Raw genomic sequence first — 112599 nt, 5'->3', positions numbered from 1 at the left:
CCTGCAGGCCGTCGAGGACTGGAAGCACCTGGGCATCGAACCGGACACCGAGGCCATGCTCCTGGCCCGTGCCGAAACTTCCGACGACGCCGACGGCCTGGTCACGGCCTTCACCGACGCGGGCGCGGTCTGGACGGAACGGTCCACCGACTCGACCGAGGCCGAAGCCCTCTTCGCCGCCCGCCGCCTCACCTACCCGGCGCTGGAACGCCTGGGTCCGCTGCTGACCGAGGACGTGTGCGTACCGCGGTCCGCGGTGCCCGCCATGCTCGCGCGGATCGAGCAGATCGGCGCACGTCACGACGTGCGGATCGCCACCATCGCCCACGCCGGCGACGGCAACCTGCACCCGTTGCTGATCACCCCGCCCGGTGACGACAACGCGCGGATCGCCGCCCAGGCGGCGTTCGAGGACATCATCGACCAGGCGCTGGCGCTGGGCGGCACCGTCACCGGCGAACACGGCGTGGGCCTGCTCAAGCGCGACGGCATGATCCGCGAGCTGGGCCCGGCCGCCCACGCCGTCCACCAGGCGGTCAAGCACACGCTCGACCCGCTGGACATCTTCAACCCCGGCAAGGCCTGAGGAGTCGGCATGCTCGTTCCGGTAGCCGGAGGCGACCTGTTCGTCGAGGTCCACGACGGCGACACCGCGCCGGTGCTCGCGATCCACGGCGTCAGCGGCAGCCGCAAGCTGTGGAACTGGGTGGCCGCGCACAACTTCAGGCTCGTCGCCCCGGACCTGCGCGGCCGCGCCTACACCGTCGAGCAGGCCGCCGGGTTCCGCGCCGCCCTGCCCGTGCTGCGCAAACCCGTGCTGATCAACGAGGTCGACCACGGCGGGACCGTGATGACCAGGGCCGGCGCCGCCGAGGTCGCCGAGGTCCTCGCCGAGGCCGCCAAGGCCTGAGCCGCGCGCCACACCTCTTGGACTTCAGCCTGCCCGCGAGTTACTGTGTACACAAATGATTAGTACACCAAGCATCCCGGAGAACCCGCTCGAACTGGAGCGTCAGGTTTGTTTCGCCCTCGCCGTGGCATCCCGCACGGTGATAGCGGTGTACCGGCCGATCCTGGAACCGCTGAACCTCACGCATCCCCAGTACCTGGTGATGCTGGCGCTCTGGGAGCGGTCGCCGCGCACCGTCAAGGACCTGAGCAACGCCCTGCAACTCGACCCCGGCACACTCAGCCCGCTGCTCAAGCGGCTGGAGGCGATCGGGTACGTCGAGCGCCAGCGGGACAAGGCGGACGAACGCGCGCTCGCGCTCACCCTGACCGGGGCGGGTCAGGAGCTGAGGAAGGAAGCGCTGAAGATTCCCTTCAAGGTCGTGGAGCAGCTCGACATGACGTTCGAAGAGCTCGCGCAGCTGAACCAGGTGCTGCACAAGGTGATCGCGAAGGCGACGCGATGAACCCCGCGCTGAAGGCCTGGTACTACGCGGGTGGACGGTTGCCTCAGCGGTACCGGGAGTTCGTCTACGACGACGTGACCGGTCCGAAGTGGCTGCTGCGCTTCACCGTGCGCAGTCTCGTGCAGGTCACGCCGCTCACGACGGCCATCACGCTGGCGCTCGTGTTCGGGCTCGACTCGCCGTGGCCACTGGCGATCGCGTGCGGCGCGCTCGGTTTCGTTGTGGGGCTGTACTTCGCGCTGTCCTACGCACCGGAAAGTGTGGATTACCGCCTCACGAAGTACGGGTATCCGAGAGGGACGGCGACTCAAGGTCGCCGGGACCGAAACGCTGTGAAGGATCGCGAACGACAGGCGAAGTACGACGCGGTCTGGCGGCGACCCGAGGGGTGAAGAGCCATGGCCTTGTCGAGCGATCAGTTCCAGTTCACGAGGCCGCAGGCGCTCGCACTCACAGCGGGCGTGTTGCAGCTCGCCTTCGGATGGCTCGACCTGTTCGCCCTGGACCCCAACTACCGCGTCGTCCAGCTCGGCGTCGGGGTCATGGGCATCCTGATGGCGTGGCGGCTCGGCCTCGCGCGGATGTACGGCCTGGTCCTGTTGCTGGGGTTCGGGTTGCTGGCGCTCTCCCTGCACGACCTCACCACGGAGAGCTTCCTCGGGGTCAGAACCGCGTTGATCGGGCTCGTGATCACGCTGGCCAGGCCGGCAAAGCGCGTTCCGAACTGACGTCGCGTTCGACCGAGCGCAGTGCCGTCAGGGTCGCGAAACCCTCCGCCAGCAACGCCGTGTCCGTGCCCGGCACCAGCGATTCCTCGGCGTAGACGTGCACGAGCTCGACCTCGTTGTCGCCCACGTCGTCCACGCGGCTCTGCACCGTGCCGAACCGCGCCAGCTCCGCCCAGCGAAGCCCTTGCACGTCCACGACGTTCGGCACGTTCAGCGACAGCACCGAGGCGGCGGGCACCTCCGTCAGCATCGGCAGCACGACGCGCACGACCTCGCCTGCCTTGTCCCACAACGGTTCGGGCCCGTCCAATCCGACGTCGAGCGACACCGCCAACGACGTGACGTCGTTGATGTGCGCGGTCAGGGCCGCGCCGACGGTGCCGGAGTGCAGGATCGCGCGGCCCACGTTCGCGCCGAGGTTGATCCCGGACAGGACCACGTCCGGCTTGCCGCCGAAGCCACCCCGGCACGCGATCAGCGAGATCAGGCCGGGATGCGCCGCGACCGCGTAGGCCTCGACGTCGAGGCCGGGCAGCGTGCGGCGTTCGCTCGCCACCCGGCCGTTCTCCCCGGACGCCGCGACCGACGCGCTGGTGCCGCTGGACTGGGTGGCCGGCGCGGCCACCACCACGTCGAAACCCGATGCGGCCGCGGCCGAAGCCAGCGTCCACAGGCCAGGGGAGTCGATTCCGTCGTCGTTCGTGATCAGCGCGCGCATCCGCTCATTCCTCGATCGGCTCCAGTTCCACGCGTTTGCTCAGCTCGCGCACGGCGTCTCCGCCGCCGCTGCCCAGGCCGTGCCGCGTCACGTTGACCGCGCCTGCGGCCGCGCCGAGCTTCACCGCGTCCGTCAACGACATACCCAGTGCGAGGCCGGCTGAAATCCCCGCGGTCATGGAGTCGCCGGCGCCACGCGTGTCGACGGGCTCCAGCCGGGGCATCTTCACGAGGTAGAGCTGGTCTTCCAGCAGCGCCAACGCCGGTTCGTCGGCACGGGACACGACCACGCCGTGCACGCACGAAGCGGCGATCTCACGCGCCTTCTCGATCAGCTTGGGCAGGTCCTCCTCGCCCAGTTCCTCGTGCGAGACCTTGACGACGTGCGGACCGCCGCGCACCGCTTCGGCGAGCCGGTCGCCCGCCAGGTCCACGATCACGCGGCACCCGTTGCTCGTCAGGTCGGAGGTGAGGCGGAAGTACGTGTCGTGGGGCAGCACTCGGTCGTCGGACGGCCCGCTCAGCACGGCCGTGCCCGCGCGGATGCCTTCCACCAGCGCCGACTCGTAGACGTCGTCGAGTTCGTGGCGCGACAACGCGTCCGGGATCATCTCGACCATCTCCGACCGGTCTCCGTCGCGTCGGTCGTGCACGTAGGCGCCGTTGCGTGCGGCTACTTCGCGTGCTTTGAGGTCGACGTGCTCGCCTTCTAACAACGTGCGCAGCACACGGCCTGTCTCACCGCCGAACGTCGCGCACACCACGGCTTCGACGCCGAGCGCGGCGATCATCCTGGACTGCCAGAAACCCTGGCCGCCGGCGTGCAGGTGCACGTCCGGCTCACCATCGAGGTCCTCGACGGTGACGGTCAGTTGGGGGGACGGGGCAAATACGGCAACTCGGGCATCCACGACAGCCTGGTACCCGGTGCGGGCGAAGGATATTCGCCCGCACCGGGTGAATCAGACATCACGCACCAGAACCGCCGGTCGGGTCCTCACCGTCCTGCGGTGCGGGCACGCCGTCCGGCCCCATCTTCTCGTCGGCGCGCCACTCACCTGGTTGCGTCATGTCGCGGTACTCGTCGACCTCCTGGGGCGTCGGGTCGACACCGGCCTCTTCGGCGAACTCTTCTGCTTCCTCGGGATCCGTCATGGTCGACCGAGTACCCAGGAGGGATCAGCAAACGCCTCCGTCACGCCAGACGCCCCACTGGCCGGTGGTGCCGGGTTCCTCGCCCCGCGTCCACCACTGAGCGGTCCACTTCTTGCCGTTGTGCGACACGACGTTGCCGCCGGTGTAGACCTTGTCGCGCTCCCACGCGGGCTGCGTGCAGGGGCCGGGACCGGGGCCGCCGGTGTCCCACGGCACCTGCGTGGACTTGTAGAAGTTGATGCCCATGGTCGTCCAGCGCGGGCCCTGGTTGCCCAGGCGCACCTTGAACTGGTCCCAGTTGTGCGTCGACCACGGCGACCAGGCCAGTTCGGCGATCGCGGCCAGCCTCGGGAACGCCATGAACTCGATGTCCTGTGCCGTCACGAGCGTCTCGCTCCACAGTGGAGCCTCGACGCCGTGGACCGCGGACTCCGGCACACCGCTCAGGTGCGTGCCGGGGTTCCAGTCGTACGCGGTCTGGACCTCGATCAGACCGGCCCACGACAGGCCGAGAGGCGTGCTGGAGTTGTACTTCATGTCCAGGTACGCCTTGTTCGCGGGCGACATGATGACCTTGTGGCCGCGCGCCGCCGCCGCCTGCACCACGGCGTTGGACGTCGAGGTGCCCCAGTACTGCGGCATCGTGGCGGTGTCGGTCGTGGTCTTCACGAACTCGTGCCAGCCGAGCGCGGTCTTGCCGTACTTCTCGACGATCGGCAGCGTGCGGTCCATGAACGTCTGGTAGTCGGCGTCCGGCGTCGAGTGCGCCTCGTCGCCGCCGATGTGGAAGTACGGGCCGGGCGTGAGCGCCGCGATCTCGCGGATCACGTCGTCCACGAACTGGTAGGTCAGCTCCTTGCCGACGCACAGCGAGGAGTAGCCGACCTCGATGTCCGTGCGCAGCGGCGGTGCCTGGCCGTTGCAGTTGAGCTCCGCGTAGGAGGCCAGTGCCGCGTTGGTGTGGCCGGGCAGGTCGACCTCGGGGATCACCGTGATCTTGCGCGACGCCGCGTACTGCACGATCTCGCTGTACTGCGCCTTGGTGTAGTAGCCGCCGGGGCCACCGCCGACCTGCGTGCTGCCGCCGTACGTGGCGAGCCGCGGCCAGCTGTCGATCACGATCCGCCAGCCCTGGTCGTCGGTCAGGTGCAGGTGGAAGTAGTTGATCTTGTAGAGCGCGAGCTGGTCGATGTAGCGCTTGACCGTGGAGACCGGGTGGAAGTGGCGGGCCACGTCGAGCATCGCGCCGCGGTAGGAGAACCGCGGGTGGTCGACGATCAGCGCACCCGGCACGGTCCACGGACCGGCCTGCACGGTCTTGCTCTCCACCTTGGCGGACAACAGCTGGCGCAACGTCTGCACGCCGGTGAACAAGCCTTCGGACGTGGTGGCGCGCAGGACGATCGAGCCCGCCGCGACGTCGAGCTGGTAACCCTGCTGGCCGACGGTGCCCGGTGCGCCCGTGAGCAGCAGCGAGATGCCGTCGGACGGCGTTCCGGTCGTGTCGGAGACCGGGAACGCGTAGCCGGTCGAGGGCCGCAGGACTTCGGCGAGGAAGTTGCCGACGTCCCTCGCGGCAGGGGCGGTGTAGATCTTCGTGGCTGCCGTCAGCGTGTGCGTGACACCGCTTCTGGCCTGCACCGAGACAGGGACCGGCACGAGGCTCTGCAGTGGTTCCGCTGCTTGCGACTGCGCGCTCACGGACAACGCCGCTGTGACAGCGATGACCGCGGCGAGAACACGAGTTCTCACGACTCCTCCTTACGAGTCGGGGGCGGCGACCCTGCCTCCAGCCTGCTCAAACATCCCTTTTGTCGTCAATGGTCTGGGCCAATTCTTTCTTCGGGACCCGCTCGAAGGCGGCCTTGCGGGCTGCTCGGCGCAGCGTCCGGAGCAGCACAGGCCCGGTCACCGCGACGAGAACGGCGGTGGTGACGGCCCGCATGAGGTCCCAGCCGAGCGACGTGGCGAGGGTGAACGCCGCGAGCCGCACCAGGTTCGTGGCGGGTGAGGAGTTCGGGTCGAAGCTGACCGACGTGCCCTCGCCGACCGCGAACGGCCAGAACGACAGGTTGAGCAGGAAGCCGTAGACGAGACTGCTCACGACGCCGTAGACGGCCAGCAACGCGATCTCGGCCTTGCCGCGCCACTGCGGGAGGAGCCCGGCGCCCAGCGCGACCCAGGCGGCGCCGAGCATCTGGTACGGCAGCCACGGTCCGACGCCGCCGGTGAGCAGGGCCGAGGCGAACAGCGTGGTGTTGCCCAGCACGAACCCGAACCCCGGCCCGAACACCCGGCCGCCGAGCACCATCAGGAAGAAGACCGTCTCGATGCCGGCGGTGCCCGGTCCGAGCGGCCGGATCGCGGCACCGAGCGCGGACAGCACGCCGAGCATCGCGATCGCCTTGGAGTCCATGCCCTTGTCGCTCAGTTCGGCGAGCACGACCGCGAGCACCAGCGGCAGCAGCAACGCGAACGTCCAGGGCGCGTCGCCGCCGTGCGCGATGTCGCTGGACGGCGTCACGACGAGCGGCCACGTGAACGCGGCCAGCCCGATCACGCCGGAGATGGTGAGCGCGACCGCCGAGCGCCTGCCGATCGTGATCACAGGGCGGCCTCGACGTCGGCGACCGTCAGCCACGGCCCGAGAATCTTGCTGACCTGCGGGGCGAAGATCGGCGACGACGTCACGACCTCGCGTGCCGGGCCGTCCGCGACGATCTCGCCCTCGGCCATCACGATCACGCGGGTGGCGTACTCGGCGACGAACTCGACGTCGTGCGTGGCCAGGACCGTGGTGGTGGGCAGGTTTTTCAGGACCGCGGCGAGTGCGGCCTTCGCCGGGTAGTCGAGGCCGCGGGTCGGTTCGTCGAGCAGCAGGACCTGCGGGGTGCCGGTCAGCATCACCGCGAGCACCAGTGCGAGCCGCTGGCCTTCGGACAGGTCGCGCGGGTGGGCTTCTGGTGGCACCCGGGCGAGGCTGTCGAGGAGGTCTCGGCACGTGCCGGCGGGCCGGCCGGTCTCGGTGTCGGCCTGGACGCACTCCTGCTCGACGGTTTCGAGGTAGAGCAGGTCGGACGGCTGTTGCGGCACCAGTGCCACGGTCTGGCGGCGTTCGGCGGGCTTCAGCGTCTTGGGGTCGATGTCGTTCACGGTCACCGTGCCGGATGTGCGTTTGCCGCTGCCCTGCACCGCCCAGAGCAGCGACGACTTGCCGGAACCGTTGCGGCCCATGAGCGCGATCCGTTCACCCTCCTTGATGTCGAGCCTCACTCCGCGCACGGCCTGGACATCTCCGTACCGGACAACGACATCGTCCGCTTCGAGGACCGGGCCGGTCTTCGTCGCGGGTTCGGGCCGGGGCTCGGGGAGCCGGGCGCGCAGGGGTGCGGCCCGGCGGCGGGCGTCGCGGACCGAGACCGGGATCGGCTCCCAGCCGGCGAGTTGCGCGAGCCTCACGACGGGTGGTGCGACCGGTGCAGCCTTGAGGATCTCGCCGACGTCGCCGATCCGTCCTTGCGGCAGCAGGAGGGCTCGGTCGGCGTACTGCGCGACGCGTTCGAGGCGGTGTTCGGCGATCACGACGGTCATGCCGAGGTCGTGCACAAGTCGTTGCACGGCAGCGAGAACGTCCTCGGCGGCGCCGGGGTCGAGTGCCGAGGTGGGTTCGTCGAGGACCAGGACCTTCGGGTGTGCGGTGAGGGCGGCACCGATCGCGACCCGCTGCTGCTGGCCGCCGCTCAGTGTCGCGAGTGGACGGTCTCGGAGCGTGGCGAGCCCGAGCAGGTCGAGGGTTTCCTCGACGCGTTTGCGCATGACGTCGTTCGTGAGCCCCAGTGACTCCATCGAGTACGCGAGCTCGTCCTCGACGTTGTCCGCGACGAAGCCCGCCATCGGGTCCTGGCCGACGAACCCGACGACGTCCGCCAGTTCGCGCGGCGGGTGCGTGGCGGTGTCGCGGCCGTCGACCAGCACACGTCCGGCCAGGGTGCCGCCGCTGAAGTGCGGCACGAGCCCGTTGACCGCGCGCAGGAAGGTCGACTTGCCGGAGCCGGTGCGGCCGACGACGAGGCACAGCTCGCCTTCGGGGATCTCCACGGAGACCTCCGCGAGCACGGGCCGCTCGGCGTAGGTGATGGTGACGTCCTCGAACCTGATCATGCTTCCCTCGCGAAGGCCAGAGGTGCCAGTGCCACCAGCACTCCCAGCGCCGGAACCAGCGGGAGTCCGGGTGCCTGCAGGGGAACCGTCGACGGCGACAGCGCCGGATCAGCCGAGAACACCAGCATCACCGCCCCCGCCACCCCGCTCAACGCCACCCCGATCGCCGTCGGCGTCCACCGGTCGGGCCGGTACCGCGTGCGCGGCACCCGGCGTGCCCCGACCCGCAGTCCCGCGATCGCCAGCACACCTCCGAGCACGAGCAACGGCCAGCCGGTGTACGCACCGGCGAGCAACCCGTACGTGCCGATGCAGAGCCCGAACAGCCCGGCCAGCACCAACGTCCCGGTGAGCACCCGGTCCTTGCGCGAGATGCCGGCCGTGCGCCCGTACCCGCGCGAGTCCATCGAGGCGGCCAGCACCAGCGACCGGTCGAGCGCGTCCTCCAGCACCGGCACCAGCATCGTGCGGATCGCCCGCGCTCCCCTGGCCGCATCGCCTCTCAGTTGCCTTGCCTTGCGCACCGATCGGGCGGACGCGACCAGTCGCGGCGCCACGGTCAGCGCCACGACGACCGCCACGCTCACCTCGTACAACGCGGCGGGCAACGACCGCAGCAGCCGCCGGGGGTTGGCAAGGGCGTTGGCGGCGCCGACACAGCTGAGGATCGTCGCGAGCAACAACCCCTGGTACAGCGCGAAGACCAGCCCCTCGGCGCTCACCGGCCCGCCGACGCGGATGCCCTGCGCCCAGTCGGGCAACGGGACCTGCGGCAGCGTGAACAGGACGGTCGGGCCGGTGACCCCGCCCAGGAACGCGTGCACGAGGACCCGCAGGCCGATGATCAGCAGGCCGAACTTGAGGAACACGCCGTAGGTGCCGGCCCACGGCGTGTTCGCCCGGCAGGTCACGACCACCACACCCGCCACGGCGAGAACGAGGCCCAGCAGCAACGGGTTGGTGGTGCGGCTGGCGGCGGTGGCGAGGCCCAGGGCCCACAGCCACCACGCGCCGGAGTGCAGCCTCACGCGTCTTCCGCGGCACGACGGCGTCGTGCCACCAACACCCCTGCCACCACGAGCGCGGCGATCACCAGCACGCCCAGCAGAGTCCACAACCAGCCGGAGCCCGACTTCTCCTCCACCTGCTGCGCCTTCTCCTCCACCGCCGGAGCCGACGTCTCCCCCGCCGTCGACGACACCGTCACCGACGAAGGCGGAACCGACTCCATCGACGAAGTCGCGGCAGCCGAGGACGACACCGGCGGAGCCGTCGTCGTGGTCACCGCAGGCCGTTGCTGTGCCGGAGGCTGCTGAACCGGCGGCGCGGAAGGAGGCGGCGGCGGTGGCTGTGCGGGGGCAGCGGGCGGTGCGATGCCGGGCTGTTCGCCGGCGCCGAACGCCCACCCCTCCACGGTTCCGCGCCCCGGCACGTACGTCGCCGCGCCCTGGTTGCTGTACGCCCACGCACCACCGGCCGGGGCGTGCCAGTACGACCAGTACGCGGTGGCGGGCGAGGCGTTGACGCACTTGTCCGCGTCCGTGCCCGGTTTTCCGTTGATGCGGCAGACAAAACCGGCCTGCCGTGAGGCGTAGGTGTAGCCGAAGCCCGCGGCGGTCAGGGCCGCGATGCCGGAGGCCGGGTTGCCGGGTGCGCAGCCCTGTTGGACGCCTCCGCCGAGGCCGCGGTAGTCGACGACGACGGTCACGCCGTCGCATCCCGCGGCCTGCGCCGGCACCGGTGCGAACGCGGCTACCAGTGCCAGCGCGAGGACGAGCCCTTTCACGGGGCGGTGCTCGGGGCGGTTCCAGGGCCGAACGCCCAGCCCTCGACGGTGCCCGGAGCCGGGTCGTAGCTGCCGGCGCCCGAGGTGCTGTAGGTCCAGGAGCCGCCGGGGGTGGCGTGCCAGTACGACCAGTACGCGCTGGTCGTGGGCATGGTGCACGGGTTCGGCAGCGCGTTGACCCGGCACACGAAACCGGGCTGGCGCGGCACGAACGAGTAGGTGAAGCCTGCGCCGGTGAGCGCGGTGAGGCCGGTGGCCGGGTCGCCCGCGGCGCAGCCGGTCTGGACGCCGCCGCCCAGCGCGGCGAAGTCCACGACGACCTTCACGCCCGCGCACGGGGCGGCGGAGGCGGGGGACGTGACGACGAACGAGCTCGCGACGAGGGCGAGGACAGCAAGCATGCGGCGCATCACGCACCACCCTTCCGAGGACGGGAGACGAGGAGCAGAACGGCACCGGCGAGCACCGCGAACGATCCGAACAGGCTCAGCGGCACGGCCTGGTCCGGTCCGGTGACGGCGAGCGGCGGATCGACCGGGGGCTCAGCAGGGCCACCGGGAGCCGGAACCGGAACCGTGGTGGTGGTGACCGGTGGCGCGGGCGTGCAGTCGATCGCGGGCACGCCGGGAACGGCCGATGACGCCGTCACGTCCGCAAGGCTCACCCGAGCGAGGCCGAGCATCGCCTGCGTGGTGGCGCGGATCGCCGGGTACGGCTCGAAACCCGCGCTGTCGTAGGCGACCGCACCGCGTCGCGCCTCCGGTCCGGCACAACCGACCTGCAACGACTTCAGGTACTCCACGGCCTTGTCCGCGGCCGGGACGAGACCACCGGCAAGAAGCGCGCCGACGGCGAGTCCGGTGCTGTTGGCGTTGGGCCCCGCTGTCGCGGAAGGGAAACCGCCGTCCGGCTTCTGCTGCGACGCGAGCCACGTCAGGGCCTGGGGCGACGCGGTCTTCTCGCCCACCGCCAGCAGTGCCTGCAGCACCATCGCCGTACCGTCCACATCGGACTTGCACGGGGCCTGCTCGAACGCGATCGGGAAACCGCCGTCCGGGCACTGGGTGGAGACCTGGTACGCCACCGCCTTGCCGGACGGCAGGGCGGCGCGCTTCAGCACGATGATCGCCAACGCCTGGGTGAACGCGTTGGTCTGGTCGAAGCCGGGACCGGTCGCGTCGCGGTAGCGCCCCGACTCCTCCTGCAACGGCGCGAGCCGCTCCAGCAGGTCGACGCCCGCGAACGCGTCCGGGTCGGTGCCGAGCGTCTGCGCGACCAGCGCGAGCTTCACCAGGCCGCCGACGTACGACTCGTCCCCTTCACCGATCAGGAAGTTCAGCTGCTCGGGCTGGGCGAGCCAGGCCGCGGCCTTCACCGCCGTCGACCTGCCGACACCCGCCGCCGCGAGCGCGTAGACGCCGTCCGCGGTCAGCCCGGCATCGACGAGGCCGGGGCCCTGGAGCAGGTGGTCACCGCCCTCGAACTGGCTGACCAGCCACGTCCCCGCGGACGGGGCGGCCTGCGCCGCCTGTGCCTGCGGTGTCACCACCAGCGCGGTGGCCACCAAGGCCACCAACGCGGATCTCCTGATCACTACGCCTCCCATGCCCGCGGTCCTCGACGGGTCGGTGGAGCTACCGCACGCCACGGGCAGTCGGACTATCACCGTTGCGGGTCAGTGCCGGAGTTCCACCGGCTTCCCCCGCGGCATGCGGATGCTGTTGTCAGTCATCGATCGTGCGGCAGGGATCAATTTGAGTCAAATGGCTGTGAGCTGGGCCATTCATGGGCAGAATCGGCGAATGGGGGATTTCGCGAAGCTGGTCACCGAAGCCGCGGCGGCGATCGAGGCGCTGATACCGGACGAACCGGCGGCGACGCTGGGCACGCACGCCGCGGGCCGCAGGCACGACCGGTACGCCGGTGGTTCCGCGGCGCAGCAGGCGTTGCGCGAGTTCTCGGCCCTCCGTGCGGAACGGCTGCTCGGCGCGCTGGAACTGGCCGTCGCCCGGCTGGACCTGGTCGCGCCGGCCGAGCTGATCTCCGCACTGGCACCACCGCCGCGCAACGCCGCGTTCGGCTTCATGTCGATGAGCGAGCGGAGCGCGATGGCGCTGCCGATGGCCGCGGTCGACGCCGCGCACCCAGGGGCGAGCGACCTGATCCTCGGGCACGTGCGCGCGTTGCTCCCGGACATCAGCGACACCGAAGGTGACGAGCAGGCCATCGCCGTGAAGCGCGGGGCCTCGCACCTCGCTGTCGCGGTGGTGGTGTCCAGGGCTGTCCTGAACGCGATCGGCACCCCGGCGGCGACCGATCCCGCGGCGGCCATCGGGATCGCGATCGGCACGTGCGCCGAGATCCTGCCCGGCCTGCCCATGCCTCCCGCGTACGAACGGGCGATGCGGGACAAGCGGCGGCGCGAGTTCCAGCCCACGTCCTGGCAGACGGAGGCGATGGTGTTCGGCCACCAGTTCGTCGTCGTGGAAGAGCCGAGCCTGACCGAGGCGGACTTCTCGGCGACCGGTCTCGTGGCGGCGATCGACACCGGGTTCGCGGTCCGCACGGGCGTCGAGGACGGCAAGGTCCCCGTGTCCGTGCAGGTCGTGCTGGACGAACCGCGCCTGCCCGACCTGGCGCAGTGGGACGAGGTCGCCGAGATCAGCTACACCGCGGTGGCCGGCGCCGCGCGGTTCGGGCACGGCAGCACCGCTCCGTGGCCGGGCGAGTTCCGGGTCCGCGTCTGCGCGACCGGACGAGACGAGGGCGAGGAGCGCTACGAGCTGACGCTGTGGCCCGCACCTGCGACGGATCCGTTGGTGCACAGGAAGACCGACCGGGTCGGGCACCTGCTGCGCGGCGAACCGGCACCGCTGCCGATCTCCCGTCCCGAACGGCCGTACCAGTGGCTGGAGGAGGACCTCGGGCCCGCGGCGACGGTCACGATCGTCACGAACGCCGGTGTCGCCGACGTGGTGGACGAGTTCGAGGAGGACTCGATCGCCGTCGCGATCGACGGCGGGGTGCTCGTCGTCGAGCTCAACAACTACCAGGGCAGCCGGGTCGCGGTCCTGCAACGCCTGTCCCGCAACGGGAAGGCGGCCAGCTACCACTGGAACGCCAACCGGGTGACGCGGCTGTCGTTCGCCCGCGACGGGCAGCTGACCGACGACGCCGACACCCGGAAGGCGTTGGAAGGACTCAACTTCTCGGATCTGCGGCACCTCGACGCCAAGGGGATCACGGCGGTGGTGAGGTTCACCGGCACCGTGATCCCCGAGACGGTCCGGGAACTGGTCAGTAGTTCGGCAGGCTGAGGCTGTTCACCACCTCGGCGAACTCCTCGGTGGGCGCACCACCGTTGGCCTGGTTCTTCAGCGCCATCTCCTGGTTCGCGACGACGTACGGCCGCAGGACCTCCTCGTAGCGCTGGAAAGCGGCCGACGGGTCCTTCGCGAGCTCACCGGCGAGCACGTACGCGCCGACCAACGCCATGCTGGTGCCCTGCCCGGACAACGGCGAACCGCAGTACCCGGCGTCACCCAGCAGCACGACGTTGCCGCGCGACCAGGAACCCATCCTGATCTGGCTCATCGAGTCGAAGTGGAAGTCCGGCGCCTCCCACATGTGCTTCAGCGCGGTCGGCCACACCCAGCCCGCGTCCGCGAACTTCTCGGCGAGCAACCGGCGCTGGGCGTCGACGTCGCGGTGGTCGAAGTCGACCTCGCCGTAGAAACCCATGTAGACACGGCATTCCGCGTTCGAGCGAGCGCTCATGATTCCGCCACCGACGACCTCGCCCTGCTGGAACGTCTGCCAGTGGTCGAGGCCGAGGAAGTTCGGCGCGGTGAAGACGGCGAGGTTCGTGCCGAGGTGGGTGATGAACTCCGACTCGGGCCCGAAGACGAGCTTGCGGACGTTGGAGTGCAGGCCGTCCGCGCCGACGATCACGTCGAAGTCGCGTGACGCCGCCTTCTCGAACGTGACGCGGGTGCCGTCGATCGAGGTGATCGTGTCGTCGAACAGGTGCTCGACGCCGTCCACCGCGTCGAACAGCATCCGGGCGAGGTCGTCGCGCAGCAGTTCGACGTCGGGGCTCGCCAGGTCGCCGCCGCTCAGGGTGTGAGTGGTCGAGCGGAACAGCTCGTTGCCGTCGGCGTCGACCACGTTCATGCCGCGCATGTCGGTGCTGAACGACCTCAACTCGTCGCCGAGGCCCATGCGCTCGACGACCTCCAGCGCCGGGCCGCGCACGTCGATGGCCTGCCCGCCGGGCCGCATGCCGCGGCACCGCTCCACCACCGTGACGCTGAAACCGTGGTGGCGCAACCAGTACGCGAGCGCGGGGCCGCCGATGCTGGCGCCGGAGATCAGAACGTTCATCGTGTTGCCCCCTGTGAGTCGGTGTCGCTCACAAGGTGCGGGTCACCGCTGACCGTCCACTGACCGCCGGCGGTCAGGCTTTGACAGCGACCCCCGCGAACGGGACCTCGTTGATCTCCGGGTTGGCCGCGAAGTCGCCCTCGCCGTCGGGCCGCCACGACGGGCAGCCGACCAGTCCGGGCTCCACCAGGTCGAACCCGCCGAAGAACGCCCGCACCTCGTCGTGCGTGCGCGGGAAGGCCTGGTTCGCCGAGCTCTTGACGTTGTAGGCCTGCACGGCCTCGTCCATCCCGGCGGGCTTGGCCTCGGCCGACGCGTGCGTCACCGCGAGGAAGCTGCCGGGCGCGAGCGCGTCGCGGTAGTGCCCGACGATCGCCGCCGGGTCCCACTCGTCCGGGACGAAGTGCAGCACCAGCAACATGAACAGGCCGACGGGCTGGTCGAAGTCGATGAGCTTGCGGACGGGCTCGGAGTTGAAGATCCCGTCCAGGTCGCGCAGGTCGGCCTCCACGACGCCGGTGTTGCCGTCGCCCGCGAGGATCAGCTCGCTGTGCGCGACCGCCACCGGGTCCCGGTCGACGTAGACGACCTTGCAGTCCGGCGCCTCCGCCCGCACGATCTCGTGCAGGTTGCCGACAGTCGGGATGCCGGAGCCGATGTCGAGGAACTGCCGCACGCCCTGCTCGACCATGTGCAGCGCGGCCCTGCGCAGGAACGACCTGTTCAGCCGTGCCGCGTCGCGAACGCCGGGCATGATCTGCAGGATCTTCTCGGCCAGCGCGCGGTCCGGGGCGAAGTTGTGGCCACCACCGAGCCAGTAGTCGTACACCCGAGCCGGCGACGGGACCGTCGTGTCCACACCAGGGGGAACCCAACCGAGGTCGCTGCTCACCGGCTGAGCGTATCCGTGTGCGGCGGACCGGTCGAACAGTTGAGCATCCGATCGTGTGCATCTGCTCGCCACCACTGGACGGATGGCCCTAGTTTGTTCGGGGTCGCACGAGAGGGTGATGTGATGCCGAGCGTCACGACGGTGCCGGGCCGCTGGCCCCTCATCGGGCATTCCATCACCCTGCTCAGGTCCCCGGTCGAGTTCCTGGCCTCGTTGCCCGCCAGCGGTGACGTCGTCAGGGTCTTCCTCGGTCCCCTGCCGGTGTACCTGGTCACGACCCCGGAGCTGGCGCAGCAGCTGCTCACGTCGGACAAGTTCGACAAGGGCATCGTGTTCGACAAGATGCGGCCGTTGTTCGGCAACGGGCTCGCGACGTCGAACGGCGCGTTCAACCAGCGGCAGCGCCGGATGGTGCTGCCCGCGTTCAGCCGCGCGAGGGTCGCGACCTACGCGGAGAACGTGATCACGACGCTTGCGACCGAACTGCGCGACTCGTGGCACGACGGTCAGCGCCTCGAGTTCGACGCGTTGATGCAGGACTTCGTGATGACGGTCGCCGGGCGCACGTTGTTCTCCGCCGAGCTCGGGCAGGAGGTGCTGGCCGAGATCAGGCGGTCCATCCCGATCATGCTCAAGCACGTGCTGGTGCGCGCCTTCTCCCCGTCGTTCGTGGAAAAGCTGCCGCTCAGGGCGAACCGCGAGTTCGACGCGGCCGCGGCCCGGTTGCGCGAGGCGATCCCCGCGGTCGTCGTGGGGGCGCGCAAGCAGGGCGCGGACCACGGTGACCTGCTGTCGGCACTGCTCGCCGCGCGCGACGGCGACACCGGTGAGGCCATGACCGACGAGCAGGTCCACGACGAGGTCGTCACGATCCTCACCACCGGCGCGGAGACGACTGCGGTGGCGCTGGCCTGGTTCTTCCACGAGGTCGGCACGCGACCCGCGGTGCGGCGGCGGTTCCACGCGGAGGTCGACGCCGTGCTGGGCGGGCGTCCGGCGACGTTCGCGGACGTGGCGAAGCTCGAGCACACGGGACGGATCATCAACGAGGTGCTCCGCCGCACCCCGCCGATCATCCTGATGCGTCGCGCCCGTGAGGACGTCGAGATCGGCGGAGTGCTGGTGCGCAAGGGTTCCGAGATCGCCGTCTCGCAGCACACCCTGCACCGCGATCCCCGGTGGTTCCCGGACCCCGACGGGTTCGACCCGGACCGGTGGGAGCCTTCGAGAGCCGCCTCGCTGCCCAAGGGCGCGTTCATCCCGTTCGGTGGTGGCGCCCGGTTCTGCCCAGGACACTTCCTCGCCCACACGGAGATCGCGATCGCCGCCGCGACGATCGCGACCAGGTGGGACCTCGTCCCCGTTGCGGGACAACGCGTCTACGCCCAGGTGAAGGCGACCATGCAGCCGAACCGGCTGCCCATGACCGCCGTGAGTAGAAAGCCTTCAGCGTGAAACTGCTCCCCGTTCTCGCCGCTGTGCTGGCATTGACGTCACTGACGCCCGCCGCGCAGGCCTCCGGTGCCGACTGTTCGCTCACCACGCTCCCGGTGTCCGGGCCCGGCGGCACGGCGACGATCTCCGGTCAGCTCTGCACACCGGCGGGCGCGAACCCGGACTCGATCCAGCTGCTGGTGCACGGTGGCACGTACAACCGCGCGTACTGGGACCTGCCGGGCGTGCCGGAGTCCTATTCGTACCAGCGGAACATGGCCCGCGAGGGCCGCTCGACGTTCGCCGTCGACCGGCTCGGCACGGGCGCCTCGTCGCACCCGCTCAGCCTGCCGTTGCTGATCTCCCTTGAAGCGCGGTCGATGCACGAGGTCGTGCAGCACCTGCGCGCCGGACGTGTCGGCGGCACGGCGTACCGCAAGGTCGTCATCGTCGGGCACTCCGTGGGCTCGGGCATCGTGGCGATGGAGGCGGCGACCTACCACGACGTCGACGGCGTGGTCCTGTCCGGCATGACGCACATGCCCGCGGTGCCGGCGCTCGCACTCGGTGCGGCGCTGAGACTCCAGCCGGTGTTCCTCGACAACGCGCTCGCCAGGCTCAGCAGCGACCCGCTGTACTTCACGACGCGGCCGGGTGCGCGGTCCGGGCTCTTCTACGCGATGAACAACGCCGAGCAGCTCGTCGTGAACGCGGACGAGGCCACGAAGGACCAGGTCTCCGTGCCGGGCATGGGAACCGTGGCCGTGTTCGGCATCGTGCTGCCCACGACGTACGGCATCGACGTGCCGGTGTTCCAGGCGGTCGGCAGCGACGACGTGCTGTTCTGCGGCCTGCTGGCGTTGCGCGACTGCTCGAACGCCGCGAGCCTGCGCGCCCAGGAGGCCCCGTACTACCGGCCGGAGGCGCGGCTGCAGACGTACGTGCTGCCGGGCGCGGGCCACTCCCTCGGTCTGCACCGCAACGCGGAGGACTACCGGGACGCGACCCGCGCCTGGCTGAGCTCTAGGTTCGGGATGTGAGCCGGGCCGCCGACGTGCCCAGCCCGGACGGCCCCCGGTGGAACGCTCCCTCGACCAGGTGGGCGTTGACCGGGGTGGTGATCTCGCCGACGCCGTAGCGACTGGTTTCCTTGTGCCAGTTGACGATTCCGACGATCCAGTCCTTCAGCTCGTCGGCGTACCGGGTCAGTGACGCCCGCGCGGCGTCGTCGAGCGACAGGTCCTCGCAGAGCTTCGGCATGTCGGTGTCGACGGACCTGGTGAACTGCGCGAGCCGGGCGTCCATGAGCTTGTAGGTGATCTCGAACGCGCGGGACTGGGACACCCCGAGGAAGTTCTCGACCACCCGGACCATGTTGTGCACCTCGCCCTCGTACTGGATTTCTTTCAGGTACGAGGTGACGTCGTTGAGCATGCAGCAGTAATCCATGGCCGATCGCTCCATGGCCTGGATGACCCGCGTCCCCCAGATCTCCGGCGGGACCGTCGTCGAATGGGAAAAGCGGCTCAGCGAGGTCGTCAGCTCGGAACCGAACGTGGAGCGCCGCATTTCCAGGTAGTCGACCGGATCCGGAATGCGGTTCTGCTGGATGTTGACCACCTCCCACACCCACGCGTCGAGCATCGCGTCGAGGGTCTCGCGGAAAGTGGCCCGGAACTGCGCCGACATCGGTGCCGCGGTCTTGAGCCACAGGTCCGCCAGCGCGCGCTCGGTGGCGTTCACCGGGACGACCTGCGGGACGAGGTCGAGCGGCATGCACTGCTTGAGCCGGATGGTCTGCGCCTTCAGCCCGGCGAGGTCACGCAGCCGCCCGAAGACCCACGGGTAGACGTCGTCGGCATAGGTTCCCCAGGTCAGCCACGCCGCCGAGAGGAACAGCTCGGCCGGCGTCGCGTCCGGGTCGAGCCCCGAGGAGCACAGCGGCAGGTCGAACCCGCGGTGTTTGGCCTCGTCCCAGATGCCCTCGCCGTGGATGCCCATCTCCCGGCCCCAGGCGATCACCTCCTCGCGGGCCTGGTCGAGGTGCGGCGACAGCGTCAGCGGGAACGGGAAGTGGAACGGCACCTCGTACGGCTCGACGACCTTCGGCACGTTGCTGAACTGCCGGAGCCGCTGCGGCAACGTCTTGGCGTACGAACCGAGGACGCCGAGCTGCGGCTTCGGGTCCTTGTTCATGTACCGCGACGACCGCAGGTGCCACTCGTGGCCGCCCGCCTGCCAGTCCTGCAGGCCCTTCACGTAGCCCAGGACGGCCGCGCGCCCGATCGGGTCGATGGCGTGCTCGTCCAGCAGGATCGGCACCTCGGTGAGCGCCGTGTGCTCGAACTGGTGCAGCCGCGAGGTCAGCAGGTCGTTGACGGCCTCTGCGGCCTGCTGGGTCGGGAGGTCGAGGAACTTCTCGAACACCAGCACGCCGTTGGAGAGCTCGCCCTCGTCGAGCACCTCGCGTTCGTAGGAGAACAGGTCGTTGCGCAGGTGCACGGCGTCGCTGAACGTGTCCCGCAGGACCCCGATGGGCCTGCTGAGGGCGATGCTCGCCGGCACTTCGAGGCCGACCGCGTGCTCGACCAGGTTCGCGCTCCACGGCGCGCCACCGACCTTGCGGCGCATCTCGACGTACTCGATCGGGTTGGACAGCCGGTTCGAGCTGATGTTGTGCAGCTCCCACATCGACTCGTCCAGCAGGTGCTTCGTGTTCGCGGCGAACCGCTCGCGCCAGTCTCGTGAGTGGGTGGGGACGGTGCGGCGCCAGAGGTCGGCGAGGCCCTTCTCCACCGGGTTGGCCGGCGTGGCGGTGATGACGCCGTTGACCGGCATGAACAGCGGCAGCCGGTCGAGGTACGCCTGCGCGCCCTTGACGTCCGGGTTGCGCTTGTAGAGCTCGACGAAGTGGTCGTCGAAGTAGAAGACCCACACGTACCAGTCGGTGATGAGGTCGAGGGCCTCACCGTCGCAGTCGGGGTGGGTGTACGCGCAGAGCAACGCGTAGTCGTGCGCCTCCAGGTCGTCGGCGGTCCAGATCACGGTGCCGTGCTGCGGCACGTCGACCATGTCCATCTCGTGCGCCCAGGCACGCGTGTGGACGCGGGCGCGTTCGAGGTTCGGGTTCAGCCGGGCCGGGTGGGGCGTGTAGAACTCCGGCAGCTGGAACGGCTGCATGGGCGTTGGACCTCCGCGCGTTGGACGTGTCGCGATGAACGCAACCAGCCCGGCGCGCGGGAACGCCAGATGGTGAAACCTTGATCCACACGTGCGTGGAATGGTGTCGCCCGTTCAGCCCAACCCGGCGTTGATGGCAGATACTCAGCGCACCAGCGACTGGGCGCTCAGTTTCACCGCGAACGGGAACTGCAGCTCGATGATCTCCTCGCCGTCGGAACGCGCCTGTTCGACGTAGACGCCGTTCTCGAGGTGCAGGCACCGCAGCCACGGACTGTCGTAGTCGATCATCCAGTAGTTCTCGCAGCCGACTTCCTGGAACTTCGCGCGCTTGAGCTCGAGGTCCACGTGCCGCGTCCGGGGCGACAGGACCTCGACCGCCAGCACCGGCGGCCCGATGAGCGCCTGCTTCGAGAACTGCTCGCGCCGGCCGACCACCAGGTCCGGGATGAAGACCGTGTCGTCGGCGAGCACCACGTCGACCGGGGCCGGGAGGACCTCCAGCTCCGGTGGGCAGACAGCCGTGAGCGCCACCAGCAGCCGGGCGACGACGCGCTGGTGCACGGGGCGGGGTGAGGGGCTCATGACCAGCACCCCGTCGACGAGTTCGAAACGGTGCCCGTCATCAGGCATCGCCTCCAGGTCCGCCCACGTCAGCGGTCTGCCGTGGGGAAACGTCGGGACACCACCCATGGTGCGTTCCACCCCCGTGTCGAGGCCACTGTCCGCCGGACGGGTCCCGGCGATGCCATTAGACAAGACTGGTCCGATTCTCACGACACGCAAGCCCCTTTTGGCCGACCCGCACCACTGCACGCACACGTCTTCGTCACTCACCATCCCGCAGGGTGAGCGATCACTGGTCCTGCCGTGGAGGGCACCACCCGGACGGAGCAGCGAGATGGTTTCAATCGAACAAGTGGCTAATTTATGATCAATTTTCGGGCGATTTTTGATAACGCGCCGCGCCCCGCCAATTGCTCGCGAATGCGACCCTAACGGAATCTTACGAGCGCGCCAAGCACTCTGTTGGAGCAATACCTCACGAGTACCTCACACTCCGATGATCAAAACACTTCCCGCTCGATTCCGGGTAATCCGTGTGATCGCGGTGGGGACGGTGTGGGGACGGGCTTCTCCACCCTCGGTGGCATCACCACCGAGGGGAGCTAGGGATGCGCAGGACCGGGGACAGGGTGCGGCAGTGGGTGGCCTTCGCCGTGCTGGCGGCGGCCGTGATCACGGTGGCGGTGCTGGCGCTTTCGCTCTAGCGAGGATCTCGCGGGCGAAGGCGACGGCTCGCGGCAGGGGCGTGCGCTCGGCGGCGGCCACCGCCTTCTCCGCGAGCAGGACGGCGGCTCCGCGGTCGCCCAGCGCGAGGTGCACGGCCGAGAGCTGCCCGAGCACGCGGTCCTCGCTCCACCAGCTGCGCCGCTCCACGATCGGCAGGCACCGCCGCAGGTGGCCGAGCGCTTCGGCCGACCTGCCCGCCAGCTGGGCGTCGAGCGACAGGGCCACGAGCAACGCCATCTGTCCGATGTGGTCCCTGACGTCCTCCATGGACGCCAGCACCGCCTGGTCGTCCGGCAGGTTCGTGTACGCCCGGCACAACCGGGCGGCTTCCTGCGCCAGCTCGCGCGCGGCGCTGTGGTGGCCCATCTCGTAACGCCAGTAGGCGTAGTCGGCCAGGGCGAGCGCTTCGCCGCGCCGGTCAGCCGACTCGCGGTAGGCGACCAGCGACCGGTCCGCGTGCGCCAGGCACTCCTCGTCAGCGAACGCGTCGAAGTGCACGTGGGCGATGTTGTGCAGCGTCAGCGCGGCGGACCGGACATCGCCGTGCTCGTCCATCAACGCGACGGCCTCGCCCATGTACGCCAAGGCTTCCTCGGTCTGACCGAGCTGGGCGTGGTTGATGCCGATGTTGTGCAGCGCGGCCGCGACCCCGGTGGGCGCGTTCGCCTGGCGCATCAGCACGACGCCACGTTCGAAGTACTCCAACGACCTGTCGAAGTCGTGCCGTCCGCGCGCGATCATGCCGAGCAGGCCCATCACGGACGCCTCACCACGAAGGTCGCCGATCTGCCGCATGAGTTCGAGCGCCTCGCGCAGGTCCTTCTCCGCCTTCGGGTCGTCGTCCTCCATGTACGCCGAACCCAGGCCCCGCAACGCTTCCGCACGAGCCTTCAGATCCCCGAGGTGACGGGCGGCCCCGAGAGCGACGTTGAGCACCTCGACCCGTTCCTTGCCGGATCCGCGCAGCAGCAGGTAGTGGGCGAACTGGTGCGGCAGCTGCCACGCGTGGTGGTAGAACCCCTCGTACGCGGCCAGGTAGACGGCGGCCCTGAGGTTCAGCCGCTCGGCCTCCTGCCACGCCAGCGCGTCGAACGGGGTGGAGAACACCGGCGGGTCGACCAGCTCGTGGATGACGGCGGAGTGGAGCTCCGGACGACCGGGGGCGATCCTCCGTGCGGAGTCCTCCGCACCGCGCAGGTAGTGGTCGAGAACGCGGGCGATCGCCTCGCGCCTCTCGTCCGGCTCGACCAGCGCCTTCGCGTGGTCCGCCAGCAGGTCGTGGAAGCGGTAGCGGCTGTTCTCCTTCTGCTGCACCAGATGTGCGTCCAGGAGTTCGTCCAGCAGTCGTTCGGCCTCCGCACGGGTGGTGCCGATCACCGCCGCCGCCAGGTAAGCGTCCCAGTCCTCCCCCGTGTGCAGGCCCAGCCTCCGGAACAACCGTTGCTGGTCGGGCGTGAGTTGCTGGTACGACAAGGCGAACGCGCCCGCGACACTGCGTTCGCCGGCGGTCAGCTCCGTCAGGCGCTGGTCGGTGAGACGGCGGACCAGGTCCTTCGCGGACCACGCCGGACGGGTGCGCCAGCGGGCACCGACGATCCGCACGGCCAGCGGGAGGTACCCGCAGAGCCGCACGACCTCCCGGCAGTCCTCGTCGTTCCTGCGGGCGATGCTCGTGAGCAGGTTCAGCGAGTCCTCTTCGGACAGCACGTCCAGCGAGATCGTGTGCGCCGCGTCCAGGTCCACGAGCCGGCGCCTGCTGGTGACGAGCACGAGACCGGTGCCGGGCAGCAGCGGGCGGACCTGGGCGGCGCTGCCCGCGTTGTCGAGCACCACGAGTGCCTGGCGGTGCGCCATCTCCGCGCGCCAGCGGGCCGCACGAGCGTCCAGGCCGTCCGGGATGTCCTGTGCCGGCACGCCCAACGCGGTCAGCAGCGCCAGCAGGGCGTCGGACGGCGTGCGCGGCTCGACACCCGCGGTGTAGGAGTGCAGGTCCACGAACAGTTGTGCGTCGGGAAATCTGGAGGCCAGGCGGTGGGCGGCGCGGACGGCGATCGTGGTCTTGCCGATGCCCGCCATGCCGTCGATGGCGGTGATCGCGACGCACCCGGACGGCACGGCGGCGAGGATCTCGTCCAGGTCGGAGGCTCGGCCCGCGAAGTCGGCGATGTCGCCGGGCAGGTCGTTGCGGGCGCGCGGGCTGTTGTCGGCCGTGAGCACCTGCTGGTGCGCCTTCTGCAGGTCCTTGCCCGGGTCGAGGCCCAGCTCGCCCGCGAGTCTGCCGCGGATGTCGTCGTAGGTTTGCAACGCCTCGGTCTGCCGGTCGCAGCGGTGCAGCGCCACGATCAGCTGCGCCCACAACCGTTCCCTGGTCGGGTGCTGACGGGTGAGCGAGCGCAGTTCGGGCACCAGCCGCTCGTGCGAGCCGGCCCGCAGGTCGGCCTCGATCCTCGCTTCCAGCGTCGCGAGGTACTTCTCGGTCAACGCGGGCACGTGGTCGCGTTCGAGCGCGTCGCTGCCGATGTCCGCGAACGGGCGGCCGCGCCAGAGCGCCAGCGCCTCCCGCGGCTCCAGCCGGCCGAACCGGTGGACGTCGACCTCGTCGGGCGCCACGTCCAGCAGGTACCCGCCCGGCTTGGTCAGCACGAGCCCCGGCAGCACCTCGCGCAGGCGGCCCACCGTGGTCTGCAGGGCGTTGCGCGAACCGCCGGTCAGCTCGACCAGTTCGTCGACCCCGACCACCTGGCCGGGACGCAACAGCAACGCGGCGAGCACCACCCGCCGCTTGCCGGGTGGGACGTGGACGTGGCGCCCGTCGAGCACCACGTCCAACGGCCCGAGCAGGCCGAACGACCTCACTGCCACTGACCCCAGTGCACGACCTCGTCGAACGCCTTGCGCTTGCGGCGCTGCGGCGAGGCACCCTCGGAGACGCCCTCCTCCGCCGAGTGCCCGATCGCGATCATGCCGATCGGCACGTACGTGTCCGGCACGCCGAACGCCGCGCGCAACTCTGGCCACGTCTCCTTGTCCGTGCCGAAGAACACCGCGCCGAGACCCTCGTCCACGGCCGTCTGCAGGATCAGCAGCGCCGCCATGCCGGTGTCGATGTCCCAGTACGGCACGGGCCAGCGTTCCTCGGTCAGGCCGGCCCAGGCCTTGTCAGGCTCCGCGTACCGGTCGAGGTAGACCTTCTTGGACGAGAACGGGATGACGACGACCGGCGCCGTCTTGGGTTCTTCCCCGGACCACCACTCGAACATCTGCCTGAGCCGTTCGAGCTGCTCGCCCTGCAGCACGAGAAAGCCCTGGCCCTGGGAGAACCCGGCCGACGGACCGCGCACGGCGTTGCGCATGATCCGCTGGAGGCTCTCGTCGCTGACCGGCTCGTCGGTGAACTTGCGCACCATCCGCCTGCGGCGGACCACGTCCTGGAACTCCACCCCGTACCTCCCCAGATAGGTCGTTCGACCGTAGCAGCGTCCGGGGAGATCGACTTCAGAGGCGGCGAAGGCCCGCGAGCACCCGTTCGAGCAACATCCCGTCCGGCCTGTCCTCGCCATAGGACGACGCCGTGCGGTGCACGTCGATCAGCCCGTGCCCGGCCATGTCGCCGAGCAGCACCTTCGTGACGCCCAGCGGCAGCCCGCGCAGGGCGGCGATCTCCGCCACCGAGCGGGGCTGCGTGCACAGGGCCAGCACGTCCTGGTGCTCCGGCCGCACGGCGGTCGACGAGAACTCGTTGACCGAGACCAGGGTCTCGATCTCCAGGTGCACGTCGGACGTGGTGCGGCCGCCGGTCCACGCGTAGGCGCGCACGATCGACGACGACTCGACGCCGGTCTCGACCGACGGCAGCGGCGGGAACGGGTCGAACGGCAGCGTGGCGTACGGGTCCGGCGTCGGCGGGGGTTCCGGCGCGCGCTTCTGCTTGGACTTCCCCCGCTTGCGGATCCGCTCGCTGTCGAAGCTGAAACCGCTGATCAGATCGCCGAAGTTGACCTGTTCGTCGGGCTCTTTCATGCGAGCTCTGCCCGCAGCTCGGGCGTGAGCAGCTGGCCCACCTGCCGCACGACCACAGTCATCTCGTACGCGATCTGCGCGACGTCGGCCGAGGCCGACGCCAGCACCGCGAGGACGGAGCCGTCGCTGATCGCGGACAACAGCATCACGCCCCGGTCCATCTGGACGACGGTGCGCACGACCGACTCGCCGGCGAAGCACTTCGACGCCGAGTCGGCGAGCGAGACGACACCCGCCACGATCGCCGCGAACTGCGGTGCGACGTGGCCGGGCAGCTTCGAGGACGAGATCAACACCAGGCCGTCCGCGGAGATCACCACGGCGTGCTCGATGCCGGGCGTGCGTTCGGCGAAGTTGGTGACCAGCCAGCCGAACTGGTCAACCTGCGTGCTCATCGACTCTCCTGGTGGTCGGGAAGGCCGCGCTGCACACCGCGCTGGAAGGCGTCGAGGAATCCTCGGGCCGACTCCGGCGTCTGACGTGCGGGTGCGGGGGGAGGTGGCGGTGCGGCGGCCGGTTTCGTCTGCTGGAACCACGAAGCTTGCTGCCGTTCGATCGCCTCCCCTCGGAAAGACTCCCAGGACTCTTCCCGTTGTGGTGCCAGTTCGGCCGGAACCAACACGATCGCGCGAGTCCCCTGCCCCTGTTTCGCGTCCAGACGTACCACGATCTGGTGGCGCGCCGCGAGCCTGCCGACGACGAAAAGTCCCATTTCCCGGAAGACCTGGACGTCCACGCCCTCCCCCGCGGCCTCCAGCCGGCGGTTCACACCGGCGAGCGCCTCGGGGTCGATGCCGATGCCGTGGTCGACGACGTCGATCTGCACGATGCCGCCCGCCTCGATCGACGCGCTGATCGCGACCTGCGTGTGCGGCGGCGAGAAAGCCGTGGCGTTGTCGAGGAGTTCGGCCAGCAACCGGACCAGGTCGCTTGCCACGTAACCGACAACCTCGGCGTTGGGCGCTGTGTGCACCATGACGCGCTGGTACTGCTCGATCTCCGCGGCCGCCGCGCGCAGCACGTCGGTGAGCGGGATCGGCTTGTGGAACCGGCGGGCCACGTCGCCGCCGGAGAGCACCATCAGGTTCTCGTTGTTGCGGCGCATGCGGGTGGCGAGGTGGTCGAGCTTGAAGAGGTTCGCGAGCTGGTCCGGGTCCTCCTCGAACTTCTCGAGCTCCTCCATCAGCTTGAGCTGGCGTTCCACGAGGCTCTGGCTGCGCCGGGAGAGGTTCACGAAGATGTTGCGCATGTTGGCGCGCATGCCCGCCTGCTCGATGACCGACTTCACGGCCTGCTGGTGCACCGCGTCGAACGCGCGCGCCACCTGGCCGAACTCCTCGGTCGTGTGCACCGGCACCGGTTCGATCTCGGTGCTGCCGCGTCCGGTCGCGACCATCTCGGGGAGTTTCTCCCAGGCCACGTCGAGCGCGGAGCGGCGCAGCGCGTTCAGCGAACGCAGCAGGTAGCGGCCGACGACGAACCCGACGGTGGCGGCCAGGATGATGCCGGCGAACAGGATCGCGGACGCGGCACCGGCGGCGTCGCTCGTCTCGTCGCGCAGGCGGTCGGCGGTGGAGCGCAGGTCGTCCTGAAGGCCCGTCACCACGCTGCCCATCGACGTGACGACGGCGTCGGTCGCCCTGGTCCAGTCCGCCGCCGCGATCGGCAGCGGCGGCTTCGGCCTGTTCGCGGCGGTGCCGGTGGCCGGTGCGTCGGAGGTCGGGTGCAGCACCGCGGCGGCCAGCATCGTGCGCTGGGCCTCGGTGTCCGGGCCGCTGAAGTTCTTGCCGTAGACCTTCATCTGGTCGGGCGTCGCGAGGGCCGCGAACTCGTCCGCGATGTAACCGAGCTTGACGTTCGACTCGACCAGCGCGCGGACCTCGGCGTTGGTGAGCTGGCCGCGGGTGAGCCCGGACAGCACGACGGCCTGCTGGTAGAGCACCTGGTCGCGGACGTGCACCACGTGGTGCAGGCCCATCGCGGTGCGCAGCAGGGCGGCGTCGCCGAACTCGCTGGCCATCACCTCGTCGACGTCGAGCAGCGAGTCGGTGAGCTCGGTGTAGATCTTGATCACCGCGGGGATGTCGTTGCTGCTGCGGTCGCGCAACACCGTCAGGTCGCCGATGCGGTTCTGGACGTCGCTGAGGCGGGCGGTCACGACCTCGCTGAGCGAGGTCTTGCCGATCTGGTCGCGCAGCACCGCGCGGGCGTCGTCGGTGCGCTTGCTCTGCTCGGAGAGGATCTCCGGGCCTGCGCCCCCGGCGACGATGCGCCGTTCCGCCTGCACGCCCTCGATCACGGGGATCAGGGCGGCGCGGACCTTCACCAGCCGCTGGAGCGCCGCGTAGGTCTCGGCGCGGTCGATCTGCGAGTTGATCTGCAACACGCCGGAGCCCACCGCGATGGTGACCGGAACGATCAACACCGCGGCGAGCTTGACCGGCAGGCGCCAGTTGCGCCAGTTCACGAGCGCGTTGAACATCAGACGAAGAGCTTGGCCGCGTTCAGGAAGAGCCGGTACAGGCCGTAGGCGAGCGGCAGGCCCACCCACAGCCAGGCACCGACCAGCAGCAACGTGCTCGATCGGTTCTCTCGGGGTGAGCTCACTTCTTCACCACGCCTTCCGCGTCTTCCTTCTCAGCCGTCTCTGCGACGTCCGCAGCCTCGGCCTCGTTCCACCTGGCGACCGTGGCCTCGTCGTCGCCCTTCGGCGAGGGGCTGTCCGTCTCGTCCGCGACCTTGGGTTCGTGGAACTTCGGGTCGACCGGGCGGATCAGCTCGTTCGCGACGAAGCCGACGACGAGCAGCGCGATCATGATGTAGAACGACGTGGCGTACAAGTCGGGTCCGACGTGGCCCGCCTTCTTGCCCGCGTCCGCGATGGCGTTGACGATCAGCGGCCCGAGCACACCCGCCACCGACCACGCGGTCAGCAGCCGGCCGTGGATCGCGCCGACCTGGTAGGTGCCGAACAGGTCACGCAGGTAAGCCGGGACGGTCGCGAAGCCCGCGCCGTAGAACGACAGGATCACCATCGCCGCGATCACGAACAGCGGCGTGCTGGTCGAGCCGACGGTCAGCAGCACCAGGTAGAGCAGCGCGCCGACGCCGAGGTAGAGGCGGTAGATGTTCTTGCGGCCCACGATGTCCGAAGTGGACGACCAGACGAACCGGCCGGCCATGTTCGCGGCGGAGAGCAGCGCGACGAAGCCGGTGGCGGCGGTCGCGGCGACGGGCGTCGAGGACTCCTTGAAGAAGTCGACCAGCATCGGCGCGGCCTTCTCCAGGATGCCGATGCCCGCGGTGACGTTGAAGCACAGCACGACCCACAGCAGCCAGAACTGCGGCGTCTTGATCGCGTTGTTCGCCGAGACGTTGTGGGAGACGGTGCCCTTCGGCTTGTCCTTGAGCAGCGCCGCTTTCTCCGCCGTGAACTCCGGGGAGGGCAGGCGGATCAGCAGCACGCCGAGGCTCATGAAGACGGCGTAGACGATGCCGTGCACGAGGAAGGCCTGACCGATGCCCGACGTGGTGGCGCCGAACGAGGACAGCATCGACGTCGACCACGGTGACGCGATCAGCGCACCGCCGCCGAAGCCCATGATCGCGATGCCGGTCGCCATGCCCGGCCGGTCGGGGAACCACTTGATCAGCGTCGAGACCGGCGAGATGTAGCCGATGCCGAGACCGATGCCGCCGACCAGGCCGTAGCCCACGACGACGACCCAGTACTGGCCTGCCCACACGCCGGCCGCCGAGATCAGCAGACCGGAGCAGAAGGCGAGCAGCGACATGAGCATCGCCCAGCGCGGACCCCTGCGTTCGACGGTCGTGCCGAGCACCGCCGCCGACAACCCGAGCATGACGATGCCGAGCTGGAAGGGCAGTGCGGACTGCGTTCCCGTGATGCCCAGGGATTTCTCCAGCGGCGTCTTGAAGACGCTCCAGGCGTAGGCCTGACCAATGGAGAGATGAATCGCCAGAGCTGCGGGCGGAACGAGCCAGCGGTTCCATCCGGGAGGCGCGACCTGACGTTCGCGCGCTAAGAACCCCACTTTATCCCCAACCGTCACCACTTAATGCGGACCGATCGATCCTAGGCCAGGTGCACACGTGCGACAACGGTCTTGACGAAGGCTTCAGGTGTTGCACACGACGCAACTCGCGACCGTCCACTTGATACAACGCCTGGGTCGAACCATTTGAGACGAATGGGGCGCCGGATTCAGTCCGGTTTCTGTCCGCCCGACGCCTCTCATTGGTCCGGTTTCGCCCGTTTCCGGGAGATCCGTCACGTTGACTGCACACGTGAGAGCGCTACAGTGGGCGCCGCACACGAGGGGCAGGGGTACATGACCAAGGCGATGAGGGCGCCTGGCGAAGCGCAGCACGAGTACCGGGAAATGCGGGGTTTCGCGTCGTTCGACGACCCCGACACTTTGTCGTACGTCGATTCCGACGGCACCCCGAACTACGAGCTGATTCGGCAGACCGACGAATTCCGCACTCTCCGTCGCCGTCTCACGACGTTCATCTTCCCGATGACCGCGCTTTTCCTGTCGTCGTACCTGACCTTCGTACTGCTGTCCGCGTACGCGAAAGACTTCGTCAGCACCAAGGTGATCGGTGTGATCAACCTCGGGATCCTGCTGGGCCTCGGACAGTTCGTGACTTCGATCATCATCACGCTCGGTTATGCCCGTTACGCAAAGCGACGGCTGGACCCGCAGCGGAAATTGCTCGCCGAGAAGACAGGCGTCGAGGAGTAGGTCATGCCCACCACCGGCAACCCGGTGCTGAACCTCAGCGTCTTCGCGGTGTTCGTCCTGATCACCCTTTACATCGTCTACCGCTTCAGCAGCCGGAATGTGACGGCGTCGGACTACTACGCCGCCGGCAGCTCGTTCACCGGCGCCCAGAACGGCGTGGCGCTGTCCGGTGACTTCCTGTCCGCCGCGTCGTTCCTCGGCATCTCCGGCGGCATCGCGGCCCACGGCTACGACGGGTTCCTCTACTCCGTCGGCTGGGTCGTCGCGTGGCTCGTCGGTCTGCTGCTGATCGCGGAGGGCCTGCGCAACACCGGCCGCTTCACCGTCGGCGACGTGCTGGCGTTCCGGATGAAGCAGCGCCCGGTCCGCGCGGCCGCGGCGAACGCGACGCTGGTGATCTCGTTCTTCTACATGATCGCGCAGATGGCGGGCGCCGGCGGCCTGATCGCGTTGCTGCTCAACGTGACCTCGAAGTGGGGCCAGGCGGTCCTGATCGCGCTGGTGGGCATGGTCATGGTGCTCTACGTGCTGCTCGGCGGCATGAAGGGCACGACCTGGGTGCAGATCATCAAGGCCGTCCTGTTGCTGCTCTGCGTGACGCTGATGAGCGTCTTCCTTCTGGGCAAGTTCGGGTTCAGCCTGTCGGCGATCATGCAGCAGGCCACCGAGAACAACGATCTCGGCGAGGCCGTGCTGGACCCCGGCGCGAAGTACGGCTTCAGCGCGATGTCCAAACTGGACTTCGTCTCGCTGGCGCTGTCGCTGGTGCTGGGCATCGCGTCCCTGCCGCACGTGCTGATGCGCTTCTACACCGTGCCGAACGCCACCGAGGCGCGCCGTTCGGTCGTGTGGGCGACCTGGACGATGGTCATCTTCTACCTGTGCACGCTGGTGATCGGCTTCGGCGCGATGGCACTGGTCGGCACGGACAAGATCGCCGCGGCACCGGGTGGCGAGAACTCCGCCGCGCCGCTGCTCGCGTTCGAGATCGGTGGCGCGGTGCTGCTCGGCGTCGTGTCCGCGGTCGCGTTCGCCACGATCCTCGCGGTCGTCGCCGGTCTGACGCTGGCGGCCTCCGCCTCGTTCGCCCACGACGTCTACGCGAACGTCATCAAGCGCGGCAACGCCGAACCACGCCGCGAGATCCGCGTCGCGCGGCTGACCGCCGTCGTCGTCGGCATCCTGTCGATCATCGGCGGCATCGCGGCGAACGGGCAGAACGTCGCGTTCCTCGTGTCGCTGGCACTGGCGCTGGCCGCCTCGGCGAACCTGTCGACGATCCTCTACACGATCTTCTGGCGGCGCTTCAACACCACCGGCACGCTGTGGAGCATCTACGGCGGTCTGGGCTCGTGCCTGGTGCTGATCATCTTCTCGCCAGTGATGTCGGGCGCGAAGACGTCGATCTTCCCGGACGTCGACTTCGCCTGGTTCCCGCTCGGCAACCCCGGCCTGGTGTCGATCCCGTTCTCGTTCCTGTGCGGGTTCCTCGCGACGATCTTCTCCAAGCGCGAGCCGGAGATGGCGGCCAAGGCGGCGGAGATGGAAGTCCGCGCGATCTCGGGTATCGGCGCCCGCACCTAGTTTTCCGGGATGATCCCGGACTCGTGGGCGATGATGGCGGCCTGCACGCGGTTGCGCACGCCCAGCTGCCGGAAGATCGTGCTGACGTAGACCTTGATCGTGCCCTCCACGACGTGGAGGCGGGCCGCGATCTCCGCGTTCGCCAGGCCGGCGCCGACCAGGCCGAGCACCTCGCGTTCGCGTGCGGTCAGCACCTCGATCCGTTGTGTCGCAAGGGGTCTCGGGTGGGTGCGGGACATCTGGTCCACGACCCTCTTCGCCACCATCGGGGACAGGAACGCGCCACCGTTCGCCACCGCGCGGACGCCCGAGATGATCTCCTGCGGGTCGCCGGTCTTCAGCACGAACCCGGCCGCGCCCTCCCCCAGCGCCCGGCTGATGTACGCGTCGTCCGCGAACGTCGTCAGCACGAGCGTTTTCGTGCCCGGATGGCACTCGCGGATCACCTTGGCCGCGTCCAGGCCGTCGAACACGGGCATGCGGATGTCGAGCACGGCGACGTCGGGGCGGTGCCGTGCGACGAGGTCGATCGCCGCGCTGCCGTTCTCCGCCTCGGCGACCACCTCGATGTCCCCGGCCGTCGCCAGGACGGCCTTCACGCCGAACCTGACCACCGGTTCGTCGTCCGCGAGCACGACCCTGATCAACCGGTCCCCCTGGCGAGCCACTGCTTGTGCACGAGCCGATCATCCCGGAAGCACAGCTGGTGCAGGTCGTGGCGGTTGCCGTCGAACGGGTTGGGGTGCGTGCTGTAGTAGCGGCACTCGGTGCGCGGCGGCGCGGTGACGCCGAGGGGGTTGTCGACGCGTGTGCGCCACGGCAGGTCGAGATCGTCCTCGTTCTGCCCGAACTGTGCCCGTTCGAACTGCTGCGGCGTGAGAACGGACGTCACGGCGTCGAACACCATGTAACCCGGCACGCCGATCGCGATCCCCGCGCACACGACCGAGGTGATCAGCACGGTTCGGCGAGCACTCTTGCGGAGTTCTTTTTCCGTGCGTTCGCGGCGCACGTGCGTGGGTGTCGTGCGGGCACGCGGGCGTTCCGGGAGCTTCGCCCTCACCTCGAACCCGCCGTCGTCCGAAGGCGCCGCCTCGAACCAGCCGCCGACGAGCGCGACGCGTTCGGCGAGGCCCACCAGGCCCTTGCCGCTGCCGACGGCCTGAGTCCTCGGCGCCGGGCCGTTGGTGATGCGGAGCTCGAGGTTCGCGGTGAGGCTCACGGTGACCTTCGCTCCGGGTGCGTGCTTGATCACGTTCGTCAGCGCCTCGGCGGTCACCCGGTGCACCGTGCGCGCGATGATGCCGTCGATCGCGGTCCTGCGGCCGTTGACGAGGTCGACGTCGAGTCCGCTCCTGGCCACGACCTCCTCGATCGTCGCGACGGGTTCGTCCTCGTCGGCGCGGAGCACCTGCATGACGTCGGCGAGCCGTTCCGCTGCGGCGGTGACGCTGGCGCGGGCCGTTTTGGCTGCCTCGCGTTGTTCCGGGGTGAGCGTCGGCTCCAGTTCCAGCGCACCGGTCAGCAGTGCGGCCCGGGCCAGCTCGTGACCGACGAGGTCGTGCATCTCGCCCGCGAGCCGCGCACGTTCGGCGTCGCGGGCGTTCTCGACGCTGCGCTCCAGCAGTGCCGCGTGGTCCCAGCCGACTTCGCGCAGCTCCGCGAACCGCCGCCGGAACCGCCCGAAGGCCCAGGGCACGACCCCGAGCACGCCGACGCCGGAGGTGACGGCGAGCGCGGTGTCCGAGCCGCCGCGTTCAGTCAGCGCCACGACGACGCCGGCGATCTCCGCGACGGTCAGGGCGATGGCGGTGGGCCGCGGGTCCTCGGCGTTGCGTCCGGCGAGGAAGCTGACCAGTGCCAGTGCGGGAGCGAGCGCCACCACCCTCACGTCGAACTCGACGGTGACGAGGTAGCAGACGAGCCAGGCCCCCAGCGCGGTGCCCAGAGCGACCGCGGGCCGCTTGCGCACGACGGCGAAAGCCGCGCCGAACAGGACCAGGTAGAGCAGAACCTCCCACACGGCAACCATCATCGCAGTCGCTGCATCACCACGGTCGGCGCGTCCATCTCCGCGCGCTCCGGCTTCTTCTTCCGCAGCAACAACGCGATCCCCCACGACACCAACGCTCCGAGCGCCAGCCCGGCCATGACGTCGTGTACATAGTGGACACCCACGACCACCCGCGACGACGCCGCCGCGATGGCGCACACCGCCGCGATCCAGCCATAAGTGCGGTGCAGTGCCCAGATCGCCATCGCGGACGCCCCCGCGATCACCGAGTGGTTGCTGGGGAACGACCAGTCACCGTGCGGCGGGCACTCCGCGATCGACGGTGCCGTGCGGCAGGGCCGTTCCTCCCGCACGACCAGCTTGACGACCTCGCTGATCGCATAAGCCACCACCACACCGGCTCCGGCGAGGAACGCCCGCAGCCTGTGCTTGAACCACAACAGAAGGAACATCAGCGCGAACACACCGAGCACCGCGTCGGTGCCCACAGTCAGCCAGGTCACCCAGCCGAACCTACGAAGCTCCCGGCGCGGGCGCCCCTGCCGTTCGGAACCGATCACCCCTGTCTTTCGACAGGGAAGGCTCAGCGGGTCGCGCTCGCCATGCTCAGGACCAGGTCGTAGTAACCCTCGGGGTTGTCCGCGCCGGACCGGCCGTCGATCAGCTCGCGCACGACGTCGCAGTGGCCGGCGTGCTGCGCGGTCTCCGCCGTGACGCGGACGAGCAGGTGCCCGAACGTGGTGTGCCGCTTGTGCTCCGGCCACCACTCGACCTCGGCGGGCGCGTCGAGGGGCAGCGCGGCGATCGACTCGTCGGAGTGCTGCCAGGCCGCGCGGTACAGGTCGACGAGGTACTCGCGGCTCTCGGTGGGCTTGGCCCACATGTCGCCGTTCTCCCAGATGGACTTGTCCTCGACCCACGGCAGTGTGAACGACGCCGGACGGCCCGCGCTCGCGCCGAGGTAACCGAGCTCGATGCCGACCAGGTGCTTCACCAGGCCGAGCAGGTTGGTGCCGCTGGGCAGGAGCGGGCGCCTGACGTCGAACTCGCTCAGTCCGTCCAAAGAGGACAGAACTGAGTCGCGCGACTCCTGCAGATAGCGCTGGAGGTCTTCCGCAATCATGCTTCGCACACTAACGCCGTCGGGCGACGACGTCCTTCGGTTTCGCCACCTTCTCCTGAGGCGGCCGCAGCACGTCCGGCGCGGTGCCCCACTGGCTGTAGACGACCGTGCGGCGCTCCAGCTGCTTCCCGAACGACGGCGCGGTCTGCTCGATCCGCACCGGCCGGTTCTCGTCGTCCACCTCGACGACCAGCCGCACGTCGCCCTTGGTGTAGCCACCGGAGTACGGCACACCTCCCGCGCTGAACACGTACCGGTCGTCCTCGTGTTCGACCAGACGGATCGTGTCGCGGTCGAGATCACCGAAGAGGTTGCCGGGGTGGTAGTCCTGGGTCGCCATCGACAGGTCTCTCGCGTACGGCCCCACCCAGGGGGCGTCGTTCAGACCCATGCTGGTGAACTCCTTGCCGGGCGGCAGGGTGAGGCCGCTGTGGCTCAGGTAGTCGTCGTCACCCACCACCAGCCGGCGGTAGTCGGCGGTGCCTTCCCCGGCCTCGCGGTGCGCGGTCACGTCCTCCTGCGTCGTCGCGCCGCCGCTGCCGACGTGGAGCACGCCCGCGTACGTCTGGCTGCGGGGGTCCTTGCCCTCGATCTGGATCCGCACGTCGAAGCGCACCGACTCGAACCGCTGGGAGGTCCACCCCTTGACCAGCGCCACGGGGTCAGCGGGTGCCGCCGAGCACGCGGACAGCACCAGCAGCAAGGTCAGGGCGAGACGCATCCCACGAGTCTGGCAAAGCACGCCGGTCGTGAGGGTCGGAATGAGAGGGTCGGGGGCGTGCAGAGACTGATCATCGCCGCCCTGCTCGGCGCCTCCCTGGTGACCACCTCCGTGCCCGCCTCGGCCGGCACCACCCATCGCGTCGATGCCGCCGCGGGCTGGCTCGCGAGACAGATGGCCGACGGCGAGCGACTGGAGACCGAGTTCGGTGGCGTCAAGTACCCGGACCAGGGCCTGACCATCGACGCGATCTTCGCCTTCGCGGCCGCGAAGAACGCCGACGACTACGCGGACCGCGCCATCGCGTGGCTCGCCGAGCCCGAGGTCTCCAGCGCCTACCTCGGCACGGACGGCGAGTCGTACGCGGGGGCGCACGCCAAGCTGGCCGTGGCCGCACGGGTGAAGGGCAAGAACCCGCGCGCGTTCGCCGGCACCGACCTGATCGCCGGCCTCGAGGCGTTGCAGGCACCGTCCGGCCGGTTCTCCGACCGTTCCGCGTTCGGCGACTTCTCCAACGCCTTCACCCAGTCCTACGCCCTGTTCGCCCTGGGCCGCGACTCGAAGGGCGCGGGGTACCTGGCCGCGACGCAGTGCGCGGACGGCGGCTTCCCCGTGACGTTCGAGGCCTCGCCGTGCGTCAGCGACGTGGACGTCACCGCGATCGTCGTCCAGGCGCTGCGTGCGCAGGGCAGGCCCGTCGGCCGCGCGGTCACGTGGCTCGAGTCGAAGCAGCAGGCCGACGGCGGGTTCCCGAGCGCGCAGGGCGGGTCGAACGCCAACAGCACGGGCCTCGTCGCGCAGGTCGTGAAGGGCTCCTCCGCCGTCAAGGCGCGCAAGTACCTGAAGTCGCTGCAGGTCGGTTGCTCCGGCGTGGAGAAGGGCGCGATCGCGTTCGACGCGTCCGGCTTCGACAAGGGCACCGCTCCCCGTGCGACGGCGCAGGCCGTGCTCGGGCTGACGGGCGCGAACCTCGTGACGCTGCGCAGCGGCGGTCCGGACGGAGCCCCTCAACCGCACTGCTGACGTTTGCGCGTCCGGTTCGCCGGAAACCACGAGGGCATGACAGATCACCAGTTCACCACGCCCGGAGGTGGCGGCGAGCTCGTCGACGACGAGCCGGACGCGGTCGCGTTGCAGTTCGAGGGCGAGCACGTCACCGCCGCCGAGGAGACCGCGATGCACATCGAGGAGACCGAGGAGGGCGGCGGCCGCGTGGACCGTCCCGGCGACGGTTATCTCGACGACGAGTGACACTTTCGTGTGTTCACGCTCGGTGAGCACAGGTCAGACGCGAATCGCTCGAATGTCGCTCAAGTTTCGCTAGAGCGGCCGTTCGTCTAGGACACAAGCTGACCTCAAGTGGTCCTAGAGTCCTTCATGTCGGGACAAACGAGCGAAGGACAGAAGCGATGACCACCACCGAGATCCTCACCGGCGAGCGCGCGGACCTCCTCGAGACGTTGAAGCAGCACCGCTGGTTCCTGACGTTCACCGCGCAGGGCCTGACCGACGAGCAGGCAGCGTCGAGCCCGACGGCCAGCGCGCTGTGCATCGGCGGCCTCATCAAGCACGTCGGCACGGTGGAGCGGAGCTGGGTGCGGTTCATCGAGCACGGCACCTCGGCCATGGACACCGACCCGGAGTCCGAGGACTACGAGAACCACGCGAGCACGTTCCGGATGGAGCCGGGCGAGACGCTGGCGAGCATCATCGCCGAGTACAACGAGATCGCGGCCTACACCGACAAGCTGGTCGAGACGGTCGACATGGACCTCTCGCACCCGCTGCCGGCCGCCCCGTGGTTCCCCGAGGGCAAGACGTGGTCGGCGCGGCGGGTGTTCGTGCACATCGTCGCGGAGACCTCGCAGCACGCGGGCCACGCGGACATCATCCGCGAGACGATCGACGGTCAGAAGACGATGGGCTGAGGCCCCTCGATCAGACCTTCGGCGGGCTGAAGGCCGAGAGGAACTGGTCCCGGAAGTCGCTCATCCGCGACACCGGGGCCGCGCCTCCCGGCTTGATCCCGTCGTCCCACTTCCAGTCCGCGACCTCGGCCATCACGGCCGGGTCCTTGGCGACGACGGTGATCGGCACGTCCCGGGAGGCTCCCTCGCCGGTCACCATCTGCGCCGGCTGGTGGTCGCCGAGGAACACCATCACCAGGTTCTCGTCGCCGTACTTCTCCAAGTACGACACCACGGACTCCAGCGAGTACGAGATCGAGTGCGCGTAGTCGGCGCGCACGGCCGCCGGGTCGCGGCCGAAGATCGACTCCGGCGGGTCGTTCGAGGCGGGCATGGTCGAGTAGATCGAGCCGTCGCCCAACTCCTCCCACTCCACGGAGTCCGGGGTCGGTGACCACGGCGCGTGCGAGGACACCATCGGGATCGCCGCCATCACCGGGCCATGGGCCTTCGAGCGCTCGTTGCGTTGGAACGACTCCAACGTGAACTGGTCGGGCGTTGTCGCGTAACCGAAGCGCGGACCCTTGTAGCCGAGGTCCTGGGCGGCGTAGATCTTGTCGTAGTGGAAGAAGTCGCCTTCCGGCCACGCCTGCGTGATGCCGGGGACGACGCCGACCGAGCGCCACGACGACTCGCGGAACGCGCGCGGCAGCGTCAGCCGGTCGGAGGCCACGAGGTTGCGGTAGCGCTGCTGGTTGTCGATCCACAGACCCGACAGCAGCGTCGCCTGCGCCATCCAGCTGCCGCCGCCGGCGGTCGGCGAGGTCAGGTAGGCGGACTTCGCGCTGTACCCGGCCGCCTTCAGCCGGTCGTCGCCCTGCGCCAGCTTCGCCGCCACGTCCGGCATGTCGAGGGCCGACTTGCCGTAGCTCTCCACGAACGTGAAGACGACGTCCTTGCCCTGCAACGAGGACAGCAGTCCGGGGTGGCCGCGGAACGCGTCGACCGAGGCCTCCGCCGCGAACACCTCCTTGTCGTTCAGACCGGCCTGCACGCGCCGCGCGTGGTCGACGAGTGACGTGGCGGCGGCGTCGGAGTAGACCGGAACGCCAGGAACGGCAAGGGAAACGCACACCACGACCGCGGCGGCCACCGCGCGGATCGCGACGGGACGCCGTCCGGCGGCGACAGAACCGAGGCGCTGCACGGAGATCGCCGCCAGGAACACGATCCCGGCGACCAGCACGACGGTCAGGGCCACGGCGAGCACCGAGGCGAACCGGCCGAACGTCACGTCCACGAAGTCGATGGCGGGCACCAGCAGCGGCCAGTCCAGCACGAGGTCGAACGGCCGGTACAGCACCATGTCGAAGCCGATGTCCATGATCTTCACGACCGTGAACAGCCCCAGCGCGACACCGCCGGCGATGGCGGCGGGCCTGCGGACCCGGTCCGGCAGGAGCACCAGCACGAGAACGCCGACGAGGCCTTCGAGCGGCACCCGCAGGAACGCCTCGAAGGAGAACTTCTCCAGGTCGTTCGGTGCGATGAGCACGAACAACACGAACAGCCCCGCCAGGGCCGTGACCGTCCGCCGCAACAACATCCTCACCGAGTTTCCCCTTTCCTGATCCCATGAGGTAAACGCGGCGCGGCACGCGACCGGTTCAACTGCTCTACGATCGGATCCCGTGACCCGCCCGCACGTTCTGCTCAGCGTCGCCGTCAGCCTCGACGGCCACATCGACGATCGCGGCACCGAGAGGTTTCCGCTTTCGAACGCCGAGGACTTCGACCACGTCGACCGGTTGCGCGCGGAGTCGGACGCGATTCTGGCGGGAGCCGAGACGTTGCGACGCGACAACGCGCGACTGCTCGTCTACAGCGACGAGCGACGCGCGCAGAGAACAGCCGAGGGAAAACCGGAGTTCCCGTTGCGCGCCACCGTCACCAAGAGCGGCGATCTCGACCCTGAACTGCGGTTCTGGCACTGCGGCGGCGCACGGGTCGTCTACACGAAGAGCGCGACGACCACGGTCGACCACCTCGCCGAAACGAAGACCTTCAGCGAATTCTCGGAGATTCTGGACGATCTCGGAGCGCGCGGAGTGAGAAAGCTCATGGTCGAAGGCGGCACGAGCATTCACACGGCGTTCCTGCGAGCCGGACTGGCCGACGAGATCCGGGTGGCGGTGGCACCGATGCTGATCGGACAGGCGACCGCCCCGCGTTTCGTGAATCCCGCCGAATTCCCCGGTGGACCGGCACGCCGATTCCACCTGGAGGACGTCACGAAAGTCGGGGACGTCGCGGTGCTCCGCTACTTCCCGAAAGTCACTTCCGCCGCACGAGACTGAGCGCGCCGAAGATCTGCTCGCGGCGGTAGACCGCGATCACCAGCGCCCACACCATGAAGATCAGCGGCATCATCGCGTCGTCGAGGCCGCCGTTGGTGACCAGCGTGAGCTCGGTCAGCGCCGCGCCCGCCATGATGCCCGCGAGCCCCAGCGCGGCGAGGCCGCAGATGCGCGGGATGAGCAGGCCGATGGCGGTGGCGATCTCCAGCACACCCGTGAAGTAGCGGAACCACTGGCCGAAGCCGATGTCGTCGAACTTGGCGACGAAAGAGTCGGTGAACAGCGCGTAGCCGTTCATCACGAACTGCACGGCGAGCACGATCTGCAGGATCCAGACGACGATGTTGCCGACCTTCGCCGCGGTAGAGGTCTGCTCAGACATGCCGGGATTCTCCCACCGGGACGCCCGCGTTGTTCCACAGCCACAGCACATCGCGACCGAACGACCACACGAGCGATGCCAGCGCGAGACCAACGAGCACGGCCGCGAACGGCAGCAGGCCGGACGCCGCCACGACGAGGAAGATCCCCTGGACCGCGGCCACGACCTTGCGGGCGTAGCTGGCGGGCAGCGGTGCGTTCATCCAGCGCAGGCGCCACGACGCGGCGACGAACACGTACCGCATGAGCCCGATCGCGAGCACCCACGGCCCCATGTGCACGGCCACGTACGCGCTGAGCACCAGGATCAGGAACGCGTCGACCTCCATGTCGAACCGGGCGCCCAGCGCGGACGAGGTGCCCGTGCGGCGAGCGACCTGCCCGTCCACCCAGTCGAGTGAGAGCGCGACGGCCGCCAGCGTCACGACCAGCGCGACCGGCACGTCCTGACCCGCGCGGTCGGCGACCAGGGCGGTCACCGCGCCCACCATCAGGCCGCGGGCGAGCGTGACGCGGTCGGCGGGCCCCAACGACGGGGTGCGGTGGCGTTGCATGCCGTAGCCGAGGAACGCCCAGGTGGCGAACCCGTAGGCGAGACCGGCGGCCCAGCCGAGCGGGCCGAGTCCGGCTGTGGCGCCGACCACGGCCAGCGCGAGGACCTGGAAGCCCGCCCAGATGGCAGGCTCGCGCAGGACGGGCGCGGTCCTGGTGTGCTGAAGTGTGATCATCAGGTGCCCCTAACGAACTTCGTGCGGCGGAGGTGTTGTGAGTGACACGTACGGCGAGTGCCTTTTGGCTCAATGAATCCGGAAAAGGGGAGGTTCGGCAGGTCACACTGGCCGAGCCCGGTCCGGGTGAGGTCGAGGTGCGCACGCTGCACTCGGGGGTGAGCCGCGGTACGGAGACCCTCGTGTTCCGCGGTGGCGTGTCGGAGAACCAGCACGCGGTGATGCGCGCGCCGTTCCAGGAGGGCGACTTCCCGTGGCCGGTGAAGTACGGCTACCTCAACGTGGGTGTCGTGGAGAGCGGAGACCTGCGCGGGCGCACGGTGTTCTGCCTCTATCCACATCAGACTCGTTACGTCGTCCCGGAAACGGCGGTCACGCTCGTGCCGGAGGCGGTTCCGGCTTCGAGGGCCGTGCTGGCGGGCACGGTCGAGACCGCGGTCAACGCCGTGTGGGACGCGCGCCCGTTGATCGGCGACCGGATCGCGGTGGTCGGCGGTGGCATGGTCGGGTCGAGCATCGCGGCGGTGCTGGCGACGTTTCCGGGCGCCCGTGTCGAGCTCGTGGACGCCGACCCGGCTCGTGAGGCGATCGCCCGCGAACTGGGTGTCGGCTTCGCCTTGCCGGGCGGCGCTCTCGACGGCTGCGACCTGGTCTTCCACGCGAGTGCGACCGAACAGGGCCTCACCACGGCGTTGAACCTGCTCGCGCCGGAAGGCCGGGTGATCGAGCTGAGCTGGTACGGCGACCGGAAGATCTCCGTGCCGCTGGGCGAGTTCTTCCACTCGAAGCGCCTGACGATCCGCAGCAGCCAGGTCGGCACGGTCGGCCGTCCGGACCGCACGTACGCCGAGCGCATGGCCGTCGCGCTCGACCTGCTGGCCGACGACAGGTTCGACGCGCTGATCACGGGCCACAGCGCGTTCGAGGAACTGCCCGACGTGATGCCGAAGCTGGCCGACGGTGAGATCCCGGCGCTGTGCCACCGGATTGACTACGGTCAGGCCCATGTTTCCCAGTGACACCACGGTCGACGTCCGGGGTAAGAGCGTGGCCGTGCTCCCGGTCGGCAGCACCGAGCAGCACGGCCCGCACCTGCCGCTGGCCACGGACTCGGTGATCGCGTGGACCATCGCCTCGCAGATCGCGGCGAGGTACCCGGTGCGGTTGCTGCCGCCGATCCAGTTCTCGTGCTCGCAGGAGCACGCCGACTGGCCGGGGACCGTCAGCATCTCCGCGAGCACGTTGGTCTCAGTGGTCAACGACATCGCGGAGTCCTTGCGGCGCAACGGTGTCACGCACGTGGTGCTGGTCAACGGCCACGGCGGCAACTACGTGCTGTCGAACATCGTGCAGGAGGGCGAAGGGCTGGCGTTGTTCCCCGGACGGGACGACTGGGCGTTCGCGCGGGAGAAGGCCGGCATCGAGACCTCGGCGTACAGCGACATGCACGCGGGTGAGCTGGAGACCTCGATCCTGCTGCACGCCCACCCCGATCTGATCCGTCCCGGCTACGAGACCGCTGACCACCTCGCGGAGGACCGGCGGCACATGCTCACCCTGGGTCTGGCGCCGTACACGGAGTCCGGCGTCATCGGGCGCCCCTCGCTCGCGTCAGCGGGCAAGGGCCAGCTCCTGCTCGCGGGGCTGACCGAGTCCTTCGGTCACTACCTGGAGCTTTTCGGTCTTCCGGCGTGAGAGGAACAGCACGACCGCGCCGGGCAGGGCCGCGATGAGCGCCAGCACGCCGTAGACGATGCCGGTGGTGAAGCCCTGCGCGGCGCCCAGACCTGCGGCACCGAACGCCACCGCGAGGAACGCCTCGCGCGGGCCGAACCCGCCGATGTTGACCGGGATCGCCATGATCAGCAGCGCCAGCACGACGACCGGCGCGAGCTGGGTGACCGTGGCGTCCGACCCGGCGGCACGGGCGGCCACCAGGAACATCGCGACGTAGCCCGCGACCGTCGCGGCCGACAGCCCGACGACCGCCGGCCACGTCTTGAACGACAGCAGCCTGATGCCGTCGGCGAGGGTGTTGACCAGCGCCCTGCGCACCGGCCGGATGTGCCAGCCGACGGCGACCAGCACGGCCAGACCGGCGAGGACCAACGCGACGGTGGTGCCGTCCGGCGCGAGGTCGAGGCCGGGCGCGGGGTGCGTGAGCAGCACCGCGAGCCCGATCCCGATCAGCACGATCTGACCCGCCGTGCGCTCGAAGAACACGGCGCGCACGCCCCGTCCGACGTCGCCCGACTCCCGGCCGTGGTTGACCGCGCGGTGCACGTCGCCGAGCACGCCCGCGGGCAGCACGGCGTTGACGAGCTGGGCGCGGTAGTAGTCGCTGACCGCGGTCCTCAGGGTCAGCGGCAGGCCGAGGCGGCGCGCGACGATCACCCAGCGGCCCGCGCTGAGCACCGTCGTCACGAGCCCGATCGCCAGTGCGGCGGCGACGGAGAACGCGTCGATCGCGCGCAACCCGTCGACGAACGCCCCCGTGCCCAGGCGCACGCCCAGAGCCACGAGAATGCCCAACGCCAGCACCAGGCGAAGCCACGGCCACAACTTCTTCATCACACAGCTCCCGGTAGTGCCAGCAGGTCGACGTGGTGGACCACGACGGAGGCCGTCGACCTGCGGCGCAGGTACTCGGAGACCTCCGACATGAGTGCGGGTTCCTGCTCCACCGCGGCATCGACCCAGCCCTTCAGCCATTCCCGCTGCAGGGCGTCGCCATTCATGCGCCAGGGGCTCTGTGCCGTCCGGACCGAGGCGCCGGCCGCTGCGAATGCCTCTTCAGCAGCGGCCGGGGCGTCCGGTCCGAGGAGACGGCGCCCGTCCACGACGCGGCGCTGGTGAGCGTTGAACGCGTCCTGGAAGGCGGCGTCGAGCGGCTCGGCCGGGTCGATGTCGATCCGGCCTGCCACCGAGAGCGTGAACAGTGCGGGCACATGAGCTTCTACGCAGGCCATGGCCAGTTCGTTCATCTCTTCGGCGGTGAGCAGGTCGAGCAACGCGGAGCACGTGACGAGGTCGGCGCCCGCGATGTCGGCGGCTTTCAGGGACGTGAGGTCGCCCTCACGCGTCTCGGCGGTGACGTCCGGCAGCGCGCTCATACTGGCCTCCGCCAGCCCGAGCAGCCGGGGGTCGCGGTCGTGCAGCACCCAGTGCTGCACGCCGCCGAGCCTGCCGGCGAGCCATCGTCCCATCGATCCCGTTCCACAACCGAGGTCACGGATCGTCAGGGGGTTTCGGTTCACCAGAGTTTCGCGGACCACGTCGGCGAGCTCGGTCGAGCGTGCCTGTGCGTCGGCGTTTTCCCGCAGTGCCAGCCATTCCGGGGCGAAGGTCATGGCCGGAGCGTAGCCAGCACCCTCCGCAGGTCCTCTGTGGATTCGTCCCAAGTGGACAAACTGGCTCGCCGGGCGATGGCCTTGGAACGCAGTTCCGAGCGGAAATCTTGATCTTCGAACCAACGCGTCAGTGCAGCTACGAACGCATTTTCGTCCCCGGCCGGAATGAGCAGACCACCGTCGCCGAGAGCGTCCGGGACCGCGCTCGCGATGACCGGCAGACCGTGCGCGAGGGCCTCGGTGACGACCATGCCGTAGGTCTCGGCGCGGGAGGCCAGCACGAACAGGTCAGCACTGGCATACGCGCTGGTCAGCGCCTCGCCGGCGAGCGGGCCGGGGAAGCTCACCCGGTCGTCCCGCGGGAGTTCGCGCAGGAACGGCCGGTGCGGGCCCACGCACGTCAGCCGCCAGTCGCGTTCGATCCTCCGCAACGCCCTGACCAGCAGGTCGTGGCCTTTGCGAGGTGTGATGGACGCGACGCAGAGCAGGTGGTGGACGCCGTCCGTGCCGCGGGCGAGGGGCGCCGGATCGGTGCCGGGGACCACGACGTGGACGTGGCCGAGCCCGTGCCTGGCCCTGATGTCGCGGGCGGCGGTGGGGCTGGTCGCGACGACCGCGCTGGCGGCCCGCAGGACCTGGCCTTCCTTCTCGTTCAGGAACGCGGCCACGGCCGGGTCGAGGCCGGTCTCGTCGGCCAGCGGCAGGTGTACGAGCACCGCGATCTTCAACCGGCGCGCGTGCGGCACGACGACCTCCGGCAGCCCGCAGCCCACCAGGCCGTCGAGGAGCACGACCTCACCGTCCGGGACAGACGCAAGCGTTTGCTCCAACGCGCTGGTGTCACTCGGGCGCGGCCAGTCACCAGCGACGGTCAGGAGGTCGAGGCCCGCGCTCACGCGCAGGTCGTAGACGTTGCCGCCGCTGGGACTGCCCGGGTCCGCGACGTCAGCCGGAAGAACGAAGCGCACGTTCGTAGCCGGCCCACGCCACGTGCGACTCGTGGAGTGTGACGGCAATCGCATCGATCCCGTGAGCGCCCTCACCCAGCGCACCCTCGGAGATCTTGTCCGCGAGCTGGTCGGCGATGTGCTTCGCGAGCCACTCCGTGGACGTGTTGATACCCGCGAACTGGGGTTCTTCGTCCAGGTTGCGGTAGTTGAACGCGGCCAGGACCTTGTTCAGCTCCTGGGTCGCGAGTCCGATGTCGACGACGATGTTGTCCGAATCGAGTTCAGCTCGTTTGAACGTTGCGTCCACCAGGAACGTTGCTCCATGCAGACGTTGTGCTGGACCGAAGACCTCGCCGCGGAAACTGTGGGCGATCATCACGTGATCGCGGACGGTGATGCTGAACAGGGTGACCTCCGCTGTGCGGTCGGGTTACGGTGCGACTCCATCCGAGCGTAGCTGCACGTTCGGAAGGCGCCTGGCGACAAGGGGACCGAGATGTTCGAGCAGACCTTCAACGAGGAAGACGTTGCAGAGTCCGACCTGGTGACACGTCGTGGCACCTTCCGCGCTGTCGCGTTCCGCGCGGACGGTCACGAACACATGGCCTTGGTCTACGGCAAGACGAAGCTGCGTGAGAACGTGCTGGTGCGCATCCACTCCGAGTGCATGACCGGCGACATCTTCGCCGCCATGCGCTGCGAGTGCGGCGAGCAGCTCGACGCCGCGTTGAACACCATCGTCCGCGAGGGCAGCGGCATCCTCGTGTACCTGCGTGGGCACGAAGGACGTGGAATCGGTTTGGTGTCGAAGATTCGCACGCACGTGCTGCAGGACGAGGGACTGGACACGTTGGACTCGGCCACGTCGCTCGGCCTGCCCGTCGACGTGCGCGACTACTCCCCCGCGGCGCGCGTGCTCAAGCACCTGCGCGTGCAGTCGGTGCGGCTGATGTCCAACAACCCGGACAAGATCGCGGCGCTGGAGTCCCACGGGATCTCGGTGACGGCGCGCGTGCCGTCGCTCATGACGCCCAACGCGCACAACATCGCGTACCTGACGGCGAAGCGCGACCGGCTCGGTCACGACCTGCCCCAGGTCGAGGAGTTCAGCACGCTGCCGCACGCACGCTGACCATTGCTTTCCCAGCATGTGGGGCTCAGACTGGCTCGATGCTGGCGCTGCGGGCAGGGCGTGCGTTCGACGGTGAGCGGTCCATCGCGGGTCCCGTCACGGTCGTCACCGAGCACGGGAAGATCAAGGCCGTCGAGCAGGGGCACCCCGACGTCGCCGGTGCCGAGGTCGTCGACCTCGGCTCGGCCACCGTCCTACCCGGACTGATCGACACCCACGTCCACCTGTGCGCGGACAGCGAGAACGGCGCGCTCGACCGGCTGCCGTCGTTCACCGCCGCGGAGCTGGACGCGGTGATCGAGGACAGCCTCGACCGCCACCTCAGGGCGGGCGTGACCACCGTGCGCGACCTCGGCGACCGGGCGTGGGCCGTGGCGGACCAGCGTGACCGGTTCCGGCAGCGCGTCCTCGCCTCCGGCCCGCCCATCACGAGCCCGCGCGGCCACTGCTGGTCGATGGGCGGTGAGGCGGCCGGGGACGAGGAGCTGCGCCGGGCCGTGCGCGAACGGGCCGAGCGCGGGGCCGACATCGTCAAGATCATGGCCAGCGGCGGGTTCGCCACCCCCGGCACGATCGTCGACGACTGCCAGTTCACCGAGCAAGAACTGCGCGTGGTGGTCGAGGAGGCCCATTCGGCCGGTCTCCCGGTGACCGCCCACGCCCACAGCCTCCAGGCCGTCCAGCACGCCGTCGCCGCCGGGGTCGACGGCATCGAGCACTGCACCTGCCTGTCCGGCGGGGCCGTGGTCGTGCCCGCCGCACTGATGGACGCGCTGGCGGAGGCCGACATCGCCGTCTGCCACACGCTCGGCGCCACGATGGAGCCGCCTCCTCACATCAAGGAGGCGTTCGAGCGCATGGGGATGAGCCTCGCCGCCAAGCTCGACGCGGCCGGTCGCATGTACGACCACGGCGTGCGCACGGTGTCCGGCACGGACGGTGGTATCGGCGCGGGCAAACCACACGGGATCACGGCCCACGCCCTGCAGAACCTGATCGAGGCGGGCATCCCGAACCGTGCCGTGCTGGCGAGCGCGACCAGCCAGGCCGCCAAGGCGTGCGGCGTGAGCAAGGGCGTGCTGAAGCCCGGCTGGGATGCGGACGTCATTGCCGTGCAAGGAGATCCGATGCGGGACATCACGGCGTTGCACCACGTGAGCACCGTGGTGATCGCCGGTCAGATCGCGACGACGGTCTTGCCCACGGAGCGTCGCGTGTAGACGTGGTCCACCGCGTCCAGCGCCTCGGCCAGCGGGAACACCCTGTCCACGGCGGGTTTGACGGCGCCCGACTCGACCAGCACGCGCAGCTCGTCGAAGACGTCAGCGCGTTCCTCGGACATCAGCGGCACGAACTTCTTCGACGAGAAAGGGTTCAGCAGGATCGAGCCGATCGACTTGTGGAACCCGCCGGTGATCGATCCCCCGGTCTCCGCGCCGACCAGTACGATCCTGCCGCGCTCGTTCGTGGCCCTGCGCAGCGCCGACAACGGCCTGGCGCCGCCGCAGTCGAGGATCAGGTCGTAGGTGCCGGTGAAGTCCGCGACCGTGTAGTCGAAGACCTCGTCGGCGCCCAGTGACCGCACCAGCTCGACCTTGCGCGTGCTGCACACAGCGGTCACGTGTGCTTCGAGGGACTTCGCGATCTGGACCCCGTACGACCCGACGCCTCCGCCAGCCCCGAGCACGAGAACTTTCTGCCCTGGTTGGATCCCACGCAACCCCTGCAACGCCGTTCCGCCCGAGATCGGCAGCGCGGCCGCGTCGGTGAACGAGGCGCCCTCCGGCTTGCGCGCCAGCTGTGAGACCGGCGCGACGGCGTACTCGGCGAACGACCCCTCGCACGTGCCGAACACCTCGTCTCCCGGCGCGAACCCGGTCACGCCGGGTCCGATCTTCTTCACCACACCGGCGACGTCCCGTCCCGGCACGACCGACTTCGGCGCGCGGAACCCGAACCCGATGACCCGCAACAGGTACGGCTTGCCGGTGAGGATGTGCCAGACGCCCATGTCGACGCCCGCCGCCCGCACCTCCAGCAGAACCTCGCCCTGCCCAGGCACAGGCACATCGAGGTCACCGAGCACCGCCGATCCGTATCTTCGTTGCAAGACAGCCTTCACAGCTCTTCCTCCTCCGGGTACTGGAACACCTCTTCGAGCGACACCCCGAACACACGCGCGATCTTGAAGGCCACCTCCAGCGAGGGCGAGTACTTGCCCTGCTCGATGGCGATCAACGTCTGCCGCGTCACGCCGATGGCCGAGGCGAGGTCGGCCTGCTTCATCTCGCCGTGCGCGAACCTCAACGCACGGATGGAGTTCGTGACTTTCGTCGGTTTCACAGCATTCCCCGCCGGTACATCGCGATCTTCGCGAGGGAACCGAGCACCGCCGACAGCACGAAGCACAGGTAGAGCACGTTGGCGATCCAGAAGTACGGCGCCTCGACCATCGCCAGCGCCATCGAAGACATGCCGCCGATGACGACGAACGACTGGCCGATGTGATCACCGAACCGGCCGATCACCTGGTCCCGTTCGTCGGCCTGCAGCCCGTCGTTGCGCGACTGGATGCCGAACCAGATCCCCGACGCTATGCCGGCGACGATCCCGAACAGGATCGTCCACAACAAAGCGCCCACATAGGGCGCCTCGACCAGCGGACGGCCGTCGGCGCCGCTCAGGACAAGCCCGACGTACACGGCGTAGCCGATGACGGCTATGACCGCCAACGCCCATGCCCGCTTCTCCTCGAACGCCATGGTCCCGCTCCTGATGTCAAAGAAACCTGACATCACCAAGGTAAAGCGAACCCGACACCGTGTCAAACATCTTTGACTTAACCTTTTCGTGATCACCGCGTCCGTATGGCGGTCGACTACCTCCGATCGGAGCCATTAGCGTGCGGCGCATGCTCCGTCCGATCCTTGTCGCGTGTGCGCTTGCCCTCACGGCATGCGGGCACGCGGTGACGGCGGAACCTCCCGCCGCCGCGCGCACGCAGGTGCCGTCCCACACGCCTGCGGCAGCACCCCTCGTCGCGACGCCCGAGGTCTGCCCGCTGCCCGACAGCGGGTTCGAGTGCGACTTCCAGAAGCGGATCAAGGCCGCCGAGGACTACGCCGAGACCAGGCCGGGGACCACGGGTTTCGTGCTGCGGGACCGCAAGTCCGGGGCTGTCTGGCGCAACGACCACGCGGGCGACATGACGTGGACAGCATCGACGATCAAGCTCGCGATGGTCGTGAACCTCCTGGAGCGCCACCGCGCCGGCAAGATCAAGCTGAGCACCCAGGACCGCAGCCTCATGAACGCGATGCTGCACACGTCCGACGACGACGCGGCGGACTCGCTGTGGAAGAAGTACACCGGCGCGACGTTCAACGCGGCGTTCGGCAAGTACGGAATGACCGATTTGGTGCCACAAAAGGGTTATACGTCGGCGTTCCCCTACTGGGGCTTCGAGAAGTGCACCGCCGACGACCTCGACCGCCTGATGAACTACGTCCTCGACTCCGTGCCCGCCGACGACCGCGCGTACATCCTCGGCCAGATGCGCCAGGTCGGACCCGTGCAGCAGTGGGGCGTCTGGGGTCCCGACTCCGGCGCGAAGAACGGCTGGTCCGAGGAAGAAGGTGGCTGGGTGATGAACTCGGTCGGGTTCGTCGGCCAGGACGAGCGGTACACGCTCGCGATCATGAACAACCTCAAGGGCGAGGGCGCCTACGACGAGGGCCGCGCCACCGACACGGAGATCACGCGCCTGCTGTTCCGCTAGTTCCCGTGCATCGGTTCGAAGTGGAACGAGCGGATGAAGCAGTCGCGTGGCTGGTTCACGGCGAACAACACGCAGTCGGCCACGGACTGCGCGGTGAGCATCCCGTCGCGCGGCGCGTCGTCGTTGTTGTCGAAGTCCGGCGGGTACAACGAGATCATGCGAATGCCCTCGGGCCGCAGCCGTTGCGACATGATCTCCGTGTAGCGGCCCTGACCTGCCTTCGCCGCATGGAACGCCGCGTGCGCGATGTGCGCGGGATCGCTGCGCGACTCGGCTTCCAGCGACACGAGCGTGACGACGTCCGGGCGTTCGGAACGCCGCAGCAACGGCAGGAAGCTCTCGGTCATCAGCACCGTCCCGGCCGTGCCGGACAGGATGTGCGCACGATCGCGGCATCATCCGCCTCGGACTCCGCGAGGAACGCCGCCCCGTTGTTGACCAGCACGTCGACGTGGCCGAGCAGCTCGCCGGCCTCCTCTGCACAGCGCCGGACCGACGCCGGGTCCGTGAGGTCGCACTGGAGCGCGTGCGCTCCGGGCAGCAGGTCGCGCGTGCGTTGGGCGGCACCGAGATCGCGGGCCGTCACGACGACCGTCGCGCCCTGCCCGGCGAACCGTCGCGCGATCGTGCGGCCGAAGCCCCTGCCACCACCGGTGATCACCACGTTCATGACCGGGATGGTGCACCCTCGATCGCGGTGGAGGTCAAGCCGTGATCGACTCCCACAGGCAAAGCACAGTGCCCTCGCTGTCCTTGACGTACTGCGAGTACCCGAAGTCGCCCACGCGCTCCTTCGCGTTGAGCAGCGCGCCGCCCGCCTCCACGACCTTGCCCGCCACGGCGTCGATCGACGGGACCTCGATGATCAGCACGGGCCCCTGCACGAACTCGGTCCTGGGCGAGATCCCGCCGTCCGAGTCCGCGACGTCGACCGGCTCGCCGTCGGTGTCGACCAGCACGTAGTCGAACGGCAGCTGGAGCGCCGACCACCCGAAGACGTCGCGGTAGAACGCCGACGCACGAGCGAGGTCGTCCGCGGGCAGCTCGAACTTGACCCTGGTCATCGCGCGAGGTCCGGGACCTGGGCGACGAGTTCCTCCGGCGCCGACAACCGCCAGGCCTCGAACACGAGCTCTTTCATCTCGTCCGCGTCGATGCCCTCCAGGTACACCACGACCCAGCCGAAGCCGCCGGCCGTGAACTGCACCTCGAACACCTCGGGACGCTCGGCCACCAGCGCCAGCTGTTCGGACAGCGTCTGCTTGAGCCCGACCGTCTGCGTGCGCGGCCAGTAGTAGCCGAACACCTTGCCGCGCACGCGGAGCGTGTCGTACTGCTGACCGGAGGACCGCCGCGCCTCGGCGAGCCCGTCCACGATCTTGAAGAGCTGCTTGTTCGTCGTCGCCACTGCCGACCCCCAAAGCCGAAGAGCGGAAAGTATAAATCCGGCTTTCAGGACGCGGGTGCGGTGAGCCTCCCCAGATGATCGACGATGAGCGCGGCGTGGGACAGCGGCGTGCTCAGGTCCTCCACGTCGCCGTTCGTCGTGTAGTCGAGCAGCACGACGTCGGCGGACCCGGCCAGCTCGTGCAGCAGCGTGACCTCGGCGCGCAGCCGGTGTTCGAGAACCCAGCGGTAGGCCGGTAAGTAGATCTCCCGCCGAGCCGTGAGGTAGTCGAGCAGGTGCTCGCCGGCCAGCCCCGCGCGGTGGCCCCGCACCGGCCCGAGGCGGCGGACCGTGCGCTTCAGGCCCTTCATCGACGTCACGGCGAGCTTCGACGGGTCGACGTCGGCGCTCTCGAAGACCTTGAGGGCCTGCCACAGGCCCTCGACCGACTGGCTCGTCACGCCTTCCGACAACGGCACCGGGATCTGGCCGTGCGGGTAGAACGGGCTGAAGCGCACCCACGGCTCGGGGCCGCGGGAGGTCACGTCGATGACCACCGCGTCCGGGCGCTTCACCTTGCGACGCTTGCTCGCGACTTCGATCGGCATGCTCGGAGCATGGCAGGAGGGTCTGACAATTTTCGGAGGTCAGCGCACCGGTTGCGCCGTCGCGGTCGTCGTTGAGGTGACACGGCTTCGTTGGGTCAGCACAACGCACACGAGCACGACGCCCGCGGTCGCGAGAGCCGGCCAGCCGACCGGCTCGCTCAGCACGAGCGCCGACCACATCAGCGTCAGCACCGGCTGGGCCAGCTGGATCTGGCCGATCTTGGCCACCCCGCCCGCAGCCAGGCCCGCGTACCAGGCGAAGAAGCCGAGGAACATCGAAATCAGTGCCACGTAGGCGAAACTGAGCCACACGACCGTGTCGGCGCGTGAGAAGTCCGCTGTGTACAAGGAAACCGGGATCGTCACCGGGAGCGAGACGACCAGCGCCCAGCAGACCGTCCTGGCCCCGCCGAGCTCGCGGGAGAGCGCGCCTCCCTCGGCGTAGCCCAGGCCGCACAGCACGACGGCGACCAGCAGGTAGCCGTCGGCCAGGCTCAGCGAGCCGGAGAAACCGCCGCCGGTGGCCACGAACGCCAGCACCGCGACCAGGCCTGCACCGCTGGCGAGCCAGAACTTGAGAGGAGGGCGTTCGGAGGCGCGCACGACCGCCCAGATCGCCGTGGACATGGGCAGCACGGCGATCACGACGGCGCCGTGGGCCGACGTCTGGGTGGTGAGGGCCAGAGAGGTGAAGAGGGGGAAGCCGATCACGATGCCGAGAGCGACGACGACCAAGCGACGGACCTGCGTTACCGTTGGGCGAGGCGCGCGCGATAACGCCAGGTAGGCGATCGCGAGAGCGCCGGCGACGGCCGCGCGTCCGAACGCGACGAACCACGCGTCCAGTCCTGCCACCGCCAGCCGGGTCGCGGGCAGGGAGAAGCTGAAACCCAGCACGCCGAGCGCGCCCAGTGTTACCCCCGGTGGCACGATAACGTTACTCTTGGCTCTCATGAACGAGGATAACGCAGCCGCCCGCGTTATCGAGCACCTGAGAGCAGCGGCACGCTCCGGTCACGCCGGCGACCGCATGCCCTCGGTGCGCGAGTTGATGGCGCGGCACCGGGCCTCCCCCGCGACGGTCCAGCAGGCGATCCAGCGCGTGGCCGCCGAAGGGCTCGTCGAGGTGCGTCCCGGCCGGGGCAGTTACGTGGCCCCGCGGACGGCCGCGACGAGCCACGACCTGTCGTGGCAGGCCGTCGCGCTCGGCGAGGGCAGACCCGGTGAGGACCTGGTGGCGAACCTCGTCGCCGTGCCGAAACCCGAGGCGATCCCGTTGACCAGCGGGTACCTCGACCCCGAACTGCAGCCGACCGACGCGCTCGGCGCCGCGCTCAGCCGTGCCGCCCGCCGGCCCGCGTCGTGGGGACGCGTTCCGGTCGAGGGCAAGGAGGAGCTGCGCGCCTGGTTCGCGAAGGAGGCCGGCGGCGAGCTCAGGGCCGGCGACATCACGGTGTGCGCGGGCGCCCAGGAGGCGCTCGCGACGGTGTTCCGCGGGCTCGGTGAGCGCGGGGACGCCGTCCTGGTCGAGTCACCCACCTATCTCGGCGCGATCGCGGCGGCGCGCGACGCCGGGCTCAAGGTCGTGCCGGTGCCGGCCGACCAGGACGGCGTGCGGCCGGATCTGCTGCAGGCCGCCTTCGAACGCACCGGCGCGAAGGTCTTCTACTGCCAGCCGCTGCACGCGAACCCGCACGGCGCCGTGCTGTCCGGCGAGCGACGTGCCGAGGTCATGCGGATCGTGCGCGGCGTGGGCGCGTTCCTGGTCGAGGACGACTGGGCGCGCGGCTTCACCGTCGACGGCACCGCGCCGCCGACGCTGGTCTCGCAGGACACCGACGGCCACGTCGTCTACGTCCGCTCGCTCACCAAGGTCGCCGCACCCGGCCTGCGCGTCGCCGCGATCGGAGCCCGCGGACCGGCGGGCACCAGGCTGAAGAACACCCGGTCCCGGCAGGACCTCTACGTCGCGGGGCCGTTGCAGGAGGCGGCGATCGACTTCGTGACGTCCCCGGTCTGGCGCCGGCACCTGCGCACGCTCCAGCAGGCCTTGAGGTCCAGGCGTGACGCTCTGACCCGCGCGCTCGGCGAGCACCTGCCCGAGCTCGAGATCGCGAAGTCGTCGGGTGGCCTGCACCTGTGGGTGACGTTGCCGGACGGCGTGGACGACCTGGACCTGACGACGGCGGCCGCCGCGCGTGACGTCGTGGTGTTCCCCGGCCGGCCGTGGTTCGCCGCTGAACCACCGGGCAGCTTTCTCCGTTTGACCTACGGCGGCGCACCCGAGCACGTGCTCGCCGAGGGCGTGCGGCGGCTGGCCGAAGCCGTGTTCGCCGTCCGGCGGTGACCGCGGCGGGTGAATTGCACGGTTCGTTAACTTGACTGATTCCAGAAAAGACGGCAGGGTGGTTCTCGTGCCCACGGCTTCCGAGTTCGAGCGCCTGCTGCGTGGAGCGTCGCTTCGGGTGACGGCTCCGCGGATAGCAGTGCTGTCCGCAGTGCACGCCCACCCGCACGCCGACACGGACTCGATCATCGGTGTCGTGCGCCAGAACCTCGGCGCGGTCTCCCACCAGGCCGTGTACGACGTGCTCCGGGCGCTGACCGGAGCCGGCCTGCTGAGGCGGATCGAGCCCCAGGGCTCGGTCGCCCGGTACGAGGCCCGCGTCGGGGACAACCACCACCACGTCGTGTGCAGATCCTGCGGCGCCATCGCCGACGTCGACTGCGCAGTCGGCCACGCGCCATGCCTGGACGCATCCGACGACCACGGGTTCGTCATCGACGAGGCCGAGGTCATCTACTGGGGTTCCTGCCCCGAGTGCACGACCGCCGCGAAAAGTTCCTGAACACCCGGAAGGATGCCTGTGTCCGACAGCACTGACGCCCAGCTGAGCGACCTGAACGAGGAGGAGGCCGGCGGCTGCCCGGTCGCGCACGGCCGGCGCAACCACCCCAGCGAGGGCGGCGGCAACCGGGACTGGTGGCCCAAGCAGCTCAACCTCCGGATCCTCCGCAAGCACCCCGTCCAGGCGGACCCCTTCGGTGGTCAGCTCGACTACGGCCAGGAGTTCCTGACCGTCGACCTCGACGAGCTGGCGCGCGACGTCGACGCCGTGCTGACCGAGTCGAAGGACTGGTGGCCGGCGGACTTCGGGCACTACGGCCCGTTCATGATCCGCATGGCGTGGCACAGCGCGGGCACGTACCGCACCCACGACGGCCGCGGTGGCGCCGGCGCGGGCATGCAGCGCTTCGCGCCGCTCAACAGCTGGCCGGACAACGGCAACCTGGACAAGGCCCGCCGCCTGCTGTGGCCGGTGAAGAAGAAGTGGGGCAAGAAGGCCTCCTGGGCCGACCTCATGATCTTCACGGGCAACCGCGCGCTGGAGACCATGGGCTTCGAGACCTTCGGCTTCGCCGGTGGCCGCAACGACGTGTGGGAGCCGGACGAGGACGTCTACTGGGGCCCGGAGACCGAGTGGCTCGGTGGCGACACCCGCTACAGCGGTGAGCGCGACCTGGAGTCCCCGCTCGCCGCGGTCCAGATGGGTCTGATCTACGTCAACCCCGAGGGCCCGAACGGCAACCCGGACCCGCTGGCCTCCGCCCGCGACATCCGCGAGACGTTCGGCCGCATGGGCATGAACGACGAGGAGACCGTCGCGCTCATCGCCGGCGGCCACACCTTCGGCAAGGCGCACGGCGCGGGTGACCCGTCGCTCGTCGGCGCGGAGCCCGAGGGCTCGCTGATGGACGCGCAGGGCTTCGGCTGGATCAGCACGCACGGCACCGGCAAGGGCCGTGACGCCATCACCTCGGGCCTCGAGGTGACCTGGACGCAGCAGCCCACCAAGTGGACGAACCTGTTCTTCAGGAACCTGTTCGCGTTCGAGTGGGAGCTCACCAAGTCCCCGGCGGGCGCGCACCAGTGGAAGCCGAAGGACGGCGCGGGCGCCAACACGGTGCCCGACCCCGAGGACGGCACGCTCAACCGCACGCCGATGATGCTGACGACCGACCTGGCGCTGCGCTTCGACCCGATCTACGAGCCGATCTCGCGCAAGTTCGCGGAGAGCCACGAGGCGTTCGCGGAGGCCTTCTCCCGCGCCTGGTTCAAGCTGACCCACCGCGACATGGGCCCGATCCAGCGCTACCTCGGCCCGCAGGTGCCGCAGGAGGAGCTGATCTGGCAGGACCGCCTGCCCGTGCGCGACTTCGAGGTGATCGACGCCGCCGACGTGGCAGCGCTGAAGGCCAAGGTCCTCGAGACCGGCCTCTCGATCTCGCAGCTGGTCAAGACCGCGTGGGCCTCGGCCTCGTCGTTCCGCCAGAGCGACAAGCGCGGTGGCGCCAACGGTGCCCGCATCCGCCTCGAGCCGCAGCGCGGCTGGGAGGTCAACGAGCCCGACCAGCTCGCCCAGGTCCTGCGCACTCTGGAAGGCGTGCAGGAGGCGTTCAACAGCTCGGCGACCGGCGGCAAGAAGGTCTCGCTGGCCGACGTGATCGTCCTCGGCGGCGCCGCGGCGATCGAGCAGGCCGCCAAGGCCGCGGGCTACGACGTCGAGGTGCCGTTCCTCGCGGGCCGCACCGACGCCACCCAGGAGCAGACGGACGCCGAGTCGTTCGCCGTCCTGGAGCCGAAGGTCGACGGTTTCCGCAACTACGGCGGCAAGGCCACCCCGCTGCCGTCGGAGTACCTCCTCATCGACAAGGCCAACCTGCTCGGCGTCTCGGCGCCGGAGCTGACCGCCCTGATCGGCGGCCTGCGCGTGCTGGGCGCCAACCACGGCGGCTCGCAGGCGGGCGTGCTCACGGCCAAGCCGGAAACGCTGACCAACGACTTCTTCGTCAACCTGCTCGACATGGAGACGGAGTGGAAGTCGGTCACCGAGGACGAGGAGAACTTCGAGGGCCGCGACCGCGCCACCGGAGCCGTCCGCTGGACCGCCACCCGCAACGACCTGGTGTTCGGCTCGAACTCCGAGCTGCGCGCCATCGCCGAGGTCTACGCGAGTGACGACTCCGCCGAGAAGTTCGTCCAGGACTTCGTCGTGGCGTGGAACAAGGTCATGAACGCGGACCGCTACGACGTCTGATCCAGCCCTGCCCCGGTACCCCAGGCCACTCCCCCGGCCTGGGGTACCGTCGTTTCCGCTGGGGCTGCAGAGTTTCTGCTCTGCGCGGGCACTGTCCACTCCGGCTTCTCTGCACTGGCACGCCAGTGCAGAGAAGCGGGGAAAGACCGGACCCGCGGCTGTGGGGGTGGTTCTGGGAAGGCGCAAACCATCGTTCGGGCGGCCCAGGAGCCGACGCTGGCACCGACGACAAGCCAGGCAGCAGGGTGTTGGTGCAGCCGCGCTCAGGCAGCCGAGGCCAGACATGTTGCACGACAACAGCTTGCACGGCCGAGAGCAGGCGAACGACGGTCCCTACTGCCAGGCCGCCCCGCTACACCTCTGCCGCCTCATCGGACACAGCTGAGACCAGGCGTCGCACGGCAACAGCTTGCACGGCCGAGGACAGGTGACCGACGACCCCACCGCCCAAGCCGCCTCGCCACACCTCTGCCACCACAGCGGACACAAACGAGCCAGTTCAGGCACCACCGGACAAGCCGTGCGCCAAGGTAGCAACGCAGCCGCGCTCACACAGCCGACACCAGACGCGTCGCACGGCAACACCTTGCGCAACCGAGAGCAGCGTCTCCCAACTCGTTCCACGTGTCTTCGAGAGCACCCCGAACCCGAGTTGCTGAGGCGAACGGCGACCCCGCCACCCACGACCGCCGCCCCGCCACACTTCCGCCCCACACCAGACACGGCCAAGCCGGCGCAGGCACCAACGAAGAGCCCAGATCCCGGCAGAAGTCCCCGTCGGGCTGACGCCGCTCAGCCGAGGCGAACGGCGGCCCCTACCGCCTAAGGCGCCCTGCGGCGGCGCCGCCAAGCCGGACACAGCGAGCCGGCACGGGCAGGTCGTGTTGTGCGGCAACGTCATCGCTTGACCCGCGGTAACACCGCGGTCGCCTCCGGGTCGCCCTTCGAACGCTGCCGCAGGCGCGTGACCACGAAGAGCACCACGGCTGCGGCGACAGCGACCAGCACCAGCTTCTGGAAGATGCCCGCGTAGGCCTCCACGCGGTGCCAGTTCTCGCCCAGCAGGTAACCGGCGCTGACGAACAGCGTGTTCCAGATCAGGCTTCCCAGGGTGGTGAGCACGAGGAATTTCGGGAGGTTCATGCGTTCCACGCCGGCCGGCAACGAGATGAAACTGCGGAACAGCGGAACCATTCGGCCGAAGAACACGGCTTTGGTGCCGTGGCGGGTGAACCAGGCCTCGGTCCTGTCGAAATCAGCGACGCGGACCAGCGGGATCCGGGCCACCAGGGCTCGGGTCCTGGTGCGGCCCAGCAGCATGCCCGCGAAGTAGACGACGACGGCGCCCGCCACCGAGCCCAGGGTGGTCCAGAACAGGGCCGCGGGCAGGCTGAACACGCCCTTGCTCGCGGAGAAGCCGGCCAGGGGCAGCACCAGTTCGCTCGGGATCGGCGGGAACAGGTTGTCGAGGCCCACGACCACGGCCGCGCCCACGCCTCCCATTGACTCCATCAGCGACACGGCCCATTCAGCCAGCATTGGACTTTCCCCTCAGGTGAACGTGTGGAATCGGTCGGGGTTCACGTTAGGAATGGGGATCGGGCGGGACCATGAGGTTGTCCGTCGAGAATCGTGGGGGAAACCGCAGGGCGATAGTGTGGTAAACCGCAATGCCGGGGGCGGGGCGGGTCAGTACGGTGGCGAATGTGCATCAGGTGGAGCAGCTCAGCGCGGGTTCGCTGGTGCGTGACTGGTTTCGCATGCTCGTGGGTCTCACGCTCGGGTCGGTGACGGGGCTGGCGGGGCTGGCCGCCTCGGCGGTCGACGTGTTTGTGGTCGAGTTGACCGAGTACGAGTTGTCCAGGATCGCGCGGTTCGACCGGGCCGTGCTCACGAACCCGTTGACACGCAAGGGATGTCGTCGTTACCTCGCGGTGCGGTGGCTGGTCGGCGCGCTTGGTGCCGGCGTGCTCTGGATGCTGGCGTTCTGGTACGCCATCGCGCTGTCGATGGTGACGGCGTGGCTGCTCGACGGCGACTGGGGGTTCATCGAGGAGGAAGGCGTCGTCACCCTCGGGTTGATCGGGATCGTGGCGATTCCGGGCCTGCTGGTCATCTTCGTGACGACGGCCGGCGTGGTGGGCGTGTCGGTGCTGGACCGGTGGCTCGCGACCACGTTGCTCGGCACCAGCCAGCAGACGTTGCTGCGGGAGCGGGTCGCGGAACTGACCAGCACGCGGGCCGAGGTGATCGAGGCGATCGACGACGAACGGCGGCGCATCGAGCGCGATCTGCACGACGGCGTCCAGCAGCGGCTCGTGGCGCTCGGCATGCTGATCGGCCGGGCCAAGCGCGCCAGGGGCGAGGAGCAGTTGCAGGAGTTGTTGCAGCAGGCGCACGACACGGCGGGCGAGGCCATCGACGAGCTGCGCGAGGTCGCGACGCGCGTCTACCCCGCCGTGCTGGACGACGCGGGGCTGGACGCGGCGCTCGAGGTGCTGGCGGAGCGTTCGAGCGTGCGCGTCGCCATCAGGAACAAGCTCACGGAGTCGCCGGGCACCGCGCTGGAGACGGTGATCTACTTCGTGACGTCCGAGGCGGTCACCAACGCGACCAAGCACGCGGACCCGTCGATGGTCGAGATCTACCTGGGGCCGGACGGCGAGGACGGCATCACGATCGTGGTGCGCGACGACGGCGTCGGCGGCGCGGACCCGACCGGTACCGGGCTGTCCGGGCTGGCGAGGAGGGTCAAGGCGGTGGACGGCGACTTCGACGTGACCAGTCCGCCCGGCGGTCCCACCACGGTCTACGCGAGGGTGCCGTGCGGGTGATCCTGGCCGAGGACTCGACGCTGCTGCGCGAGGGCCTCATCCGGTTGCTCGCCGAGGAGGGCCACGACGTCGTGGCCGCCGTCGGCACCGCGCCGGAGCTGCTGAAGGCCACCGAGGAACACCGGCCGGACATAGTGGTCACCGACGTCCGGATGCCACCGGACCACAAGGACGACGGCATGCGCGCCGCACTGGAGATCCGTGAGCGGTGGCCCGAGGTCAGCGTGCTCGTGCTCTCGCAGTACATCGAGAACCGCTACGCCACCGAGCTCATCACCAGCACCGGCGGCAAGGTCGGCTACCTGCTCAAAGACCGGGTGGCGCAGGTGGACGAGTTCCTGGAGGCGCTGGACAGGGTCGCGGCGGGCGGCGCGGCGTTCGACCCGGAGGTCGTGCGCAGGCTGCTGACCAGGACGACCCACGTCAACCCGATCGAGACGCTGACCGCGAGGGAGAAGGAGGTCCTCGAACTGATGGCCCAAGGCCTCACCAACGCGCGCATCTCCGCGCAGCTGCACATCTCGCAGAGCGCCGCGGAGAAGCACATCAACGCGATCTTCGACAAGCTCGGCCTGTCCGGCACGTCCGGCCTGAGCCGCCGCGTGATGGCCGTCGTCCGCTACCTGGGCAGCTGATGGTGACCGGCCAGACCCGCCGCTCGGCCAGGCCCACGCGACCCCGGCGTCGAACTGGCGACCGGCGAACCGGCGAACTGGCGAACTGGCCACGGCGAAGACCACGAACGACGCCGGTGTGCTCACCATCACAGGAATCAGGCCACGCTCACGAACTCCGAGACGTTCGCCAGGTGTGCCACGGGGCCGGGGACAAGCCGGACGACCTCACGCTGACGCTGGGTTCGCCCTGCTCGGCACCGCCTCCACCGCCTGGTCCCGCCGGTCACCCAGGCCCCGCAGGGACCTGGTGCCGCCGCTCGCGTTCGGACGTCAGCGGCCGGTGAACACGGGTGCGTCCCCGCTGGTGCCTTCGGCGGCGGGATTCGTGCTCCTGGTCAGCGGTTTCGCGCCGGTACGGGCGGCCAGGCCCTGGACTTCACCCGGACGGAGGAGTTGATCACTATGATGGGTGAGTGCCCCTGAGTAGTCGACCTCTCGCGTTACTCGCTGCGCTCGCACTGCTCAGTGCGGTCACGGCGTGCACCAACGCAGCGGTGGGCGACCCGGTCGGAGCACAGCTCGACCAGCAGAACCCCACGTCGACGAAGAAGCCACCGCAGGCGGCGCCGCTCAGGAACAAGATCCGGCTCGGCGTCGAGAACGGCCGCCAGAGCGCCGGCACGGTCATCGCCGGGGCCGGCGACGCGCCGTACAACTACGCGCCCGCCGTGATGGTCGACAACGGCAAGGTGCGCGCGTGGTGGTGCAGCCAGCTCAGCGCCGCGCCGCCCGGTGGCGACGACATCCTCTACAGCGACGGTCCTGCCGTCGGCGGACCGTTCTCGACGGCGGTCCCGGTGTTCTCCGGCAGCGGCGGCAGCTTCGACGCGATGCACACGTGCGACCCGTCGCTGATCAAGATCGGCACCACCTACTACATGTATTACACGGGCGCGTCGCGGGACAACCACGCGAACGGCAGCGCGGTCGGGGTCGCGTCCAGCAAGGACGGCTTCACGTGGCAGCGGGAGGCCGGCGGTCAGTCGATCGTCGCCCCGGCCGGGGACAACTTCCGCGAGAACACCTACGGCGCGGGCCAGCAGACGGCGATCTACCTCGACGGCTGGGTGTACCTGATGTTCACGGACACCACCGGCCTCGCCTCGCACCAGAACGGCGCCGGTCAGTACGTGCTGCGGTCGAAGGACCCGACGTTCTCCAAGGGCGTCGAGGCGCTCGGCCCGCAGGGCTTCAAGCCGGCGGCGTCGAACAACCAGCCGCGCACCCGTTCGGTCGTCGAGGCGTTCAGCGCGGACTGGATGTGGATCGACGCGGTGGCCTCGTTCGCCATCGCCCACGAGACTGACGACGGCACCACCATCACGTTCTGGAACAGGGACTTCACCCGCCACCCGTTCGAACCCGTGGTGATCCCCGGTCCCTGGAAGGAAGGTCCCGGTCTGCTGCGCACGCCGGAGGGCCACGCGCCGGTCCACGCCAAGGACCCGTGCGGACGGGTGGCGCTCGACGTGCTGCGCGGCACCTTCGAGGGTCCGGCCGGTCCGACGAACATCTCCCACTTCGGCATCGACGCCGTCGGCCTCAAGGGCTGCACCACCGCGAACGAGGCGAAGTCGCTCAACGGTTTCGCGGTGCCCTCCCCGGAACGCACGCTCGACGTCGTCCTGGGCGGCAACGTGATGCGCTTCGAGCGCCGTTCGGTGGCCGAGCGGTTCGCCAAGGGCGTGCTCGGCACCCGGCCGCAGGGCGTCGAGGGGTTCAAGCTCGCGTTCAGCGTCCCGGCAGGGGCGCCCGCGGTGGCCAACCCCGAGGGGCAGGTCGGGCTGCTGCTCGACGGCAAGCTGTGGGTGGTCGGGTCCCCCGAGATCGCGACGCTGAACTCGTCCCCCATCTCCCAGGTCACCGCGGAGAAGTGGGCCGCGTACGAGCGCCTGCCGGAGCTGGCCCGGCGCTGACCGGATACGTTCTCCCCGAGGTCGATCGGACATGGGGGACCGACTGGTGGTCATGACAGCACAACGGACCGGGGCGCTCGCGGACAGCGTCGTGCCGCTGCCGGACGAGCCGCGGCACGAGCTCACGTGGCTCGGCATGACGGCCGCCTTCGTGGGTGCGCTGGCGTTCCTGCTGCTCATCCCGCCCGGCTGGTCCCGGCTCGACCACCTGTGGGCCGAGGACGGCGCCCGGTTCATGGTCGACGCGGTGCGCTCGCCGGTGCTGGAGAACCTGGTCGACCCCTACGGCGGCTACCTGCACGCGTTGCCGCGCCTGGTCGCGCAGCTGGTCGCGTTGCTGCCGATCGAGTGGACGGCCGCCGGGTTCGCGATCTGCGCGGCGGTGTTGCGGGCGTCGATCGCGCTGATCACGTTCGCGGCCTCGAAGCCATACCTGAGGTCGGCGCCGCTGCGGTTCGCGCTGGCGGCCCTGGTCGTCGTGCTGCCGGCGGGCAACTCCGAGACCTTGAACAACATGGCGAACCTGCACTGGTTCCTGCTCTACGGCGCCTTCTGGGCGTTGTTGTGGCGCAACGCCCCGCGCGTGCCGATCGCGTTGTTCGTGGTCCTCGCCGCCCTGTCGAGCCCGCTGGTGTTCGTCCTGGCGCCGATCGCGCTCGTACGGCTCTTCCAGCCGCGCAGGGTCGTGCCGATCGCGTTCCTCGGCGCGCTGGTCGTGCAGGGCCTGACGATGGTGTTCGCGTCGCGGACGCCGTACTCGCACGACGCGGTCGACCCCGTGCAGGTGTTCCTGGCGAGCCTGCTGCGGGTGCCCGTGGTGGCGTTCACGGGCTCGGAGCGGGTCAGCCAGTTCTACCCGGCACAGGGCAACCTGCTGATCCTCGCGGCTCTGCTGGCCGCGGCCGTGCCGATCGCGGCGGGCCTGCGGTTCGGTGACCGGGCCGGGCGGACGCTGCTGCTGGTCGCCGGCGCGTACAGCGTGATCGTCGTCGTCGCGTGCCTGGTGCTGAACTGGTCCGCCGCCCTGCAGGTGCAGGCCCCCGAGGCCGTGATGGCCGGGCAGCGCTACAGCATCGCGCCGTGCCTGTTCCTGTTCACCGCGATCTTCGTGGGCCTCGACGCGACGCCGGCGAGGACGTGGGAACGCGTGGTGGTGATGGGCAGCCGGTACCTGATCGGATTGCTGGTGGTGGTCAGCATCTTCGCCCACCTGCGGGTGCCGAAGACGGTGCTGACGGGCATCCCGTGGGACGAGAGCCTGGCGAGGGCTCGTGCGAACTGTGCCGCCGGGGCACCGGAGGCACGGCTGGAGCACGAGCCCCAGGACTGGTTCTTCGTCGTGCCCTGCGAATCGGTGCGCTGAGCACCGTCCACTTCGGACCCGCTACGAGTTCTGCCTGACGAAGTCCCGGAACGAACCCGCGGGCCTGCCCGTCACGTCCGGCACGGTCGTGGTGACCCGGTCCTCGGCACCGCCGCGGATGTCCTCGTCGAGCCGGGCCAGGAGCGCGGCGAAGTCACGGGGCAGCGTGGCGGCGAAGCGCTCGGTCATCTCGGCGGTGCTCACCGAACGGTGCCGCACGGGCTTGCCGGTGACCTCGGTGATGATCGCGGCGGCTTCGGCGTAGCTCAACGCCTCCGGGCCGGTGATCAGGTGGTCGGTGTTGTGCGGCAACGGATCCGTCAGGGCGCGTGCGGCCACCGTGGCGATGTCGGCGGCGTCGACGAACCCGACCCGGCCGGCACCGGTGGCCGTGACGATCTCGCCCGCGCGCACACCGGCCGCGAGCTGGTGTTCGCCGGTGAAGTTCTGCATGAACCACGACGGGCGCAGCACCGCCCACTCCGGCAGGGCGCGCACGAGTGCGGGGAGAGCGCCCATCCCCGTGGCGCTCTCCGGCACCGCGGACGAGCTCAGCAGTACCACTCGCCGCACGAGCCGCGCTCGAGCGAGCAGCGCCTCGACCACCGGAACGGGGTCGACGACCCCGATCGGGGGGATCAGGTAGACGTTTCTTATCCCGTCCAGCGCGTGCTCAAACGTCGCGGGTACGTCCCAGTCGAACCGGACGTGGTTGTCCCGCACAGGTTTCCTGGTGCCCACGCGGGCGTCGGGCAGCAACGAGGCGAGGCGGCTGCCGGTCGTGCCGGTGCCGCCGATGATCAACGTGGTCACGCGATCTCCTGCGCCAGCAACGGGTTCCAGTAGTCGCGGTAGTGCGCGATCTCGCCGTCGCGGGTCGTGATCACCGCGATGTACGAGGCCCGGTACGGCTTGCCGGTCGCGACCACCACGCCCTCGGCGTCGAACTCGGCGATCAGCACGTCCGGGTCGGTCGTCCGGTGCACGACCTGCTTCGGGAAGCCCTGGATGTCGAGCATCTCCGGGTAGCCGCGCAGGTAGTCCTCGATGGCGGCCCGGCCGTCCACCCTGGCGGGCCAGCCGGGAGGCGCGAACGGGAACTCCATCACGCCGTCCTCGGCCCACAGGCCGGTGAAGCCGATCATGTCCTTGTCGAGCAGCAGTTGCAGCGCCTTCGGGATGAGGTCCACGGAAGCCCTCCGAGAGAAATGGACGAGACGGTTCCGTCCCGTCCTCCACGTTAGGCGGGACGGGACCGTCTCGTCCAGTCCTATGATGTGCGCCATGACCAAGCGCACCCCGACCGGCGCCGCCGTCCTGCAGCCCCAGGTGACACAGGCGATCACCGACGCCGTGTTCGACGAGCTCGCCCTGCACGGCTACGGCCGGTTGTCGATGGAGGCCGTGGCCAAGCGCGCGGAGGTCGGCAAAAGCGCGCTGTACCGGCGGTGGCCGTCCAAACAGGACATGGTGGTGGCGGCGCTGTCGGAGTTCTCCGTGCCATTGGCCGAGGTGCCGGACACCGGGTCGTTGCGCGGCGACCTGCTGGCCACGGTCACGGCGGTGCACGACTGGCTGACGCACCCCCGGTTCGCCACGATCCTGCCCGACCTCACCGCCGAGGCCGTGCGCAATCCGGCGCTGTCCGAGGCGATCGCGGCGACGATCGGTGAACCCCGGCGCGCGCTCGGCGCGGTGACGTTGCAACGGGCGGTCGGCCGGGGCGAGCTACCCGCGGACCTCGACTTCGAGATCGCGCTGGACCTCGTCGCGGCGCCGGTCTACTGGCGCCTGTCGGTCCGCCGTGCCGGCATCGAGCCCGACTACCTCGAACGACTCGTCGACCACCTGCTGCGCGCGCTTCAGTGCTGATAGCTCGGGTAGTCGACGTACCCGTTCGGCGTCTGGAACCAGGTGTCGCGGTCGGCGCCGGCGAGCGGCAGGCCCAGCCGGAAGCGTTCGACGAGGTCGGGGTTGCCGATGTAGGCGCGGCCGTAGCTGATGAGGTCGGCGCCGTTGGCGAGCCAGCGCTCGCCCTGCTCGCGCGTGCCCTCGACCGGGCCGATCTGGCCACCGGGGTTGAGGATGAACGCGGTCGGCCAGGCCTTGCGCAGTTCCATCAACGCCTCGTCGTCCACAGTGGCCAGCACGTGGACGTACGCGATGTCCGGCAACGCTTTGAGCAGCTCGCCGTAGAGCACGGGCACGTCCTCCTCGACGATGCCCTGGATCTCACCGCCGGGTGAGAGCCGGATGCCGACGCGGTCCGCTCCGATGGCGTCCGCCACGGCCTCGACCGCCTCGACGGCGAACCGGATGCGGCCGGTGGTCGAGCCGCCGTAGCGGTCCGTGCGCTCGTTCGCACTGGAGGACAGGAACTGCTGGATCAGGTACCCGTTGGCGCCGTGCAGCTCCACGCCGTCGAACCCGGCGTCGACGGCCCGCCGTGCCGCGCCGGCGAACGCCTGGACCTGCTCCGCCACCTCCGCCGTCTCCAGGGCGCGCGGGACGGGTGCGGACGTCATGCCGGACGGGGTGAAGACCTCGGTGCCGGCCGCGATCGCCGACGGACCGACGGGGTGGTGCCCGGCGACGTCGGGGTGCCCGATCCGGCCACCGTGCATGAGCTGGGCGAAGATGCGGCCGCCGTTGGCGTGCACGGCGTCGGTGACCAGTCGCCAGGCCTTGACCTGGTCGTCGGTGTGGATACCGGGCATGAACGGACCGGCCTGGCCGACCGCGTTCGGATGCACGCCTTCGGTGACGATCAGCCCGGCCGTGGCGCGCTGGGCGTAGTAGGTGGCCGTGGCCTCGGTCGGTTTGCCGTCAACGGCCCGTGCGCGGGTCATCGGCGCCATCACGAGGCGGTTGGGCAGGGTCAGGTTTCCGAGTCGGTAGCTGCTGAGAAGCATGAGAGCTACGCTAGAAACCTGACGTTGACGTCAGAGGTAGCTTTTGTGGCGGAGGTCTCATGCGCATCGGTGAGCTGGCGGAACGCACGGGCGTGAGCGTGCGCGCGTTGCGCTACTACGAAGAGCAGGGGCTTCTCGCCTCCGAACGCAGCGGGAGCGGGCAGCGGCGGTACGAGGACAACGCCGTCGCCAGGGTGCGGCTCATCCAGCAGCTCTACGGCGCCGGGATCTCCAGCGCGTCGATCCTGGAGATGCTGCCGTGCGTGGTGACGGGGGTGGCTGCGCCGGAGGTGCTGTCCAAGCTGCACGGCCACCGCTCGTCGGTGGTGCGGCAGATCGAAGAGCTGCAGGAGACCCTCCTGCAGCTCGACAGGGTGATCGCGGGCGCCACGACGGCGTACGCGACCGGGAAGCCGTGCCCGCCCCAGTGAGCGGGCACGGCAGCGGGTCTCAGATCGTGGCGGTGTCGATCACGAACCGGTACCGCACGTCGCTCGACTTCACGCGCTCGTAGGCGGTGTTGACCTGGTCGGCGTCGATCAGCTCGATCTCCGCGCCCAGGCCGTGCTCGGCACAGAAGTCCAGCATCTCCTGGGTCTCGGCGATGCCGCCGATCATCGAGCCGGCGAGCGTCTTGCGTCCGCCGAGCAGCCCGAACAGGTTGATCGAGACCGGCTCCTCGGGCGCGCCGACGTTCACCAGGGCACCGTCGGTCTTGAGCAGGCCGAGGTAGGCGGTGAAGTCCAGCGGCGCGGACACCGTGGAGACGATGACGTCGAACTTGCCCGCCAGCTCGGTGAACGTGGCCGGGTCGCTGGTGGCGCGGTAGTCCTGGGCGCCGAGCCCGAGCCCGTCGTCCTTCTTGCGCAACGACTGCGACAGCACGGTGACCTCGGCGCCGAGCGCGGCCGCGATCTTCACGCCCATGTGGCCCAGCCCGCCGAGGCCGACGACGGCGACCTTCTTGCCCGGCGCGACGCCCCAGTGCTTGAGCGGCGAGTAGAGCGTGATGCCGGCGCACAGCAGCGGCGCGGCCACGTCGAGCGGCAGCGCGTCCGGGATGCGCACGACGTAGTTCTCGTCGACCACGATCTGCTGCGAGTAGCCGCCGTACGTGACGTCGCCGCGGCGGTCGATGCCGTTGTAGGTCATCGTGTTGCCGTTGGCGCAGTACTGCTCCAGCCCGCGCAGGCAGAACTCGCACTCGCGGCACGAGTCGACCATGCAGCCGACCCCGACCCGGTCACCGACGGCGTGGCGGGTGACCTCGGAACCGACCTCGACGACCACGCCGGCGATCTCGTGACCGGGGACCATCGGGAAGATCCCCTGGCCCCAGCCCTCGTCGACCTGGTGGATGTCGGAGTGGCAGATGCCCGCGAACTTGATGTCGATCAGGACGTCGTGCGCGCCGACCGCACGGCGCTCGATGGTGGTGCGCTCCAGCGGTGCCTTGGGTGCGGGAGCGGCGTAGGCAGCGACGGTGCTCATCAGGGTCTCTCCTCGGTTCGTCGTGTCGATGACGACACTGCTCGCGTTCGTGAGGGTTGCCCAGACACCTGGTTTTCGTATGTCTGCCGTGCCTACCACCAGCAGTAGCAGGCACGACGTGGACGGCGCGGGGATACTCGGGTGCATGACCGTCGACCCGCGCACCGAGCTGAGCGACTTCCTGCGCAGCCGCCGCGCCCGGCTGTCCCCTGACGACGTCGGGCTCCCCCAGTACGGCCGCGCCCGCCGCGTGCCAGGCCTGCGCCGCGAGGAACTGGCGCAGCTCGCGGGCGTCTCCGTGGCGTACTACACGCGCCTGGAGCAGGGCAACGGCCGCAACGTCTCGACCGAGGTCCTGGACTCGATCGCCCGCGCGTTGCGCCTGACCGACGCCGAACGCGACTACCTGGGCAACCTGACCCGCAGCAAGCCGCAGAAGAAGAAGGCCGAGCCGCGTGCGACGGTCCGCCCGGCGCTGCGGCACCTGCTCGAAGGCATCGCCGTACCCGCGTACATCGGCGGCCGGCGCACCGACATCCTCGCGTGGAACCCGATGGCCGCGGCCCTGTTCGGCGACTGGGGCCGGCTCGCGCCACGAGACCGCAACTGGGCGCGCCTGATCTTCCTGCGGCCCGAGTACCAGGGCCTCTTCGTCAACTGGGAGAACAAGGCCGCCGACATCGTCGCGTTCCTGCGCTCCGACGCCGCCTGCTGCTCGAACGACCCGGAACTGGCCGCGCTGATCGGCGAGCTGTCGCTGAAGAGCGAGCTCTTCCGCCAGCTCTGGGCCGCGCACGAGGTCAAGGAGAAGAGCTTCGGCACGAAGGTGCTCAAGCATCCTCTGGTGGGCGAGCTGACGCTCTCGTACGAGACGCTGCGCATGCCGAACGAGCCCGGCATGTTCCTGAGCACCTACCACGCCGAACCGGGCACCCCGTCCGCCGAGGGCCTGCAGCTGCTGGCCAACTGGGGTGCGGGCGCGACGCCGTCTGTTACTACTAAGGCGTGAGAACACCGCGTCTGGAGATCGAGTACTGCACGCAGTGCCGCTGGCTGCTGCGTGCGGGCTGGACCGCGCAGGAGCTGCTGACGACGTTCACCGCCGAACTGGGCGAGGTCGCGCTGATCCCCGGTACCGGAGGCGTGTTCGACGTGCGGCTCGACGGCGAGACCCTGTGGTCGCGCAAGGTTCAGGAGGGCTTCCCGGACCTCGCCGTGCTCAAGCAGCTCGTGCGCGACCGGGTGGCGCCAGAGCGTTCGCTGGGCCACACCGATCGCAAGAACTCCTGACCACAGCGGTGATCAGGCCGTCCGTCGTGCCGCCGGAAAACCGCCCTGGCGGCTGGTGAACTCGGTCTCCACGCGGAACACCGCCTCGTCCGGGTGCTGGGCTCAGGCCGGCGTCAACTCCACACCATTGTGGACGGTGCGGTAACCATTCGCCACCGAACCACCGTCCCAGCGGGTGGAATTCCGGTGTGGTTCAAGGCTGTTCCGGTAGACCTCTGCGGCTGTCCACCAGGCGTACCGCTCCAGTGGGTTTCGAGCCGTCGCTCATACGTTCTTCAACTAACCAAGAACGCGCTCGCACCCACTCATGCCCGCCGACCGCTTGGGGGATTTCAGAGATGTCGCACGAAGCTGAAGTGGACGGCGGCTGCCTCCCCGACCTGCTGCGCAAGCAGGTCGAGGAACACCCTGATCGCACGGCCGTCGTCTTCGGTGAGGACAGCATCACCTACGGCGAACTGTTCGAGCAGAGTTCCGCGCTGGCCACGCATCTGAGACGACTCGGCATCAGCGAGGACGACTGCGTCGGCATGTTCGTGGAGCCGTCGCTGGACCTCGTGGTCGGAGCGTGGGGAATCCTGTGCGCCGGCGGCGCCTACCTGCCGCTGAGCCCGGAGTACCCGGAAGAGCGGCTCCGGTACATGATCGAGGACTCGCGCACGAAGGTCGTCGTGACGCAGCCCGCCCTGAAGCAGCGCCTGGCCGAACTCGCGCCCGCCACCACGAGGATCGTCACCCTCGACGACTGCGACGAGGCGTTCGACGACGGCTTCTCCCCCGCGCACACGAGTCTCGCGTACATCATCTACACCTCGGGCAGCACCGGCCGGCCCAAGGGCGTGATGATCGAACACCGCAGCATCGTCAACCAGATGCTGTGGCTGCACGACGTGCACGCCATCGACGGCACGAAGCGCGTGGTGCAGAAGACGCCGATGAGCTTCGACGCCGCGCAGTGGGAGATCCTCGCCCCCGCGGTCGGCAGCACCGTCGTGATGGGCCGTCCCGGCATCTACCGCGACCCCGAGATGCTGATCGAGACCATGCGCGAGCAGGGTGTCACGACGCTGCAGTGCGTGCCGACGCTGCTCCAGGCGTTGATCGACACCGAGGAGTTCCACACCGTCACGTCGCTGAAGCAGGTCTTCAGCGGTGGCGAGGCGTTGTCCCGCACGCTGGCCCAGGCGTTCGTCGCGGACATGCCGAACGTCAGGCTCATCAACCTCTACGGCCCCACCGAGACGACGATCAACTCGTCATCGCACGTGGTCGACCCCGCCGAGCTCGCCGAGGCACCGAAGTCCATCTCGATCGGCCTGCCGGTGGCGCAGACGACGTACCTGGTGCTCGACGAGAACCGCGACCTGGTCACGCCGGGCGAGATCGGTGAGCTCTACATCGGCGGCATCCAGGTCGCCCGCGGCTACCTGCACCAGCCGGAGCTGACCGAGGAACGGTTCGTGGACGGCATGTTCCGCACCGGCGACCTCGTGACGCAGAACCTCGACGGCACGGTGCAGTTCGCCGGACGCGCCGACAGCCAGGTCAAGCTGCGCGGGTACCGGGTCGAGCTGGACGAGATCCGGCTCGCGATCGAGACGCACGACTGGGTGCGCAACGCGGCGGTGATCGTCAAGGAGGACGAGCGCACCGGGTTCCAGAACCTGATCGCGTGCGTCGAGCTGAACCCCAAGGAAGCCGCCCTGATGGACCAGGGCAACGCCGGGTCGCACCACCAGTCGAAGTCGAGCCGCCTGCAGGTCCGCGCGCAGCTGTCGAACCCCGGCGTGCGCGACGACCTCGGTGGCCGGCAGAGCTTCGAGCTGCCCGGTGAGGAAGCGAGCTGCCTGCAGCGCAAGGTCGTCTTCAGCCGCAAGTCCTACAGGTTCTACGAGGGCGGCCAGGTCACCGACGCCGACCTCCAGAGGTTGCTGGAACGCAAGCCGATCGGGGCCGGATCCAAGGACCCGAAGACCATCCACGTCTCCGAGCTGGGCGAGATCCTGCGCTACTTCGGCGCGCACTTCAGCGACCAGCGGCTGCTGCCCAAGTACGGCTACGCGTCACCGGGTTCGCTCTACGCGACCCAGCTCCACCTGGAGCTGCACCACATCGCGGGGCTGCCGGCCGGGCTGTACTACTACCACCCGCTGCGCCACCAGCTCGTGCTGATCTCGTCGCTGCCGGAGAGCTTCGAGGCCAAGGCGAAACTGCACTTCATCGGGCGCAAGGCCGCGATCGAGTCGGTGTACCTCAACAACATCCAGGAGGTCCTGGAGATCGAGACCGGCCACATGGTCGGCCTCTTCGAGGAGGTCCTGCCGGGTTACGGCCTCGACATCACGGCCGCCGCGTACACGCCGGAGACCAAGGAACAGCTCGACGTCGCCGACGAGGACTACTACCTCGGCACGTTCGAACTGTGCGCCTACACCGGCGTCCGCGAGGACGACGTCGACGTCTACGTCCAGACGCACCCCGGCCGCGTCGCGAACCTGCCCGGCGGCCAGTACCGGTACGCGGACGGCGAGTTCGAGCGGGTGTCGGACGAACTGGTGCTGCGCAAGCACGTCATCGCGATCAACCAGGCGGTCTACGAGCGGGCGAGCTTCGGTGTCACGGCCGTCAGCCGGTCCACTGAGGACTGGCGCCGGTACGTCGACCTCGGCCGGACCATGCACCGGTTGTCCGCCAACGACGTCGACCTCGGCTTCATGTCGTCGGGGTACAGCTCGAAGTCGGAGAACGACCTGCCGTCGGCCAAGCGCATCAACAGCCTCCTGAACGACATCGGTGAGGACGGCGGCCCGTCGTACTTCTTCCTGGGCGGCAAGGTCTCCTACGACCAGCGCCGCAGCCCCGGGATGAAGGAGGACGTCGTCCACATGAAGGGCCCGGCCGAGCTCATCCGGGACGACCTGGTGAACTTCCTGCCGGACTACATGATCCCCAACAAGGTCGTGGTCCTCGACAGGCTGCCGCTCTCCGCCAACGGCAAGATCGACGTCAAGGCCCTGGAGGCGTCGGACAAGACCAACGTCGACGACCAGGACCGCCCGTTCGTCGCACCGCGCACCATCACCGAGCGCCGCATCAGCGAGATGTGGAAGAAGCTGATGAAGCGCGAGACCGTCTCGACGCACGACGACTTCTTCGAGACCGGCGGCAACTCGCTGATCGCGGTCGGCCTGGTCAACCGCATCAACAAGGACTTCGGCACGAGCCTGCCGCTGCAGGTGCTGTTCGAGTCGCCGACGATCGAGCAGCTCTCCCGCCGGGTCGACGGCCTGCACGAGGGACCGATCTCGCGACTGGTCCCGTTGCAGCCCAACGGGGACGCGGTGCCGGTGTTCTGCTGGCCAGGCCTCGGCGGCTACCCGATGAACCTGCGCACGCTCGCAAGCCGTTCCGAGCGCCCGTTCTACGGCGTGCAGGCCCACGGCATCAACGAGGGCGAGACGCCGTACGGCACGATCCGCGAGATGGCCGCCGCTGACATCGAGGCCATCAAGAAGGTCCAGCCGCAGGGCCCGTACACGTTGTGGGGCTACTCCTTCGGCGCGCGCGTCGCGTTCGAGACGGCCTACCAGCTGGAGCAGGCCGGTGAGCAGGTCGAGAACCTCTACCTGATCGCGCCGGGATCGCCGAAGGTGCGCTCGGAGCGGGACAGCGACGAGGCCTCGTACGACAACAGCGCGTTCGTGACGATCCTGTTCTCGGTGTTCGCGGGCAGCATCACCGACGCGCGGCTCTCGAAGTGCCTGGAGGTCGCGAAGGACGAGGACAGCTTCGCGGCGTTCGTCAGCGCGGAGTTCCGCGACCTCGACAGCGAGCTCGTGCGGCGGATCATCAAGATCGTCACGGAGACGTTCTCCTTCAAGTACACCTTCAGCGAACTGGCCGAGCGCACCATCACCGCGCCGCTCACGATCTTCAAGGCGCAGGGCGACGACTACTCGTTCATCGAGGGCAGCGAGGGCTTCTCGGTCACCGACCCGACCGTCGTCGAACTGCGGGCCGACCACTACAGCCTGCTGCGCGAGCCCGACATCGACGAGCTGCTGGCGTCCATGGAGCAGAACGCGGTCGTGCAGCAGGAGATCGCCCAGGTGCCGGTGCTGCTGTCCGACGCGCAGATGGCCGAGCTCATCGCGGCCGTCACCAAGGCCGTCACCCTCGCCATCGCGGGAGGCCGGTCGTGAGGAGGACGCGATGCCGCACGTGAACATCAAGCACTTCCCTGCACCGCTCAACGACGAGCAGGCGTCCGAGCTGGTCACGGCCATCACCGAGGCGGTGACCAAGGCGTTCGGCTGCGACGAGGGCGTCGTGTCCATCGCCCTGGAACCGGTCGGGCCGCAGGCGTGGCAGGACCAGGTCTACGCGCCGGAGATCGTGGAACGCCACCACCTCCTGCGCAAGACCCCGAGCTACTGAGGTGCCGATGAACATTCCCCTTGTCTACAGCGAGGAAGTGGCCGAGGCGATCACGGCGGGGCAGCCCGTCGTGGCGCTGGAGTCCAACGTGATCACGCACGGCCTCGACTACCCGGACAACGCCGAGACCGCCCGCCGGGTCGAGGACGCGGTCCGGGCGAGCGGCTCGGTGCCGGCCACGATCGGCATCGACAACGGCCGCATCCTCATCGGCCTCACCGAGACCGACATCGAGAGGTTCGCGTCCACACCGGGGATCCCGAAGGTCAGCAGCCGCGACCTGCCGATCGTGCTGGCCCGCGGCGGGATGGGCGCGACCACCGTCGCGTCGTCGGTGATCGCGGCCGAGCTGGCGGGGCTGAAGTTCTTCTCCTCGGCCGGGATCGGCGGCGTGCACCGCGGCGCCGAACGGACGATGGACGTCTCGTCGGACCTCGTGCAGTTCACCCGGTCCAAGGTCGCGGTGGTCTGCGCGGGTGCCAAGAACATCCTCGACCTGGGGCTCACGATGGAGTTCCTGGAGACGCACTGCGTTCCGGTCGTGGCCTACCGCTCGGACGACTTCCCCGCGTTCTACTGCGTGTCCAGCGGTCTGCGCGCACCGCACCGCATCGACGACCCGTCGCTGCTGGCGAAGGCGATCGAGAACCACTGGGCGCTCGGCAACCCCGGCTCGTTCCTCGTCACCACACCGACGAAGCACGCGGACGCGATCGACGGTGCCGAGGTCGAGGCGGTGATCACCAAGGCCGTCGCACGAGCCGAACGTGATGGTGTGTCGGGGCAGGCGATCACGAAGTACCTCATGCGGGCCGTGGACCGTGCGACGGAGGGCCGTTCCGCGAAGGCCAACATGGCGGTGCTGATCAGCACCGCCGAGGTCGCCGGTGAGCTGGCCGCCGCCCATGCGAAGGAGTTCTCGTCATGAGCAACCGTTGCGCGATCTTCGACCTGGACGGCACGCTGGTCGACACCCCGCGCGGGATCGTCACGACGTTCGCGGCGGTGTTCACCCAGCTGGATCTGCCCACAGTGGACTCCGCGACGATCCGCGGCACGATCGGACTGCCGTTGCCGGCCGCGTTCGCGAAGGTGCTCGGGCTCCCCGAGGACGAACCGGTCGTCGCGTCCTGCGTCGAGCTCTACCAGTCGACGTTCCGCAGGATCGTGCTGCCGATGGCCACGCAGCTGGTGTTCCCCGGCGTGTATGACGGGCTGCAGTCGTTGCGGGAGGACGGTTTCCTGCTCGCCGTCGCGACGAGCAAGTTCATCGTGAACGCCGAGGCGCTGCTCACCGCGGCGGGACTGCGCGAGGAGTTCTCCGTCGTCGTCGGCGCGGACCAGGTCTCGAAGCCCAAGCCCGACCCGGAATCCGGGTTCCTGGTGCTGCGCAGGCTCGGCGTGGCACCGGGGAACGCCGTCATGGTCGGGGACACCACGCACGACGTCCTGATGGCGCACGGAGCCGGGATGGCGTCGATCGGCGTCTCCTACGGCGTGCACAGCGTCGACCAACTGCTCAGCGCCAACCCCACCTGGCTCGTCGACTCGTTCGCAGGCGTCGTGGCCGCCGTCAAGGAGTGCTCGTGATCTCCATCGAGGCCTACCTCGAGAAGAACGTGCATCTGTTGCCGCAGAACGACCAGCTGCGCGCGCTGCACACGATCGTCCGCGACCGGGACGTGTCCCGCGAGGACTTCGTCTTCTACACCGAGCGGATCAACCGGCTGCTGGTCGAGGCCGGCCTCGGCCTGCTGCCGTTCACCCCGCACGACGTCACCACGCCGGTCGGCGCGACCTACCACGGGCTGAGGTTCGCGGAGAAGCTCGTCGGCGTCCCGATCATCCGCGCGGGCGAGAGCATGGAGGCAGGGTTGCGCGCGGTCGTGCGGGGTGCACGGATCGGCAAGATCCTCATCCAGCGCGACAAGAAGACCAAGCTCCCGCAGCTCTACTACTCGAACCTGCCGGACGACATCGCGTCCCGGCACGTGCTGCTGCTCGACCCGATGCTCGCCACCGGTGGCACCGCCAACGCGGCGATTCAAGTGCTGCTCGACCGGGGCGTGTCAGAAGAGAACATCGTCTTCGTCACCTTCATCACGGTGCCGGAGGGCATCGAGGCGGTGTGCTCGCGCTTCCCGCGGGTGCGGATCGTGACGTCGGCGATCGAGGAACGACTCGACGAGAACGCCTACATGCTGCCCGGCATCGGTGATTTCGGCGACCGGTTCTTCGGCACCGACAAGTGACGGGGGCGCGACCATGAAGGGCAACCGGCTGCTGGCCGACTCGGCGGTCACGGCGCTCGCGCCGATGATCTGGGGCAGCACCTACATCGTCACCACCCAACTCCTGCCGCCCGACCGGCCGTTGCTGGCCTCGGTCGTCCGCGCGCTGCCGGCGGGCCTGATCCTGTTGCTGTTCGGGCGGGTCCTGCCGCAGGGCGTCTGGTGGTGGCGTGCGCTCGTCCTCGGCACGCTCAACATCGGCGCGTTCTTCTTCCTGCTCTTCGTCGCCGCCTACAAGCTGCCCGGCGGGGTCGCGGCCCTGGTCGGCTCGGTCCAGCCGGTGATCATGCTGGGGCTGGCCGCGCTCGTGCTCGGTGACAAGATCCGGCTCCCGCACGTGCTCGCCTGCTTCGCCGCCACCGCCGGTGTCGCGTTGCTGGTGCTGAAAGCCTCGGCACAGCTCGACTTCGTCGGCGTGCTGGCGGCGTTGGGCGGCGCGGTCAGCATGGCGTCCGGCATCGTGCTGACCAAGCGCTGGAAGCGGCCTGCCGAGGTCAACGTCCTGCTGTTCACCGGCTGGCAGCTCACGGCCGGCGGCCTCGTGCTGCTGCCCGCGCTCTTCCTGCTGGAGGGCCTCCCGAGCACGATCACCGGCACCAACGTGCTCGGCTTCGGCTACCTGATCGTGCTCGGGTCCCTGTTCGGCTACTCGGTCTGGTTCCGCGGCACCGACCGGGTGCCGGCGATCGGGTTGTCGTTCCTCGGCTTCTGCAGCCCGCTCATCGCCACCGTGCTCGGACTGGTGTTCCTCGGCCAGACGCTGTCGCTGTTCCAGCTCGTCGGCGCGCTCATCCTGATCGGGTCGATCGTGCTCGTGCAGCTCACGCCGACGAAGAAACCGTTGCTGGAACCGGAACGCGAACTTCAGCGCACGACGTCGTAGACGAGCTTCTGGATGCCGTTGCCGTAGGACTCGCTCTCCACGACCTTCAGCAGCTGCTTGTCCTTGTCGGTCTCGCTGAACAGCCGCTTGCCCGCGCCGAGCAGCACCGGGAACACCAGCAGGTGGTAGCGGTCGATCAGGCCTGCGTCGGAGAGGTTGCGGTTGAGCGTCGCGCTGCCGTGGAGGGAGATCGGGCCGCCCTCGGTCTCCTTCAGCGCCGCGACGTCGTCCAGCGACCGCAGGATCGTGATGTCGCCCCAGTTGTCGACGAGCTGGTCCTCCTTCAGCGTGCTGGAGACGACGTACTTCGGCATCGCGTTGTACCGCGGGAAGTAGTCGAGCGTCGGCCACACCGGGGAGAACGCCTCGTAGCTGACCCGGCCCATCATCATCGCCGCGGCCTCTTCCTGCTCGCGGCCCTTGATCTCGTAGGCGGCCTCGTCGAACTCGATGTCCTTGAAGGTCCAGCCGGAGCTGCGGTGACCGGGTTCGCCACCGGGCGCCTCGACGACGCCGTCGAGGGAGACGAAAGCGGTGGCGATCAGGGTGCGCATCTGGTTCTCCTTGATGTTCGCGCTTGCTGTCATCAGTGCGTCGAACGGGAGATGGCGGGAATCGACATCTCGCGCCAGGAGATTTTGCGACATGCGTGACGGCGGCGCCGCACACCCCTCCGAGTACAGCGCCGCCGGTCTGCCTGAGGAGTCTTCCCGCTGGTCGAGCCGCTCACATGGGGGCGGACCCCCCAATTAGTGGCCGGGCGTGGGTGATGAGGTCGGCCCGGCTCTGGCGGCCGGTGCGGGCCTTGAGGCTCGCGACGTGGCGTTCGACCGTTCGCGGGGACAGGAACAGGCGTTCGGCGATCTCGGCGTTGCCGAACCGTTCCACGACCAGCCTCAGGACCTCGTACTCGCGGACCGTGACGCCGGCCTTGCGCAGCGCGGCGGGCACGGTGTCGTGGCCGCGGCGACGGCGTTGCCGTGGTGCGAGTACTCCTCGGCCTCGCTCAGCCACCGCAGCGGCTCGCCCCAGCCGTCCGCGAGCGCTTTCTGCCCGGCGAGCCGCAGGCCGAGGTAGCGGGGCAGGCCGAGGCCGGTGCTCAGGTCCAGCGCCTCGGCCGCCGCTTGGCCGGCCTCCGCGAGCCGGCCCTCGCGGCCCAGCAGGATCGCGTGGCTCCACGCGAAGTACGCGCGGTGCAACCGGACCTGCGAGAGGTGCGACTCGGCCAGCCGTTCGTACTCCGGCCGGCCCGCGAGGCCGTGCGCCACCCGCACCAGCAGCCGCGGGCCCTGGTAGAAGGTGCCGCGGAGGATGCGCGGTTCCGTGACGGCCTTCTCCACCTCGTCGAACTCGGCCAGCGCCCGGTCGTACCGCTCCTCCATCACCGCGCAGACGGCGGAGCTGTACGACCAGATCTCCTCCGAACCGCCGTGCTCGCGCAGCCGCGCCAGCGCTTTGTCGGTCTCCCTGCGGTCGCCGTGCATGGACGCGATGCCGGCCTCGATCGCGACGGCGAGTGCTCCGAGCGCGTGCAGGCCCAGCTTCCGCGCGGCCTCCCCGGCACTGGCCCCGTACCGCGCGGCCTCCTCGTACTCGCCGCGCACGAGGTAGATGCCGCCCAGGTGCAGGTCGGCGGCGATGAGGATCACGATCGCGCCGGTGTCGAGCGCGGCCTGACGCGCGGCCAGCAACGTGTCGACGCCGATCGTGAGGTACTTGTCGGTGATCCCCAGCTCCAGCAACGCCCGCAGCCGCCACGCCGCGAGCCCGTGCTGTTCGGCCGTGTGCAGCCAGCGCTGGATGTGCTGGCGCGCCTCGGCGAGGTCCTGCCCCCTCGTGCAGCGGGTGAGCACCTCCAGTGCCTCGCACACGATCTCCGGGGTGCCCGTGGCGGCGGCGCGTTCGGCCAGCGCACGGGCCTTGGGCAGGAGGTCGAGCTGGTTCAGCCCGAGCAGGAGCGTCGCTTTGACGACGTCGGCGGACGGACTGGACTCCTTCGCCGCCGCCAGCAGGTCGAGGCCGCGCTCCCACCGACCGGCGACGGCGGCGACCCTGGCCTGCGCGAGCCGGACCGCCGCACGTCGTTCCGGCGCGGCGTGCGCCGCGGTGAGGGCCTGCTGAAGCCGTTCGCCCAGTGCGAAGGCCCGTGCGCCGTCGTCCGCCGGGACGACGACCGCGGCCAGCGGCAGGACAGCGGCCAGCGCGTCGAGCAGGTCGGCGGTGAGATCAGGGTCGCTGGTCAGGCCCTGGCCGCGTTCGAGCAGCTCCACGGCCGTGCCGAACCGGCCGAGCGCGGCGGCGTGCCGTCCGGCCTTCGCGAGGCACGCCACGGCCTTCGCGGTCTCGCCACCCGCCTCCCACAGCTCGGCGGCGAGCTCCAGTTCACCGGGCCGCAACGCTTCCGCGGCCCTCGCCGCCCGGCGGGCCAGCGTCGCCCGCGCGGTCGGCGTCATCCGGCCCGTGATCGCGTCGGCGGTCAGGGCGTGCCGGAACTGGTGGCCCTCGACGAGCTGCGCGCGTTCGGCGTCCTGCAACAGCTCTTCAGACCTGCCCGCGACGGCCGTGACGACGTCGAGCGGGAACGTCCGTCCGAAGATCGCGGCGGCTTCGAGCACCGCGACGCACTCCGGCCCGAGCGCGTCGACCCGCTGCAACGTGGCGGCCGCGACCGTGGGAGGCACGGCCGCCAGGTCGCCGTTGATCAGTTCCTCCACGACGAACGGGACGCCGTCGGAGACCTCGACCAGCTTGGCGACCACGTCGTCCGGCACGGGTTCGCCGAGGCAACGGCGGGCGAGTTCGGCCACCTCGTCGTCAGTCAGTCCGGTGAGCCTCAAAGTCGTGGCCACCCGGCGGGCGGTGGCCTCGTCCGCGAGCCGTTGCGCGCCATCGGGATGCGGCCGCAGCGTCGCCACCAGCAGCACGGGCTCGTCCGCGAGGTTGTCGAGCAGGTAGTCCACCACGGCCAGCGTCTCGCCGTCCGCCTCGTGCAGGTCTTCGAGCACCAGCACGGTCTTCTCGGCCGTGACCAGCCGCAGGACCGCCTCGGCCCGGACCACGGCCGGATCCGGCACACCGGCGGGCGCGTCCGGGGTCATCCGCAGCAGCACGGGCAGGTACGCGCCGAGCTGCTCCTCGTCCGGCACCACCTTGCGGAAAGCCGACAGCACCGCTTCGCACAACGCCCTCAACGGCACCGCACGGCTCGCTCGTCCTCTGAGCACGCGGAACCCGCGTTGCGAGGCGTGCCCGGCGATCTCGGCGGCCAGCCGCGACTTGCCGATGCCCGGTTCCCCCACCAGGAACACCGCGCCACCGCGACCGTGCTCGGCCCGGGTGACCGCGGCCCGCAGTGCCGAGGTCTCTTGGCCACGACCGACCAGCACCGGGGACCGCATGGCGCCCGAGAGTACTAGGGCCTGTGTCGAAGTCCGGTCCGCGATAGCCGGGCCGGACTTCGACACAGACCCCAGCCGGTCAGGAATCGAGAAGCACGACCGATCCGCCGGTCCTACCGTTGTCCTCACCACCAACCGGGAGGACGAAGAAAATGGCCGGCAGCAAGGGAATCCGTCAGTTCCACCGCGTCGTGAGCATGGTCTTCATGGCCACCGTCGTGTTCACGGCGGTCGCGCTCACCGTGGACGCCGGGGCGATCTGGGTGTCGTACGTGCCGCTGCTGCCGCTGTTCGTCCTGATGGGAACGGGCGTCTACATGTGGTTCCTGCCGCAGCTCGCCCGACGCCGCGCCCGCAGGGCCTAACCGTCGAGCCGGTCCTCCAGGTGCCTGAGGGTGGCGTCGAGCGCCACCCCGTACACCGCGATCCGGCACGCGAGCCGCCACAGCGTCGCGTCCGTCGGCACCACGGCCAGGCCGATCACGAGCTCCCGCACGAGCCGCCGGGTCTGCGCGACCAGCACCCCGACGCTCTCGGTGATCTTCCCGAACGCCGCCGACACCGAGCTCAGCCCCCGGATCGCGTCGATGTTGTGCCCCATCAACCGCAGGTGCTCCTCGGCGCCGGTCCACTCCGGCGCGTCGAGTTCCAGCAGGTCCTCGAGCTCGTCGGCCATGTCCTGCTGCTCGCCCGCGATGTTGTACCAGGTCATCGCGTGCGCGGCGATGACGTCCGGCAGCCCGGTGAGGTCGTCGAGGACGTCCCGCAACGGCCCGATCTGCTCCATCGCCGCCCGCGCCGAGTCCTCGACCGGCTCCACCAGCGACGGCACGGCGGCCTCGCGCACGAGGTCCGGTCCGGGCGCCCGCACGCCGTAGAGGTCGTACAGCCCGGCCACGATCAGGCGCAGGTTCTCCTCGACGTAGGCGACCAGCTCGTCCTGCCGCGCGTGCTTCTCCAGCACGGGGTGGATCACCCACCGGCACAGCCGCCCGTACACGGTCTCGTCCCCGACGACGACCGCGCTGGCCTTGTGCACGGCCGCGAACCGCACGCGCACGGCCTCGATCCGGCCGGCGTGGCGGACGATCTGGCCGGTCACGCGTCCCCCTCGACTCAACGGAACACTCGTCCGGCAACGTTAGTGGGGGCAAGGGGGTGGCAGGTGGACGATTCACACCGTGGCGTGGTCGGCGCATCGGTCGTCGTGGGGTTCCTGCTGGTGCTGTTCTGCGCGCAGAGCGCGTGGCTGGGTGCGAGGTTCGCCCTCGACCTCGGCACGTCCGGCACCTACGTGATCGGCGAGGGCTTCTACTGCAGCAAACGCGCCGGCGTCGGCTGCCATAGCCCACACGGCACCTTCACGAGCCACGACGGCAAGGTGAGGCGGGAGGACGTCCGGCTGAACACCGACCTTCAGCCACACCTGGGTCAGGGAGACGTCGTTCCCGCGTACGACGTCGACGAACCCAAGACCGTCTACCGCGCCGGGGAGCCCAACTACGAGGGCATCGCGTTCCTCACGCTGTGGGGTGCCGGAGCGGTCGTCTTCGTGATGGGCACCGGCTACCTCTGGCTGACCCGCAAGCGGACTTGACCCTGCACCACGGTGCAGGGTCCATCGTGACCGGCATGACCAGAGATCACGTCGCCCGCTGGGGCAAAGCCGGTGCGCTGTACGACTTCGTGGCGAGCGTCGCGTTCGTGACGCCCTGGACGGGCGCACTCGCGATGGACCTGCTCGGCACACCCCACACCACCCCGACGCGGATGTTCGCCACGCTGTTCGGCACGGTCGTGGTGATGTGGTCGATCGTGCGGTGGCTCCGTCCCGAACGGTTGCTGATCACCGCGGACACCATCGGGCGTGCGTTGTTCAGCTCCTGGTTCGCCTGGGCGCTGTGGCAGGGCGAGACGCCCGCGCTGGCGGTGTTCCTGGCGCTGGAACTGTTCTGGGCCGCGGCGCAGTGGCGCGCGCTGCTGCGGAGGTAGTTTCCGGTGGTGCGCATATCCGAACTGGCCCGGGCCGCCGGGGTGGGCATCAGCACGGTGCGGTTCTACGAGCGCCGCGGCCTCGTCGTGCCGACCGCCCGGTCCCACGGCGGCTACCGCCACTACGACCAGAAAGCGTTGAAGCGGTTGAGGTTCATCCGCCGCGCGGCCCGGCTCGGCTTCACGCTCACCGAGGTCGAGCAGCTCCTCTCCGCCTCCACCACGCCCGACGTGGGGGACGTGATCACCGGCAAGGTCGCGGAGATCGAGCAGCGGATGAACGACCTGGACCGGGTGCGGCTCGCGTTGCTGGACGTCGCCGAGAACGGCGTGCGCGATCAGTGCCCCGTGGTCGCGGCGCTGAGCGACTGAGTTCGGCGAGCAACGAGCCTTCCTGCTCGTAAGCTGTCGAGCGTCGACGGTGAGCGGGAGGTCTAGCGGTGGCGAACGACACGGTGGCGGAGCTTCGGGCCGAACTGGCCGCGCTCGACGACCCGAAAGCCCGTGCGGTCAACGAGAAGCACGGCGACGACCACGGCGTGAACCTCGGCAAGCTCCGCGCGATCGCGAAGCGCCTCAAGACCCAGCAGGACCTGGCGCTGGAGCTGTGGGCGACGGGGGACACCGCGGCGAGGTTGCTGGCGCTGCTGATCTGCCGCCCCAAGGCGTTCTCCCACGACCAGCTGGACGTCATGCTGCGCGAGGCCAAGCGCCCCAAGGTGCACGACTGGCTCGTGAACTACGTCGTGAAGAAGAGCCCGCACGCCGAGGAGCTGCGCGTGCTGTGGTTCGCCGACCCGGACCCGGTGGTCGCGAGCGCGGGCTGGGCCCTCACGATCGACCGCGTCGCGAAGCAGCCGGAGGGCCTGGACCTCGACGGTCTCCTCGACATCGTCGAGAAGGACATGAAGGACGCCCCGGAACGCCTGCAGTGGGCGATGAACCACTGCCTGGCGCAGATCGGGATCGAGCACCCCGCGCTGCGGGCCAGGGCGATCGAGATCGGCGAACGCCTGAAGGTTCTCGAGGACTACCCGACGCCGCCGAACTGCACGTCACCGTTCGCACCGATCTGGATCAACGAGATGGTGCGGCGGAAGGGCTAGAGCCAGCCTCGTTCGCGTGCGGTGTTCGCCGCCTCGGAACGGTTGCGGGCGCCCAGTTTCGCCATCGCCGTCGACAGGTAGTTGCGGACCGTCCCCTCGGCGAGGTTGAGCCGCGCCGCGATGTCGGCGTTGCTCGCGCCCGTCGTGACCTCCTGCAGCAGCTCGCGTTCGCGCGGCGTCAACGGGTCCGCGCTGTCCCACGCGGCCATCGCGAGCTCGGGCGCGACGACGCGTTCGCCGGCGTGGACGCGGCGCAGTGCCGAGACGAGGTCCGCGATCGGCGCGTCCTTCAGCACGTACCCCGAGACCCCGGCGTCCATCGCGCGCCGCAGGTACCCGCTGCGGGCGAACGTCGTGAAGATCAGCACGCGGGTGGTGTCGCCGCGCTCGCTCAGCGCCCGGGCGACGTCCAGGCCCGTCCGGCCGGGCATCTCGATGTCGGTCAGCAGCACGTCGGGCCGGTGTTCCGCCACGGCCGCGAGGGCTTCGTCGCCGTCGCCCGCCGTCGCGACGACGGTGACGTCGGGCTGCAGGTCCAGCAGCTGGGCGAACGCACCGCGCACCATCGCCTGGTCCTCGGCCAGCACGACCGTGATCACGTCGCCACCTCCAGCGGGACGGCGATCGTGACGGTGGTGCCCGCCGAGACCGTCCGCGCGACCAGGCCTCCCAGCGCGGCGATCCGTTCCCTCATACCTGTCAGCCCGTTGCCCTCCGGTGCGTGGCCGCCGACGCCGTCGTCCGCGATCACCAGACGCAGTTCGCCGTCACGGGCCTCCACGCCGATGTGGCACGTCTGGGCGCGCGCGTGCCGGGCCACGTTGGTCACGGCCTCCCGCAGCGCGAGCGCCAGTTCGTGCTCGGTCGAGCCGACGATCACCAGCTCGGGGTCCCTGCGCACGGTCACCTCGACACCGAGGCTCGACAACGCGGCACGCGCCGCCTCCAGTTCGGTCTCGAGCGACGCGCTGCGCCACCCGGTGACGGCGTCGCGGATCTCGCCCAGCGCCGCACGGGCCGCCCGTTCGATCTCCGCCGCCTCCTCCTGCGCCCGCGAGGGGTTCGCGCTGACCAGCTGGGCCCGCAGGATGATCGCGGTCAGCGTGTGGCCGAGCAGGTCGTGCAGGTCGCGGGCGATGCGCTCCCGTTCGGCGAGGGTCGCGAGGTGCTCGACCCGTGCGGTGCGGATGCGCAGCTCGGAGCCCTCGCGTTCCCGTTCGGCCCACTCGACCTCCACGAGGCCGACCACCCACAGGAAGACCAGCGACGGCAGCAGGGCCCACACCCGGTACGGCATCTCGACCACCGACACCACGCCGAACACGCAGATCAACACGGACAGGCCGACGAACCACCGCATCGCGAGCCGCCGCGACTCCGACAGGCCCGCGAACACCGCCGCGTAGACGAAGAGCACGGCGGCACCGGCGTTGAACGGGGTCGCCAGCGCGCCGAGCACGACCGTCGGCACGAGGCACCAGTGGCGGACCAGCTCAGGCCGGCGCCACGACAGCACGTACATCGGGACGAAGGCCACGAAGACGACGGCGACGAGCGCCCAGTCCACCCAGTCCGCGGCCGGGTCGAACACCGGTGCCCACAACAGGTTCCCGAGGTAGATCAGGTGGAACCAGCGGGAGACCCCCACGTTTTTTCTCATGACCGCGCATGACGATACGACACGGCCGCGAGCACCGCAGCCACGATCGCGAAGCCCAGCAACACGAGCACATGCGTGAGCACGGGCCCACCGGCGAGCTGCGCACGAGCCAGTTCGGACAGGTGGTAGTTCGGCAGGAACCGCGCCACGTCCCGGAAGAACGCGGGCATGATGTCGAGCGGCATCCACAGTCCGGACACGACGGACGTCGGGATGAGCAGTGCGTTGAGCAGGGCGGCACCCGCGCCCGCGCCGACCTGGAACCCGATCGCGAGGCTCAGCAACGCGAACGGCAGCGCGCCGACCACCAGCACGACGAGCAGCCGCAGCAACGCGGGCAGCGGCGCGTTCAGCGAACCGGTCAGCGCCGCCGTCACCGTCATCGCGATCAGCACCCCGGCCGCGTAGGGCAGCGCCGCCACCACCTTCGCCGCGAGCGTCACCCCGATCGGCACCGCGGACACCTGCTTGGACTTCAGCCAGCCGCGTTCCCTGTCGGCCGCGACGCCGATGCCGGGGTTCATCAGCACCACCGAGATCACGCCGAACGCACCGAACGTGGCGAGCATCGTGGTGCCCGCGGACACCCCGCCGGCGCTGAACTTCCCGAACAGCGACACGAAGAGCGCGAAGAACGCGACCGGCATGACGATCGAGAAGAACAGGGCGGCCGGTTCGCGGACGATACCCCTCAGCTCGTCCGCAAGCTCCACGCCGAAGACCTTAGTGTTCACGCAGCACCCCTTTCGATCAGACCGGCCACTGCCTCTTCCAGCCCGGCGCCCTCGACCCGCAGGCCGGTCAGGCCGGGGTCCTCCGCGAGCAGCACCCGCAGCAACGCCTCCGGTGCCCGCGTGCCGAGGTGGACGTGCTCGCCCTCGTTGCGCAGCGACACGACACCCGGCAGCGATTGGAGGCGCTCCAAGCCCAGACCCGTCCGGGCGATCACCGTGCGGTCGGGCAGCCGCGCGACCAGCTCGTCCGGCGTGCCCTCGGCGAGCACCCGGCCGTGGGCGAGCACGACGACGCGGTCGGCGACGGCCGAGGACTCCTCGATGAGGTGCGTGGTGAGCAGCACGCCCGTCCCGCGCTCACGCCGTTCGGCGAGGATCTGCCAGAACCGCTTGCGGGCGGGTACGTCGAGGCCCGCGGTCGGTTCGTCGAGCACCAGCAGCGCAGGGTCGCCGACCAGGGCCATCGCGAGCTGCAGCCGTTGCTTCTGGCCGCCGGAGAGCTTCGACGCGCGCCGCCCGGCCAGTTCGGTCAGGTCGAGCTCGGCCATCACCGGCCCGGCCGCCGCACGGGGCTTCCCCGCGCGCACCGCGGCCCCCGTGACCAGCTCGGACACCTTCAGCGTGTTCGGGAACCCGAGCGACTGCTGCACCACGCCGAGCTGCCGGCGGGTCGACGCGACGCGCGGATCGCCACCGCGGACGCGCACCGAGCCGGCCTTGGCGGGCAGCAGCCCGATCACCTGGTTCACCAGCGTCGTCTTGCCCGCGCCGTTGGGCCCGAGCAGCGCCACGCACTCCCCCGCGCCGACGGCGAGATCAACGCCGTCCAGCGCCTGCGTGGCACCGTAGTTGTACCGCGCTCCTCGCACTTCGAGCACCGTTTCCATGGCGTTGAGCCTGGTCGGCGCGGGCTCGCGTCAGTAGTGAAGCGGCGTCACCACATCCGGATGACAAAAGTCATTCGGGCCGGACGGCCTGCGCCCTCGGGTACTTGCGGCCGGGCATCGGCGCCGGTGACCCGGTGAACGACACGGGCGTGCCCGCCAGCAGCAGCGTCAGCCCGGCCGGCAACTCGTCGCGCGAGACGAACCACGACCCGCCGCGCGTGTCCGTGATGAAGCCGTGCGCCTGCCCGGTCTTCCACGTCGCCACGGTGCCCCTGCGGCGGCCGCGCGGCGCTCCGACCGGCGACGCCACCGCCTGCGACGACCGCACGAACGCGCGCCGCAGCGGGTAGTCGGCCTGGTCACCGGGGGCGAACAGCTCGTCGAAACCGGGCGTGAACGGCGTCGCGGCCCGCAGCGGGGCGGCCGTGCGCGGGGTCCAGGCAGGAGGCGCCTGCACCGTCCTGATGTCCACCACCGGCACGATCACGTGCACACCGCGTTCGGTCAGCCTGGACGCGAGCGGGGCGAAGTCCGAGTCGCCGGTCAGCAGGACGACCCAGTCGAGCGGCACCGTCGTCGCCCGGTCCCACGCCTCCAGCGCGAGCAGGACGTCGACGCCCTTCTCCTTGCCGTTGTGCAGCGGCAGGTCGTGCCGCGTGATGCCGGCCGCGGCCAGCACACGGTCGAACGACTCAGCGGGGGTGTCGATGCGACCGCGAACGTAGTGCGCCTCCGCGACCACGCACTCGTCCAGCGGACGACCCGTCTCCGTGTGGACGTACCAGCGGACCGCGTCGTGCAGGCCGTCGAGGGAGACGCGCGCTCCCCTCGGGTGCGCTGTCGCGTAGAAGTCGCTCAGGTAGGCGAACCACGTGCCGTCGTAGAACACTCCGATCCGGACGGTCTCACCCACCAGCAGAGATTACTACTTCCCCTCGAACGTGGAGTGACCCGGCGCCGCCGGTAACTCCAGCAACTGCCCCGCGACGTCCAGGAACTCGCCCCCGCACTGCCACATCGTCAGGTCGGGATCGACGACGAACGGGTCCGTCGGGTCCGCGTCCGCCTCGGCCACGCGGTAGGCCAGGGCCTCCGACTCCGAGTACGCGAGCACCGTCTCGTTGGTGCCCCGCCACACCCGCCTGAACATCACAGCGTTGACGCACGTGAAGCGATCACGCACCACGGTCCGTTGGAACCCGCTGCGCAGCAACAACTTCATGCATTCCTCGACGCTGCTCACAACACCCGATTGTGGCTGTGCGCGGTGGCCGACCTCACCCGTCATCACTCGATAGGGTCAAAACCTTCGGGCACGTGCACAACGCGGGAGTCCCTCTTTCGTGCAGGCAACCAGCCGAGAAGGACTCGATCGGGCTATCGCCTGCGGCCGACGGATGCGCAAGCCTCTGGCGGTGGTCGACATCCCCGCCCCGAACCCCGCCGCTCCGCTCTACGACCGTGCCGCGACGCAGATCCCGCGCATCGCCGAGAAGGTGCTGGAGGCGTTCTTCGCCAGATCGGCGACGTACCGGCAGTTGCCGCACCAGCTCGTCGACCGCGAGATCACCGAGGCGGTGACCCGTCACCTGCAGGTTTTCCTGCGCGCGCTGCGGGAACAACGCCCGCCCGCGCCCGAGGAGATGGACATGCAGATCGCCACGGCGGTCCGGCGCGCCCAGCAGGGCGTCCCGCTCGACATCGTGCTCAGCACCTACCACGTCGCCGCGACCGTCGGCTGGGAGGCGATGGCCGCCGTCGCCGAGCCGGACGAGATCCCCGACCTGCTCGCGACCGTGCCGGCGCTGCTGCGGTACCTCAGCGTCGCCGTGCCCGCGGTCGCCGGGTCGTACCTCGCCGAGCAGCAGGCCCTGCACGCCGAACGCCGCGAAGCAGGCCGTGCGCTGGTCGCGGCCCTGCTGACCGGCAGGGAGGCCGAGCCGCTCGCCGAACGGATCGGGCTGGAACTGTCCGGTCACCACGTCGTGGTCGCCGTGCGCGTCGAGGCACCGTCAGTGGCAGACGGCTCTGACGCACGACTGGCCGTTCATGGGCTCGTGCGACGGCTACGAGCCGAACTGCCGAAGCACGCCCTCTCCGCGCTGGACCACGACGGCGGAACGGTGCTGCTGCCGACGTCAGCCGAGGAGATCGACAACGACGTGGAGGCCGCCGCCGAACTCGTCCGCAACCTCCTCACCGCCGCCGGCACCGGCCTGACCGGCGGAATCGCGGCGGCAGAAAGCCGGGAGGACATCCCCGCGGCCGCCCGGCAGGCCGCCGACATCGCCGAGCTCGCCCAACGCCTGGGCCGCCCGCCCGGCGCGTACGTCCTCGACGACGTGCTGCTCGAGTACCAGCTCTGCCGCCCCGGCCCCGGCCGCAAGCGCCTGGCCCGCGTGATGGACCGCCTGGCCGAACACCCAGACCTGCTGCACACGCTGCGGACGTTCATCAACAGCGACCACAACCGCCACCGCACGGCCGACGAACTGCACCTGCACCGCAACACGCTCAACTACCGGCTGCGCCGCGTCGCCGAGCTCACCGGCTACAACCCGGCGGACCCGACCGACATCCGGCTGCTCTCGGCGTCGTTGATCGTGCACGACCTCAGGTCGTAGAAAGGCGCGGGAGGCGCGTCAGGTGCTGGAGCGCGGGTTCTGGTGGTGGCTCAGAACGTTGCCGGTGTATTCGTGGTCAGACGGGTCTGAGCGCGGATATGCCGACAATGTCCTGAGCCACACCACTGATTACTTCTCGCAGGCCACGCCGTCACCGTCGCGGTCGAGGTGCGAGCCGTAACCGGGCTGTCCCCGGTAGAGCGGCGCCGCACCGGCGGCCTTCGCGGCCGTGCAGTTCTTGTAGTACGCGGCAGGCGGCGGAGCGGGAGCAGGCTGCGGCTTCGGTTGCGGCTGCGGCACAACGGGTTGAGGTGCGGGCTTCGGCGCCACCGGTGGTGCCACGACGGGTGCAGGCTTCACGTCGAGCCCTCCGCACGACGGTCCCCAGAACCCCAGCGAGGCCTGCTTGGCGGCGCTTTCCGCGGCCTGGATCGCCGACTCCGCACCGGCGACCGCGCGCGCGACCCCCTGGCTGACCGCGAGTTCCGCGTAGTCCTTGCCGTCAGCCAGCTTCAAGCTCGACGCGACGGCCTGAACGGGTTTGCCAACCAGGGTCTTCGTCGCGAAGTCGACGGCCGACGCGGCCCAGCACTCACCGGGTTGCGCCAGCGCGGACAGCACGACCTTGGCACCGTTGGACAACAGCACCGTTCGTCCGTCCACAACGGACTCCACTGTCACCGGCGGCGGCGTGGTCGTCGTCGTGGTGCTGGTCGTCGTGGTGGCCGTGGTCGTGGAGACGTCGGCAGCGAGCTTCGTGGGCGCGGGAGTGCCACAGGCGGACACCGCCACCAGGAAACCGGCCACGATCGCGGCTTCCCTGGCCAGCTTCTGGAAAACGGTCATGGCCGCCACATCGCGGCATTCACCACACTCCGTTACACAAGTCCATTCGACTGCGCATAAAGCGCGGTGGGCAACCGCAGTCGTCGAATCGCCACTCGTCCACCCGACTCCGCCCCGCTTGCTGCACGATGCGGAACGTGCGGACACATGTCTCGTTGCTGACAGCGGTCGCCGTTGCGGCATCCCTCATCACCCTGACCTCGGCCACTCCACGACCCGCCGAAGCGAGCCCGAACTCGGAGAACATGGTCACCGATCCGGTGCCGCTGCTGGAGCTGTCGACGCCCGGCGACCAGGGCATGTTCTGGACGCTCTCCCAGGCCGAGATGCAGGCGGCGGTCAGCCAGCACGGCATGCGCCTGCGTGCCGACGCGCGGGTGGGCTACCTCCGCCGGCAGGCGTTCGCCGGTTCTCAGCCGATCTTCCGGCTGCGCAAACAGGGCGCGTACCTGCTCACCGCGTCCGAACGGGAACGGGACGAGCTCACCTCGGGCCCCACCCCGCAGTTCCGCTACGAGGGTGTCATCGGGCACGCCTTCTCGGCGCCGCAGCCCGGCACGGAGATCCTCTACCGCGTGCGCAAGGAGGGCTTGGCCAACTCCTGGCGACCGGCGCTGGCTTCACAACTGGAGGCGATGCGCGCCCTCGGCTACAGCAAGGTCGACGGCCCGTTGGGGCACGTCTACCCGAGGTGGATCCGCGCCGGAGCGATCTACTTCGGCACGTTCGACGCCAACGGCAACCGTTCGATGATGGACCGCATCGAGCAGTACTACGGCCCGGACGCCAAGGACGACTGGTGGGGCGGCGTCCGCCACGCCCACGACCGCGACCCCAAGGCGGTCAAGCACTGGCCGGACGAGGACTTCTCCCACCTCAAGCCGTCGATCGGCTACTACGACGACTCCAAGCCGGAGACCCTGGAACGGCAGATAACGCAGGCGGCAGGCGCAGGCCTCGACCACTTCGCCTTCTACTGGTACTGGAACCCCGGCGCCGCCACCGAGCAGTACGCCGCCGGACTCCGCGCGTTCCTGGCCGCACGCAACCGCGCCGACCTGAAGTTCACCGTCCTCCCCTGCATCCACCCCTGGCGCGGCGGCGCGGGCGGCACCCTGCGCATGCCGGCCGAGCAGATCGACAGGGCCGCCGAGATCCTCGTCGACGACTACCTGAGCCAGCCGAACATCCTGCGCGCCAACGACGGCCGCCCGGTCCTCCAGCTCTGCGACGTCCGCGGCATCGGCAAACCCAACGACGACAGCGAGAACAACACGATCGACAACGCGGCGGTCCGCCGGTTCTCCGACGCCGTCAAAACCCGTGCCAGGACACGACTCGGCGAAGAAGTCATGATCATGATGACCACCGACAACGGCGCCCCCAAGCCGGAACAGGGCCTGGACGGCAGCTACTGCCCGGGCCGCTGGGACCACGTCACCGGCTCGTACGAGAACTACGTGACCAAAGAACGCCGCTGGTTCGCCACGATCCCGAACTCCCTGATCCGCTGCGCCACCTCGGACTTCGACGAACGCCCCCGGATCGGCATCAGCAAGCCCGACCCCGTCCTCCCGACCGACACCCCCGAGCAGGCGAGGACCAAGCTGCACGCCAGCTTCCGCTGGTACGAGGACCAGTCGCCGGCCGCGTTCAGCAGGCTCCTCGCCGACATCAGGGCGGACGTGGACGCCTCCACCCGTCCATCCACAGTGGACAACATCGTGCTGCTGTACGCGTGGAACGAATGGCACGAAGGCGGCGCCATCGAACCGAACGAGCGCGACGGCTGCACGTACCTCGACATCGTCCGGACCGAACTGCACCTCAGGAAAGGCGCCAGCTGCACCCCTTGACCTTCCAGCGGCTGCAAGGTCCAGGATTCAGCGCATGGACGAACGCACCGACCTCCTCACCATCGGCCGGCTGGCACGCCGTACGGGCATCTCGGCCCGCACGTTGCGCTTCTGGTCGAACGAGGGTGTCATCACCCCGGCGGGCCGCTCGGCAGGCGGCTACCGGCTCTACGACGCCGCGTGCGTGGCCCGCGTCGAGCTCATCCACACCCTGCGCGAGCTGGGCCTGGGTCTCGACGACGTGCGCCGCGTGCTCGAACACGGCGCAACGTTCGCCGAGGTGGCCGACGCCCACGTCACCGCGATCGACGCGCAGATCCGCGCCCTGAAGGTGAGCCGGGCAGTTCTGTCCACTGTGTCGCAACGCCGATCCACCCTCGAGGAGACCGCACTGATGAACCGCTTGGCACGCCTATCGACCACCGAACGCGCACAGATCATCGACGACTTCAAGGCGGGGGTGTTCGGCCGCCTGAACATCGACCCCGCATTGCGCGACAAGGTGCGCGACCTCCGCATCGACCTGCCGGAAGATCCCACGCCCGACCAGGTGAACGCCTGGATCGAACTGGCAGAACTCGTGCAGGACCCGGACTTCCGCACCCGCCTCGCGACCTTCCTGGCACTCAACACCCCGGCCCCAGGCCAGCAGGCACCGCCCGGCGCGACCATCTGGTGGGCCCGGCAGGTCGTGAACAACGTCGCAGAGGCCAGGGAGAAGGGCATCGATCCCGGCGACCCCGGCGCAGCCGAGCTGATCTCCACCATGTTCCGCGACGCCGATCTGAGCGCGGTGCTGGCATCCCTGGAAGCGGGAATCGACGCGGGCGCGGAACGGTATCGCCGCCTCGTCAGCCGCGTCAGGGGAGGACACACCGTGCCGGACGCCACCGAAGACCTGCGATGGCTCGCCACAGCTCTGCGGGCTGTCACGGACGCGCCCGCCGTCTAGTGCTCGTCAGAAGTCCCGAACGCAAAACGGCGAGTGCTCGTCGTGAGCACTCGCCGTCAATTCAAGTGGAGCTGAGGGGACTCGAACCCCTGACCCTCACACTGCCAGCTTGGTCCGCAAAGGACTCCTACCAGCACAAACACTAGAACCCCAACAACTCCAGCGCAACTAGCCGCCGTTCAACGCCGTTGAGCGCCGTTCGACGACGTTCAACTACCTGCCCTGCTCCAGTTCCGCTCCAGCACGATCAGTGTGAAACGGACTCGCCCACAGATGATCGTTCAGCGGGGGCCACAACGCGATCACGGTGCCCGGACCAACCCAACGCATGATCGACACGAGCGTGCCCGTCGAGATCGCCACACAGCCAGCCGTCGAGGCGCCGTTCGTGACATGCACGAAGTGCGCTCCCCCTCCAGGCACACGGTTGGCATTCACACCGCTGATGAGTGTTGTAGTCAGGACTGCCGACGTCACTGGCCCACCAGTTCGAACTGTCGATCCCGAACCCCGGCCTGCCGGACTCACGATCGCAACGCCTCCCGACGCACCCCGAGCCGATTCGCAACCCGAGCGATCACGGCACTCAACCTGGGCATGCCGTGACGCTCCAATAGCGATTGAGCGACAAAGATGACTGTGACCGACGATCTACGAAGCGGGTCCACAGCACGCGACATCAGCATGACCCCCAAGCCCCAACGCCGAATGATCACCCCCCGGTGATCACAGAGCTACCCGGCGTACCCGCCGGAACGCTAGCCAACGCCGATCAAACACCACAGAGTCCGAATAGAGTACTTCTTGCCATTTGTCCGTTTAGGACCGTGTGCCCGTCCCAGTTCCCAAACTGGCCCGGATGGCATGAGCCGCTACAGGTCCGTCCTTGCCGCCGATTCCATCGCAGCCCGAGTTACTCAGGGCGAGAGGTAACCTCAACAGGATTCCACTTCCAGGACTTCCCATCCCGCCGGAGGCGCTGGGCGAACATCCCACAGCTCCCAGCACCCTTTGCGATTCCTGAGGTAGTCGGCGAAGTTCTGATAGGAGCAGCAGTTCGTCCGAATACTGGCGTCCGACACGTTGCGCAACGCGTACCAGTCATGCGGAGGAGCAACCGCATCACTCGAACCTGACGACGCCGCCACGGCACCGGTTCCTGATATGGCAACCAGAGCAGCAACGAGCAGCGAGCACACAAGCAGGGCTTTCACAAGCTCCCCCTCAAGCAACCAAGACTCGGATTAGCACGACCACCGGCACCGTGCCGACAAGGCACCTCAGTCATGCTGTTGGAGTCCGCTACTTGCCAGATACTCGGCGGCTACTGTCTCAAAGCGACATGACAAGTCGGTCCCACACTGGCTTGGCATAACGGAAACAGTCGCCGACGGGTCGCCGAGGCCCCCGCAGGTGCTCCTCCGCGAACCGCGCTTCACCCATGTCCATGGGGTAGATGGCAAGTGCCTGCCGTCAGTGGCGTTCCGCCCCCGCCACATCGCCACGTGCGAACGCGATGTGGGCCATCGATTCGAACGTGCGGGCCTGGTATCGGAGGAAGCCGTACTCCTCGGCACGATCGAGCTTCTGCACGCAGACCTTCTCGGCGTTTGCCAGGTCCTTCTGGGCGATCAGGGTCTCGCGGATGGTGTTCAGGTCTCGCACTCGACCTTCCGCAGTTCGAACCTCCTTCCCAACGCCAGCGCTTCTCGGCCGCGGAGCAACGCCAGGTCGAAGTCGCGGTACGCCGAGCTCAGTCCCAGCAATGCGAGGTCTTCGCCGTGGGGGAAATGCTCGGCGGCACTCACCTCGCGGATGTGCTCGAACTCCCGCAGCGCTTCGGCGTGGCGGCCCTGCAAGTGCAGAACTGTGGCGATGCACCAGGAGGTGAGCAGCCGCGGCCGTGGAGCGGGATGTTGCGCTGCCAGTTCCAGCGCGCGCCGGAGCTGCCCGAGCGCCTCGTCCAACCTGCCGATGTCACGCAGGATCGTGCCGAAATTTGCTTGCGATCGACGCACGGACGGCGACTGGTGACGTGGACGTCGTCAGCGCGTCCGCAGCGACGAAGACCGACCGCGCTTCCTCCAGCCGTTCTGCGGTGACGTGGATCGCCGCGATGTTGATCAGCTGGACGATTTCGGTCGGCCTGTTGCCCAGCTGCCGGCTGAGCTTCAACGCCCGTCCGATGTGGTTCATCGCCTCGGCATTGGATCCACGCTCCGCGAGCACCACGCCGAGCCGGTGCAGACACGCGGACTCCGCGTCGAGATCTTGGCGGGCCCGAGCCGTTCTCGAGCGCCTCGACCGCGCGTCCTCGATAGTCGTTCAGCCGCATCGACGGCTGCAGGATGCATGCGAATTGCGACGTGTACCTGTCCAGCCCCAGCCTGTCGGCCATCAGCGCGGCGGCCATCAAGTTTCCCGCTGCTCGTTGAGGAACTCCACGGCGTGCTGCCGGGATTCAGCAGTTCTGAACTGATTGGGGCGAAGCCGGACAGCTGGTTCGAAATCGTACACGCCGACCCCGACGCCGAGCTCGTGGCTCCACGTGTGAGCCACGGGCGGGCTTCTGTGGCCTGCACCCCCAGCACGGGCCACCTGAAGCAGGCTGCCGACACGCACAACTCGCACGATATCCATCGGCTACCCGGTCGTTCCTCCGTCGGTACCACGCAGGGCGCGATCGACTCCACATATCCTTGCCGGCAGATGCTTCCGGACAGGGGTGATGATTTGACAGGCCACAAGCGGGCCGCAGCGTTGACCGACGTCCTCGCGGAGGCACACCCGGAGATCCGCGGCCTGTCACCACGTTTCGTCCAGGGCACCTTCCACGACGTGGTGGTGCTGGACGAAACGTGGGCCGCTCGTTTCCCGCGGACCGGTGCGGCGCTGGCTCAGGCTCCGCGCCGAGCCGCGGCCATGCGGCTGATCAGCGGGTTCGACCTGCCGTTCGAGACACCGAGAGTCCTCGAAGATCACCTCGACCGGCCGCTGGGTGAGGCGCACGTGACCGTCTCCTACATCTCCGGTGAGGCCACGCCGGAGAAGCTGCCATCGGACGCCGTGCTCCGCGCGATCCGCGACGTCGTCGGATCGCTGGAGTCCGTTGCGCTCACCCCAGAACTCCTCGCGGTGCTGGACGAACCCCTGCAGTTCGCTGGTGGGCCCCAGGTGGGCAAAGCGATCACCGAGCACGTGTTTCCCCTGCTGTCCGACGACGAACGACACCAGGCCTCTGGTGTGCTCGCCCGCTTCGCGGCGTTGCCTCCGGTTCCTGCCCGCTTCGTGCACGGCGATCTCGCCCCGGTCAATCTCCGCTGGCACGACGGCAGGGTGACGGGCGTCCTCGACTGGGACTTCGCCCACGCCGGCGATCCCGCGTTCGACGCGGCCGCGTTCGGCGGCTTCGGCTGGCCGTTGGTACAGCGCGCCATCGGCTCCACCGCGTACGAACGCGCCCTCACCCACGCGGCAATGTTCCCATTGACCGGAGCGGCCGGCGCGCTGATGCAGAAGGAGTCCCCGAAGAGGTACCTCGCCTGGTTCCGCCGTCGCTGTGCAGTGCACCAACACCCTCCGGTCGTGTGAACCCCGGGGTCAGGAACCTGTCCTGGTCAAGTCGGTCGTCAGCCGAGTCATCGTGAACGGAACGAGCGCCCCGAGCACGAGAACCACCGCGGCGACGTGAGCGGCGGGGATTCGCAGCGCGAACGCCGCGGCGGCGGCACCGAGCACCGCCACGCTGACGAGGAACGTGACCTGCGTTGCCCACGCCCACAACGGAATCGGGTCGACACCGTCAGCCTCGGCCGCGCGGTCCAATGAGGACCGAAGCCGGCCGTTGATCAAGCCGTACGTCAGACCCGCGACGGCGAACCCGGCGTACGCACCGGCAGTGCCGCCGCACACCCAGGCGATGAGCGCTCCCCCATAAGCGACCGAGAGCGCGACAACGGGCACGTGGAACTGCGGCGCCAGCAACGAAATGCCGAACGCGAGCAGGCCGCCCGCGCCATAGCAGGCGAGTGCGAACCCGAACTGGTCTGCCTGGAACGCGTGGATGTCGTCGAAAACCGGCATCTCCACAGCGTTGACGCCGGCACCGACCACCGCGAACGACGTCCACGCGAGGGCGGGACGAGCGAGGTGCGCGCCGAATCCTTCTGGCTTGCCCACCCAGGTGCGCCAAGGCGAAACCCGTTCGCCATGGGACCATCCGTCGGCAGCCGTGATGGCCCCACCGGACCGAGCCAGCACCAGTGCTGCGAGCAGGAACGACGTCGCGTCCGCGATGAACAGCCACCAGTAGCCGACGGTCGAAGCCATCACACCGCCGACGGCGGGCGAAACGGTGAGGGTGATCGACCCCGCGGTGCCGATCGCCGTGTAGGTGGACGCCTTCTGCTCAGCGGGCACCCACTCGCCCACGAAGGTCATGAAGAGCGTGTTCGACACGGCCTTCAGCACCGTCGTCACCGCGAAGTACGCGTAGATGAACCAGAGCGAGGACGCCAGTCCCACCAGTGTCACCGTGCACACCGCCAAACCGATCTGGGCGACGAGCCACGCACGGTGCGCGTGTTCGGGGGCGATCCGCTGAGCCAGCCCCCGGACCGCGACGACCGCGGGCAACGACTGGGCAAACAGCATGCCTGCGGTCGACAGGGACCCGAACTGCGACTGGACGTACTGGAGCAGGCCGGTGAACGTCAGCCAGTTGCCCGCCTGGGAGATGAACGCCGCCCAGATCAGGCGATGGCGTGAGGTCACCGCTCAGCGCTTCTCGTCGAAGAAGAAGATCTGGGTGAGCCTGCACTCGTTCGGCTCGACGCCACATCCGCCCATCGGTGCGTGGAACAGCTCACGGCCGCGGAACGCGACGAACCTGTTGTACACGGGACCTACCTGGCCAACCAGGTCCCACTTGGCCTTGTCGGCCATGTCCGGCCTGCAAACCTCGCTGTCGAACTCCTCGGCATCGGCGGACCCGAAGGCATGAGCCTGCTCGTCGGTCGGCGGTCCGAAGAAGCCGGACGGACGATGCCGGTAGAACCCTGTGCCGCAGGACGGCGGCGCGTCCGGTGTCAGGTAGACCAGCGCTGCCCAGTCCGACGCGGAGTCCGCGTGCACCTTGGTCTTGCTCCCGGTCTCCTCGCTGATGAGCCGGAAAGCCCCGAAAGCACCCGAGACTTCGCGCTCGAGCGGCGCACCGATCAACAACTCCAGCCGATCCCACAACGCCTCGGACGACAGCGCCTTGTCCGCCTGCCAGCCGGGGTAGTTGTACTTGCCCATGCTGATGAAGGAGCTGTCCAGCGCGGATTCCCTGACCGCGTCCGCATTGTCGTAGAAGTCGTCGACCACGATCATTCTCGTCCGCATCACGCCACCCGTTCGTTGAAGAAGAACCGCTGGGTCAGCCTGCCGTTCTCCGGAGCCGTGCCGAATCCGCTGGCGGCCCGGTGGAACTTCCTGCTCCCCCGCAACAGCACCATCCTGTTGAACCGCATCGACACCTCGTCAACCTTCTCCCACGCGGTGGGGTCCAGCTTGTCCGGGAAATACCGGAGCTTGAGGAAGTCGCCGGCGTCCTCGTAGCCGAGGTCACGCGCTTCCTCATCGGTCGGAGGGCCGAGCAGTCCCGTCTCGCGATGGCGGTAGAAGGACAAACCGCCCTGACAGAGCTCGTCCGGCGTCAAATAGCAGATCGCGGACCACTCGGTCTCGTCATAATGTGTGGTGAGGTCGACGCGAGCCGCCTCCCCGTACATGGAGAAGACGCCGAACCCCATCAACGCGGGATGGAAGTCGATGTCGCAACCGATCAGCGACCCGAAGCAGGAAACAATCTCGTCCGTGTAGAACGAGTTGCTGGTCTCGACCCCGTACTTGATGCCGTCGACTTCCTTGTCCGGCATCCACTGGCTCTTTCTGAGCGCCATCTCCCGCACGGCGACGGGTTGGTCGTAAAAGTCGTCAACGATGATCAGGCTTTTCAACAACAGACACCTCGACATCACAAATCGCAGATCACAGTGAAAGAGCCAGTTCCAGCACTTCGTCACTCCATGCAGGCTTTGCGACGAGAGGACACGCGACGATGCACAACGCCTGCCAAAGCGCGACCGAGATCGCCCACTCCGGGTTCGTGCTGACCAGCCGGTCCCAGTTGCCCACGAGCCAGTCGCCGTACCAGCGCGACATGAAGTCCTTGCCCTCGAAGTGGGTCGACGCCGCGATCCCCGGCAGGTAGACGGCCTCTTGGCGGTTCTCCGCGAGCAGCGCGGTCACCAACTCGTCCGTCGCGGACATGTCGGTCAGAATCCGCGGCATGCCCTCAGTCGCGAGCTGTGAGAACTCCGCCATCGTCATCATGAAGGCGGGCCAGCGCCGCACCATCTCGTCGTTCAGGAAGGCCGCGTCGAACCGCACCGGTTGCTCCGGCAACGGCTCCAGGTCGTCCGGCAGCGCCCCCGTCAGCCCCCACCTCAACGGCAACACGTGCTGGATCGCCCGGTCGGACTTGCGCAGTTCGCCATGCGCCCCACCCAGCTCCAACGACGTCGGCAACGGCTTGTTGCCGACCACGATGGTGGCGTTCCGCCGACTCCACAGCACCTTCGAGAAGGCGAACTCCTGCCTGAGCAACCATCCGATCCAGTGCTGCGGCGACCGCCCGCTCCAGGCGTCGAGGTTGAGCGGCAGCCCCCAGCAGTTGACGACGACGAAGCCATCGGTGCCGACCAGCCCGCTCAGGTTTCGCCAGAACCACCGGTCGAGCACAGAACCGGGGTAGACGTCCTCCTCGTAGAGGTCCACGCAATACACGTCGAATCGACCGTGGGCGTTCTCGACGAACTTCTGCGCATCGGCGAGCACGGTGTCGAACGCGATTTTCGGAAAGTGCCTTCCGAAGTGCTCGACACAATGAGACAGCGTCGACTCGTCGTACTCGACCGCGGTGACTCGCACAGCCTCGTTCATTGCCACCATGGGCCGGAGCGAACCCCCACTGCCAAGCCCGAGCTGACAAACCCTGGGCTGCGAGTGCAATGCGGACGCGAGCGCGAAATCGTCCGGCTGGTTGCCGGCGAACACCCGGTCACCGCTCAACAAGCTGTTCGTGTTGTCGACCAGCCGCGCGTTGTCGTCGTACATGTCGTCCCCCTAAAGGAGCCCGGTGCCCCGCGTTCTCCGCGGGGCACCGGGCATCGCACTAGCCGATCTTCAGCACGCTGTCCGCTTCGCGCTGCTCCTGCTCGGACAGCGGGAAGTACGTGACCATGTTGAGCATGTTGTTGTCCGAGTGGCGCGTGTAGGCCTCGAACTCGAACTCCTCGACCTTGGCCTCGACTGCCTTCATCAAGAACTCCCCTCCGCGAGAACCAGGCCCTCGCGCATTCGTTGTTCGGTCACGACGCCCGCAGTGGGCATCGACATCAGGATGCAGACGCTCACTACTCACCCACTACTCGCCGGCAATCGAAATCCTCATCCACCCGGCATGAATCGCCGAGACAATAGTCGTTAAACGGACACTTCAGGACAAGCTGAACACACACGTGGTCCCAATTGGATTCCTGGACCGCGCCGGGCCCTGAACCGTTTCCGAGAGCACCGCCGCACGACAGCGAGCGCGCGCCGACGTTCACCACGCCATCGCCTCGGGCCCTGCGGCGGCCCTCGCCGACACCACCGCGGTGATGGCCGCCGGCGCCGACACGGTGTGCAGTGAGTTCAAGTCGGCTTCGACGGCGACCTGGAGACCGTGCGGCTGGCCTCGGTCCTGGTGGAACACGCCCACCTGTCGCGTTCGGCGACCAGGTGGGGAGCGCGTAGACAGTGATCAAGACCGGCAGGCCGACGAGGTCATCGCCGAATGCCTAGCCCTGGACCACCGCACCCATCGTTCTCACGGACGGCAGACCACTGCACTCATGCCCCGTCACCGCGCAGCGAACACCACGTCGAAGGCGGCTGAACAGTCCGATCGGACTACGCAATAGATCAATGTGGTGGCGTCAGCTGTGGTTCCCGTTAGGTACACGCAACCTTCGCGCTGCACCACACCGTCACGTCACCAACCTGCGCCATCGAGCCCGCAGTCAACGATGGCTTGCGTTCAAGGACGTCCAGGCGCACAACTGCTCTGTCACATCACACGAGTCTGAGCACGCCATGGCCTGGGCAGAGCAGATCGGCAAGCAATCCCGGCGCGTCCGCTACCGCTCCGGCGACGGGCACACCGCCTCGATCTCCGGCTTCACCACACAACGCGCCGCCGACAACTACGCCGCCGACATCGAGACCGACCAACGCCGCAACGCCTGACTCGACCCACTCCCCTGCCGCACCACCGTCACCGAATGGGTCACCACCTGGTTCACCGCGCTCGACCTCGACCCACGCACGATCGACAACTACCGCAGCGTCCTGCGCTGCCACATCCTGCTCCGCTGGGGCGCCACCTCTCAATGCGATCACCGCGCTCGGCGTGAACAAGTGGATCAGCGACCCGCGCCAGCTCGGCTACGCCAACACCACCGTCGCCACCATCATCAAAGTCCGTTGGAGCCGTCGGTGTAGCCGGAGATCGTTGCCCAGTGGGCATACCAGGTGGAATATCCGGTGGCGGCATCCAGGACGTGAGCTTCCGTTCTGCCCGACCCGGTCGGTCCGGTGCCCACGATGACGAGATCGGCGCGGCCGTCGCCGTTGACGTCCCCGAGCAGATGCCTGTCATTAGGGCCGTCGCTGTACCCCGCGGCGGTTGCCCAATGGGAGTACCAGGTCGAGTAGCCGGTGGCGGCGTCGAGGACATGTGCCTCGGTGCGGCCGGAACCGGTCGGACCGGTGCTGACCCGCCCGGCCGTCGCCGGTGACGTCCCGCTGGCCCCTGTCCTTGAAGTGAATGAACCCCGTCGGGTAATAGCCACCCGGCATCATCTTCTTCCAGTGGAACTCGCCGCCCCAGTTGTCCTCAGACACCACGATGTAGCCGGGACCGACCTCCTCGACGTACGCGACGTGTCCTGACGACCCCGAACCGCCGGAGTTCGCTCCCCACCACGCGATCGCACCCACGGCCGGAGTGGAGTTCACTGGCACGCCGTACTGCGAGGCCCGGGGTCCCCACTCGTACGCCATGCCGTGGCCCTGCAGGTAGCCGGCGTTGGCACCGTTGCGCTGAAGGCGGTACGCCGCGTAGTTCGTGCAGTTGTGGCCGGGATCCATGCCCCAGTGCCTGGTACCACTGTTGGCACCGTAGCCGCCGTCACCACGGCCAGTGCTCGCGCATCCCGCGTATCTGGTGCAGAGCGTGGTGGACGCGGCGGAAGCGACGGGTGCCACCAGCGCGGTGAGCAGCACCAAGACGCCGAGTGGCGCGAAACGTCTTCGCAGAAAACCCGAAATCGACACGATGGACTCCTTTGTGGCGGAATGACCTGTGCTCTGTCGCGGGTTCGTGTCCGGTGGTTAGCCGATCGGCGTTCAACCGCACGGAATGCTTAGCGGAAAGTCCTATGTGCAGACGCACGGTGGTTGGTCCGGTATCATGGCTCACCCAAACGCCCTCTATCGGACGCGGAAGGCATTCGTACTCACGGAACCGAGTGTCCACAAAGGAAATTTTTATTCCTCAAGGCACAAAACTGCTCTGCCGCAATCGCTACATCGACGCAAATTTCAACCCATAAGGAATGCACTCTCATGCCGCGAGGCGCGTCCGCGCATGCCCATGAGCGGACGTTGGTCACGCTCGTGGGATTCGCGTGCAGGCTGAGGTAGCGAGAGAAAACGAAGTCGGCCACAGAAGCCAAGTCCGAGCGGACAACCTCCGTTGATGAACGGGCGTAGCCACGGACCCGCTCGCAGCCGGCGAGGGTGGCTTCGTACAACGGGATCGCCGCCCCAAATCACCCGCCGCCCGGTAGGCGTAGGCGAGGTTGTTCCGGGACGTCAGTATGTCGGGGTGGTTGGCATCGAGGTCAGCATGTACTTGGCCGCAGGCGGCAAACGCCCGCAGATCCTCCAGCTTCGCATGCCTGGCAAGGCCTTCCCGGCGTCCAACGCCTGGCCACTACCTCACGTCTGCTGGGGCGGTAGGGCGTTTGGCGTTCCCGGCATGTCTCGCTGGGTGAGGGTGAGCAGCCACAAGGCGCACTCCTCATCGCCCGCGGCCGTTCGTTCCCGTAGCTCATCGATACGTCCGTGCTCGGCCAGTAGCCGCGCCAACTCCCCGTTCGCCCAGCTCTCGGCCCCGTCTACATAGCCGCGCAGCAGCTCAAGCGCGTCGTCGATCTCGCCGCGGCGCACCAACAGATCGACGAGCTCCTGCCTGACAGGCTGCACGTCCGCCTCGGCCAACTCACACAGCTTCGCGACGTTGCCCGCTTTTGCGAGTTGCTTCGCCAGCCATGGCCCGGTCCAATGCCCGGTCGACCTGCTCGCCAGTGCGAGCGCGTGATTCCAGTTGCCGTCCTCAACGTACTGATCCGCCAAGAGCGCGTATACGTGATCCCTGCGCGCCTCGGTGCCACTGAGGCCGATGAGGAAGGTGATCGCGTTGGATCGATACCCACGCGCCACCAGAACGCCCACGAAACCATCGATCAACTCCTCGGACAGCGTCAGGCGCCTGATGATGCATTCCTGCGCATACTCGATCTGGCCGTGATCGACAAGCAGCTCGAGTAGCCGCAGGGTCGGTGGGTGATTCATGGACCGGAACTCGACTACCCCGGCGAGCGCACCGGCCAGATCTCCCTTGGCGAGTTGGTCCTCCAAGAGGTAACAGGTGGCCTGGGGACACCCTGTCGCCGCGAGCCTGCGCAGACCATCGTAGTTTCCGGTTCTGGCAAGCTGATCAGCCATCCACCGGCTGGTCCACTGCCGATCGGACCGGCGCACCAGTTCCAATGCCGCGTCCCAGTCGCCTTTCTTGACGAGGAGGTCTGCCAACTGTTCCTGGACCTCCGGCCGTCCCTGCTCGAGCGCGAGGGCGTCCTCGTGCAGCGACTGACCCAGTGATGCGGCCAGCGGATGCTGGTCTGGATCTGGGTGGCCGGGACGGAGCGATCGGTGGGTGGCGGGAGCGTGGCGGGCCAGCCACGTGTCGATACCGTCGAGTGCCGAGTCGATGGACATGCGGGACGCCGCTCCAGATCAGTCAGACTGAAAGGCCATGCCATGCAGGTCACATGGGCAGGCCCATGAGGCGATCATGAGCCTGCCCATGTGCGATGTCTAGCTACCCTTGAGCTCCAATTCGTCTGTCATTGTCCACGCTGTGCCGCCCGATACGCGCGCATCTTCACGTAGCGTGCGCGAGTGTCCAGGTTGATCGTGTCGGTGATGATCAATCCGTCGCTGCGGAATTCGATGAGCCACAACTCGAGCAGCCACAAGTGATTGGCCTGGAGGTCGTGGCGTCCATCAGCGATCGTCTCAATCCAAGTCAGTGCAGTCGTTGCATGACGCCGTGGTGGTGCACTTCGAGCGAACTTGATGACAGCGTCGATTGCCTTGGGCCGGCGGGCTGCAAGTCGCAGCGAGCAGTCAGCCAGGTCGCCGAACAAGTTCTCGACAACGTGCTCCTCGGAGCTCCGCGAGCCAGAACTGTTGGTAAGAAGCCGTTCAGGTGTCGATCGGCTTCGCCGCCGCGGCTGTACTTGCCGAGACTGTCGCCTTGGTAGTTCGATGACGTCGATGCTGATCGATTGGGGGCCGCCACGTGGAGCGGAGCATTGAACTGACGAGCCGGGCGCGAGCGGTCGGGGAGTTGATGCAAGAGGCGCTGCCCGTTCTGCTGGACCGGCACGGAGTGGTCGGGGCTCAAATTGCCGTGCTTGTGGACGGGAACGTGGTGGACGCCTCAGCCGGGGTCCTGAACCTTGTCACCGGCGTACCGGTGACATCGGACGCGGCGTTCCAGATCGGATCGGTCACCAAGACCTGGACCGCGACACTGGTGATGCAGCTTGCCAACGAAGGACTATTGGACCTCGACCGGCCGGTGGTCGAGTACCTGGACGAGTTCGTGCTGAGCGACGAGACGGCGAACAAGACGGTGACGTCCCGGCAACTCCTGTGCCACACGGGAGGTTTCGACGGTGATCGGTGGCCGGACACCGGTCGTAACGACGACGCCGTCCAGAAGTACGTCGAGACGCTCTCCGGCGCTGCCCAGTTCTTCGCGCCCGGTGAACGGTTTTCATACTGCAACAGCGGTTTCGTCGTGCTCGGGCGGCTGGTCGAGGTGCTTCGCGGAAAACCCTACAACCAGGTGCTCCGCGAGCAGCTGATCGATCCGCTCGGCCTGACCGGTGTCGCGACGTGCGTCGAGGAGGCGATTCTCGGCAGGGTCGCGGTCGGGCACGAGCGGTCTCGCCCGGACGGTCCGCTCGAACGTGTGAACACGTGGTCTCTAGTACCTTCCACGGCACCGGCCGGTGCGATGCTCGCCATGAGTGCGCGTGATCTGCTCGGATTCGTCCAGCACCACCTCTCGGTGAACGAATTCGACGCGATGCGGGTCCCGCACGTCGAGTTGCCGGAACCGGGACTGCTGAACGGTCACTGGGGACTCGGCTGGTCGATGCCCGACTGCGGCGGTCCTGTTGTGGTTGGCCACGGTGGACACACGATGGGCCAGCGCGCGTTCCTGCGCGTCGTGCCGGAGGCCGGTGTCGCCGTCGCGATGCTGAGCAACGGCGGGGACGTGTACCCGGTGTTCAGCGAGTTGTTCGGACGCTTGCTGGGCGAGCTCGCGGGGGTCCACCTACCCGGACTTCCCGTGCCACCGGTGGATCCACGGCCCGTGGACGCGACCAGAGCTGCCGGAACCTACTCGTGTTCCGTCGGCGACTGGGTGGTGCGTGTGGACGGTGACGGCCGTGCCTGGCTTCGGGTTCTCCTCACGAGGAGCCCGTCGGAAGAAGAGGACGAGATCGAGTTGGTCGCGCTCGACGCCGACACGCTCATCACCGTGACGCCGAAGGACGGAAGGCACGTGGTCTACGGCCTCGGAGACGCCGACAAGGCCGGCCGTTCCCGTTTTCTCAGGTTCACGGGGCGGGCGTTCGTTCGCAAGCCGTCCTGTCCGTGACCCGGACCGAGGGTGGCGGTACCGATCACCAGCAGGCCCGCCATCGCCAACCCGAAGGCGGGCAGGTTCATCAGCAGCCCGATGCCAGCGTGCAGACTGAGGCCGAGCAGCAGTACGACCTTGCGGGCTTTCGCTCCTACAAGAATCGCGAGGGCGAGTACAGCTTGCACGGCGATGACAGTCCATGTGGCCACGGCGACGGCAGGGAAGGAGTTCAGCCCCGGTTCTACCAGGATCCGCATCTGTTCTGGCACTCCGTAGTGGCGGTCGTGCGCCACTACGTACATGGCGGACCCCTGTCTCCACAGCGGGTCGCCGAGTTTGGCCGCGAGCGCCGTCACGTAGATGACGAAGATTTGCAGGCGCAGAACGAGCAAGGCGGCGAACGCACGGCCTCGCCACTCCGGCGACAGCGGACCGGTCGCCGGTTGCCATTGCCACCTTCGGCCATCCCCCAAACAGATCGGGATCAGCAGCAGGGCCGCGATGTGCGCGGTTCGGTCGCCACCATTCGAGATGGACGCGCTCGCTGCCAAGCTGAACGCCACGTACCAATGCGGTACGCAGGTCCATCGGGGCCGGTACCCGGACGCGGTGACGACGAGCACGACGACAGCGATGATCCGGCTGGAGAGGAGGCCGTTCTCGGTCGGTCCCGCCAGGCACCACAGCGACACGTTGCGCAGACCTGCGCACGCTGGTGCCTCCGCGGCCGAGAACAGCGTGGAGTCCTGGTTGGCGAGGAGGTTCGCCAGCGATGCGATAGCGAGCAGGGTGCGGCCGATCGCGAATGCCGTGCCGCGTGGTTCACAGTTCGCGATCGTCCACTTCAGACGGTGAATCAGGAGCGATCGGCTCAACTCGCGCACTCCACATCCGCGAACGCGACGCGAATTACTCGATTCAGCCGGTTCGGCAGAGTTCTCGGCGGAGGGACCGCCGTGAGCTCGGCGGCCACCGCCGTGGGACCGCAGATTACCGGCTGCCGCGCAGGATTCCGCACCTGGTAGAAGGAAGCGCGGTCCAGCGCGGCCAGACAGGCCGTGAGCTCCTCCCGCTCGCACGTCTGCCAGTAGCGTGCGGGCACGAGGCCGCCGAGCACGCGCGCCTCGACCTGCCGCACGTCGTCGATCCGATTGAAGCCCAGGAGCTTGTCGCCCCGCTCGTGCCGCCCGTCGCTCGGCCGCAGGTCCGCTGCCTCGGGATCGATCCGGTAGGCGACGAGCACGGCCTGGTCGTAGTTCGTGAAGTACGTCCACTTCTGCGGCCACAACACGCGGTACCCGCTCAGCCAGTTCGTGACGGGCCCGATGTCGAGCGTTGCCGTCAACGCCAGGACGAGGCTGGTGAGCAGCAAAGTTGCTGTGAGGAGAGCACTCCGAGCCGCTCGTGCCGTGCCGTGGCCAGACTCGTCGAGCCCCACCGGTGTCAGTCTGCTTTCATGTCGGAAACGCAGCAGGTGTCGGTGAACTCGTTCACCGGCGGCTGCTGCGCCGGGTTCTCCTGCGAGAGTGCGACACCGACGAGCACTCCCAGTGCTCCGAGAGCCAACGCGAGACCGGCCAAGAACGAACGCTTCACGACATCCCCTAGGACTGTACGTGTCCGCCGGCCCTGCGGCTCGGCGACTCAGAGTGCGGATGACACTACTATTGGTTGGCAGCCCGTCAACTGTGCGGTGCACCACCGGCCGGATGGGCGCACGGACTGGCGAGAGAGCCTGGGGAGAGATGCCGCTTGAGTTCCGGGTTTTGGGCCCGCTTGAGGTGTACGCGTCGGGCGAAAGGGTCCGGATCGGAGGCGCACGTCAGCAGAAGCTGCTGGCCCTTCTGCTTCTGACACGCGACCACGAGGTGTCCGTGGCTCGGCTGATCGAGATGTTGTGGCGGGATCCGCCCGCGTCGGCGCGGCAGCAGCTGCACAACGCGATCGGTGCTCTGCGCCGCTCCCTTGGAGACGCGGACGCGGAAGTACGGCTGATTCGCAGCGAGACCGGGTACCGGTTGGAACTGCCAGCGTCCGCGCTGGACACACACCGGTTCTTGAGCGCCGTGCGTGATGCCAAGAAGTCGGAGGAGGCGGGTGATCCAGCACGAGCAAGCGAACTGCTGCAGCGGGCGCTCGACCTCTGGCGTGGTGACGCCTACTCCGGGTTGGACGGGAACGCCATCCGAAGTGCGGCCGCGAACCTCGACGAGAAGCGACTCGGCTGCGTCGAGGACCTGTTGGCGTTCCGCCTGCGCTGCGGGGAGTCGGCCTCGCTGGTCGGCGAGTTGTCGCAACTCGTCGCCGAGCACCCGCTGCGCGAATCTCTGCGGGGCACTCTCATGCTCGCCCTGCACCGCAGCGGGAGGCAGGCCGACGCACTGGCGGTCTACGAGGAGGTCAGGAGGCTACTGGCCGACGAACTCGGGCTCGATCCGGGACAGCGTCTGCGGGAGATCCACCTGGCGGTGCTGAGCGGAACGGCTGACGTGCCGGCCGAATCCGTGGACTTCGGCACGGTCGATCGCCGGAAGGGCTTCGGCAGGTCCTATCTACCGCACGACACGACGAGTTTCTCCGGCCGGGCCATCGAGCTCGTCGCACTCGTGGAGGGGACGAAGCACGTCCTGCCGACGGCCCTCGTCATCTCCGCCATCGATGGCATGGGCGGAGTCGGCAAGACGACACTGGCGATCCACCTCGCGCATCAGGTCGCGAGTGACTACCCGGACGGGCAGTACTTCATCGACCTGCGCGGTTTCAGCCCCGGTGTGGATCCTGTCTCGCCGGAGCAGGCTCTCGGAATGTTGTTACTCGACAGCGGGGTAGCGCCCGAACTTGTGCCGGCGGACGTGGACCGGCGTAGTGCGCTGTGGCGTTCCCACATGGCTGGGCAGCGGGCACTGCTCGTGCTCGACAACGCCGTGGATGCCGAACAGGTGACGCCACTCCTGCCCGGCACGGCCGGAGTGCTGGTGGTGGTGACCAGCCGCCGCAAGCTCACCGCGCTGGAGGGTGCGACGCCGCTCTCGTTGGACGTGATGACCGAGGAGGACGGGGTCTCCTTGTTCACCGCCGTGGTGGGAGCTGACCGCACGAAGGGAGAACCGGAAGCCGTCCGTGCCGCGGTCGAACTGTGCGGACGGCTTCCTCTGGCGATCAAGATCGCGGCGGCCCGGCTCAAGGGCAGGGCCACGTGGAAGGTCGCCGACCTGATCGATCGGCTGAACACGCAGAAGCGGCGCTCCCTGTTCCTCGAAGCGGACGGGAAGAGCGTCATGGCCGTGCTCAGGGTGTCGTACCGCTACCTGAGCAAGGAGCACCAGCTGTTCTTCCTGCTGCTCAGCCTCCATCCCGGTGCGGACTTCGACGTGCACGCCGCAGCGGCGCTGGGCGGTCTCGACATTGATGAGGCCGCCAGCACGCTGGAGACGCTTTTCGACGACAACCTCCTCAAGCAGAACGTGTTCGGCAGGTACCACTTCCACGACCTCGTCGGCGACTGCGCCGCCCAGCTGCTCGCGGAAGTCGACGTCGAACAGGAGCAGCGTGCCGCACTGCACCGTGTGCTCGACTACTACCTGCATGTCGTGCACACCTGGTGCGAGCACCTCGATCCCGGTATTTACCGCGACGTGCCGCAGATCGACCACACGCCGACGGAGGTTCTCGAGGTCGATTCCTACGAGGAGGCGATCAGCGCGCTGAACGCCGAGTTCGCCAATGTGACCGCCGCGGCCTTCTTCGCTGCGCAGCACGGCTGGCATCGGCACGCGTGGCAGTTGGTGTGCGTGCTGCACCCCATGCTGAAACTGCGCAACTTCGGTGGAAAGGCACATGCGCTTTACGCGAGCGCGGCTGAAGCAGCACGATCGGCCGGCGACGAGTTCGGCGAGTCGATCAGCTTGCAGGGCCTGGCGGCAGCCTGCCGGGTGCGGCGCAACGTCGACGAGGCGGCCGGTCACCTCAGCCGGGCGCTGGAGCAGATGAGACGGGTCGGTAACGCCGACCGCGAAGCGCATCAGACCGTCGACCTAGGAAACCTCATGTACAGGGCAGAGCGGCTCCTGGAGGCACGCGACCACTACACGACGGCGGAGAAGCTCCTGGCCGGATCGGACGACAACCGCCTGCGATCTGCGGTCGTGAACAACCTCGGTGTGATCAGCCGCGAATGCGGCGAACACGAGCAGGCATTGGACCACTTCCGCACAGCACTCGCCATGCCGGGACACTCACTGCGCGACAGGCTGATCACCGAGGTCGCCATCGGAGTCACGCTGCACCACCGGCGCGACCACCCCGCAGCCCTCCACATGTTCGAGCACGTGCTGTCCCAGTCAGTTAAGGATGGTTTTGGTTACGGCAAGGCAGCCGCGCTGACGGGCATGTCAGCCGTGTCGCGCCAACTCGGAGATCTCGCGGCCGCGGTGGATCATGGCCGGCAGGGGCTGAAGGCTGCGCGGGAGTTCGGTTTCCGCGAGCTCGAGTTCGAGGCGCTGGCCTGCCTCGGCGAGGTGTTCCTCGCCTTGGGAGATCTTGAGCGTGCAGACCAGGTCGTCGCAGAGGTGCGAGAGATGAGCGGGCGGTACCGGTCGCGCCACTACGAAGCCCGGGCCCTGGAAGGGCTGGCTCACCTGTCGCTCGCACGCGGAGACCGTGAGACGGCCGCGCACCAGTGGCGCCAGGCCGTCGCCACCTACCCGGAAGGTCTGGTCCACATCACGTACGCCTGTGCTCACCTCGCGTCGCTGGACGACCCCCGGACGACGTGCTTCCGTTGTGAGCGGGCGTCCGTTCGCTGACGGGCGGCCGCTCACCAGTAGTCGACGACCTCCTTCATGTCACAAGTGTGATCACTATGCGGGTGAGGCGGTGAAGAGCTCGTTTCCGCCAGCCGCTCCCCATGTCCAACAGCTTGCGCAGGCGTCCAGCGGCAGTGAGACCTCCTGCTCCCAGACACGAGTAGCCGATGAATGTCGCACGGGTAGTGCGGATGGGCAGCATGACCGACGGGAGCCCGCGCTGGGGGTGCGGGCGACCCGAAGCTCAGCCGACGCGCGGTGTCTCCGATGCACTACCGGCCTCGCGTCGGCGCTCTTGGCGGGCGCTACGAAAGAGCGGGTGGCCCCGTTTGCCTCGGCCGAGGCGAATGAGCGTCTGGGGGACTTGGTGGAGAGTGGAAAGCCCGTTCGCGACCTTCAACCAGCAGATCGTCCCGATCGCCTGGCCGGTTTCGGCCTCCTGCTCGGGGAGACGGCTCCCGAGCCGGTTCCGGTCTGGCTGCTGCAGCCTGCGGACTCGCCGCGCGTCGCCGGGGAGAGCGCTGAACACGCGCGGCTGCTCGCCGAGGTGGAGACGTCGTTGCCGCCGATCGTCGTGCACCGTTCGTCGATGCGCGTGATCGACGGCATGCATAGACTTCAGGCCGCACGGATCCGCGGCGATGACGTCATCAGCGTCCTGTTCTTTGAAGGACCGGATGTCGATGCATTCGTGCTGGCCGTGGAGCTGAACCAGGCACACGGTCTGCCGTTGTCCCGCGCGGACCGGCGGGCTGCCGCGCACCGCATGATCTCGTCCCGTCCTGAGTGGTCTGATCGTCGTATCGCTGCTGCCACCGGGCTCGCCGCCGCCACGGTCAGATCGATCCGCAGTCGTTCGACTGCTCAAACCAGTCAGTTGAACGCCAGGGTCGGGAAGGACGGCCGTATTCGGCCCGATGACGGTGACGAGGGCAGGCGCAAGGCGAGCGAGTTCATCACCCAGAACCCGACCGCCTCCTTGCGCACGATCGCCAGAGCGGCCGGAATCTCGCCTGCCACGGTCAAGGACGTGCGAGCGAGGCTCGCGCGCGGCGAGGCGCCCGAAGTCCAGCCGAGAAAGGCGGCCATCCCTGGAGCGGTGCCGTCGAGCACTGTCGAAACGATCGAGTTGCTGACGCGTCTCAAACGAGATCCGTCGCTGCGGTTCGCGGAGCACGGTCGGGCTTTGATCAGGTCGCTGGATTGCTGCCCGCTGAACACGAAACAGTTGGACGAACTCCTTCAAGCTGTTCCACCGCACCAGCGCGACACCTTGGTTCGACTCGCCCGTGAATGTGCGAGCGCCTGGCAGACCTTCGCGGACCGGCTCACGCATGAGCCTGGGAGTAAGACGTGGTCGGCGTGAGGTGGGCTCTGGAGCGGTCCACAATCCCAAAAGATGTCGTCGCTTCGTGAAAACTGACCCCCAGCGGCCCTAGATGTACTGACCACTGAGGTTGCGAACGGTTCGACACGTAGTCGGATGATCTTGGAATG

At 68.8% G+C, this 112599-nt stretch carries 121 protein-coding genes, 1 pseudogene and 1 riboswitch (1 of these 123 only partly in view); of the genes and pseudogenes, 49 read left to right on the top strand and 73 right to left on the bottom strand.

Annotated features, from left to right (window positions below):
- The 5 genes in view from IEY88_RS33100 to IEY88_RS33080 are tightly spaced (at most 55 nt apart) and all read left to right on the top strand, a layout consistent with a single transcriptional unit that may run on beyond the window.
- Positions 1–586: the 3' end of an FAD-binding oxidoreductase gene (locus tag IEY88_RS33100; protein WP_189158844.1), read on the top strand. It extends 737 nt beyond the left edge of the window; 586 of the gene's 1323 nt are visible here — the last part of the coding sequence; the start codon falls outside the window, past its left edge; its stop codon occupies positions 584–586.
- Between the two features lie 9 nt (positions 587–595).
- Complete coding sequence (locus IEY88_RS33095; protein ID WP_189158843.1) at positions 596–910, top strand: alpha/beta fold hydrolase; 315 nt, start codon at positions 596–598, stop codon at positions 908–910.
- A 55-nt stretch (positions 911–965) separates the two neighbouring features.
- Complete coding sequence (locus tag IEY88_RS33090) at positions 966–1415, top strand: MarR family winged helix-turn-helix transcriptional regulator (protein WP_189158842.1); 450 nt, start codon at positions 966–968, stop codon at positions 1413–1415.
- Positions 1412–1807, top strand: coding sequence for a DUF5313 family protein (locus IEY88_RS33085; protein ID WP_189158841.1), 396 nt, complete (start codon positions 1412–1414; stop codon positions 1805–1807). Before IEY88_RS33090 ends, IEY88_RS33085 begins: the two co-directional genes overlap by 4 nt.
- A gap of 6 nt (positions 1808–1813) precedes the next feature.
- On the top strand, positions 1814–2143 hold the full coding sequence (locus tag IEY88_RS33080) for a hypothetical protein (RefSeq protein ID WP_189158840.1): 330 nt from the start codon (positions 1814–1816) through the stop codon (positions 2141–2143).
- On the opposite strand, the gene surE is transcribed toward IEY88_RS33080, so the two are convergent.
- The 10 genes from surE to IEY88_RS33035 are packed head-to-tail and all read right to left on the bottom strand — an operon-like array spanning position 2106 to position 11568.
- Positions 2106–2861 (bottom strand): 5'/3'-nucleotidase SurE, encoded by a 756-nt coding sequence (gene surE, locus IEY88_RS33075; protein ID WP_189158839.1) that lies wholly within the window; start codon positions 2859–2861, stop codon positions 2106–2108. The two genes, IEY88_RS33080 and surE, sit on opposite strands and share 38 nt — an antisense overlap.
- Positions 2862–2865: 4 nt before the next feature.
- Positions 2866–3771 (bottom strand): 1-phosphofructokinase family hexose kinase, encoded by a 906-nt coding sequence (locus IEY88_RS33070; RefSeq protein WP_189158838.1) that lies wholly within the window; start codon positions 3769–3771, stop codon positions 2866–2868.
- A gap of 58 nt (positions 3772–3829) precedes the next feature.
- Entirely contained in the window at positions 3830–4015 is a 186-nt protein-coding gene (locus IEY88_RS33065) for a hypothetical protein (RefSeq protein ID WP_189158837.1), read from the bottom strand.
- Between the two features lie 24 nt (positions 4016–4039).
- Complete coding sequence (locus IEY88_RS33060; RefSeq protein ID WP_189158836.1) at positions 4040–5767, bottom strand: beta-N-acetylhexosaminidase; 1728 nt, start codon at positions 5765–5767, stop codon at positions 4040–4042.
- 46 nt (positions 5768–5813) lie between these two features.
- Positions 5814–6623, bottom strand: a complete 810-nt coding sequence (locus IEY88_RS33055) for an ECF transporter S component (RefSeq protein WP_229693998.1) — start codon at positions 6621–6623, stop codon at positions 5814–5816.
- Positions 6620–8176: an ABC transporter ATP-binding protein gene (locus IEY88_RS33050; protein ID WP_189158834.1), complete on the bottom strand. Its 1557-nt coding sequence runs from the start codon at positions 8174–8176 to the stop codon at positions 6620–6622. Before IEY88_RS33050 ends, IEY88_RS33055 begins: the two co-directional genes overlap by 4 nt.
- Positions 8173–9204 carry a CbiQ family ECF transporter T component gene (locus tag IEY88_RS44560; RefSeq protein WP_229693997.1) on the bottom strand — a complete coding sequence of 344 codons (1032 nt, stop codon included), beginning with the start codon at positions 9202–9204 and terminating at the stop codon, positions 8173–8175. The genes IEY88_RS33050 and IEY88_RS44560 overlap by 4 nt, the downstream gene beginning before the upstream one ends.
- The gene (locus IEY88_RS44555) at positions 9201–9962 is read right to left on the bottom strand and encodes a hypothetical protein (protein WP_229693996.1); all 762 of its coding nucleotides are present in this window, start codon (positions 9960–9962) and stop codon (positions 9201–9203) included. The genes IEY88_RS44560 and IEY88_RS44555 overlap by 4 nt, the downstream gene beginning before the upstream one ends.
- Positions 9959–10372: an SCO2322-related protein gene (locus tag IEY88_RS33040; protein ID WP_189158832.1), complete on the bottom strand. Its 414-nt coding sequence runs from the start codon at positions 10370–10372 to the stop codon at positions 9959–9961. Before IEY88_RS33040 ends, IEY88_RS44555 begins: the two co-directional genes overlap by 4 nt.
- Positions 10372–11568, bottom strand: a complete 1197-nt coding sequence (locus tag IEY88_RS33035; RefSeq protein WP_189158831.1) for a prenyltransferase/squalene oxidase repeat-containing protein — start codon at positions 11566–11568, stop codon at positions 10372–10374. Before IEY88_RS33035 ends, IEY88_RS33040 begins: the two co-directional genes overlap by 1 nt.
- Positions 11569–11602: 34 nt before the next feature.
- Positions 11603–11674: riboswitch (adenosylcobalamin-variant (AdoCbl-variant) riboswitch) on the bottom strand.
- Positions 11675–11764: 90 nt separating this feature from the next.
- Between IEY88_RS33035 and IEY88_RS33030 the strand changes: the two genes are divergently transcribed.
- Entirely contained in the window at positions 11765–13279 is a 1515-nt protein-coding gene (locus tag IEY88_RS33030) for a DUF6461 domain-containing protein (protein WP_189158830.1), read from the top strand.
- Here IEY88_RS33030 and IEY88_RS33025 read toward each other — a convergent pair.
- On the bottom strand, positions 13260–14345 hold the full coding sequence (locus IEY88_RS33025; RefSeq protein ID WP_189158829.1) for an FAD-dependent monooxygenase: 1086 nt from the start codon (positions 14343–14345) through the stop codon (positions 13260–13262). The genes IEY88_RS33030 and IEY88_RS33025 overlap by 20 nt on opposite strands.
- 73 nt (positions 14346–14418) lie before the next feature.
- Positions 14419–15237, bottom strand: coding sequence for an SAM-dependent methyltransferase (locus IEY88_RS33020; protein WP_189158828.1), 819 nt, complete (start codon positions 15235–15237; stop codon positions 14419–14421).
- A 123-nt stretch (positions 15238–15360) separates the two neighbouring features.
- Between IEY88_RS33020 and IEY88_RS33015 the strand changes: the two genes are divergently transcribed.
- Both IEY88_RS33015 and IEY88_RS33010 read left to right on the top strand, forming a co-directional pair.
- Complete coding sequence (locus tag IEY88_RS33015) at positions 15361–16692, top strand: cytochrome P450 (protein ID WP_189158827.1); 1332 nt, start codon at positions 15361–15363, stop codon at positions 16690–16692.
- Entirely contained in the window at positions 16689–17711 is a 1023-nt protein-coding gene (locus IEY88_RS33010) for an alpha/beta hydrolase (RefSeq protein ID WP_189158826.1), read from the top strand. Before IEY88_RS33015 ends, IEY88_RS33010 begins: the two co-directional genes overlap by 4 nt.
- On the opposite strand, the gene IEY88_RS33005 is transcribed toward IEY88_RS33010, so the two are convergent.
- The 9 genes and pseudogenes from IEY88_RS33005 to IEY88_RS32970 form a co-directional block, all read right to left on the bottom strand.
- Positions 17695–19851, bottom strand: a complete 2157-nt coding sequence (locus IEY88_RS33005) for a terpene synthase family protein (protein ID WP_189158825.1) — start codon at positions 19849–19851, stop codon at positions 17695–17697. The two genes, IEY88_RS33010 and IEY88_RS33005, sit on opposite strands and share 17 nt — an antisense overlap.
- Before the next feature lie 144 nt (positions 19852–19995).
- The gene (locus IEY88_RS33000; protein ID WP_093599297.1) at positions 19996–20544 is read right to left on the bottom strand and encodes a Uma2 family endonuclease; all 549 of its coding nucleotides are present in this window, start codon (positions 20542–20544) and stop codon (positions 19996–19998) included.
- Between the two features lie 546 nt (positions 20545–21090).
- A complete protein-coding gene (locus IEY88_RS32995; protein ID WP_189158824.1) occupies positions 21091–24006 on the bottom strand; it encodes an AfsR/SARP family transcriptional regulator in 2916 nt (971 codons plus the stop codon).
- The gene (locus tag IEY88_RS32990; protein ID WP_189158823.1) at positions 23997–24584 is read right to left on the bottom strand and encodes a nitroreductase family protein; all 588 of its coding nucleotides are present in this window, start codon (positions 24582–24584) and stop codon (positions 23997–23999) included. The genes IEY88_RS32995 and IEY88_RS32990 overlap by 10 nt, the downstream gene beginning before the upstream one ends.
- Before the next feature lie 55 nt (positions 24585–24639).
- Positions 24640–25164 carry a DUF742 domain-containing protein gene (locus IEY88_RS32985; protein WP_189158822.1) on the bottom strand — a complete coding sequence of 175 codons (525 nt, stop codon included), beginning with the start codon at positions 25162–25164 and terminating at the stop codon, positions 24640–24642.
- Entirely contained in the window at positions 25161–25559 is a 399-nt protein-coding gene (locus IEY88_RS32980) for a roadblock/LC7 domain-containing protein (protein ID WP_189158821.1), read from the bottom strand. The genes IEY88_RS32985 and IEY88_RS32980 overlap by 4 nt, the downstream gene beginning before the upstream one ends.
- Positions 25556–27646, bottom strand: a complete 2091-nt coding sequence (locus IEY88_RS32975; RefSeq protein WP_189158820.1) for a sensor histidine kinase — start codon at positions 27644–27646, stop codon at positions 25556–25558. The genes IEY88_RS32980 and IEY88_RS32975 overlap by 4 nt, the downstream gene beginning before the upstream one ends.
- Entirely contained in the window at positions 27646–27771 is a 126-nt protein-coding gene (locus IEY88_RS45175; RefSeq protein WP_256239446.1) for an MFS transporter small subunit, read from the bottom strand. Before IEY88_RS45175 ends, IEY88_RS32975 begins: the two co-directional genes overlap by 1 nt.
- A 134-nt stretch (positions 27772–27905) precedes the next feature.
- Positions 27906–29219 (bottom strand): annotated as a pseudogene (locus IEY88_RS32970) (OFA family MFS transporter); the annotation flags it as partial.
- A gap of 297 nt (positions 29220–29516) precedes the next feature.
- Between IEY88_RS32970 and IEY88_RS32965 the strand changes: the two are divergent.
- Positions 29517–29933, top strand: a complete 417-nt coding sequence (locus IEY88_RS32965) for a DUF485 domain-containing protein (RefSeq protein ID WP_189158818.1) — start codon at positions 29517–29519, stop codon at positions 29931–29933.
- A 3-nt stretch (positions 29934–29936) separates the two neighbouring features.
- Entirely contained in the window at positions 29937–31517 is a 1581-nt protein-coding gene (locus tag IEY88_RS32960) for a monocarboxylic acid transporter (RefSeq protein ID WP_189158817.1), read from the top strand.
- On the opposite strand, the gene IEY88_RS32955 is transcribed toward IEY88_RS32960, so the two are convergent.
- The 5 genes from IEY88_RS32955 to IEY88_RS32935 form a co-directional block, all read right to left on the bottom strand.
- Positions 31514–32164: a response regulator gene (locus IEY88_RS32955; protein WP_189158816.1), complete on the bottom strand. Its 651-nt coding sequence runs from the start codon at positions 32162–32164 to the stop codon at positions 31514–31516. The genes IEY88_RS32960 and IEY88_RS32955 overlap by 4 nt on opposite strands.
- Positions 32161–33540, bottom strand: coding sequence for a sensor histidine kinase (locus tag IEY88_RS32950; RefSeq protein ID WP_189158815.1), 1380 nt, complete (start codon positions 33538–33540; stop codon positions 32161–32163). Before IEY88_RS32950 ends, IEY88_RS32955 begins: the two co-directional genes overlap by 4 nt.
- A gap of 8 nt (positions 33541–33548) precedes the next feature.
- Entirely contained in the window at positions 33549–34034 is a 486-nt protein-coding gene (locus IEY88_RS32945) for a phosphatase PAP2 family protein (RefSeq protein WP_189158814.1), read from the bottom strand.
- An 80-nt stretch (positions 34035–34114) separates the two neighbouring features.
- Positions 34115–34654: a DinB family protein gene (locus IEY88_RS32940; RefSeq protein ID WP_189158813.1), complete on the bottom strand. Its 540-nt coding sequence runs from the start codon at positions 34652–34654 to the stop codon at positions 34115–34117.
- Between the two features lie 10 nt (positions 34655–34664).
- Positions 34665–35375, bottom strand: a complete 711-nt coding sequence (locus tag IEY88_RS32935; RefSeq protein ID WP_189158812.1) for a hypothetical protein — start codon at positions 35373–35375, stop codon at positions 34665–34667.
- 57 nt (positions 35376–35432) lie between these two features.
- Between IEY88_RS32935 and IEY88_RS32930 the strand changes: the two genes are divergently transcribed.
- The 3 genes from IEY88_RS32930 to IEY88_RS32920 all read left to right on the top strand — a co-directional run bounded on the left by IEY88_RS32930 (position 35433) and on the right by IEY88_RS32920 (position 37303).
- The gene (locus tag IEY88_RS32930; RefSeq protein WP_189158811.1) at positions 35433–36398 is read left to right on the top strand and encodes a prenyltransferase/squalene oxidase repeat-containing protein; all 966 of its coding nucleotides are present in this window, start codon (positions 35433–35435) and stop codon (positions 36396–36398) included.
- 36 nt (positions 36399–36434) lie between these two features.
- Complete coding sequence (locus tag IEY88_RS32925) at positions 36435–36626, top strand: hypothetical protein (RefSeq protein ID WP_189158810.1); 192 nt, start codon at positions 36435–36437, stop codon at positions 36624–36626.
- Positions 36627–36784: 158 nt separating this feature from the next.
- Positions 36785–37303 carry a DinB family protein gene (locus IEY88_RS32920; RefSeq protein WP_189158809.1) on the top strand — a complete coding sequence of 173 codons (519 nt, stop codon included), beginning with the start codon at positions 36785–36787 and terminating at the stop codon, positions 37301–37303.
- 10 nt (positions 37304–37313) lie between these two features.
- Here the strand turns inward: IEY88_RS32920 and IEY88_RS32915 are convergent, their stop codons facing one another.
- On the bottom strand, positions 37314–38888 hold the full coding sequence (locus tag IEY88_RS32915) for a sulfatase-like hydrolase/transferase (protein WP_229694020.1): 1575 nt from the start codon (positions 38886–38888) through the stop codon (positions 37314–37316).
- A gap of 85 nt (positions 38889–38973) precedes the next feature.
- Between IEY88_RS32915 and IEY88_RS32910 the strand changes: the two genes are divergently transcribed.
- The gene (locus tag IEY88_RS32910) at positions 38974–39639 is read left to right on the top strand and encodes a RibD family protein (RefSeq protein WP_189158807.1); all 666 of its coding nucleotides are present in this window, start codon (positions 38974–38976) and stop codon (positions 39637–39639) included.
- Here IEY88_RS32910 and IEY88_RS32905 read toward each other — a convergent pair.
- Positions 39617–40021 (bottom strand): DoxX family protein, encoded by a 405-nt coding sequence (locus IEY88_RS32905; RefSeq protein ID WP_189158806.1) that lies wholly within the window; start codon positions 40019–40021, stop codon positions 39617–39619. The two genes, IEY88_RS32910 and IEY88_RS32905, sit on opposite strands and share 23 nt — an antisense overlap.
- On the bottom strand, positions 40014–40748 hold the full coding sequence (locus tag IEY88_RS32900) for a CDP-alcohol phosphatidyltransferase family protein (RefSeq protein WP_189158805.1): 735 nt from the start codon (positions 40746–40748) through the stop codon (positions 40014–40016). Before IEY88_RS32900 ends, IEY88_RS32905 begins: the two co-directional genes overlap by 8 nt.
- Before the next feature lie 41 nt (positions 40749–40789).
- Here IEY88_RS32900 and IEY88_RS32895 point away from each other — a divergent pair, with 41 nt between their 5' ends.
- Positions 40790–41767, top strand: a complete 978-nt coding sequence (locus IEY88_RS32895) for a zinc-dependent alcohol dehydrogenase (protein ID WP_189158804.1) — start codon at positions 40790–40792, stop codon at positions 41765–41767.
- On the top strand, positions 41754–42443 hold the full coding sequence (locus IEY88_RS32890) for a creatininase family protein (protein WP_189158803.1): 690 nt from the start codon (positions 41754–41756) through the stop codon (positions 42441–42443). The genes IEY88_RS32895 and IEY88_RS32890 overlap by 14 nt, the downstream gene beginning before the upstream one ends.
- Here IEY88_RS32890 and IEY88_RS32885 read toward each other — a convergent pair.
- The 4 genes from IEY88_RS32885 to IEY88_RS32870 are packed head-to-tail and all read right to left on the bottom strand — an operon-like array spanning position 42360 to position 45454.
- On the bottom strand, positions 42360–43319 hold the full coding sequence (locus IEY88_RS32885) for a lysylphosphatidylglycerol synthase transmembrane domain-containing protein (RefSeq protein WP_189158802.1): 960 nt from the start codon (positions 43317–43319) through the stop codon (positions 42360–42362). The genes IEY88_RS32890 and IEY88_RS32885 overlap by 84 nt on opposite strands.
- Positions 43319–44098 (bottom strand): class I SAM-dependent methyltransferase, encoded by a 780-nt coding sequence (locus tag IEY88_RS32880; protein ID WP_189158801.1) that lies wholly within the window; start codon positions 44096–44098, stop codon positions 43319–43321. Before IEY88_RS32880 ends, IEY88_RS32885 begins: the two co-directional genes overlap by 1 nt.
- Positions 44095–45066 (bottom strand): glycosyltransferase family 4 protein, encoded by a 972-nt coding sequence (locus IEY88_RS32875; RefSeq protein WP_229693995.1) that lies wholly within the window; start codon positions 45064–45066, stop codon positions 44095–44097. Before IEY88_RS32875 ends, IEY88_RS32880 begins: the two co-directional genes overlap by 4 nt.
- The gene (locus tag IEY88_RS32870; RefSeq protein ID WP_189158938.1) at positions 45044–45454 is read right to left on the bottom strand and encodes a 6-pyruvoyl trahydropterin synthase family protein; all 411 of its coding nucleotides are present in this window, start codon (positions 45452–45454) and stop codon (positions 45044–45046) included. Before IEY88_RS32870 ends, IEY88_RS32875 begins: the two co-directional genes overlap by 23 nt.
- Positions 45455–45544: 90 nt before the next feature.
- Between IEY88_RS32870 and ribA the strand changes: the two genes are divergently transcribed.
- Positions 45545–46180 (top strand): GTP cyclohydrolase II, encoded by a 636-nt coding sequence (gene ribA / locus IEY88_RS32865; protein WP_189158799.1) that lies wholly within the window; start codon positions 45545–45547, stop codon positions 46178–46180.
- Between the two features lie 38 nt (positions 46181–46218).
- Positions 46219–47400 carry an amidohydrolase family protein gene (locus IEY88_RS32860; RefSeq protein ID WP_189158798.1) on the top strand — a complete coding sequence of 394 codons (1182 nt, stop codon included), beginning with the start codon at positions 46219–46221 and terminating at the stop codon, positions 47398–47400.
- Here the strand turns inward: IEY88_RS32860 and IEY88_RS32855 are convergent.
- The 3 genes from IEY88_RS32855 to IEY88_RS32845 are packed head-to-tail and all read right to left on the bottom strand — an operon-like array spanning position 47358 to position 48942.
- Positions 47358–48302, bottom strand: coding sequence for an NAD(P)-dependent alcohol dehydrogenase (locus tag IEY88_RS32855; protein ID WP_189158797.1), 945 nt, complete (start codon positions 48300–48302; stop codon positions 47358–47360). The genes IEY88_RS32860 and IEY88_RS32855 overlap by 43 nt on opposite strands.
- Positions 48299–48523, bottom strand: a complete 225-nt coding sequence (locus tag IEY88_RS32850) for a helix-turn-helix transcriptional regulator (protein ID WP_086661112.1) — start codon at positions 48521–48523, stop codon at positions 48299–48301. Before IEY88_RS32850 ends, IEY88_RS32855 begins: the two co-directional genes overlap by 4 nt.
- The gene (locus tag IEY88_RS32845; protein WP_189158796.1) at positions 48520–48942 is read right to left on the bottom strand and encodes a hypothetical protein; all 423 of its coding nucleotides are present in this window, start codon (positions 48940–48942) and stop codon (positions 48520–48522) included. The genes IEY88_RS32850 and IEY88_RS32845 overlap by 4 nt, the downstream gene beginning before the upstream one ends.
- 149 nt (positions 48943–49091) lie before the next feature.
- Between IEY88_RS32845 and IEY88_RS32840 the strand changes: the two genes are divergently transcribed.
- Entirely contained in the window at positions 49092–49958 is an 867-nt protein-coding gene (locus IEY88_RS32840) for a serine hydrolase (protein ID WP_229693994.1), read from the top strand.
- Here the strand turns inward: IEY88_RS32840 and IEY88_RS44550 are convergent.
- The 6 genes from IEY88_RS44550 to IEY88_RS32815 are packed head-to-tail and all read right to left on the bottom strand — an operon-like array spanning position 49955 to position 52883.
- Positions 49955–50305 (bottom strand): SDR family oxidoreductase, encoded by a 351-nt coding sequence (locus tag IEY88_RS44550; RefSeq protein WP_229693993.1) that lies wholly within the window; start codon positions 50303–50305, stop codon positions 49955–49957. The two genes, IEY88_RS32840 and IEY88_RS44550, sit on opposite strands and share 4 nt — an antisense overlap.
- Entirely contained in the window at positions 50305–50628 is a 324-nt protein-coding gene (locus IEY88_RS44545; protein WP_229693992.1) for an SDR family NAD(P)-dependent oxidoreductase, read from the bottom strand. The genes IEY88_RS44550 and IEY88_RS44545 overlap by 1 nt, the downstream gene beginning before the upstream one ends.
- A gap of 34 nt (positions 50629–50662) precedes the next feature.
- Complete coding sequence (locus IEY88_RS32830; protein ID WP_189158795.1) at positions 50663–51022, bottom strand: VOC family protein; 360 nt, start codon at positions 51020–51022, stop codon at positions 50663–50665.
- Complete coding sequence (locus tag IEY88_RS32825; RefSeq protein WP_189158794.1) at positions 51019–51366, bottom strand: MmcQ/YjbR family DNA-binding protein; 348 nt, start codon at positions 51364–51366, stop codon at positions 51019–51021. The genes IEY88_RS32830 and IEY88_RS32825 overlap by 4 nt, the downstream gene beginning before the upstream one ends.
- Before the next feature lie 44 nt (positions 51367–51410).
- On the bottom strand, positions 51411–51953 hold the full coding sequence (locus tag IEY88_RS32820; RefSeq protein ID WP_189158793.1) for a DUF6939 family protein: 543 nt from the start codon (positions 51951–51953) through the stop codon (positions 51411–51413).
- 39 nt (positions 51954–51992) lie between these two features.
- Positions 51993–52883 (bottom strand): DMT family transporter, encoded by an 891-nt coding sequence (locus IEY88_RS32815; protein ID WP_229693991.1) that lies wholly within the window; start codon positions 52881–52883, stop codon positions 51993–51995.
- 22 nt (positions 52884–52905) lie between these two features.
- Here IEY88_RS32815 and IEY88_RS32810 point away from each other — a divergent pair, with 22 nt between their 5' ends.
- From IEY88_RS32810 to katG, 3 genes are all read left to right on the top strand, one after another.
- Positions 52906–54300: an aminotransferase-like domain-containing protein gene (locus IEY88_RS32810; protein WP_189158791.1), complete on the top strand. Its 1395-nt coding sequence runs from the start codon at positions 52906–52908 to the stop codon at positions 54298–54300.
- A gap of 67 nt (positions 54301–54367) precedes the next feature.
- On the top strand, positions 54368–54802 hold the full coding sequence (locus IEY88_RS32805) for a Fur family transcriptional regulator (protein WP_189158790.1): 435 nt from the start codon (positions 54368–54370) through the stop codon (positions 54800–54802).
- A gap of 18 nt (positions 54803–54820) precedes the next feature.
- Complete coding sequence (gene katG, locus IEY88_RS32800) at positions 54821–57052, top strand: catalase/peroxidase HPI (protein ID WP_189158789.1); 2232 nt, start codon at positions 54821–54823, stop codon at positions 57050–57052.
- An 897-nt stretch (positions 57053–57949) separates the two neighbouring features.
- On the opposite strand, the gene IEY88_RS32795 is transcribed toward katG, so the two are convergent.
- On the bottom strand, positions 57950–58591 hold the full coding sequence (locus IEY88_RS32795) for a DedA family protein (protein WP_189158788.1): 642 nt from the start codon (positions 58589–58591) through the stop codon (positions 57950–57952).
- 167 nt (positions 58592–58758) lie between these two features.
- On the opposite strand from IEY88_RS32795, the gene IEY88_RS32790 reads away from it, so the two are divergent.
- The 4 genes from IEY88_RS32790 to IEY88_RS32775 all read left to right on the top strand — a co-directional run bounded on the left by IEY88_RS32790 (position 58759) and on the right by IEY88_RS32775 (position 63842).
- Entirely contained in the window at positions 58759–59886 is a 1128-nt protein-coding gene (locus IEY88_RS32790; protein WP_229693990.1) for a sensor histidine kinase, read from the top strand.
- Entirely contained in the window at positions 59877–60521 is a 645-nt protein-coding gene (locus IEY88_RS32785) for a response regulator transcription factor (protein WP_189158786.1), read from the top strand. Before IEY88_RS32790 ends, IEY88_RS32785 begins: the two co-directional genes overlap by 10 nt.
- Positions 60522–61057: 536 nt before the next feature.
- Positions 61058–62479, top strand: a complete 1422-nt coding sequence (locus IEY88_RS32780; RefSeq protein ID WP_229693989.1) for a glycoside hydrolase family protein — start codon at positions 61058–61060, stop codon at positions 62477–62479.
- Positions 62480–62510: 31 nt separating this feature from the next.
- Positions 62511–63842: a hypothetical protein gene (locus IEY88_RS32775; protein WP_189158784.1), complete on the top strand. Its 1332-nt coding sequence runs from the start codon at positions 62511–62513 to the stop codon at positions 63840–63842.
- 21 nt (positions 63843–63863) lie between these two features.
- Here the strand turns inward: IEY88_RS32775 and IEY88_RS32770 are convergent, their stop codons facing one another.
- Together IEY88_RS32770 and IEY88_RS32765 are read right to left on the bottom strand one after the other, a co-directional pair.
- On the bottom strand, positions 63864–64655 hold the full coding sequence (locus IEY88_RS32770; RefSeq protein ID WP_189158783.1) for a Rossmann-fold NAD(P)-binding domain-containing protein: 792 nt from the start codon (positions 64653–64655) through the stop codon (positions 63864–63866).
- Positions 64652–65032, bottom strand: coding sequence for a nuclear transport factor 2 family protein (locus IEY88_RS32765; protein ID WP_268241276.1), 381 nt, complete (start codon positions 65030–65032; stop codon positions 64652–64654). The genes IEY88_RS32770 and IEY88_RS32765 overlap by 4 nt, the downstream gene beginning before the upstream one ends.
- 94 nt (positions 65033–65126) lie before the next feature.
- Here IEY88_RS32765 and IEY88_RS32760 point away from each other — a divergent pair, with 94 nt between their 5' ends.
- Positions 65127–65714, top strand: coding sequence for a TetR/AcrR family transcriptional regulator (locus IEY88_RS32760; protein ID WP_229693988.1), 588 nt, complete (start codon positions 65127–65129; stop codon positions 65712–65714).
- Here IEY88_RS32760 and IEY88_RS32755 read toward each other — a convergent pair.
- Positions 65705–66754, bottom strand: a complete 1050-nt coding sequence (locus tag IEY88_RS32755) for an alkene reductase (protein WP_189158780.1) — start codon at positions 66752–66754, stop codon at positions 65705–65707. The two genes, IEY88_RS32760 and IEY88_RS32755, sit on opposite strands and share 10 nt — an antisense overlap.
- A gap of 59 nt (positions 66755–66813) precedes the next feature.
- Here IEY88_RS32755 and IEY88_RS32750 point away from each other — a divergent pair, with 59 nt between their 5' ends.
- Complete coding sequence (locus IEY88_RS32750) at positions 66814–67185, top strand: MerR family transcriptional regulator (RefSeq protein ID WP_189158779.1); 372 nt, start codon at positions 66814–66816, stop codon at positions 67183–67185.
- A 19-nt stretch (positions 67186–67204) separates the two neighbouring features.
- Here the strand turns inward: IEY88_RS32750 and IEY88_RS32745 are convergent, their stop codons facing one another.
- Entirely contained in the window at positions 67205–68245 is a 1041-nt protein-coding gene (locus IEY88_RS32745; protein ID WP_189158778.1) for an NAD(P)-dependent alcohol dehydrogenase, read from the bottom strand.
- A gap of 145 nt (positions 68246–68390) precedes the next feature.
- Here IEY88_RS32745 and IEY88_RS32740 point away from each other — a divergent pair, with 145 nt between their 5' ends.
- The 8 genes from IEY88_RS32740 to IEY88_RS32705 all read left to right on the top strand — a co-directional run bounded on the left by IEY88_RS32740 (position 68391) and on the right by IEY88_RS32705 (position 77146).
- Entirely contained in the window at positions 68391–69254 is an 864-nt protein-coding gene (locus IEY88_RS32740) for a helix-turn-helix domain-containing protein (RefSeq protein ID WP_189158777.1), read from the top strand.
- A complete protein-coding gene (locus IEY88_RS32735) occupies positions 69251–69535 on the top strand; it encodes an Rdx family protein (RefSeq protein ID WP_189158776.1) in 285 nt (94 codons plus the stop codon). Before IEY88_RS32740 ends, IEY88_RS32735 begins: the two co-directional genes overlap by 4 nt.
- A gap of 338 nt (positions 69536–69873) precedes the next feature.
- Entirely contained in the window at positions 69874–73737 is a 3864-nt protein-coding gene (locus IEY88_RS32730) for an amino acid adenylation domain-containing protein (protein WP_189158775.1), read from the top strand.
- 10 nt (positions 73738–73747) lie between these two features.
- A complete protein-coding gene (locus IEY88_RS32725; RefSeq protein WP_189158774.1) occupies positions 73748–73972 on the top strand; it encodes a tautomerase family protein in 225 nt (74 codons plus the stop codon).
- A 7-nt stretch (positions 73973–73979) separates the two neighbouring features.
- Positions 73980–74900 (top strand): pseudouridine-5'-phosphate glycosidase, encoded by a 921-nt coding sequence (locus tag IEY88_RS32720; protein ID WP_189158773.1) that lies wholly within the window; start codon positions 73980–73982, stop codon positions 74898–74900.
- Positions 74897–75562, top strand: coding sequence for an HAD family hydrolase (locus IEY88_RS32715; RefSeq protein ID WP_189158772.1), 666 nt, complete (start codon positions 74897–74899; stop codon positions 75560–75562). The genes IEY88_RS32720 and IEY88_RS32715 overlap by 4 nt, the downstream gene beginning before the upstream one ends.
- Entirely contained in the window at positions 75559–76224 is a 666-nt protein-coding gene (upp, locus tag IEY88_RS32710) for a uracil phosphoribosyltransferase (protein WP_229693987.1), read from the top strand. The genes IEY88_RS32715 and upp overlap by 4 nt, the downstream gene beginning before the upstream one ends.
- 13 nt (positions 76225–76237) lie before the next feature.
- Positions 76238–77146, top strand: coding sequence for an EamA family transporter (locus IEY88_RS32705; RefSeq protein WP_189158771.1), 909 nt, complete (start codon positions 76238–76240; stop codon positions 77144–77146).
- Here the strand turns inward: IEY88_RS32705 and IEY88_RS32700 are convergent.
- The 3 genes from IEY88_RS32700 to IEY88_RS32690 all read right to left on the bottom strand — a co-directional run bounded on the left by IEY88_RS32700 (position 77128) and on the right by IEY88_RS32690 (position 80544).
- Positions 77128–77700 (bottom strand): dihydrofolate reductase family protein, encoded by a 573-nt coding sequence (locus tag IEY88_RS32700; protein ID WP_189158770.1) that lies wholly within the window; start codon positions 77698–77700, stop codon positions 77128–77130. The two genes, IEY88_RS32705 and IEY88_RS32700, sit on opposite strands and share 19 nt — an antisense overlap.
- A gap of 172 nt (positions 77701–77872) precedes the next feature.
- Entirely contained in the window at positions 77873–78097 is a 225-nt protein-coding gene (locus tag IEY88_RS32695) for a response regulator transcription factor (protein WP_189158769.1), read from the bottom strand.
- Positions 78043–80544, bottom strand: coding sequence for an ATP-binding protein (locus tag IEY88_RS32690; RefSeq protein ID WP_189158768.1), 2502 nt, complete (start codon positions 80542–80544; stop codon positions 78043–78045). The genes IEY88_RS32695 and IEY88_RS32690 overlap by 55 nt, the downstream gene beginning before the upstream one ends.
- A 152-nt stretch (positions 80545–80696) precedes the next feature.
- Here IEY88_RS32690 and IEY88_RS32685 point away from each other — a divergent pair, with 152 nt between their 5' ends.
- Entirely contained in the window at positions 80697–80909 is a 213-nt protein-coding gene (locus IEY88_RS32685) for a hypothetical protein (RefSeq protein ID WP_189158767.1), read from the top strand.
- Here the strand turns inward: IEY88_RS32685 and IEY88_RS32680 are convergent.
- Complete coding sequence (locus IEY88_RS32680; protein WP_189158766.1) at positions 80906–81646, bottom strand: hypothetical protein; 741 nt, start codon at positions 81644–81646, stop codon at positions 80906–80908. The two genes, IEY88_RS32685 and IEY88_RS32680, sit on opposite strands and share 4 nt — an antisense overlap.
- Positions 81647–81709: 63 nt before the next feature.
- Here IEY88_RS32680 and IEY88_RS32675 point away from each other — a divergent pair, with 63 nt between their 5' ends.
- From IEY88_RS32675 to IEY88_RS32660, 4 genes are all read left to right on the top strand, one after another.
- On the top strand, positions 81710–82141 hold the full coding sequence (locus IEY88_RS32675) for a hypothetical protein (RefSeq protein WP_189158765.1): 432 nt from the start codon (positions 81710–81712) through the stop codon (positions 82139–82141).
- 35 nt (positions 82142–82176) lie between these two features.
- Positions 82177–82536, top strand: coding sequence for a hypothetical protein (locus IEY88_RS32670; protein WP_189158764.1), 360 nt, complete (start codon positions 82177–82179; stop codon positions 82534–82536).
- Between the two features lie 6 nt (positions 82537–82542).
- Positions 82543–82908 (top strand): MerR family transcriptional regulator, encoded by a 366-nt coding sequence (locus IEY88_RS32665; RefSeq protein ID WP_189158763.1) that lies wholly within the window; start codon positions 82543–82545, stop codon positions 82906–82908.
- A 68-nt stretch (positions 82909–82976) separates the two neighbouring features.
- Positions 82977–83642 (top strand): DNA alkylation repair protein, encoded by a 666-nt coding sequence (locus IEY88_RS32660; protein WP_189158762.1) that lies wholly within the window; start codon positions 82977–82979, stop codon positions 83640–83642.
- Here IEY88_RS32660 and IEY88_RS32655 read toward each other — a convergent pair.
- The 6 genes from IEY88_RS32655 to IEY88_RS32630 form a co-directional block, all read right to left on the bottom strand.
- Positions 83639–84241 carry a response regulator transcription factor gene (locus IEY88_RS32655; protein WP_189158761.1) on the bottom strand — a complete coding sequence of 201 codons (603 nt, stop codon included), beginning with the start codon at positions 84239–84241 and terminating at the stop codon, positions 83639–83641. The two genes, IEY88_RS32660 and IEY88_RS32655, sit on opposite strands and share 4 nt — an antisense overlap.
- Positions 84238–85302, bottom strand: a complete 1065-nt coding sequence (locus tag IEY88_RS32650; RefSeq protein ID WP_189158760.1) for a sensor histidine kinase — start codon at positions 85300–85302, stop codon at positions 84238–84240. Before IEY88_RS32650 ends, IEY88_RS32655 begins: the two co-directional genes overlap by 4 nt.
- Entirely contained in the window at positions 85299–86036 is a 738-nt protein-coding gene (locus tag IEY88_RS32645; RefSeq protein ID WP_189158759.1) for an ABC transporter permease, read from the bottom strand. Before IEY88_RS32645 ends, IEY88_RS32650 begins: the two co-directional genes overlap by 4 nt.
- A complete protein-coding gene (locus IEY88_RS32640; RefSeq protein WP_189158758.1) occupies positions 86033–86923 on the bottom strand; it encodes an ABC transporter ATP-binding protein in 891 nt (296 codons plus the stop codon). Before IEY88_RS32640 ends, IEY88_RS32645 begins: the two co-directional genes overlap by 4 nt.
- A 70-nt stretch (positions 86924–86993) precedes the next feature.
- Positions 86994–87836 carry an NYN domain-containing protein gene (locus IEY88_RS32635; protein WP_189158757.1) on the bottom strand — a complete coding sequence of 281 codons (843 nt, stop codon included), beginning with the start codon at positions 87834–87836 and terminating at the stop codon, positions 86994–86996.
- 12 nt (positions 87837–87848) lie between these two features.
- Positions 87849–88166: a hypothetical protein gene (locus IEY88_RS32630; protein WP_189158756.1), complete on the bottom strand. Its 318-nt coding sequence runs from the start codon at positions 88164–88166 to the stop codon at positions 87849–87851.
- A gap of 154 nt (positions 88167–88320) precedes the next feature.
- On the opposite strand from IEY88_RS32630, the gene IEY88_RS32625 reads away from it, so the two are divergent.
- Positions 88321–89547 carry a PucR family transcriptional regulator gene (locus tag IEY88_RS32625; protein ID WP_189158755.1) on the top strand — a complete coding sequence of 409 codons (1227 nt, stop codon included), beginning with the start codon at positions 88321–88323 and terminating at the stop codon, positions 89545–89547.
- A gap of 129 nt (positions 89548–89676) precedes the next feature.
- Here IEY88_RS32625 and IEY88_RS32620 read toward each other — a convergent pair whose 3' ends face one another.
- The gene (locus tag IEY88_RS32620) at positions 89677–90393 is read right to left on the bottom strand and encodes an excalibur calcium-binding domain-containing protein (RefSeq protein WP_189158754.1); all 717 of its coding nucleotides are present in this window, start codon (positions 90391–90393) and stop codon (positions 89677–89679) included.
- 137 nt (positions 90394–90530) lie between these two features.
- Between IEY88_RS32620 and IEY88_RS32615 the strand changes: the two genes are divergently transcribed.
- Positions 90531–92249: a glycoside hydrolase family 99-like domain-containing protein gene (locus tag IEY88_RS32615; RefSeq protein ID WP_189158753.1), complete on the top strand. Its 1719-nt coding sequence runs from the start codon at positions 90531–90533 to the stop codon at positions 92247–92249.
- Between the two features lie 34 nt (positions 92250–92283).
- On the top strand, positions 92284–93201 hold the full coding sequence (locus IEY88_RS32610) for a helix-turn-helix domain-containing protein (RefSeq protein WP_189158752.1): 918 nt from the start codon (positions 92284–92286) through the stop codon (positions 93199–93201).
- Between the two features lie 1473 nt (positions 93202–94674).
- On the opposite strand, the gene IEY88_RS32605 is transcribed toward IEY88_RS32610, so the two are convergent.
- The 3 genes from IEY88_RS32605 to IEY88_RS32595 are packed head-to-tail and all read right to left on the bottom strand — an operon-like array spanning position 94675 to position 95433.
- The gene (locus IEY88_RS32605) at positions 94675–94866 is read right to left on the bottom strand and encodes a hypothetical protein (protein ID WP_189158751.1); all 192 of its coding nucleotides are present in this window, start codon (positions 94864–94866) and stop codon (positions 94675–94677) included.
- Positions 94854–95168, bottom strand: a complete 315-nt coding sequence (locus IEY88_RS32600; protein WP_373294233.1) for a hypothetical protein — start codon at positions 95166–95168, stop codon at positions 94854–94856. Before IEY88_RS32600 ends, IEY88_RS32605 begins: the two co-directional genes overlap by 13 nt.
- Positions 95169–95178: 10 nt before the next feature.
- The gene (locus tag IEY88_RS32595; protein ID WP_189158749.1) at positions 95179–95433 is read right to left on the bottom strand and encodes a hypothetical protein; all 255 of its coding nucleotides are present in this window, start codon (positions 95431–95433) and stop codon (positions 95179–95181) included.
- A 501-nt stretch (positions 95434–95934) separates the two neighbouring features.
- Here IEY88_RS32595 and IEY88_RS32590 point away from each other — a divergent pair.
- Positions 95935–96792: an aminoglycoside phosphotransferase family protein gene (locus tag IEY88_RS32590; RefSeq protein ID WP_189158748.1), complete on the top strand. Its 858-nt coding sequence runs from the start codon at positions 95935–95937 to the stop codon at positions 96790–96792.
- Between the two features lie 9 nt (positions 96793–96801).
- On the opposite strand, the gene IEY88_RS32585 is transcribed toward IEY88_RS32590, so the two are convergent.
- The 6 genes from IEY88_RS32585 to IEY88_RS32560 form a co-directional block, all read right to left on the bottom strand.
- The gene (locus IEY88_RS32585) at positions 96802–97974 is read right to left on the bottom strand and encodes an MFS transporter (RefSeq protein ID WP_189158747.1); all 1173 of its coding nucleotides are present in this window, start codon (positions 97972–97974) and stop codon (positions 96802–96804) included.
- 3 nt (positions 97975–97977) lie between these two features.
- The gene (locus tag IEY88_RS32580; RefSeq protein WP_189158746.1) at positions 97978–98586 is read right to left on the bottom strand and encodes a DUF6445 family protein; all 609 of its coding nucleotides are present in this window, start codon (positions 98584–98586) and stop codon (positions 97978–97980) included.
- A complete protein-coding gene (locus IEY88_RS32575) occupies positions 98586–99269 on the bottom strand; it encodes a DUF6445 family protein (protein WP_189158745.1) in 684 nt (227 codons plus the stop codon). Before IEY88_RS32575 ends, IEY88_RS32580 begins: the two co-directional genes overlap by 1 nt.
- Positions 99235–100362, bottom strand: a complete 1128-nt coding sequence (locus IEY88_RS32570) for a spermidine synthase (RefSeq protein WP_189158744.1) — start codon at positions 100360–100362, stop codon at positions 99235–99237. The genes IEY88_RS32575 and IEY88_RS32570 overlap by 35 nt, the downstream gene beginning before the upstream one ends.
- Positions 100363–100420: 58 nt before the next feature.
- Entirely contained in the window at positions 100421–100567 is a 147-nt protein-coding gene (locus IEY88_RS32565) for a hypothetical protein (protein WP_189158743.1), read from the bottom strand.
- Positions 100568–100852: 285 nt separating this feature from the next.
- Positions 100853–101002, bottom strand: coding sequence for a hypothetical protein (locus tag IEY88_RS32560; RefSeq protein WP_189158742.1), 150 nt, complete (start codon positions 101000–101002; stop codon positions 100853–100855).
- Positions 101003–101382: 380 nt separating this feature from the next.
- Between IEY88_RS32560 and IEY88_RS32555 the strand changes: the two genes are divergently transcribed.
- Positions 101383–101535, top strand: coding sequence for a hypothetical protein (locus IEY88_RS32555; protein ID WP_189158741.1), 153 nt, complete (start codon positions 101383–101385; stop codon positions 101533–101535).
- 411 nt (positions 101536–101946) lie between these two features.
- Here the strand turns inward: IEY88_RS32555 and IEY88_RS32550 are convergent, their stop codons facing one another.
- From IEY88_RS32550 to IEY88_RS32540, 3 genes are all read right to left on the bottom strand, one after another.
- Positions 101947–102624 carry a CHAP domain-containing protein gene (locus tag IEY88_RS32550; protein ID WP_189158740.1) on the bottom strand — a complete coding sequence of 226 codons (678 nt, stop codon included), beginning with the start codon at positions 102622–102624 and terminating at the stop codon, positions 101947–101949.
- A 666-nt stretch (positions 102625–103290) separates the two neighbouring features.
- Positions 103291–104352, bottom strand: coding sequence for a hypothetical protein (locus IEY88_RS32545; protein ID WP_189158739.1), 1062 nt, complete (start codon positions 104350–104352; stop codon positions 103291–103293).
- Between the two features lie 128 nt (positions 104353–104480).
- On the bottom strand, positions 104481–104783 hold the full coding sequence (locus IEY88_RS32540) for a hypothetical protein (RefSeq protein WP_189158738.1): 303 nt from the start codon (positions 104781–104783) through the stop codon (positions 104481–104483).
- 155 nt (positions 104784–104938) lie between these two features.
- Here IEY88_RS32540 and IEY88_RS32535 point away from each other — a divergent pair, with 155 nt between their 5' ends.
- Positions 104939–106312 carry a serine hydrolase domain-containing protein gene (locus tag IEY88_RS32535; protein WP_229693986.1) on the top strand — a complete coding sequence of 458 codons (1374 nt, stop codon included), beginning with the start codon at positions 104939–104941 and terminating at the stop codon, positions 106310–106312.
- Here IEY88_RS32535 and IEY88_RS32530 read toward each other — a convergent pair.
- The 3 genes from IEY88_RS32530 to IEY88_RS32520 are packed head-to-tail and all read right to left on the bottom strand — an operon-like array spanning position 106222 to position 107893.
- A complete protein-coding gene (locus IEY88_RS32530; protein ID WP_189158737.1) occupies positions 106222–107181 on the bottom strand; it encodes a sporulation-delaying protein SdpB family protein in 960 nt (319 codons plus the stop codon). The genes IEY88_RS32535 and IEY88_RS32530 overlap by 91 nt on opposite strands.
- The gene (locus tag IEY88_RS32525) at positions 107169–107735 is read right to left on the bottom strand and encodes a hypothetical protein (RefSeq protein WP_189158736.1); all 567 of its coding nucleotides are present in this window, start codon (positions 107733–107735) and stop codon (positions 107169–107171) included. The genes IEY88_RS32530 and IEY88_RS32525 overlap by 13 nt, the downstream gene beginning before the upstream one ends.
- A gap of 5 nt (positions 107736–107740) precedes the next feature.
- Entirely contained in the window at positions 107741–107893 is a 153-nt protein-coding gene (locus IEY88_RS32520; protein WP_189158735.1) for a hypothetical protein, read from the bottom strand.
- A 59-nt stretch (positions 107894–107952) separates the two neighbouring features.
- Between IEY88_RS32520 and IEY88_RS32515 the strand changes: the two genes are divergently transcribed.
- Together IEY88_RS32515 and IEY88_RS32510 are read left to right on the top strand one after the other, a co-directional pair.
- A complete protein-coding gene (locus tag IEY88_RS32515; protein ID WP_308426028.1) occupies positions 107953–111102 on the top strand; it encodes an AfsR/SARP family transcriptional regulator in 3150 nt (1049 codons plus the stop codon).
- A gap of 319 nt (positions 111103–111421) precedes the next feature.
- Positions 111422–112468 (top strand): ParB/RepB/Spo0J family partition protein, encoded by a 1047-nt coding sequence (locus tag IEY88_RS32510; RefSeq protein WP_229693984.1) that lies wholly within the window; start codon positions 111422–111424, stop codon positions 112466–112468.
- Positions 112469–112599: the final 131 nt, after the last annotated feature.

The sequence above is a fragment of the Lentzea pudingi genome (assembly GCF_014646255.1).
In the GTDB taxonomy this organism is placed as follows: domain Bacteria; phylum Actinomycetota; class Actinomycetes; order Mycobacteriales; family Pseudonocardiaceae; genus Lentzea; species Lentzea pudingi.
Note: the sequence above shows the minus strand (reverse complement) of the source record. Positions and strands in the feature narration are given on the sequence as shown.

Coding starts and splice junctions, on each gene's coding strand:
- IEY88_RS32730 (WP_189158775.1), top strand. CDS start 69,874: ATGTCGCACGAAGCTGAAGTGGACGGCGGCTGCCTCCCCGACCTGCTG.
- IEY88_RS32890 (WP_189158803.1), top strand. CDS start 41,754: ATGTTTCCCAGTGACACCACGGTCGACGTCCGGGGTAAGAGCGTGGCC.
- IEY88_RS32965 (WP_189158818.1), top strand. CDS start 29,517: ATGACCAAGGCGATGAGGGCGCCTGGCGAAGCGCAGCACGAGTACCGG.
- IEY88_RS32880 (WP_189158801.1), bottom strand. CDS start 44,098: ATGACCTTCGCCCCGGAATGGCTGGCACTGCGGGAAAACGCCGACGCA.
- IEY88_RS32700 (WP_189158770.1), bottom strand. CDS start 77,700: ATGCGCACCCTGATCGCCACCGCTTTCGTCTCCCTCGACGGCGTCGTC.
- IEY88_RS32670 (WP_189158764.1), top strand. CDS start 82,177: ATGACCAGAGATCACGTCGCCCGCTGGGGCAAAGCCGGTGCGCTGTAC.
- IEY88_RS32900 (WP_189158805.1), bottom strand. CDS start 40,748: ATGATCACACTTCAGCACACCAGGACCGCGCCCGTCCTGCGCGAGCCT.
- surE (WP_189158839.1), bottom strand. CDS start 2,861: ATGCGCGCGCTGATCACGAACGACGACGGAATCGACTCCCCTGGCCTG.
- IEY88_RS32640 (WP_189158758.1), bottom strand. CDS start 86,923: ATGGAAACGGTGCTCGAAGTGCGAGGAGCGCGGTACAACTACGGTGCC.
- IEY88_RS32620 (WP_189158754.1), bottom strand. CDS start 90,393: ATGACCGTTTTCCAGAAGCTGGCCAGGGAAGCCGCGATCGTGGCCGGT.
- IEY88_RS32650 (WP_189158760.1), bottom strand. CDS start 85,302: ATGAGAAAAAACGTGGGGGTCTCCCGCTGGTTCCACCTGATCTACCTC.
- IEY88_RS32830 (WP_189158795.1), bottom strand. CDS start 51,022: ATGACCAGGGTCAAGTTCGAGCTGCCCGCGGACGACCTCGCTCGTGCG.
- IEY88_RS32740 (WP_189158777.1), top strand. CDS start 68,391: ATGACCGTCGACCCGCGCACCGAGCTGAGCGACTTCCTGCGCAGCCGC.
- IEY88_RS32685 (WP_189158767.1), top strand. CDS start 80,697: ATGGCCGGCAGCAAGGGAATCCGTCAGTTCCACCGCGTCGTGAGCATG.
- IEY88_RS32915 (WP_229694020.1), bottom strand. CDS start 38,888: ATGTTGTTGCGGCGGACGGTCACGGCCCTGGCGGGGCTGTTCGTGTTG.
- IEY88_RS32555 (WP_189158741.1), top strand. CDS start 101,383: ATGGCCTGGGCAGAGCAGATCGGCAAGCAATCCCGGCGCGTCCGCTAC.
- IEY88_RS33050 (WP_189158834.1), bottom strand. CDS start 8,176: ATGATCAGGTTCGAGGACGTCACCATCACCTACGCCGAGCGGCCCGTG.
- IEY88_RS32845 (WP_189158796.1), bottom strand. CDS start 48,942: ATGGCGTTCGAGGAGAAGCGGGCATGGGCGTTGGCGGTCATAGCCGTC.
- IEY88_RS32840 (WP_229693994.1), top strand. CDS start 49,092: ATGCTCCGTCCGATCCTTGTCGCGTGTGCGCTTGCCCTCACGGCATGC.
- IEY88_RS33025 (WP_189158829.1), bottom strand. CDS start 14,345: ATGAACGTTCTGATCTCCGGCGCCAGCATCGGCGGCCCCGCGCTCGCG.
- IEY88_RS32775 (WP_189158784.1), top strand. CDS start 62,511: ATGGGGGACCGACTGGTGGTCATGACAGCACAACGGACCGGGGCGCTC.
- IEY88_RS33015 (WP_189158827.1), top strand. CDS start 15,361: ATGCCGAGCGTCACGACGGTGCCGGGCCGCTGGCCCCTCATCGGGCAT.
- IEY88_RS33035 (WP_189158831.1), bottom strand. CDS start 11,568: ATGGGAGGCGTAGTGATCAGGAGATCCGCGTTGGTGGCCTTGGTGGCC.
- IEY88_RS32810 (WP_189158791.1), top strand. CDS start 52,906: ATGAACGAGGATAACGCAGCCGCCCGCGTTATCGAGCACCTGAGAGCA.
- IEY88_RS32610 (WP_189158752.1), top strand. CDS start 92,284: ATGGACGAACGCACCGACCTCCTCACCATCGGCCGGCTGGCACGCCGT.
- IEY88_RS33005 (WP_189158825.1), bottom strand. CDS start 19,851: ATGCAGCCGTTCCAGCTGCCGGAGTTCTACACGCCCCACCCGGCCCGG.
- IEY88_RS32820 (WP_189158793.1), bottom strand. CDS start 51,953: ATGCCGATCGAAGTCGCGAGCAAGCGTCGCAAGGTGAAGCGCCCGGAC.
- IEY88_RS32565 (WP_189158743.1), bottom strand. CDS start 100,567: ATGAAGGCAGTCGAGGCCAAGGTCGAGGAGTTCGAGTTCGAGGCCTAC.
- IEY88_RS32940 (WP_189158813.1), bottom strand. CDS start 34,654: ATGATTGCGGAAGACCTCCAGCGCTATCTGCAGGAGTCGCGCGACTCA.
- IEY88_RS32515 (WP_308426028.1), top strand. CDS start 107,953: ATGACACTACTATTGGTTGGCAGCCCGTCAACTGTGCGGTGCACCACC.
- IEY88_RS32755 (WP_189158780.1), bottom strand. CDS start 66,754: ATGCTTCTCAGCAGCTACCGACTCGGAAACCTGACCCTGCCCAACCGC.
- IEY88_RS32960 (WP_189158817.1), top strand. CDS start 29,937: ATGCCCACCACCGGCAACCCGGTGCTGAACCTCAGCGTCTTCGCGGTG.
- IEY88_RS32760 (WP_229693988.1), top strand. CDS start 65,127: ATGACCAAGCGCACCCCGACCGGCGCCGCCGTCCTGCAGCCCCAGGTG.
- IEY88_RS33085 (WP_189158841.1), top strand. CDS start 1,412: ATGAACCCCGCGCTGAAGGCCTGGTACTACGCGGGTGGACGGTTGCCT.
- IEY88_RS32985 (WP_189158822.1), bottom strand. CDS start 25,164: ATGAAAGAGCCCGACGAACAGGTCAACTTCGGCGATCTGATCAGCGGT.
- IEY88_RS33090 (WP_189158842.1), top strand. CDS start 966: ATGATTAGTACACCAAGCATCCCGGAGAACCCGCTCGAACTGGAGCGT.
- IEY88_RS32980 (WP_189158821.1), bottom strand. CDS start 25,559: ATGAGCACGCAGGTTGACCAGTTCGGCTGGCTGGTCACCAACTTCGCC.
- IEY88_RS33065 (WP_189158837.1), bottom strand. CDS start 4,015: ATGACGGATCCCGAGGAAGCAGAAGAGTTCGCCGAAGAGGCCGGTGTC.
- IEY88_RS33040 (WP_189158832.1), bottom strand. CDS start 10,372: ATGCGCCGCATGCTTGCTGTCCTCGCCCTCGTCGCGAGCTCGTTCGTC.
- IEY88_RS32905 (WP_189158806.1), bottom strand. CDS start 40,021: ATGTCTGAGCAGACCTCTACCGCGGCGAAGGTCGGCAACATCGTCGTC.
- IEY88_RS33000 (WP_093599297.1), bottom strand. CDS start 20,544: ATGGGTGGTGTCCCGACGTTTCCCCACGGCAGACCGCTGACGTGGGCG.
- IEY88_RS32925 (WP_189158810.1), top strand. CDS start 36,435: ATGACAGATCACCAGTTCACCACGCCCGGAGGTGGCGGCGAGCTCGTC.
- IEY88_RS32750 (WP_189158779.1), top strand. CDS start 66,814: ATGCGCATCGGTGAGCTGGCGGAACGCACGGGCGTGAGCGTGCGCGCG.
- IEY88_RS32745 (WP_189158778.1), bottom strand. CDS start 68,245: ATGAGCACCGTCGCTGCCTACGCCGCTCCCGCACCCAAGGCACCGCTG.
- ribA (WP_189158799.1), top strand. CDS start 45,545: ATGTTCGAGCAGACCTTCAACGAGGAAGACGTTGCAGAGTCCGACCTG.
- IEY88_RS44550 (WP_229693993.1), bottom strand. CDS start 50,305: ATGACCGAGAGCTTCCTGCCGTTGCTGCGGCGTTCCGAACGCCCGGAC.
- IEY88_RS32625 (WP_189158755.1), top strand. CDS start 88,321: ATGCGCAAGCCTCTGGCGGTGGTCGACATCCCCGCCCCGAACCCCGCC.
- IEY88_RS44545 (WP_229693992.1), bottom strand. CDS start 50,628: ATGAACGTGGTGATCACCGGTGGTGGCAGGGGCTTCGGCCGCACGATC.
- IEY88_RS33030 (WP_189158830.1), top strand. CDS start 11,765: ATGGGGGATTTCGCGAAGCTGGTCACCGAAGCCGCGGCGGCGATCGAG.
- IEY88_RS32885 (WP_189158802.1), bottom strand. CDS start 43,319: ATGAAGAAGTTGTGGCCGTGGCTTCGCCTGGTGCTGGCGTTGGGCATT.
- IEY88_RS33080 (WP_189158840.1), top strand. CDS start 1,814: ATGGCCTTGTCGAGCGATCAGTTCCAGTTCACGAGGCCGCAGGCGCTC.
- IEY88_RS32920 (WP_189158809.1), top strand. CDS start 36,785: ATGACCACCACCGAGATCCTCACCGGCGAGCGCGCGGACCTCCTCGAG.
- IEY88_RS32570 (WP_189158744.1), bottom strand. CDS start 100,362: ATGTACGACGACAACGCGCGGCTGGTCGACAACACGAACAGCTTGTTG.
- IEY88_RS32705 (WP_189158771.1), top strand. CDS start 76,238: ATGAAGGGCAACCGGCTGCTGGCCGACTCGGCGGTCACGGCGCTCGCG.
- IEY88_RS32725 (WP_189158774.1), top strand. CDS start 73,748: ATGCCGCACGTGAACATCAAGCACTTCCCTGCACCGCTCAACGACGAG.
- IEY88_RS32975 (WP_189158820.1), bottom strand. CDS start 27,646: ATGTTCAACGCGCTCGTGAACTGGCGCAACTGGCGCCTGCCGGTCAAG.
- IEY88_RS33095 (WP_189158843.1), top strand. CDS start 596: ATGCTCGTTCCGGTAGCCGGAGGCGACCTGTTCGTCGAGGTCCACGAC.
- IEY88_RS32795 (WP_189158788.1), bottom strand. CDS start 58,591: ATGCTGGCTGAATGGGCCGTGTCGCTGATGGAGTCAATGGGAGGCGTG.
- IEY88_RS32545 (WP_189158739.1), bottom strand. CDS start 104,352: ATGTCCATCGACTCGGCACTCGACGGTATCGACACGTGGCTGGCCCGC.
- IEY88_RS32935 (WP_189158812.1), bottom strand. CDS start 35,375: ATGCGTCTCGCCCTGACCTTGCTGCTGGTGCTGTCCGCGTGCTCGGCG.
- IEY88_RS32690 (WP_189158768.1), bottom strand. CDS start 80,544: ATGCGGTCCCCGGTGCTGGTCGGTCGTGGCCAAGAGACCTCGGCACTG.
- IEY88_RS32580 (WP_189158746.1), bottom strand. CDS start 98,586: ATGCGGACGAGAATGATCGTGGTCGACGACTTCTACGACAATGCGGAC.
- IEY88_RS32720 (WP_189158773.1), top strand. CDS start 73,980: ATGAACATTCCCCTTGTCTACAGCGAGGAAGTGGCCGAGGCGATCACG.
- IEY88_RS32860 (WP_189158798.1), top strand. CDS start 46,219: ATGCTGGCGCTGCGGGCAGGGCGTGCGTTCGACGGTGAGCGGTCCATC.
- IEY88_RS32715 (WP_189158772.1), top strand. CDS start 74,897: ATGAGCAACCGTTGCGCGATCTTCGACCTGGACGGCACGCTGGTCGAC.